The organism is Clostridium sp. CTA-5 (assembly GCF_054768135.1).
In genome coordinates this window covers 1-115343 of record NZ_BAAAAT010000010.1, presented here as the reverse complement: position 1 = coordinate 115343, position 115343 = coordinate 1, and the positions used below count along the sequence as shown (strand labels likewise).

At 27.3% G+C, this 115343-nt stretch carries 113 protein-coding genes, 1 other RNA gene and 1 pseudogene (1 of these 115 running past the window's edge); 7 read left to right on the top strand and 108 right to left on the bottom strand.

Features of this window, described 5'->3' with window-relative positions; genetic code table 11:
* From ACYUET_RS15845 to ACYUET_RS15760, 18 genes are all read right to left on the bottom strand, one after another.
* Positions 1 to 51: the start of a hypothetical protein gene (locus tag ACYUET_RS15845; protein WP_460281233.1), read on the bottom strand. 78 nt of this gene lie to the left of the window's left edge; the window shows 51 of its 129 coding nt (coding positions 1-51); the start codon lies at positions 49 to 51; its stop codon lies beyond the left edge, outside the window.
* A gap of 93 nt (positions 52 to 144) precedes the next feature.
* On the bottom strand, positions 145 to 408 hold the full coding sequence (locus tag ACYUET_RS15840) for a hypothetical protein (RefSeq protein ID WP_460281232.1): 264 nt from the start codon (positions 406 to 408) through the stop codon (positions 145 to 147).
* A gap of 24 nt (positions 409 to 432) precedes the next feature.
* Positions 433 to 801: a hypothetical protein gene (locus ACYUET_RS15835; protein ID WP_460281230.1), complete on the bottom strand. Its 369-nt coding sequence runs from the start codon at positions 799 to 801 to the stop codon at positions 433 to 435.
* Positions 802 to 812: 11 nt separating this feature from the next.
* On the bottom strand, positions 813 to 1835 hold the full coding sequence (locus tag ACYUET_RS15830) for a hypothetical protein (RefSeq protein ID WP_460281228.1): 1023 nt from the start codon (positions 1833 to 1835) through the stop codon (positions 813 to 815).
* Between the two features lie 11 nt (positions 1836 to 1846).
* Entirely contained in the window at positions 1847 to 2461 is a 615-nt protein-coding gene (locus ACYUET_RS15825) for a YmfQ family protein (protein ID WP_460281227.1), read from the bottom strand.
* Position 2462: 1 nt separating this feature from the next.
* A complete protein-coding gene (locus tag ACYUET_RS15820) occupies positions 2463 to 4769 on the bottom strand; it encodes a hypothetical protein (protein WP_460281225.1) in 2307 nt (768 codons plus the stop codon).
* Entirely contained in the window at positions 4770 to 5828 is a 1059-nt protein-coding gene (locus tag ACYUET_RS15815; RefSeq protein WP_460281223.1) for a baseplate J/gp47 family protein, read from the bottom strand. It abuts the gene before it with no gap.
* 2 nt (positions 5829 to 5830) lie between these two features.
* On the bottom strand, positions 5831 to 6238 hold the full coding sequence (locus ACYUET_RS15810) for a DUF2634 domain-containing protein (RefSeq protein ID WP_460281222.1): 408 nt from the start codon (positions 6236 to 6238) through the stop codon (positions 5831 to 5833).
* Positions 6231 to 6560: a DUF2577 domain-containing protein gene (locus tag ACYUET_RS15805; protein WP_460281221.1), complete on the bottom strand. Its 330-nt coding sequence runs from the start codon at positions 6558 to 6560 to the stop codon at positions 6231 to 6233. Before ACYUET_RS15805 ends, ACYUET_RS15810 begins: the two co-directional genes overlap by 8 nt.
* 5 nt (positions 6561 to 6565) lie before the next feature.
* Entirely contained in the window at positions 6566 to 7537 is a 972-nt protein-coding gene (locus ACYUET_RS15800) for an XkdQ/YqbQ family protein (RefSeq protein ID WP_460281220.1), read from the bottom strand.
* A gap of 11 nt (positions 7538 to 7548) precedes the next feature.
* Positions 7549 to 8211 carry a LysM peptidoglycan-binding domain-containing protein gene (locus tag ACYUET_RS15795; protein ID WP_460281218.1) on the bottom strand — a complete coding sequence of 221 codons (663 nt, stop codon included), beginning with the start codon at positions 8209 to 8211 and terminating at the stop codon, positions 7549 to 7551.
* A complete protein-coding gene (locus ACYUET_RS15790) occupies positions 8211 to 10166 on the bottom strand; it encodes a tail length tape measure protein (RefSeq protein WP_460281217.1) in 1956 nt (651 codons plus the stop codon). Before ACYUET_RS15790 ends, ACYUET_RS15795 begins: the two co-directional genes overlap by 1 nt.
* Before the next feature lie 195 nt (positions 10167 to 10361).
* Positions 10362 to 10775, bottom strand: a complete 414-nt coding sequence (locus ACYUET_RS15785; protein ID WP_460281216.1) for a phage tail assembly chaperone — start codon at positions 10773 to 10775, stop codon at positions 10362 to 10364.
* A gap of 288 nt (positions 10776 to 11063) precedes the next feature.
* A complete protein-coding gene (locus ACYUET_RS15780; protein ID WP_460281214.1) occupies positions 11064 to 11531 on the bottom strand; it encodes a phage tail tube protein in 468 nt (155 codons plus the stop codon).
* Between the two features lie 18 nt (positions 11532 to 11549).
* Positions 11550 to 12860, bottom strand: coding sequence for a phage tail sheath family protein (locus ACYUET_RS15775; RefSeq protein WP_460281212.1), 1311 nt, complete (start codon positions 12858 to 12860; stop codon positions 11550 to 11552).
* A 1-nt stretch (position 12861) separates the two neighbouring features.
* Positions 12862 to 13017, bottom strand: a complete 156-nt coding sequence (locus ACYUET_RS15770; RefSeq protein ID WP_460281210.1) for a hypothetical protein — start codon at positions 13015 to 13017, stop codon at positions 12862 to 12864.
* Positions 13007 to 13423, bottom strand: a complete 417-nt coding sequence (locus tag ACYUET_RS15765) for a phage tail terminator family protein (protein ID WP_460281208.1) — start codon at positions 13421 to 13423, stop codon at positions 13007 to 13009. Before ACYUET_RS15765 ends, ACYUET_RS15770 begins: the two co-directional genes overlap by 11 nt.
* A gap of 1123 nt (positions 13424 to 14546) precedes the next feature.
* Positions 14547 to 15059, bottom strand: coding sequence for a hypothetical protein (locus tag ACYUET_RS15760; RefSeq protein ID WP_460281207.1), 513 nt, complete (start codon positions 15057 to 15059; stop codon positions 14547 to 14549).
* 432 nt (positions 15060 to 15491) lie between these two features.
* Here ACYUET_RS15760 and ACYUET_RS15755 point away from each other — a divergent pair, with 432 nt between their 5' ends.
* Both ACYUET_RS15755 and ACYUET_RS15750 read left to right on the top strand, forming a co-directional pair.
* Entirely contained in the window at positions 15492 to 15860 is a 369-nt protein-coding gene (locus tag ACYUET_RS15755; protein ID WP_460281205.1) for a helix-turn-helix domain-containing protein, read from the top strand.
* An 18-nt stretch (positions 15861 to 15878) separates the two neighbouring features.
* A complete protein-coding gene (locus tag ACYUET_RS15750) occupies positions 15879 to 16340 on the top strand; it encodes an ImmA/IrrE family metallo-endopeptidase (RefSeq protein ID WP_460281204.1) in 462 nt (153 codons plus the stop codon).
* 415 nt (positions 16341 to 16755) lie between these two features.
* Here ACYUET_RS15750 and rnpB read toward each other — a convergent pair.
* The 7 genes from rnpB to ACYUET_RS15715 form a co-directional block, all read right to left on the bottom strand.
* Positions 16756 to 17101: RNase P RNA component class A (gene rnpB / locus ACYUET_RS15745), an RNA gene on the bottom strand.
* Positions 17102 to 17228: 127 nt separating this feature from the next.
* Positions 17229 to 17465 (bottom strand): hypothetical protein, encoded by a 237-nt coding sequence (locus ACYUET_RS15740; protein WP_460281202.1) that lies wholly within the window; start codon positions 17463 to 17465, stop codon positions 17229 to 17231.
* A gap of 181 nt (positions 17466 to 17646) precedes the next feature.
* Complete coding sequence (locus ACYUET_RS15735; protein ID WP_460281201.1) at positions 17647 to 18438, bottom strand: Nif3-like dinuclear metal center hexameric protein; 792 nt, start codon at positions 18436 to 18438, stop codon at positions 17647 to 17649.
* A gap of 199 nt (positions 18439 to 18637) precedes the next feature.
* The gene (locus tag ACYUET_RS15730; protein WP_460281199.1) at positions 18638 to 19321 is read right to left on the bottom strand and encodes a tRNA (adenine(22)-N(1))-methyltransferase; all 684 of its coding nucleotides are present in this window, start codon (positions 19319 to 19321) and stop codon (positions 18638 to 18640) included.
* 180 nt (positions 19322 to 19501) lie between these two features.
* Entirely contained in the window at positions 19502 to 20626 is a 1125-nt protein-coding gene (gene rpoD / locus ACYUET_RS15725) for an RNA polymerase sigma factor RpoD (protein ID WP_460281197.1), read from the bottom strand.
* Between the two features lie 5 nt (positions 20627 to 20631).
* The gene (gene dnaG / locus ACYUET_RS15720) at positions 20632 to 22413 is read right to left on the bottom strand and encodes a DNA primase (protein WP_460281195.1); all 1782 of its coding nucleotides are present in this window, start codon (positions 22411 to 22413) and stop codon (positions 20632 to 20634) included.
* A gap of 249 nt (positions 22414 to 22662) precedes the next feature.
* A complete protein-coding gene (locus tag ACYUET_RS15715) occupies positions 22663 to 23688 on the bottom strand; it encodes a deoxyguanosinetriphosphate triphosphohydrolase (RefSeq protein WP_460281194.1) in 1026 nt (341 codons plus the stop codon).
* 196 nt (positions 23689 to 23884) lie between these two features.
* Between ACYUET_RS15715 and ACYUET_RS15710 the strand changes: the two genes are divergently transcribed.
* A complete protein-coding gene (locus ACYUET_RS15710) occupies positions 23885 to 24952 on the top strand; it encodes a CotS family spore coat protein (protein ID WP_460281192.1) in 1068 nt (355 codons plus the stop codon).
* Positions 24953 to 25096: 144 nt separating this feature from the next.
* Here the strand turns inward: ACYUET_RS15710 and ppdK are convergent, their stop codons facing one another.
* The 21 genes from ppdK to hrcA all read right to left on the bottom strand — a co-directional run bounded on the left by ppdK (position 25097) and on the right by hrcA (position 47359).
* Positions 25097 to 27724, bottom strand: coding sequence for a pyruvate, phosphate dikinase (ppdK, locus tag ACYUET_RS15705; protein WP_460281190.1), 2628 nt, complete (start codon positions 27722 to 27724; stop codon positions 25097 to 25099).
* Positions 27725 to 27795: 71 nt separating this feature from the next.
* Positions 27796 to 28434 carry a helix-turn-helix transcriptional regulator gene (locus ACYUET_RS15700; RefSeq protein ID WP_460281188.1) on the bottom strand — a complete coding sequence of 213 codons (639 nt, stop codon included), beginning with the start codon at positions 28432 to 28434 and terminating at the stop codon, positions 27796 to 27798.
* Between the two features lie 154 nt (positions 28435 to 28588).
* Positions 28589 to 29209: a DUF4342 domain-containing protein gene (locus ACYUET_RS15695; RefSeq protein ID WP_460281186.1), complete on the bottom strand. Its 621-nt coding sequence runs from the start codon at positions 29207 to 29209 to the stop codon at positions 28589 to 28591.
* A 6-nt stretch (positions 29210 to 29215) separates the two neighbouring features.
* Positions 29216 to 29965 (bottom strand): DNA repair protein RecO, encoded by a 750-nt coding sequence (recO, locus tag ACYUET_RS15690; protein WP_460281184.1) that lies wholly within the window; start codon positions 29963 to 29965, stop codon positions 29216 to 29218.
* Positions 29966 to 29998: 33 nt separating this feature from the next.
* The gene (gene era, locus ACYUET_RS15685) at positions 29999 to 30886 is read right to left on the bottom strand and encodes a GTPase Era (protein WP_460281182.1); all 888 of its coding nucleotides are present in this window, start codon (positions 30884 to 30886) and stop codon (positions 29999 to 30001) included.
* A gap of 241 nt (positions 30887 to 31127) precedes the next feature.
* Positions 31128 to 31829: a diacylglycerol kinase gene (locus ACYUET_RS15680; RefSeq protein ID WP_460281180.1), complete on the bottom strand. Its 702-nt coding sequence runs from the start codon at positions 31827 to 31829 to the stop codon at positions 31128 to 31130.
* A gap of 18 nt (positions 31830 to 31847) precedes the next feature.
* Entirely contained in the window at positions 31848 to 32351 is a 504-nt protein-coding gene (gene ybeY / locus ACYUET_RS15675; RefSeq protein ID WP_460281178.1) for an rRNA maturation RNase YbeY, read from the bottom strand.
* A gap of 140 nt (positions 32352 to 32491) precedes the next feature.
* Positions 32492 to 34558, bottom strand: a complete 2067-nt coding sequence (locus ACYUET_RS15670; protein ID WP_460281176.1) for an HD family phosphohydrolase — start codon at positions 34556 to 34558, stop codon at positions 32492 to 32494.
* A gap of 32 nt (positions 34559 to 34590) precedes the next feature.
* Positions 34591 to 35721 (bottom strand): sporulation protein YqfD, encoded by a 1131-nt coding sequence (gene yqfD / locus ACYUET_RS15665; protein WP_460281174.1) that lies wholly within the window; start codon positions 35719 to 35721, stop codon positions 34591 to 34593.
* A gap of 5 nt (positions 35722 to 35726) precedes the next feature.
* The gene (yqfC, locus tag ACYUET_RS15660; RefSeq protein ID WP_460281172.1) at positions 35727 to 36005 is read right to left on the bottom strand and encodes a sporulation protein YqfC; all 279 of its coding nucleotides are present in this window, start codon (positions 36003 to 36005) and stop codon (positions 35727 to 35729) included.
* A 461-nt stretch (positions 36006 to 36466) separates the two neighbouring features.
* A complete protein-coding gene (locus ACYUET_RS15655) occupies positions 36467 to 36919 on the bottom strand; it encodes a GatB/YqeY domain-containing protein (RefSeq protein ID WP_460281170.1) in 453 nt (150 codons plus the stop codon).
* A gap of 30 nt (positions 36920 to 36949) precedes the next feature.
* Positions 36950 to 37126, bottom strand: coding sequence for a 30S ribosomal protein S21 (gene rpsU, locus ACYUET_RS15650; protein WP_003371500.1), 177 nt, complete (start codon positions 37124 to 37126; stop codon positions 36950 to 36952).
* A gap of 125 nt (positions 37127 to 37251) precedes the next feature.
* Positions 37252 to 37596, bottom strand: a complete 345-nt coding sequence (locus ACYUET_RS15645) for a histidine triad nucleotide-binding protein (protein ID WP_460281168.1) — start codon at positions 37594 to 37596, stop codon at positions 37252 to 37254.
* A gap of 117 nt (positions 37597 to 37713) precedes the next feature.
* A complete protein-coding gene (gene mtaB / locus ACYUET_RS15640) occupies positions 37714 to 39018 on the bottom strand; it encodes a tRNA (N(6)-L-threonylcarbamoyladenosine(37)-C(2))-methylthiotransferase MtaB (RefSeq protein ID WP_460281166.1) in 1305 nt (434 codons plus the stop codon).
* Positions 39018 to 39782, bottom strand: coding sequence for an RsmE family RNA methyltransferase (locus ACYUET_RS15635; protein WP_460281164.1), 765 nt, complete (start codon positions 39780 to 39782; stop codon positions 39018 to 39020). The genes mtaB and ACYUET_RS15635 overlap by 1 nt, the downstream gene beginning before the upstream one ends.
* 413 nt (positions 39783 to 40195) lie before the next feature.
* A complete protein-coding gene (gene prmA, locus ACYUET_RS15630; protein WP_460281163.1) occupies positions 40196 to 41137 on the bottom strand; it encodes a 50S ribosomal protein L11 methyltransferase in 942 nt (313 codons plus the stop codon).
* A gap of 303 nt (positions 41138 to 41440) precedes the next feature.
* Entirely contained in the window at positions 41441 to 42097 is a 657-nt protein-coding gene (gene trmB, locus ACYUET_RS15625; protein ID WP_460281161.1) for a tRNA (guanosine(46)-N7)-methyltransferase TrmB, read from the bottom strand.
* Positions 42098 to 42426: 329 nt separating this feature from the next.
* Complete coding sequence (dnaJ, locus tag ACYUET_RS15620) at positions 42427 to 43551, bottom strand: molecular chaperone DnaJ (protein ID WP_460281159.1); 1125 nt, start codon at positions 43549 to 43551, stop codon at positions 42427 to 42429.
* Between the two features lie 179 nt (positions 43552 to 43730).
* Complete coding sequence (gene dnaK, locus ACYUET_RS15615) at positions 43731 to 45584, bottom strand: molecular chaperone DnaK (protein ID WP_460281157.1); 1854 nt, start codon at positions 45582 to 45584, stop codon at positions 43731 to 43733.
* A gap of 87 nt (positions 45585 to 45671) precedes the next feature.
* Positions 45672 to 46295, bottom strand: a complete 624-nt coding sequence (gene grpE / locus ACYUET_RS15610; protein ID WP_460281155.1) for a nucleotide exchange factor GrpE — start codon at positions 46293 to 46295, stop codon at positions 45672 to 45674.
* 35 nt (positions 46296 to 46330) lie between these two features.
* Complete coding sequence (gene hrcA, locus ACYUET_RS15605; protein ID WP_460281153.1) at positions 46331 to 47359, bottom strand: heat-inducible transcriptional repressor HrcA; 1029 nt, start codon at positions 47357 to 47359, stop codon at positions 46331 to 46333.
* Between the two features lie 228 nt (positions 47360 to 47587).
* Here hrcA and ACYUET_RS15600 point away from each other — a divergent pair, with 228 nt between their 5' ends.
* Entirely contained in the window at positions 47588 to 47716 is a 129-nt protein-coding gene (locus ACYUET_RS15600; RefSeq protein ID WP_460281151.1) for a hypothetical protein, read from the top strand.
* On the opposite strand, the gene hemW is transcribed toward ACYUET_RS15600, so the two are convergent.
* From hemW to gpr, 5 genes are all read right to left on the bottom strand, one after another.
* A complete protein-coding gene (gene hemW / locus ACYUET_RS15595) occupies positions 47711 to 48835 on the bottom strand; it encodes a radical SAM family heme chaperone HemW (RefSeq protein WP_460281149.1) in 1125 nt (374 codons plus the stop codon). The two genes, ACYUET_RS15600 and hemW, sit on opposite strands and share 6 nt — an antisense overlap.
* Positions 48836 to 48905: 70 nt before the next feature.
* Entirely contained in the window at positions 48906 to 50708 is a 1803-nt protein-coding gene (gene lepA / locus ACYUET_RS15590; RefSeq protein WP_460281147.1) for a translation elongation factor 4, read from the bottom strand.
* A 380-nt stretch (positions 50709 to 51088) separates the two neighbouring features.
* The gene (locus tag ACYUET_RS15585; RefSeq protein WP_460281145.1) at positions 51089 to 51487 is read right to left on the bottom strand and encodes a hypothetical protein; all 399 of its coding nucleotides are present in this window, start codon (positions 51485 to 51487) and stop codon (positions 51089 to 51091) included.
* Between the two features lie 90 nt (positions 51488 to 51577).
* Entirely contained in the window at positions 51578 to 52651 is a 1074-nt protein-coding gene (locus ACYUET_RS15580) for a stage II sporulation protein P (protein WP_460281143.1), read from the bottom strand.
* 157 nt (positions 52652 to 52808) lie between these two features.
* Positions 52809 to 53789: a GPR endopeptidase gene (gene gpr / locus ACYUET_RS15575; RefSeq protein WP_460281141.1), complete on the bottom strand. Its 981-nt coding sequence runs from the start codon at positions 53787 to 53789 to the stop codon at positions 52809 to 52811.
* A gap of 173 nt (positions 53790 to 53962) precedes the next feature.
* On the opposite strand from gpr, the gene rpsT reads away from it, so the two are divergent.
* Complete coding sequence (gene rpsT, locus ACYUET_RS15570; protein WP_460281139.1) at positions 53963 to 54226, top strand: 30S ribosomal protein S20; 264 nt, start codon at positions 53963 to 53965, stop codon at positions 54224 to 54226.
* 137 nt (positions 54227 to 54363) lie between these two features.
* Here rpsT and holA read toward each other — a convergent pair whose 3' ends face one another.
* From holA to ACYUET_RS15515, 11 genes are all read right to left on the bottom strand, one after another.
* Positions 54364 to 55398, bottom strand: a complete 1035-nt coding sequence (holA, locus tag ACYUET_RS15565; RefSeq protein WP_460281137.1) for a DNA polymerase III subunit delta — start codon at positions 55396 to 55398, stop codon at positions 54364 to 54366.
* A gap of 237 nt (positions 55399 to 55635) precedes the next feature.
* Positions 55636 to 57333, bottom strand: a complete 1698-nt coding sequence (locus ACYUET_RS15560) for a ComEC/Rec2 family competence protein (RefSeq protein ID WP_460281135.1) — start codon at positions 57331 to 57333, stop codon at positions 55636 to 55638.
* A gap of 5 nt (positions 57334 to 57338) precedes the next feature.
* Positions 57339 to 59858, bottom strand: coding sequence for a P-type ATPase (locus tag ACYUET_RS15555; RefSeq protein WP_460281133.1), 2520 nt, complete (start codon positions 59856 to 59858; stop codon positions 57339 to 57341).
* Between the two features lie 144 nt (positions 59859 to 60002).
* On the bottom strand, positions 60003 to 60359 hold the full coding sequence (spoVAE, locus tag ACYUET_RS15550) for a stage V sporulation protein AE (protein WP_460281131.1): 357 nt from the start codon (positions 60357 to 60359) through the stop codon (positions 60003 to 60005).
* A 24-nt stretch (positions 60360 to 60383) separates the two neighbouring features.
* Positions 60384 to 61403 carry a stage V sporulation protein AD gene (gene spoVAD, locus ACYUET_RS15545; RefSeq protein WP_460281129.1) on the bottom strand — a complete coding sequence of 340 codons (1020 nt, stop codon included), beginning with the start codon at positions 61401 to 61403 and terminating at the stop codon, positions 60384 to 60386.
* A gap of 148 nt (positions 61404 to 61551) precedes the next feature.
* Entirely contained in the window at positions 61552 to 62007 is a 456-nt protein-coding gene (spoVAC, locus tag ACYUET_RS15540; RefSeq protein WP_460281127.1) for a stage V sporulation protein AC, read from the bottom strand.
* A gap of 246 nt (positions 62008 to 62253) precedes the next feature.
* Positions 62254 to 63009, bottom strand: coding sequence for an RNA polymerase sporulation sigma factor SigF (sigF, locus tag ACYUET_RS15535; protein WP_460281125.1), 756 nt, complete (start codon positions 63007 to 63009; stop codon positions 62254 to 62256).
* Between the two features lie 9 nt (positions 63010 to 63018).
* Entirely contained in the window at positions 63019 to 63450 is a 432-nt protein-coding gene (gene spoIIAB / locus ACYUET_RS15530) for an anti-sigma F factor (RefSeq protein ID WP_460281256.1), read from the bottom strand.
* 15 nt (positions 63451 to 63465) lie between these two features.
* Positions 63466 to 63801, bottom strand: a complete 336-nt coding sequence (gene spoIIAA / locus ACYUET_RS15525) for an anti-sigma F factor antagonist (protein ID WP_460281123.1) — start codon at positions 63799 to 63801, stop codon at positions 63466 to 63468.
* A 523-nt stretch (positions 63802 to 64324) separates the two neighbouring features.
* Positions 64325 to 66634, bottom strand: a complete 2310-nt coding sequence (locus ACYUET_RS15520) for an AAA family ATPase (protein WP_460281121.1) — start codon at positions 66632 to 66634, stop codon at positions 64325 to 64327.
* Positions 66635 to 66867: 233 nt separating this feature from the next.
* Positions 66868 to 67797 (bottom strand): DUF4003 family protein, encoded by a 930-nt coding sequence (locus ACYUET_RS15515; RefSeq protein ID WP_460281119.1) that lies wholly within the window; start codon positions 67795 to 67797, stop codon positions 66868 to 66870.
* 380 nt (positions 67798 to 68177) lie between these two features.
* Between ACYUET_RS15515 and ACYUET_RS15510 the strand changes: the two genes are divergently transcribed.
* Positions 68178 to 68609 (top strand): hypothetical protein, encoded by a 432-nt coding sequence (locus ACYUET_RS15510; RefSeq protein ID WP_460281117.1) that lies wholly within the window; start codon positions 68178 to 68180, stop codon positions 68607 to 68609.
* 430 nt (positions 68610 to 69039) lie between these two features.
* Here the strand turns inward: ACYUET_RS15510 and ACYUET_RS15505 are convergent, their stop codons facing one another.
* A complete protein-coding gene (locus tag ACYUET_RS15505; RefSeq protein WP_460281115.1) occupies positions 69040 to 71586 on the bottom strand; it encodes a calcium-translocating P-type ATPase, PMCA-type in 2547 nt (848 codons plus the stop codon).
* A gap of 364 nt (positions 71587 to 71950) precedes the next feature.
* Here ACYUET_RS15505 and ACYUET_RS15500 point away from each other — a divergent pair, with 364 nt between their 5' ends.
* Positions 71951 to 73597, top strand: a complete 1647-nt coding sequence (locus tag ACYUET_RS15500; protein ID WP_460281113.1) for a putative manganese-dependent inorganic diphosphatase — start codon at positions 71951 to 71953, stop codon at positions 73595 to 73597.
* Between the two features lie 171 nt (positions 73598 to 73768).
* On the opposite strand, the gene ACYUET_RS15495 is transcribed toward ACYUET_RS15500, so the two are convergent.
* From ACYUET_RS15495 to ACYUET_RS15275, 45 genes and pseudogenes are all read right to left on the bottom strand, one after another.
* Complete coding sequence (locus ACYUET_RS15495) at positions 73769 to 74539, bottom strand: flagellar basal-body rod protein FlgG (RefSeq protein WP_460281111.1); 771 nt, start codon at positions 74537 to 74539, stop codon at positions 73769 to 73771.
* A gap of 13 nt (positions 74540 to 74552) precedes the next feature.
* Positions 74553 to 75326 (bottom strand): flagellar hook-basal body complex protein, encoded by a 774-nt coding sequence (locus ACYUET_RS15490; protein ID WP_460281109.1) that lies wholly within the window; start codon positions 75324 to 75326, stop codon positions 74553 to 74555.
* Positions 75323 to 75445 carry a hypothetical protein gene (locus ACYUET_RS15485; RefSeq protein ID WP_258049542.1) on the bottom strand — a complete coding sequence of 41 codons (123 nt, stop codon included), beginning with the start codon at positions 75443 to 75445 and terminating at the stop codon, positions 75323 to 75325. The genes ACYUET_RS15490 and ACYUET_RS15485 overlap by 4 nt, the downstream gene beginning before the upstream one ends.
* A 77-nt stretch (positions 75446 to 75522) precedes the next feature.
* Positions 75523 to 76029: a hypothetical protein gene (locus tag ACYUET_RS15480; protein ID WP_460281108.1), complete on the bottom strand. Its 507-nt coding sequence runs from the start codon at positions 76027 to 76029 to the stop codon at positions 75523 to 75525.
* Between the two features lie 15 nt (positions 76030 to 76044).
* Complete coding sequence (locus tag ACYUET_RS15475) at positions 76045 to 76773, bottom strand: sigma-70 family RNA polymerase sigma factor (RefSeq protein WP_460281107.1); 729 nt, start codon at positions 76771 to 76773, stop codon at positions 76045 to 76047.
* Between the two features lie 105 nt (positions 76774 to 76878).
* The gene (locus ACYUET_RS15470; RefSeq protein ID WP_460281105.1) at positions 76879 to 77520 is read right to left on the bottom strand and encodes a flagellar brake protein; all 642 of its coding nucleotides are present in this window, start codon (positions 77518 to 77520) and stop codon (positions 76879 to 76881) included.
* Between the two features lie 12 nt (positions 77521 to 77532).
* Positions 77533 to 78393 (bottom strand): MinD/ParA family protein, encoded by an 861-nt coding sequence (locus ACYUET_RS15465; protein ID WP_460281104.1) that lies wholly within the window; start codon positions 78391 to 78393, stop codon positions 77533 to 77535.
* The gene (gene flhF / locus ACYUET_RS15460; protein ID WP_460281102.1) at positions 78387 to 79586 is read right to left on the bottom strand and encodes a flagellar biosynthesis protein FlhF; all 1200 of its coding nucleotides are present in this window, start codon (positions 79584 to 79586) and stop codon (positions 78387 to 78389) included. The genes ACYUET_RS15465 and flhF overlap by 7 nt, the downstream gene beginning before the upstream one ends.
* A complete protein-coding gene (gene flhA, locus ACYUET_RS15455) occupies positions 79586 to 81652 on the bottom strand; it encodes a flagellar biosynthesis protein FlhA (protein ID WP_460281100.1) in 2067 nt (688 codons plus the stop codon). The genes flhF and flhA overlap by 1 nt, the downstream gene beginning before the upstream one ends.
* Positions 81653 to 81682: 30 nt before the next feature.
* On the bottom strand, positions 81683 to 83524 hold the full coding sequence (locus tag ACYUET_RS15450; protein WP_460281098.1) for a fused FliR family export protein/FlhB family type III secretion system protein: 1842 nt from the start codon (positions 83522 to 83524) through the stop codon (positions 81683 to 81685).
* Between the two features lie 15 nt (positions 83525 to 83539).
* Positions 83540 to 83809 (bottom strand): flagellar biosynthesis protein FliQ, encoded by a 270-nt coding sequence (gene fliQ / locus ACYUET_RS15445; protein ID WP_460281096.1) that lies wholly within the window; start codon positions 83807 to 83809, stop codon positions 83540 to 83542.
* An 11-nt stretch (positions 83810 to 83820) separates the two neighbouring features.
* Complete coding sequence (gene fliP / locus ACYUET_RS15440; RefSeq protein WP_460281095.1) at positions 83821 to 84600, bottom strand: flagellar type III secretion system pore protein FliP; 780 nt, start codon at positions 84598 to 84600, stop codon at positions 83821 to 83823.
* Positions 84590 to 84973 carry a flagellar biosynthetic protein FliO gene (locus tag ACYUET_RS15435; RefSeq protein WP_460281093.1) on the bottom strand — a complete coding sequence of 128 codons (384 nt, stop codon included), beginning with the start codon at positions 84971 to 84973 and terminating at the stop codon, positions 84590 to 84592. The genes fliP and ACYUET_RS15435 overlap by 11 nt, the downstream gene beginning before the upstream one ends.
* Before the next feature lie 14 nt (positions 84974 to 84987).
* A complete protein-coding gene (locus tag ACYUET_RS15430) occupies positions 84988 to 85500 on the bottom strand; it encodes a flagellar basal body-associated FliL family protein (protein ID WP_460281091.1) in 513 nt (170 codons plus the stop codon).
* The gene (locus tag ACYUET_RS15425) at positions 85500 to 86243 is read right to left on the bottom strand and encodes a flagellar motor protein MotB (RefSeq protein WP_460281090.1); all 744 of its coding nucleotides are present in this window, start codon (positions 86241 to 86243) and stop codon (positions 85500 to 85502) included. Before ACYUET_RS15425 ends, ACYUET_RS15430 begins: the two co-directional genes overlap by 1 nt.
* 2 nt (positions 86244 to 86245) lie before the next feature.
* A complete protein-coding gene (locus tag ACYUET_RS15420) occupies positions 86246 to 87061 on the bottom strand; it encodes a motility protein A (RefSeq protein WP_460281088.1) in 816 nt (271 codons plus the stop codon).
* Positions 87062 to 87075: 14 nt separating this feature from the next.
* A complete protein-coding gene (locus tag ACYUET_RS15415) occupies positions 87076 to 87267 on the bottom strand; it encodes a flagellar FlbD family protein (protein ID WP_460281087.1) in 192 nt (63 codons plus the stop codon).
* A gap of 98 nt (positions 87268 to 87365) precedes the next feature.
* Positions 87366 to 88472: a flagellar hook-basal body complex protein gene (locus tag ACYUET_RS15410; protein WP_460281086.1), complete on the bottom strand. Its 1107-nt coding sequence runs from the start codon at positions 88470 to 88472 to the stop codon at positions 87366 to 87368.
* A gap of 116 nt (positions 88473 to 88588) precedes the next feature.
* The gene (locus ACYUET_RS15405) at positions 88589 to 89704 is read right to left on the bottom strand and encodes a flagellar hook-basal body complex protein (RefSeq protein WP_460281085.1); all 1116 of its coding nucleotides are present in this window, start codon (positions 89702 to 89704) and stop codon (positions 88589 to 88591) included.
* An 81-nt stretch (positions 89705 to 89785) separates the two neighbouring features.
* Positions 89786 to 90175, bottom strand: a complete 390-nt coding sequence (locus tag ACYUET_RS15400) for a flagellar biosynthesis protein (protein WP_460281084.1) — start codon at positions 90173 to 90175, stop codon at positions 89786 to 89788.
* Positions 90176 to 91117, bottom strand: coding sequence for a flagellar hook assembly protein FlgD (locus ACYUET_RS15395; RefSeq protein ID WP_460281082.1), 942 nt, complete (start codon positions 91115 to 91117; stop codon positions 90176 to 90178).
* A gap of 11 nt (positions 91118 to 91128) precedes the next feature.
* Positions 91129 to 92502 carry a flagellar hook-length control protein FliK gene (locus tag ACYUET_RS15390; RefSeq protein ID WP_460281081.1) on the bottom strand — a complete coding sequence of 458 codons (1374 nt, stop codon included), beginning with the start codon at positions 92500 to 92502 and terminating at the stop codon, positions 91129 to 91131.
* A gap of 5 nt (positions 92503 to 92507) precedes the next feature.
* On the bottom strand, positions 92508 to 92951 hold the full coding sequence (gene fliJ / locus ACYUET_RS15385) for a flagellar export protein FliJ (protein WP_460281079.1): 444 nt from the start codon (positions 92949 to 92951) through the stop codon (positions 92508 to 92510).
* Between the two features lie 13 nt (positions 92952 to 92964).
* Positions 92965 to 94275 carry a flagellar protein export ATPase FliI gene (gene fliI, locus ACYUET_RS15380; RefSeq protein ID WP_460281077.1) on the bottom strand — a complete coding sequence of 437 codons (1311 nt, stop codon included), beginning with the start codon at positions 94273 to 94275 and terminating at the stop codon, positions 92965 to 92967.
* A 16-nt stretch (positions 94276 to 94291) separates the two neighbouring features.
* Entirely contained in the window at positions 94292 to 95071 is a 780-nt protein-coding gene (locus tag ACYUET_RS15375) for a FliH/SctL family protein (RefSeq protein WP_460281075.1), read from the bottom strand.
* On the bottom strand, positions 95055 to 96071 hold the full coding sequence (fliG, locus tag ACYUET_RS15370; protein WP_460281073.1) for a flagellar motor switch protein FliG: 1017 nt from the start codon (positions 96069 to 96071) through the stop codon (positions 95055 to 95057). The genes ACYUET_RS15375 and fliG overlap by 17 nt, the downstream gene beginning before the upstream one ends.
* A gap of 5 nt (positions 96072 to 96076) precedes the next feature.
* On the bottom strand, positions 96077 to 97636 hold the full coding sequence (gene fliF, locus ACYUET_RS15365; protein ID WP_460281071.1) for a flagellar basal-body MS-ring/collar protein FliF: 1560 nt from the start codon (positions 97634 to 97636) through the stop codon (positions 96077 to 96079).
* A gap of 25 nt (positions 97637 to 97661) precedes the next feature.
* Positions 97662 to 97976 carry a flagellar hook-basal body complex protein FliE gene (fliE, locus tag ACYUET_RS15360; protein ID WP_460281069.1) on the bottom strand — a complete coding sequence of 105 codons (315 nt, stop codon included), beginning with the start codon at positions 97974 to 97976 and terminating at the stop codon, positions 97662 to 97664.
* Between the two features lie 13 nt (positions 97977 to 97989).
* Positions 97990 to 98397: a flagellar basal body rod protein FlgC gene (flgC, locus tag ACYUET_RS15355; RefSeq protein ID WP_460281068.1), complete on the bottom strand. Its 408-nt coding sequence runs from the start codon at positions 98395 to 98397 to the stop codon at positions 97990 to 97992.
* Positions 98398 to 98415: 18 nt separating this feature from the next.
* Positions 98416 to 98817, bottom strand: a complete 402-nt coding sequence (flgB, locus tag ACYUET_RS15350) for a flagellar basal body rod protein FlgB (protein WP_460281066.1) — start codon at positions 98815 to 98817, stop codon at positions 98416 to 98418.
* Between the two features lie 590 nt (positions 98818 to 99407).
* On the bottom strand, positions 99408 to 100232 hold the full coding sequence (locus tag ACYUET_RS15345; RefSeq protein WP_460281064.1) for a flagellin N-terminal helical domain-containing protein: 825 nt from the start codon (positions 100230 to 100232) through the stop codon (positions 99408 to 99410).
* 84 nt (positions 100233 to 100316) lie between these two features.
* A complete protein-coding gene (gene fliB / locus ACYUET_RS15340; RefSeq protein ID WP_460281062.1) occupies positions 100317 to 101552 on the bottom strand; it encodes a flagellin lysine-N-methylase in 1236 nt (411 codons plus the stop codon).
* A gap of 413 nt (positions 101553 to 101965) precedes the next feature.
* The gene (locus ACYUET_RS15335; protein WP_460281060.1) at positions 101966 to 103975 is read right to left on the bottom strand and encodes a sulfatase-like hydrolase/transferase; all 2010 of its coding nucleotides are present in this window, start codon (positions 103973 to 103975) and stop codon (positions 101966 to 101968) included.
* A 280-nt stretch (positions 103976 to 104255) separates the two neighbouring features.
* Positions 104256 to 104588, bottom strand: a complete 333-nt coding sequence (locus ACYUET_RS15330) for a hypothetical protein (protein WP_460281058.1) — start codon at positions 104586 to 104588, stop codon at positions 104256 to 104258.
* 86 nt (positions 104589 to 104674) lie between these two features.
* Complete coding sequence (locus tag ACYUET_RS15325) at positions 104675 to 105772, bottom strand: LegC family aminotransferase (protein ID WP_460281056.1); 1098 nt, start codon at positions 105770 to 105772, stop codon at positions 104675 to 104677.
* A 294-nt stretch (positions 105773 to 106066) separates the two neighbouring features.
* On the bottom strand, positions 106067 to 107059 hold the full coding sequence (locus ACYUET_RS15320; protein ID WP_460281054.1) for an NAD-dependent 4,6-dehydratase LegB: 993 nt from the start codon (positions 107057 to 107059) through the stop codon (positions 106067 to 106069).
* A 25-nt stretch (positions 107060 to 107084) separates the two neighbouring features.
* Entirely contained in the window at positions 107085 to 107723 is a 639-nt protein-coding gene (locus tag ACYUET_RS15315) for an acetyltransferase (RefSeq protein WP_460281052.1), read from the bottom strand.
* 14 nt (positions 107724 to 107737) lie between these two features.
* Positions 107738 to 108889, bottom strand: a complete 1152-nt coding sequence (neuC, locus tag ACYUET_RS15310; RefSeq protein ID WP_460281050.1) for a UDP-N-acetylglucosamine 2-epimerase — start codon at positions 108887 to 108889, stop codon at positions 107738 to 107740.
* Between the two features lie 10 nt (positions 108890 to 108899).
* A complete protein-coding gene (neuB, locus tag ACYUET_RS15305) occupies positions 108900 to 109934 on the bottom strand; it encodes an N-acetylneuraminate synthase (protein ID WP_460281048.1) in 1035 nt (344 codons plus the stop codon).
* Complete coding sequence (locus ACYUET_RS15300) at positions 109928 to 110632, bottom strand: acylneuraminate cytidylyltransferase family protein (protein ID WP_460281046.1); 705 nt, start codon at positions 110630 to 110632, stop codon at positions 109928 to 109930. The genes neuB and ACYUET_RS15300 overlap by 7 nt, the downstream gene beginning before the upstream one ends.
* A gap of 115 nt (positions 110633 to 110747) precedes the next feature.
* Entirely contained in the window at positions 110748 to 111797 is a 1050-nt protein-coding gene (locus ACYUET_RS15295; protein ID WP_460281045.1) for a nucleotidyltransferase family protein, read from the bottom strand.
* Positions 111787 to 113586 carry a motility associated factor glycosyltransferase family protein gene (locus tag ACYUET_RS15290; RefSeq protein WP_460281043.1) on the bottom strand — a complete coding sequence of 600 codons (1800 nt, stop codon included), beginning with the start codon at positions 113584 to 113586 and terminating at the stop codon, positions 111787 to 111789. Before ACYUET_RS15290 ends, ACYUET_RS15295 begins: the two co-directional genes overlap by 11 nt.
* 459 nt (positions 113587 to 114045) lie before the next feature.
* A pseudogene (locus ACYUET_RS15285) lies at positions 114046 to 114796 on the bottom strand (flagellin).
* Positions 114797 to 114967: 171 nt separating this feature from the next.
* Positions 114968 to 115087 carry a hypothetical protein gene (locus ACYUET_RS15280; RefSeq protein ID WP_460281041.1) on the bottom strand — a complete coding sequence of 40 codons (120 nt, stop codon included), beginning with the start codon at positions 115085 to 115087 and terminating at the stop codon, positions 114968 to 114970.
* 112 nt (positions 115088 to 115199) lie between these two features.
* Positions 115200 to 115343: flagellin (locus ACYUET_RS15275; protein WP_460281254.1), on the bottom strand; the 144-nt coding region annotated here is incomplete at its 5' end.

The window sequence follows — 115343 nt, the reverse complement described above, 5'->3', positions numbered from 1 at the left end:
AATCCTTCTTTCATGAGTTTCAATTTTGTCTTTAACTAACTCTTTATTCATCTATCACTTACTTTCTAAATTAAGGCAATAAAAAAAGACTATCTAAAGTCCTAATTATTGCCTATTAATTCTTAATTTTTTCGTAATTTAAGATTATTGTGTAACAACTTCTGTATTTGCAGTTTCACTAGATTTAATCTCTACTGGTTTTTCAACTGGCTTTTCTTCAACCTTAGCTTCTTCTACTGGTTCAACTATTTGATACTTTTCTATAGCTAAATCCATTAACACTTGATAATCTTTATCTTCAAGAACCTTATAAGAATTATACATAGTTATTTTTTTTATGATTTCCTCCACACTTTTATAGAATTTGTGATTAATTAAATTTTGAATTACTGAATATAATGAGTACATTTATACATCATCCTTTCTTATTTTTTATTTATTATTTAATAATATTTGTTCTTGTAATTGTAATACTAGATCTTGAGTTTCTAATAGTTGTTTTTGTAATTGTTCAACCTCTGTTGGTCGTTTATGTTGTGGTGGTAATTTTTCTTTTTTTTCTTCTGTTAGTTCAATTATTTTATTATTAATTAATTTATAGCTATATCTACCTTGTATATCTCTTAAATGTTTATCTAAGTAATTCCCCTGAGCATGAGCATATCTATCACCACTACCCTCATCTATTTGAATCCAACCACTCGAAAAATCTATATAGTTAGATGAAATGCTACTTTCTATTTCTGTTATATTGTTATTTTCATTTATCTGCACATAAACTTTTATTTTATTCTCTTCCATATTTATCCCTCCTAATATATTTCTGCATCAAGTGTACCTATACATATATCTGATACTAAGTTGTCAGCTAAATCAGATGCATTGATAGTACATATTGATTTTGGTGGTAATCCATCTAACCATTCAGTATAAAGAACTCGTCCGTATTCTTGGGTTGAAAAACTAATTTTAGATAAATTAATTGGTGGGGTATTTCCTATAGTGTGTAAAAATGCTAAATTTTTAAATTTAAATGTAGGTTGCATTATTCTCATTTTTTCTTCAGATATATGAACATGGAATTGATTGCTGTCACTAACTATTGTTTTTCCATTAAAACAAATTTCTTGATAATATCTTTGACATAATGCTAGTTCTTCACCATAACTTCTAGGAACAAAAGGTGTTGCTACTGAACCAACTTCAAGCTTTACCCAAGCAAATTCAGACCATGCACCAGAAGAAAGAACAGCCGTATCGGCATTGAACTCCATATTAATATATTTATAATCGCTAGGTAAAGTTCCTGTTATTGTATAAGTACTCCATTTTGTATTAGATGGTATCCATCTAGCAATTTCACTATGCCATACATTTGAACGGTCAGCATAATAAACAAACATATTTATAGGGTGAGAAGCCCTCATACATACAGAAAGAGTAACTGTTTTTCCACGTAAATCCAACTCTTCTATTGGATACATTTGATTCAATACCATATTACCATTACCTGCAGGTTCTAGTCGTAATATTTTATTATCTAACCTTCTAACCCTAATCGTACCAGTGTCTGCACCAGCACGCCATCTATCTACCGTATATAATCTGTTATTTGTGATAGTGAAATCTGTACCTCTTTTAGCAACAGTAAACTTCTCATTTATTAATAAATTTGGATTACTTATTTGAGATAGATTATTCTCCATATCTTTCAATGATGAATCAACTTTCTTAAGTTCTAAATCAATTTTATCTGAATTCTCATTAAAATCTTGAATATTGACAACATCAGTTCCATCTGGTTTCTTTAGATTATAATTACTTGTTAATTTCATTTAATCATCTCCTATTCATAAACTTTTAATTCGTTCCATGATTTATTTTTAGCACTATTCCAATCTAAATTTTTTTCTTTAATAAAATCCCAAATTGTAAATGTATATTTAAAACTATAACTAAGATGAGCTGGTTTTATATCTTCTAGCATATTTTTAAATGCTTGCATATTCTTAGGAATACCTTTAATACCTATAAACTGAACTATAAAAGAATAATTTTTATTATCTTCTGTTATATTTACCTCTCCCCCTGAGAAAATTTCAGCAACATTCTTAATCATATCTTTGGTTGTAGTACCTCTACCTATTTTCTTTGCTTTTATAATTTCTCTTCTTTCTTCATAGCTACTATTCAAATTAGTTTCTATTCCATATTGCTCTTCCCAATAAGTTAATCCCCATGTAGCTGTTTCTATAAAAATTTGATTAAATAAATCATTTATAGAATATAAAAGACTACCTAATTCTGTCCCTTGGAGAGAATAGATAGTCTGCATTTCTTTTATATCTGAAATAAAAGAAGGTACATATTTATTTAAATCAATAAAGTATTTTTTTATTTCTTCTTCATTGGAGTCTTTTTCTGAATATTTAATTGCTCCATAGTTATTTAATCCATACATATTATACCCCCTTTAAATCATTCCAATTTACAGGACCTTTTTTCATTGCTCCTATTTCTGCAGGTGTTGGTTTTCTATTTGTAGTATATACATTAGCACCCTTTACTTGAAGTTCATTAGCATTTAAAGTTCCCGGACAAACTGTATTTCCATTCCCATCTAAAAGAGTTAGTGTTCTAGAAATATTAGCAAAATTACCTGTATATTGTCTTACATAAATAGGCTCATTTCCATTATCTGCTGTAGCTATTTCTAAACTTCCATTATCATTATTTCCCTGACCTTCTATTCTTATAAAATCGTTCGAAGCCATACTTCCATAAATTCTTGAAGCCGTCCCTCCATTAGCTGGTAATGATGATGGCATATTTTCTATTTCTGATATTGAATGTTCGTGTTTCTTATCTGCTTTATTACTTATAGTATTCCATGTATCTACGGACATTTGATTAATTCCATCTAGCACACTTTTGTTAGTATGCATATGATTTTGTGAAGTATCAACATCTTTTTTTGTGATAAATCCAATATCATTAATTAATTGACTTGTTTTATCGGGTATATTAGGTTTATTATTTAAATCATTATAATTATGTGTATGTCCTTTATCTGATTTATTATTTATAGTATTCCAAGAATTAATTAATTCTTGAGTAATTTTGTCTATAATGCTTTTATTATTATGCTCATGTCTTTTGTTATAAGCTTCTAAATTGTTAGCTCTTTCATTATCAGTAGTAAATCTCTTATTAGCATTATCAATTATCATATCTGCACTATGATTCGCTGGATGTATATACTTATTAGCTTCACTTTCTATTTTAGCTAATTTATTCTTATCAACTAAAGTATAATTCGCATCAGTTAATTGTTTTCCCTGAACTTTGTCAACTTTAGTAGCTAATTGCTTAGTCATAGTACCTGCAAAATTCGCATCATTATTTAAAGCTTTTGCTATTTCTTGTAATGTATCTAATGCCTCTGGAGCAGTCCCTATAACATCTTTAATCTTTTTAAGTACCTCTTCTTTTGTAAATATCTGATCTTTTGTATATCTCTTATTCAGTTCTGCATCTACATAAGTTTTATCAGATTTCTTATCTTGCAATTCTATATCTTTTTCTCTTAATTTCTGTATTTCTGCATTATTAGTTGTTTTATAATTATTAAGACTACCTTCAATACTGTTTTCTTTAGTTTTAGATCTATTTACTTCCTCATTAAATTTACTTGTGATATCATTTTCAACACTCTTTGCTCTAGAAATCTCACCATTTAAACTATTAGTTGTATTATTAATATTCTCAGTTAAACTTTTTTCTATTGCTTTTGATCTATTAATTTCTTCAGTTAAATTTGCATTTATACTCTCTTCAGACTTTGTTGCTCTAGATATTTCAGTATTCAAATTTTCAGTCAGTATTTTCTCAGAAGACTTGGCTCTATTACTCTCTACAGTTAAATTATCTGTTAATATTTTTTCAGCACTAATAGCTCTTTTAACTTCATCTCTAATATTATTACTAATAATATTTTCTGTATCTTTAGACCTATTAATTTCATTCCTTAAATCAATATTAGTAGTATTAATACTATTTGTTAATCTCTCTTCTTCCTTTTTTGCTCTAATTATTTCATTATTAATGTTATTAGTTAATCCTTCTTCTGAATTCTTAGCTCTATTAGATTCTATTTCTAAATTATCTGTTAAACCTTTTTCGCAACTTTTAGCTCTGTTTGTTTCAGCATTTAAATTCTTTATAATACTACTTTCAGAATTAGTTGCTCTTACTACTTCATCATGCAACTCTTTGTAAATATTATCTTCAGAATCAGTTGCTCTTTTAATCTCTTTAATAACATTATCTGTTAATATATTCTCAGCATCTTTTGCTCGTTTGGTTTCATTAGAAAGGTTATCACTTAAAGTTTTTTCAGCTAACTTTGATCTATCAATTTCAGAGTTTAAGTTTTCTTGAGTATTAACTACTGAATATTGCAATTTATTAATATCATCTGCTTCTACTTGATCTCCTATAGTTTCATAAGATATATATAATGGCGTTACTTTAGAAAATATTTTAATTATATTTTTCCATGGTGTAAGACTTGGTGTTGAAATACTATAAGTTTCAATTTTATCTCCTGTAAGCTTTGAACCTGTATATATATTTACTGTCTTAATATTTATATTGTCATGAGCAAGTTCATTTTCGTAAATTCCATCACGTACATCTATTTTTTCTTCTACAACATAAGTATTACCTTCAACTTTATTAAACTTTTCATTAAATTTACTTATATCCAATTACATCACTCCTAAATTCACAGTACCCAAAATTGCTATTTCTTCGTCTGCTAATTTTATATTAGAAAGTATGTTATTTATTTTTAAGTCTGAATAATCTAATATACCTGTTGTATTTAAAAGAATTTCTCCAATTCTTGCAATACTTATATAATCTGTTTTAAAGCTTAAACTCTTTAAATATTCATCTAATAACTTAGTAAATTCTTGTTGTGCAATACCTAGATTATAACCTTTTACTAAATTTATATTTGCATTTACATCTATTACTTTTTCTGTTGCACTAATAACACTTATTGTAGCTCCTATTGGTCTAACTTTTTCAATGTACTCAAATGTATCCTGTATTAATTTAGGTTTTGCTTTGTGTTTATTAGAATCAACTATAACAACTTTTACACACCCATTTTCATGCTCACCTTTTAAATTCGTTTCTGGAAATACTTTTGCACCACCAACACCTGTAACTTCTAATGCCCAATTTAAATAGTCATATTTATTTCCAGATGTAGATGGTGTTCTTACTTTAACCATTAACCTATTAAATAAACTTTCATTACTTTCTGTATCTACACCTTCAAGTATTGTCTCTCCTAAAATTCCTCTTCCTAATCCATCAATATATTCAATTGGAAGTAAATCCCCACTCGGAAAATTTCCAATAGATCCTATCACTTCAGATTTCATTTTATAGTTGCCATCTTCAATCTTTTCAATTGCGTAATAATTTATTTTATCTATAGAAAATCTAGAATTTAAAGGTATATCCATTACCTTTCCTTCACTGTCATAAAATATCCCAAGCTTAATTGCATAAGTTGGCATTTTTCTTTTTATTCCATGTTCCTCACATCTTTTATCTAGATATTCTTCTGGTATATTAGGGGAAGCAAAAGAGTATTCTAAAAATCTATCCATATCAGATCTTAATTTTGTTATTTCTTGTGCTACTGGAGCTAATGCATTATAAATCAAACTACTTCCAGGTCTTTTATCTAAATCATTTGGAACTTTATTTAACATATCTTTTAATAACTCTTCTTCTTTTATCTCAAACAAATTTAAATCACCACACTTTCATATAACTTTGAATAAATAGAAAAGACAGTGAACTTTACTAAAACACTGTCTTTTTCATATTCAAAAATAAATTCATCCACATTTTCAATTCTATCATCTTGAATTAAAGCTTCTTTTATCCTTCTCTTTATTTCACTTTCAGCTATATCTTTATCCATTCCTATTATTCCTTTAAGCTCACTGCCATAGTTATCGGAATATATAAGATACTCATATCTTTCTGTATTTAATATAAAATATATTGTTTGTTTAAGAGCTTCTACTTCATCAAAAATTCCAAATATCCTGTTATTCTTAATTCTATAAGTTTTTCCTGAATATTTTACATATTCTATATTATCAATATCTTGCAATAAACCACCTTGTGGCAATACACTAAAACTACTCATAAATTCCAACCTTATCAAGGATTAAAAATCTATCACCTTTTTCAATCATTAATAATGCAACAATATCTCCCTTTTTTAATCCTTCTCTAATTACTATTTTTCCAAGAGCTGATGATGTTTTTAAATGCGAATGTGTTAAATCTACTTCATATCTTGCTAAGCTTTCTGGAATAATGAAAAATTCTTTAGATAATATTCTTTTCTGATCTATTCTTATAGTTAAAGATTCATCTATTATAGTTCCAAACTCAATATCTAAAGGATTTCCAGCATTAATTGCATTTACACTTGCTTGTTTTATAAGCTCTATCATATTTCCCATGCTTATTACACCACCTTTAAATTAAATTCCATTATGTGTCCATCTTTTGAAAATTTGTGTGTAGCTTCTTCTATTAAGTAACATTGATTTATACCTTGCTTTTTTATATCAACAAACACTCCTGCACCCCCTCTTAGCTTTCCATCTAATTTTATATCAGTTCCTAATACATTTTTTAATTTTAAGGTTTTACTTTCTTTGTTTTTTAATTTTAAGTTTCCATCAAGCATTTTTTCAATATCTGATTTACTTAATTTATCATCAATACTTTTAAAAAATTGAAGTCTTCCCCATTTATATATATTTGAACTATCTTGAGCAATATACACATCGTCTCGTCCAGCATCTTTATTTTTTTTAACAAATTTTATCCTATTATAACTGTCCTCAATAGATTTACTCCAATCATATTTTCCTAAATTAGTATCATCAGATATGATTATTTCTTGTCTCATATTATTTATGTCTTTAAGATTTAGGCTTCCAAAATCATCATATAAAACAAAAGTTTTTGTATTTGCTATTAATGTTTTTTCAAGTGCCTTATAAATAATATCTAATAATTTTTTATCACTTTCTTGAAGCTTTGGAATAACATATTCAGTATCTTCAATGATTCCTTTTCTTAATCCTAAATTATCAACTATTTTACTAACTATGTCACTTGCTTTTATGCCGGTAAATACATAAGTATCGTTATACATTAGGTATTTAATTTGATCATATGCAGTTATTTTAATTTCATTTCCTTCATCACCTGAATTTTTAAATATATATCCATAAAATATATTAGCTTCATCTACTCTAAACCTTATAATATCCCCATTTGATAAAGCTAATGTTGAATCTTCTAATAAGTTTACATCTAAACTTGATGTACTACCTTTTCTTTTTGTTTTCCATGTTATATCTTTTACGAGATCACTAATATCAAAAATATTTCCTTTTTTATCATCAATCAACAATTCTATTTTCATATAAACCTCCTTTATGGAATATTAAATACTTGCCCTGGAAATATTAAATCTGGATTAGAAATATTATTAATCTCTGCAATTTCTTTATATCTATTTCCATCACCTAAATATTTTTTAGCAATATGCCAAAGAGTATCTCCTTCAACCACAGTATGAGTCTTTACTTTTACAGTATCATTAGGTCTAATTGTCGTATTATAATTTTCTAAAACAACACCATTTTTTATTTCCTGTACCACTGCTTTTTTAGCGTAATATGGTTTATATCTTTTTAATTCTATAGAATAATAAATATCTCCAACTTCTCCACCTTTTTCAGTAAATTTAAGACTTTCAATAGAAAATAGATCATTTATCTCAAATTCAGAACCTATAAATATAAATCTTATTTTTTCTTTGTTTTTACGCCACTGCTTTAATTTATTCATATAAACATGAGGCCTAAAGAAATGCTTATCACTTACATACGGTCCATTATTTCTTGGAAAATAACTTTTAAATGATATTTTAGTTAATTTAGGGACATTTAGAACATTTACTTCTCCTAGATTTATAACGTCATAAGTTTTGTTATTTCCATTTTCGTTTATTTCAATTTCTTGCGGAAGAACAGGTAAAACAAATCCTTCCTCTCCATTATTTATGCTTAATCGCATTTTATACTTTTTACTCATTACGCATACAACCCTTCTGCACTATTAATCATCTCATTTTCCATATATGATTCTATTTTCGATATAATTGTATTAATATCAGCTTCCTCTTTAATATCTCCTGTTGTTACCTGTACTGTTGGGGTTAAAGATACAAAATTTTGAATGCTTTCTTGTTCTGCTAAATCTTTCATCATTTCTAAATGTTCATTTGAAACTTCTACATTATCATCCATTCCTTTAAGATTTTCAGATACATCAGCTACATTATTACCTAAATTAGTATTATCTATAGATGAACTTAAACCATCATCTGCATTATATAGTGGATTAGACATTCCTCCAGAATTAGTTAAATTTGTTGGACTATTGTTTTGAACTCCAAACTTAGTTAAATCATTTCCATTCTTTATATTATCTATTTTAGATTTAATATCTCCAAAATTATTTCCAATACCTGATGCAAATTTACTTCCAGCGTTATATCCGAAATTGTATTCGTTACCCAAATCCTTACTTTCCATTCTAGGTGCAACCCAATAATCATTAGGTGGATCAGGAATATCTACTTTAAGAGAACCTATTGAAAAATCTCCGATTAAATCCTTTAAAAATGGAATGCTTTTCGCTTTTTCTACAATCCAATCTAAAGCACTTCCTACGAATTCAATTATTGAATTCCATATATTATAGAACAATCTTTGTATTGAATATAGTGGATGATTAAATACATTTGCTAGAAATTCCGCTAAACTCGCAAATATATTCCATATACATGCAATTTGGTTATAAAGATTCCCAAAGACCATCATAAAAATTCCGCCTATAAATCCACATACCTGCTGAGTTGTAATTCCACATTGCATTAATATATATATAAGTAATGCTATTACTCCAATTGCTATTAGTATTGGTATATTTGCAAGCATCCATGCTCCTGCCATAGCTAATGCTTGACTTATAAGAATACAGAAACTTGGTATTATGGTATATAACAAATATATTCCTATCGCCATTAGCATAGGTTCTATTATTCCCCAATTATTTTTTACAAGTTCACAAATCCATAATATAACATTAGCTAATAATCCAAGACCTACTGATATTGAATCAAAGAATACTTGAAATGAACCATTAGAAAACATTTCATTTACTATTCCCATGACTGGGGTAAATGCTTCTAATGCGCCTTGCCCAGCTTCTCCTAAACTACCGTTAAAATTTTCTTTTAAATTATCAAATTGAGCAGAAGCTGAATTATTAAAATTATCAAGCATTGAATCATTGAGACCTTTTCCATCTAAAAGTCCATCAAATTTAGATGTAAAATCATCTAAATCCTTACTTGCTTGCAGAATTCCTATATCATCACTACTAAATTTAAACTTGTTTTGAAGTGAACTTCCATCACCAGACATCATCTTTTTAATAGCATCTCCTGCCCCTGACATCCCTTCAGTAGAGTTACCAAGTGATAACCTCTCAGATAAATTAGCTAATTTATCTAAGCTTTCTGTATTTTTAGTTACTCCTAAAAATGACTGTGCATTATTTTTAAGTTCATCAAATGAAAATCCTGATTGATTAGCTTGCTTTTGTAGATGATTAAAATAAGCTGTTCCTGCATCTTTATCGCCAACCATTCCTTGTACTGAAAGCTTTTTATCCTCAATTTTTGATGCTTCTGATAAAACCGATTGTACTCCACTTTTTATTGAATCAAAACTTATTAGATTTTTGCCAAAATCCTTAGCTTTACTTAAAAGATTATCCATAGATGAAGAACTCTTTTCTATATTTTGACTTAAATTAGATTGAGCATTTGCTGCTTGTTGTATATTTACTTGTAAAATATTTGTTAATGATATTTGTTGTTGTATAAATTGTAATCCAAACATTGCTGAAGTTGGCGGATTAGCTTGAACTGGAGGATTCATACCTCCTATTGGTATTAATCCTGTTTCCATTGACGCCATCATATTCCCTCCTTTCTTTTTATCTTCTTCTCTTTAATTTCTTAGCTTCTTTATTTTCTTTTTCTACATGTAAATCTATTGAAGCATATATAAAAGCTTTTTCTTGTCTAGATAAATTCATTAATACATGAGGAAGTATTTTAAGCTTATGGAGGGCATAGTGGGCATAAGCTGCTTCACCATCTCCCCCCTCAATTAGTTTTTTGCTTCTTCTATTAATTCATTTACACTTTTGTCATATCCATTTACTTCACTTACTATAGATGACCATTCTGAAAATTCTCCATCTTTCATTTTTGATTTCATTGCAGTTAATAATTCTTCTGATCCCATAACTCCCCAAGAAGATTGAAGCTCTGAATTTTTTAAATCTGGGCAAGTTGTAGTTTCAATTATTAAATCTGAAATATACTTATCCTGATCTGTTTCAATTATTCTTTGTCCTTTTACAAATTTAGTTTTTCTATTTTTCTTTCTCAATTTATCTCCTAGATCAGCAGAGATAGGTTTAAATTTCATTAACTTTTTCTTTCCACCTAAAGTTACTTCTCTCTCAATTTCTTGTGTATCCTCAAAATTATCCATTAAAAAATCTGCAAAATTATTCATTATTCTTTCTCCTTCTTTTTTCAGTATTTCTTAAATTAACTGTTAATTTTTCATGTTTGCTATAATTAGTCTTTTTTATTCGCTTTAAGTCTTACATAATATTAAGTCATTATTTTTTTGCTTTAAATAGCTTTATATATTAATTTAGTACCCAAATTTGTAATGACTTAAAGCACTATATTTTAAACTACATTATTGTTTAAAATAGTATTAATGTTTTAATTAATTTATTTATTTATATAGCTCTTATCCTACAATAAAAAAATCAACTTAAAACATTTATAATTATTATGAAATTACTGGTTTACCAAACTTATCTAATAAATCAACATCTTCATAAGTAAATGCCATTTCTTCTTCTAATACTTCACTCTCTACATCAAACATTGCCATACTTACCTTATCAAAATTACATTTCTTTAATACAATAGTTTGTCTGCCTATTGTTGATGTTGAATCTTCATTTGTAACAGTCATATCAAAGTACATGTCCTTACCAGTTTTAATATACTTTATCATCATTTCTCTAAATAAAGATGTAACATAATAAACAGTAAGAGTTCCTGTTCCTTTCCAACCAGTTGCTTTATTTTGTTCTACTCTACTACCTAAAGTTTTTCCTGTTGTTTTAGTCTTTTCTGCATCAGACTCTAGTTTTTTTGCATAAAACAATTCTTCATTTCTACCATTTACAGTTATAAAACCTTTTGCTTCTGTTCCACTTAATGTATCGCTAAAATTTAAAAAATCACTCATTTAATCCTACCCCCATCATTATATAAATACAGTCATATAAATTTTTTCCATACTATCTATTGGTTGTGCATTTACATTAACCACAATAGCATCTTTTGAATTTCCACTATATACTTCAATATCTTCTACTGTTACATTCTCTAATGCACCTTGTGCTTGTAATGTTTCTAATATATTAAGTACATCTTTTTTAAATAAATTTCTTCCATCTTCATTGTTGCTTACTTTACCTATATAGTTTTCTTCCCACTTATTCTTTATCAAATCATTTATTCCATCTAAAACTCTTACAACTCGATTTTTTCTAAAATCAGATTTTTTATCATCTGTAAAATCCTTTAGAGTATTAATATCTTGTTCTATTAATACTTTCTTGTTATTAGTAATAAAAATAATTTCACCATTTTTAATTATTTGTTTGATATCACTATCTGAATATCTTGTATCTACATTTACAGCACCTTCATATACTGCATAAGTATTAGATTGTGAATATCCTGAACTTGCAGTTAAAGCTGCAACATATGCTGTTGCTTCTATATTTCCAACATGTATATTGTCTTTAATATACACACCATTTTTAACTGATATAATGCCTTCATAATCTGCTTCTGCAAAATTAGGTAAAACAGCTTGTACTTTTCTACCTTCATTTTCTCTTAGTCTCTTAACAAATTCTTTTACAACTAACTTAGTACTCTTATCATCATAAGGAATTGCTACAGTATTAAAATCATATAATTCTAATTCCTTTAAGAAATCTGAATAATCTTTTCCTGTTGCAACTTTATCCTCTCCACCTTCAAGTTTAATTCCAGCTGATAATATAAGTGCTCCTGTACCTGTAAATTCTACAAATATATTGTTAGCTAAATCTTCAATATTCTTAACTGTTTGGATATCAACTCTTGTTTCTCCTAAAAATGTAGTTACATCAAAAGCAGTTTCATCATAAATGTTTGTTTGTATAACTACTCTTATTTCATTTCCTTTACTACCACTCCATTTAGATGTTATAGTTAATCCTCCTAATGTTTTATTAGCTTTAACACCATAATTAAGTCTATATAACAATACTTTCTTTGCCTTTTTTAATGCCTCTTGTAACATTAAAATAGATCTATCATTATTTTCTATTCCTATAGTGTTTAATAAATCTGTTTCATTATCTATTTCAATAATCTTTTTTTCTACTCCAAAAGGTAATACTAATGGTAATCCAACTATTCCCCTTTCATTAATATTGCTTTCTTCATTTTTCTTGCTTTTAAAATTTACATAAGCTCCTGCTCTTAACTTATCTTGTTTTTCCCATGTTCCTCCTGACATTCTAATCAGCCTCCCTATCATAAAATTTATTAATTATATTTTTAGCATCATTTATGCTATATTCTTCTTCACCTAATAAAGCATTTAAAATATCTTTTTCATTAGGTGTAAAATACTTTGATTCTACTATTTGTTCTTTTGAAAATTTACTTTCCACTTACTTTTACCTCCAAATTATTCATATCTTGTCCCTTAAAAGCTTTTAATAAGTTGAAATTTACTTGAAAGATAAAATGTAATACTCCATCTGTTATTTCATGCTTCATATTAACTGCTCTATATAATTTTTTATCAACTTCTATATATTCAAGTAATTTATATAAACTATCAGCCATATTAAAGTAATCTAAATTTTTACTTTCTTTATTACTTAAATAACTTATATCGAAAGACAAATTACATCTATATCTTCTATTAAGTTCTTTAATTTGCTTTGAAGCTAATATTTGCACAAAAAAACAGGGTTTATTAAAATCCTGTTCTAATTCATCATCATATAAAGTTACAGTTGGAAACTTTTCAACTAACATTGTACTAATTTTACTTTTCAATTCATTCATCATTTATAATTACCACCTCCTTCAAAAATTTTGTACAGCCATTTATCACCTCCTAACATTTAAAACAAAATCATAAGCAGAAAAACAAAGTTGTTCTTTAAGCTCTGCAACTTATAAAAAAGAGCATAATAAAAAGCCTCATTTAAATAAGGCTTTTTTAATTATTGTTATATATCTTTATAGGTACCTATAAATTTAAAGCATAATTATGCTAAATCATATGTCTAATTTTTTAATATTTAGTTTAATAAGTTTTGTTACTTTTCCACATTAACATTATCTCACATTAAATATTTCATTAAAATAACATCTTTTTTTCATCTATTTATCAATTCATTTATAAATGTTATCTAAAATATACATATATATTTTTTACAATTTAAATTCTACATTTATTTAAATCATCTTGTTAAAGATAATTCTAAATTAAATTCAAAATTTTATTATAGAAATCATATTACAACATATATATCTTATTTAAGATATTTTCCTCTAGTCTATACAAAAGCAAAATAAAAGTACCTATTTTTTTAATAGATACTTCTCAATTTACTGGTTTATTTTTATTTACTTAATCGCTTTTCTTTACTCTTCCACACTAACATTATCTCACATTAGATATTTCATTAAAATAACATCTTTTTTTCATCTATTTATCAATTCGTTTATATACGTCATCTAAAATGATTTTTTTACACCTTCTTTAATATATTTTTCTTATGTCTATATAAAAGCAAAATAAAAGTACCTATTTTTTTATAGATACTTTTAAATTTACTGTTTTATTTTCATTTATTTAATCTCTTTTGTTTACTTTTCCACACTAACATTATCTCACATTAAATATTTCATTAAAATAACATCTTTTTTTCATCTATTTATCAATTCATTTATAGATGTTATCTAAAATGATTTTTTACACCTTCTTTAATATATTTTGCTTCTGTACTATACAAAAGCAAAATAAAAAGTACCTATTTTTTAATAGATACTTTTAAATTTACTATTTTATTTTCATTTACTTAATCGCTTTTATTTACTTTTCCACACTAACATTATCTCACATCAGATATTTCATTAAAATAATATCTTTTTTTCATTTATTTATCAATCCATAAAGTTTTAATTAACTTAATTTTATTGCCTCAATACCAAATAGATAAATTCCTAACTCGTCTAACATCTCATTAACCCATCGTCTAACAGTAATAACACCACAATTTAATTCTTCTGCTATGGTTTCATATGTTTTTTCATCTATAAATAGCTTTTCTAATGCTAAATACTTTTCTATAACACCCTTTTTCCTTTGTTCTTTTCTTAATATCTCTAATGATGAATCTACATGCGAAATCATTATTAAAGTTTTAACCTTGCTTTGTTTTATACTCAGTATATATAATTCATCATATTCTTCTTTTTCTAACTCTATTTTATCAGTTACACCTATATCATTTATATCACTTATTGAATAAATTATATGAGACTTTAAATCATTATAATGCTTCATAAGTAATTTAGTATTATGAAATACTCTTTTTTTATCTATTGATTTTTGTTCCTTATCATATTCTTTTATAGCAGTCTTAACTGCTTTTTCTATAACTTTACATATATTCATTTCTTCTAATTCTAACATAAAAATTCCCCCTTATACCTTATATCCAAATTTTCTTAATTTTTCTTTTAATTTTATATATTAATATTAACAGTGCATAACATATTATATTTTAAGTGTCTACTGTAGTCTCTCTTTTCTATTTCCATACTACTATTATCCCATGTCAAATTTATCATTAAAATACCATATTTTTTTCATCTATTTATCAAATTAAACATATTATTATTTATTATGATATTTTATTATTTAAACGGCTAACCGTAATTAAATTATATATTCGGTTTAGCGTTTATACAAGTTCTACCAATTACGTTTTTCCGTTATATTATATAATTTTATATAATAATACTTGTTTTATCTCCGGTTTGCTGTAATTTTTGATTTACTTTACTAATATTAAGTGGTATCATATTCCTGTAAACCGTAATTAATTATAAAGGGGGATTGAAAATGAGCTATATAGGTGATTTTTTAAAAGCTACAAGAATTCAAAAAAAATTTACATTAAAAGAATTATCTGATATAAGCGGTGTTGGTCCTAGTACTATTTCAGATATAGAAACAGGTACTTCTTTAAATCCTAGAATGAGTACACTTCAAAGACTTGCTAATGCACTCGAAATATCTGTTAATGATTTTTTTGAAAGTGATAATCATATCATTGAAAATAATAAACTACAAAAAAAAAATATTGATGTTGAAAAACAAAAACAAATAGATACCGTTGCAGCACATTTAGAAGATAAAAACTTAACTCCTAAAAAGGTAAAACTATTAAAAGATTATATTGATGCTTTATTTGATGATGAAGATTGGTAAAAATAAGGATATACTTTAATGACATATGAAAGCTTACTTATAGATGCTGAAAATAAGGGGTTAAGGGTTAAGGAAAAAAAATTAAAATATAATCTTAAAGGTTTATATAAAAATAGTAAAATACTTATTGATAAAAGTATTGAAACCAATGTCGAACGTAAATGTATTTTAGTTGAAGAAATAGGACATCATGAAACCTCATTTGGAAATATAATTGACGACAATGATATTAACAATAGAAAACAAGAACTTCGTGCTAGAAGATGGGGAAATGAACGACTTGTTAAATTAAAATATTTTATAAATGCTTATAATAACGGTGTAACAAATAAATATGAATTAGCTGAATATCTAGAAGTTACAGATGAATTTTTAGAAGAAACTATAAATCATTATAAAAAAAAATATGGAACTTATTATAAATTAGATAATTATTTGATTTATTTTGAACCTAATTTAGGTATCCTAAAACTTATTTAAAATAATGGCTATATTTTAAAGCAGTGTTGATATTTTAGTATAAGGGCGAACTGGCATTGGAATTTGCTTTTTTAGAACTCTTAAGTGAAAGTCAAAATTTTATATTTTGTTACTTGAACTTACTCAGCGAATGTACATGAATCGAGTTTCCTTTTAGTCTTACAATTAATTGCTTGTCACAATCTTTGATTGGGAGCATGCATTAATTGGACTAAACTTTGTTTTAGAGTTCTTAAGTAAGAGTCAAAATTTTATATTTTGTTCCTCGAACTTACTGGACTAATGTATATAAGTCAAATTTCCTATTTCAATTCTTTCCATGAGCTTTATACTACAATATCAACATTCACTTAAAACATAGAAAATATTCTAAATATGAAAAAACACTAGGCATTAACCTAGTGTTTTTCATATTTGAACGAGTCAAACCATAAGCGGGGTTCTGTATTAAGCAATCATCTATCTAGGTCTATTGTTGCCAATAGACTCAAGCGACGCACCCAGAGGCGGGACGGGCAATCCCATTAATGCCTCTCTATTCGGTCTTGCTCCAAGTGGGGTTTACATAGCCGTGAAGTCACCATCACGCTGGTAAGCTCTTACCTCACCTTTCCACCCTTACCTAAGTAAACTTAGGCGGTATATCTCTGTTGCACTTTCCTTCAAGTCGCCTTGACTGGACGTTATCCAGCACTCTGCCCTATGGAGCCCCGACTTTCCTCTCCTGGGTCAAGCCCAGCAGCGATTGCACGTTTTGCTCGCAAGATACATAATACCACAGATTTTTATATTTTACAAATAAAAATTTAATTAAATTTGTTGGTAATTATTAAAATCAATAATAAAATCACTATAAATAAACTTTATTAGAAGTAATATATTTTAATTTTATACTAATATAAATAAAAATATTAATAAAACTATTATTATTATTCCATAAAGATTAACTCCCCATAAAAGTAATGATGCAAGTATCATTGCTCCCACTATAGCTTTAGGGCAAAGATACCAAGGACAAGGTCCTGGAAAGAATGGATACCACCAGCTTCTCCTTCTTCCACCTCTAAAACATCTTCTAACATTCCTGCACATATGCTTAAAACCTTTTTTGTTGCCGTCTCCCATAATTACCACCTACACATTATTCTTATAACTAATATATGCATATATATGATAATTTAGTTAACTGATAAAGTGGAAATTTTACTCTGATAAAACTAACTTTAAGTTTATACTATTTTATCTAAATCTTTTTTATATAATGATATATTTTAAAACCATGTTAATTTTCACTTACAACATAACCTTATATAAAACTATAAGGGTCTTCACATTTTGTTGATGTTATAAATTCAATATCTTTAAATTCCTCTTTTAAAAATTCTAAACTTTTTAAAAAAGTAAACCACTCAGTTCCAAAGTGTCCTGCATCTATTATACTTATACCCATTTCTTTAAAATCGGATGCAAAATGGTAAGTAGTATCCCCTGTTATTATACATTCTGCACCAAGCTCTTTTGCTTTACCGAAAAGATCTTGGCCACTTCCATTAATTATAGCTAATGTGTTAAATTCACTTACACCTTCTACAACTCTCATATGTTGTATATTCAACTTATTTTTTATAATCATTATAATATCTTTTAATTCAATTTTATTTTCTAATTTAACTATTCTTCCAATACCAGCATCTTCAAAGCCTTTAATCGTAGAAGTTTCAATTATTTTATTTGATTTAAATCCTAGAATTTCAACTAATGTTTGATTTATTCCTAACTTGGCAGAATCTAAATTAGTATGGCATGAGTATAAACTTATATCATTTTGAATTAAACTTATCAACTTTTCTCCTAATAAATCACCTTTTACTATATTCTTAGGTTTTCTAAATATTAAAGGATGATGAGTTATTATTAAATCAATTTTATTTTCTATTGCTTCTTTAATTACTTTGTTAGTACAATCTAAAGCTAATAGAACCTTCTTTACATTTTTCTTATTATCACCCACCATTAACCCAACATTATCATAATCCTCTTTTAAAAATTTAGGTGCTCTTTTTTCAATTAATTTTGAAATATCCTTAACAGTATTCATTACAATTTTACTCCTTTAATAATATAAATTAACCAAACTATATATTTTTAGATACATTCAAAAATAGTAAGTAACTTAATATATTTGTATGATAATATCTTAATAATCTTATTTTATATCCAATTATAAAGTACAATTACTCCCTTTCCTAATACAAAATATATCTTACATATTTGATTTATTATTTTCTTTTATCTGCCTAAATAAATCCTTCTAAAACTTTAATTTTATCTTTAATTTCTGTTTTTCTTCTTTCTGCGGCTTCTGTATTTTCTTTAATAAAATTTAAAATCTTATTATATTTTTCAATTTTAAATTTAATATATTCTTTAATTAATAAATTATTTTGCTTTAACATTACAGGACTTATTTCATAAAATATAGAATCTAATGTTGTTTTTTCTCCTGCTTTATATTTAACTTTGAATAATTCATAATATTGACCTTCATCAAAACATAAATCTTCATTTAAAATTTCATAATTGTTATTATATAAATATTCTCTTAAAACTTCTGGATTTTGCGCTGGTTGAAGAACTAAATAATCTAAATTTCTAACCTTATCTAAATCATCTTCTAAAATATCTCTAATTAAGTTTCCACCCATTCCAGCGATTATAATTCCTTGTGCCTCATCCTTCTTTAATGGTTTAAGACCTCCACCTAATCTAAGATCAACATTAGATAATACACCATCTAATGAAGCATTAATTTTTGCCTTTTGAAGAGGATCCTTATTTATATCAGATGCAATAGCTTTTTCCGATATTTCATTTTTTACTAAATAAATAGGTATATATCCATGATCAGTACCCACATCCATTATTACCTTACATTTATCTACATATTTAATAATCCAACTTAATCTTTTACTTAATTCCATATTCTATTTACACTCCTGTTTATCTTTATATACTATGCTATGCTTTAAGTGATAACGACTTCTAACCTTTCATTCAAAGACAAGCTTTTTTTGAAGGCTAAGAATTCTGTTTATACTACAATATCATCACTGTTTTAAAACATAACTATATCTTAAAAAAAGAGCACCTTAAAAAGGTGCTTAATCTAAATAATCTTTTAATTTCTTACTTCTTGATGGATGCCTTAATTTTCTTAAAGCCTTAGCTTCTATTTGTCTAATTCTTTCTCTAGTAACATTAAACTCTTTTCCTACTTCTTCAAGCGTTCTAGCTCTTCCATCATCTAAACCAAATCTTAATCTTAATACCTTTTCTTCTCTAGGAGTTAAAGTATCCAGTACATTTATTAATTGCTCTTTTAACATTGTAAATGCTGCTGCTTCTGCTGGAGCTGGAGCTTCATCATCTGGTATAAAATCACCTAAATGAGAATCTTCTTCTTCTCCTATTGGAGTTTCTAAGGATACTGGTTCTTGTGCTATTTTTTGAATTTCACGAACTTTATCTACTGGTAATTCCATTATTTTTGAAATTTCTTCAGGGAAAGGATCTCTACCAAGTTCTTGTAATAATTGTCTTTGAACTCTTATTAATTTATTTATTGTTTCTACCATGTGTACAGGTATTCTTATAGTTCTAGCTTGGTCTGCAATAGCTCTAGTTATTGCCTGTCTAATCCACCATGTAGCATAAGTAGAGAATTTGTACCCTTTTCTGTAATCAAATTTTTCAACTGCTTTTATAAGACCTAAGTTTCCTTCTTGAATTAAATCTAAAAATAACATTCCTCTTCCAACATATCTTTTAGCAATACTTACTACTAATCTTAAATTAGCTTCTGCAAGTTTTTTCTTTGCTACTGGATCTCCATCTTCAATTCTTCTTGCATAATCTATCTCTTCTTCTGAAGATAATAGAGGAACTTTTCCTATTTCCTTTAAATACATTCTTACAGGGTCATCTATAGCTATTCCTTCTGGAACTGTTAAATCTATTTCTTCTTCAACTTCTGGTTGAGCATGTTCAGCACCTATAACTTCAATTCCCATCATTTCAAGTACTTCATATATTTTTTCTATTTGTTCTGGATTTAAATCTATATGATCTATTTCATCCATAATTTCTTTATATGTTAAAGAACCATTTTTCTTTCCTTTTTCAATAAGACCCTTTACCATGGCCATTCTAGCATTTTTATCGTCTTTTCCTTTTGTGGCCTTTGTTTTAGTTTTTTGCTCCATATTTTCTTTACCTCCTTCTGCCATGACCATTATCCTCTCTTTCTTTTCTTCAATTCTTCTGACAAATTTGTTAGCTTAATTGCAAGTTTTATAGATTCCTCAATCATTCCCTTATCTTCCAACTTTCTTTGTTCATTCTTTAAGTTATCAATTTCTAATTTTAGTTTAAAACATCTTACTTCATTTAAATAATCATTAATTAGTCTTTCCTTATCACTTAAATCTAGAATTTTATGTTCTTTTATAGCAATCCATTCTTTTGAAGTTTCTATATCATCACATCTACTCTCAATATAAGACTCCAAATTATTAGAACCATTATTTTTGCTTTCCAGTATTAATGAATAAATTTTGTTATGAGAATTCATGATAAAATCTCCTACAATTATATTTTTAATTGTTTCTTCAGAGATTTCTTCATTTAATATTAACTTAAGCAATGCTCTTTCAGCTTTTACATATGCTGGTTCTACATATAATTTTGTTCCAATTTCTTCCTTTTTATTCATATAATTATTTTCTTTTTGTTTTTTAGTCATTACTTGTGAAAGTAAGTCGTATAATGCCTGTTCTTTTATGCCAGTATCTTCAGAAATTTTTTTAATATATACATCTTTTTCTACTGGGTTTAATTCTGCTAATATCTTAGCTACATTTTCGCCATACTTAATTAGACTTTTAGCATCTTTGAAGTTTATTCCTTCACCAACTTTTTTAATTCTATAGTCAATTAATGGCAATGAATCATTAGCTAACCTTATAAATGCATCTTTACCATTACTTCTCACAAACTCATCTGGATCTTTTCCTTCTGGAATTACTAATACCTTAACATCAAAGCCCTTATTTCTAAGAATCTCAAGTCCTCTTAACGTTGCGGTTTGACCTGCAACATCTGCATCATAAGATATAATCACATTATTTGTATATCTCTTTAAAAGTTTAGCTTGATTAACAGTAAGTGCTGTACCTAACGATGCAACAACATTAGTTATTCCATATTGATGTAAAGTAATTAAATCCATATAGCCTTCGACTATGATAATATAATCTTCTTTTATTTTATTTTTAATTGCAAAATTTAACCCATATAGATTAATTCCTTTTTGGAATATTATTGTTTCTGGTGAATTTAAATATTTTGGCTTTGAATCATCTAAAACCCTTCCTCCAAAACCAATAACCCTTCCTTTAACGTCAAATACAGGAAACATAACTCTATTTCTAAATCTATCATATATGTTCCCCTTATTTTCATTTTTAGAAACTAATCCTGCTTCAAGTAATAAAGTATCTTTATATCCTTTTACCCTTAAATAATTTATTAGATCTCTCCAACTATCCTTTGAATATCCTAACCCAAATCTTTTTATTGTTTCTTCCTTAATCCCCCTATTAAGGAAATAATCTTTTGCATTTTTTATTCTCTGAAGATTTGCAAAATAATATCTTCCTACTTCTATATTAATCTTATATAATATATCTTTTTTCTTTGAGGTTTCAGATTGTCTTTTATCATTTATATTCAAAGAAATATTGGCTTTATCTGCTAAGTACTTTGCAGCCTCTACAAATGTAAGTCTTCTTTGTTTCATAATGAATGTAAATACATTTCCCGCTTCTCCACATGCAAAACATTTATATATTTGTTTATCTTGGGAAACACTGAATGAGGGACTTTTATCATTATGAAATGGACATAAACCTATATAGTTTCTGCCTGATTTTTTTAATCTTATGCTTTCTGAAATAATATCAACTATGTCACTTTGCTCTCTTATTTTTTCAATAATATCTTGTGGAATTTGCAAGGAGACATCTCCCTCCTTACTTTTTTTTTCAGCAATTATATAATATTCGACATCTTATTTGCTTTTCCTTCTTATTACATAAAAAATTTTTTTATATTTGCAAATCATAATTCTTATAATTCTTCTTTTTTACTTATATTCCTCTTTTTTCTTTATAAAATTTATTTACCCATTTAATCTAAATTTTATACTATAAATTTTATAAATCTTTATTCTATTATAATTACCTTAATAATTTTATTTAAACAACTAATATATTACTAATTTAGGAACATACAATTTATTGAATAAAGATAAACAATAATCATCACTCATTCCAGCAATATAATCAGCTACGCCTCTCTTTAATCCTTCTTTTTCCACTATATCTTTATAAATTTTAGGCATTTCTTCTGGACGATTACTATAATAATTTAAAAGTTCTCTTAATATAAATTTTGCTTTATCTCTCTCTATTTTTAACGTATCCCCTAAATATATGTTTTTAAACATATATTTTCTAAGTTCAATCATCGCATCTTCAATTTCTTTATCTAATCCTACTTCTTTAATACCATTATTTATATTTTGATTAGAAGTTTTTATAAAATTTTTAATTAAAATATCTAATCTTTTATTTGAAGAATTTCCCAAAACTTTGCTTATGTCTTTAGGAATATCATCTTCTTTAAGTAAACCCGCCCTTACTGAATCATCTATATCATGATTTAAATATGCTATTTTGTCACTATATTTTACAACTGTTCCCTCTAGTGTTATTGATTTTGTGCTTTTTTCTCCAAAACCGCTATGTTTTAATATTCCATCAATAACTTCTCTAGTTAAATTAATTCCTAATCCATTATTTTCTAACTTATTTACTACTCTTACACTTTGTTCATTATGCCTAAAGTTACCTAAATACTCATTTAAAACTTCCTCTCCATTATGAGCAAAAGCAACATGCCCTAAATCATGTCCTAATGCTATGGCTTCAATTAAATTTTCATTTAAACCTATTCCAACACCAACACTTCTAGCTACCTGTGCAACTTCTAGAGTATGAGTTAATCTAGTTCTATAGTGATCACCAAAAGTTTTTATATATACTTGTGTTTTATGTTTTAATCGTCTAAATGATTTACTATGAATAATTCTATCTCTATCTACCATATAACAAGTTCGAATATCATCTTTTTCTTCTTCTTTAATTCTCCCTAAAGAAGAAGATGAAAAAGAGGCTTCCGGAATAAGTGTCAACCTTTCAAAACCCTCAATTTTTTCCCTTATATTCATATATTCTCACCTCACTTTATCTATTCTATATATATCACTAAAATCCTCTATTTAAAACCTATAAATATTATTTACAAAAATAGCAAAATAAAATCCTTTACATCTGAAATTTTATAATTTTTTATTTATTCATTCATGTATATTTATCGTTTTTTATTAATATCATAGTAATGAATAAATTTATAAGGAGAATTTTATGCGTTCAGAATCAATTTCATTAGAATCAACTAGCTTATCACCAGATATTATAAAAAATACTGTTTTAAAACATTATAATTTACAAAATGCTGAGATAAGTGTTGTTAAATTTAAAGATACTAACAAGCAAAGAGCTGTTTATAAAATAGATGACAATGGTAAAAGTTATTGTTTAAAAAAAGTTTATTATGATTTACCCGATTTATTATATGTATATTCAGCCAATGAATGGCTCCATAGAAATGGTATAACAGTTTCTAAGTTCTTACCATCAACTGATGGTAATAGGTTTGTTTATTATTCTGATATGCTTTTTATATTAACACCTTGGATAGATGGGACTAAATGTAATTTTGATAATATAACACATGTGATACTTTCTATAAAAAAACTTGCTACTATACATTCCATCTCAAAAGATTTTCATCCTATTTTAGGAAGTTCTTATAAGGTAGGTCTTGATGATCATTACATATCAACCTTAAAGCATTTTGAACAACTATTAACAATTTCAAATCAAGCTTTTAAATATAAAGATGAATTTTCAAAAGAATTTATATCTAATTTTGATACAAATTTATATCTTGCAAAACTTTCTTTAGATATAGCTTATAATATAGATAATTCAGATTTAACTAAATCTTTATGTCATGGAGATTATGTAAATAAAAATATAATTTTTACAAAATCTTTAGAACCTTGCATAATTGACTTTGATAAATGCAAAACTGACTACTCTGCTAAGGATTTAGGATATTTTATGAGAAGATTACTTAGACGTGAAAGTACTAACTGTGATTTAGATTTAGCTTTATCTATAATTAAAACTTATAATGATATTTCAAAACTTACTGATTCAGACTTTAGATATTTAATTTCATATATTTGTTTTCCTCAAAAATACTGGAGAATATCTAGAGATTATTATAAAAATATTTCTAAATGTAATAAAACTGCTTTTTTAACACTTCTAAAGAATACAACTGCTAAAAGTAAGGCTCAATATGATTTTGCTTTAAAACTAATTAAAAGCATTAAAGATGAGTTTAATATACTATTAATTTAATTATGTTTTTTATTCTTTAGGTTCTATGTGTATAGTTTTATAAAACACATTTTTATATAAACTATACTTAAATTTTAACTTTTTATAAATTCCTAAAGAAATAAAAATACACATTGGATTTATATCCAATGTGTATTTTTTATATTATCTTTTATTTTTCACTTGTGCTTGTGCTGCTGCAAGTCTTGCAAGTGGTACTCTAAATGGTGAACATGATACGTAGTCTAAACCTATATTGTGGCAGAATTCAACTGATGATGGATCTCCTCCATGCTCTCCACATATACCTAGTTTTATATCTGGTCTTGTAGATCTTCCTTTTTCTACAGCTATCTTAACAAGTTCACCTACACCTGTTTGATCTAACTTAGCAAATGGGTCTTGTTCATATATCTTTTTATCATAATAATCTGATAAGAATTTTGAAGCATCATCTCTTGAGAAACCAAATGTCATTTGAGTTAAATCATTAGTACCAAATGAGAAGAATTCAGCTTCTTTAGCTATTTTATCAGCTGTTAATGCAGCTCTTGGAATTTCTATCATTGTTCCTATCTTATAATCTAGCTTAACATTCTTTTCTTCCATAACTGATTCTACTGTATCTTTTATAACATCTTTAACATATTTTAATTCTTTAATTTCTCCAACTAATGGAATCATTATTTCCGGAACAACATCAAATCCTTTAGTAGTTTTAACTTCTATAGCTGCTTCTATAATTGCTCTAGCTTGCATTTCAGCTATTTCTGGATATGATACAGCAAGACGACAACCTCTATGACCCATCATAGGATTAAATTCGTGTAAATTTTCAACTGTAAGTTTTAATTCTTCAAAACTTAATCCCATCTCTTTTGCTAAAGATTTAATATCTTCATTATTATTTGGTAAGAATTCATGTAGAGGTGGATCCAATAATCTAATTGTAACTGGTTTTCCTTCTAATGCTTCATAAATACCTATAAAATCCGCTCTTTGCATTGGTAATATCTTATCTAATGCCTTTCTTCTTTGTTCTTCGTCTTTAGATGTAATCATTTGTCTTACTGCCATTATTCTATCTTCAGCAAAGAACATATGCTCAGTTCTACAAAGACCTACACCTTCAGCACCAAACTCTGCTGCTTGTTTTGCATCCTTTGGAGTATCCGCATTAGTTCTAACTTTTAATTTTCTTATTTCATCTGCCCATCCCATAAATGTAGCAAAATGACCTGATATTTCAGGAGTAACAGTTTTTATTTTCTCACCATAGACATTTCCTGAAGTACCATCTATTGATATATAGTCTTTATCAGTATAAACTTTTCCACCAACTTCAATTGTTCTCTTAACCTCATCTACCTTAATTGTTCCACAACCTGCAACACAACAAGTTCCCATTCCTCTAGCAACTACGGCTGCATGAGATGTCATACCACCTCTAACAGTTAATATACCTTTTGCTGCAATCATTCCCTCTATATCTTCTGGAGAGGTTTCTAGTCTTACTAATACAACGTCTTCATCTAAAGCAGCTCTATCCTTTGCTTCTTCAGCTGTAAATGCTATTCTACCACATGCTGCTCCTGGAGATGCTGGTAATCCTTTAGCAATAGGCTCTGCTTTCTTTAAATCTTCGGTATAGAATGCTGGATGAAGCAATGTATCTAATTGTTTTGGTTCTACCTTTAATACTGCTTCTTCTTTTGTTAGCATTCCTTCTTCAACTAAATCAACAGCTATTTTTAAAGCAGCTTGTGCTGTTCTCTTACCATTTCTTGTTTGTAAGAAATATAGTTTTCCTTCTTCTATAGTTATTTCCATATCCTGCATATCTCTATAATGATTTTCTAATGTATTAACTATCCCTTCAAATTGTCCATATATTTTAGGATCTTGTTCTTTTAATTTTGATATTGGAAGAGGAGTCCTTATTCCAGCAACAACATCTTCCCCTTGAGCATTCATTAAATACTCTCCGTAAATAACTTTTTCACCAGTTGCAGGATTTCTAGAGAAAACAACTCCTGTACCTGAAGTATCCCCTTTATTACCAAAAACCATTTGTTGTACGTTAACAGCTGTTCCCCACTCACCTGGAATATCATTTAATCTTCTATAAACTATAGCTCTTGGATTATCCCATGATCTGAATACAGCTGTTATTGACTCTATTAATTGAATTTTAGGATCTTGTGGGAAATCTTTACCTTTTTCTTTTTTATATATTTCCTTAAATTCTGATGCTAAAACTTTTAAATCTTCTGCTGTTAAATCTGTATCAAATTCTACACCTTTTTTCTCTTTAAGTTCATCAATCTTATTTTCAAATAATCTTTTTTCGATATTCATAACAACATCTGAAAACATTTGAATAAATCTTCTGTAAGAGTCATAGGCAAATCTTGGATTATTTGTCAATTTAGCCACTATTTCAACAACTTTGTCATTGAGTCCTAAATTTAAAATAGTATCCATCATTCCCGGCATTGAAGCTCTTGCACCTGACCTTACTGATACTAATAATGGATTTTCATCACTTCCAAATTTTTTTCCACTAGTAGATTCAAGTTTTGCTAAGCTTTCATAAATCTGATTTATTACTTCGTCTGAAATAACTTTTCCATCTTCATAATACTTATTACATGCTTCTGTTGTAACAGTAAAACCAGGTGGCACTGGAATTCCTAAATTAGTCATTTCAGCTAAGTTAGCACCTTTACCTCCTAGTAAATTTTTCATTGAAGCGTTGCCTTCATTAAAAAGATATACATACTTCTTTACCATCTCAACATTTCCCCTTTAATTCTCAATTTTTTATTACTATCAAGATAAAATCTTGTAGTTACCCTTTTTAATTACCCTTCTTGAATACCCAGTTTAACAAATAATTTTGTTATGTTAGTCTTTGAAACTTTACCAATTATCTTAAATTGTTCTTTACCCTCTAATTTTTCCAATCGTTCAACAATTGGAATACTATCTATTTCATGTTCAATTATTTTTTTTGCCAAATTATATGCACTATCATCTTTATTTGCACATATTATATTTGGCATACGTGTCATTATTACTCCTACTGGAACTTTATGAATATCGGTTCCCCCTATTGCTATTTTTAGAAAATCCTTTCTTGAAACAGCTCCAGTTAAAACCCCATTATTCTCTACAAATAATGTACCTACATCATTTAAAAATAGGTATACAATTGCATCATATACCATTGTTTCTTCACTTACAGTAGTTGGTCTAGACATTATTTCGCTAGCCTTTATTTTACTTATATACTCATAAACAAGACCATTAGAAGATTTCCCTAAATATATATAACCCACTTTAGGTCTCGCATCCAATATTCCTATCATAGTAAGTATCGCCAAATCAGCCCTAAGAGCTGCTCTTGTTACTCCTAACTTTTCTGCTAAAGCTTCACTAGTTATTGGCTGATGTTCTTTTACTAATCTAATTATTTCTTCTTGCCTATCTGATAACTTCAATATTATCCCTCTTTCTATGAATACAAGAACTATCTAATCACAACTTAATTATACCATGTAATTTTTGTATAAGTATATTAAATTTTCTGAAAAATTAAATAATTTTGAAAATATTCCTTATTCTTTTATTTTATATCACATTAACTTATATATTTTACTTATTTTCTTCATCAAATTTTACTGTATAACTATAAACAGTTTCATCTCCAGTATATACTCTTTGTTTTTCTTCTTCATTATTCTTTACTTTTGCTTTAACTTCATTCACTTTAGATTTCACCTTATCTGTAATATCAATAGCTTTATCTTTTACTTCATTTGAAACTTTTGATACATATTTATTTATAACTTCAACTGAACCATCATTTTTAGTAATTTCTATTGTAATCTTAGTAGCTATTGCTGCAATTACTCCTGCTGCTAATATAGGTGGAATTAAAACTGCAATTACTCCAGCTGCAATTCCTGCATTTACTGGAACGTCAATTAATTCACTATCATCTTTTTTAATTTTTATTCTAGAGATATTTCCTTTATGAATTAAATCCTTAATAAATACTTTTAATTCTTCTATTGTTATTTGATTTTTATTTTCTTCTTTATCATTATTAATATCATAATCTGTATTTTCAATTCCTGATTGTATGCTTTCTATATATATTAAAGCTTCTAATACATCTCCATTACGAGCCTCTAATGCTTCCTTAGCAATAGAATAACTCACACCAGTTCTTTCTATTATCTTATCAACTTTTTCTAATGTTATTTGTTCCATTTATAATCACTCCTTAATAAATTTTAATAATTCTAAACTCTTAGGTTTTTTAGAATAATTATTACATATCAAATGGTTTGTTACCTTTTCTATCTCTTCCTTGATTTGATCTGTTAAATTTAATCTATAGATTTTATCTACCCTCATGTTTAATAAAAATCTCAAAGAATTATAAGCCGCTTTTGAAATATACAGGCCATATTCTTTAGGACATTCAGAACAAACTCCCCCATAATTTGATAAACTTATATAATTTGAAGCATTAATCTTTCTTTTACAGATAGTACAACTATCTAAATTTAAAGCATATCCTGTATTTCTTAAAACCTTTAATTCAAAAGCTCTTATAAGCAATTGATAATCTAAAGCATTTGTATCTAAAAGATATAGTGTCATAACTAAATCTATAAAAAGCTGTTTATTCTTCTCCTCATCTGGAGAACATATATCTATTAATTCACATAAATAAGATGAATATGTAAGCTTATCTAAATTTTCTAATAATCCCTGAAATGAATTTATAATTTTACCTTCTTGAATCGTATACAAATTCTTACCTTTATATAACATATACTCACCATAACATAAAGGCAAAGTTATGGATAGCAATTTACTTCTACTCCTCTTTGCCCCTTTAGCTATAGCAGTAATCTTACCTAACTCTTCTGTATAAAGCCACACTAATTTATCATTTTCCTTAAAATCCTGTGACTTTATAATAACAGCTTTACTTTCAAAAAGTGCCAGAAAGATCATCCCCTATTATAGTATTTCTCAATAAATACCTAATTATTTCTTTTTGTATCCTAATTCTTTTAAAAGATTTTGATTATCTCTCCATTCTTTTCTTACCTTAACCCATATTTTTATGTTAACTCTAGCTCTTAAAAATTTTTCTAATTCAAACCTTGAACTTTCTCCAATTCTTTTAAGAGTTTGACCATTCTTACCTATTATTATTCCCTTATGTGAATCTTTTTCACATATTAAATCTACTTCTATATGATAAGTTCCTATTTGATTTTGTTTCATTTGAATTACATCTACTGCAATACCATGAGGAACTTCATCTCTTAAAGTTCTTAATGCTTTTTCTCTAACTATTTCTGATACTACAAATCTTTCTGGAACATCTGTTATCATATCCTCAGGATAGTACTGTGGCCCTTCTGGCATTTCTTCTTTCATTAAATTAATTAAAGCGTCTACATTCTTACCCTTTATTGCTGAAATTGGAATTATCTCTTTAAAATTAAATTCTTTTGAATACATTTCTAAACTTTTGGCAACTCTTTCAGGAGTGCTTTCATCAGTCTTATTTAAAACAAGATATACTGGACATTTCTTATCTTTTAATGATTCTAATATAAATTTATCCCCTCTACCAATCTCTGTATCTGGATTAGTTAAAAATAAAACTAAATCAACATCCTTTGTTGAATCTTTTGCTGAATTCACCATGTATTCCCCTAATTTATGTTTAGGTTTGTGTATTCCTGGTGTATCTACAAATACAATTTGATAATCCTCACCAGTTAAAATAGTTTGAATATTATTTCTAGTTGTTTGTGGTTTACTTGAAACTATTGATAATTTTTCACCCATTATATAATTTAATAAAGTCGACTTCCCTACATTTGGTCTACCAACAATTGTAACAAATCCTGATTTAAACATTTTGCCTCCTTTTGTAGTCTAAATTCTATTTATTTATAAATAAAAATAGACTTCCTAATTTATTATAAGTATATCCATTTTTAGATATTATCTAGTTTATAAATAGTATACTCTATTTATTCTTCTATGTATATTAAATATTCATAAGGCACATGAAATAAAATAATAGATAAAATATACGAGCATACTGGTCTATTATTTTTTGAATGTGCCTAATGTAATTATAATAAAAAAATGCTATCTATATTCTAAACACTACAAATATAAAAATAGTTAATAAAATCCCAAATAAAGCTCCCATTATTACTTCTAGAACAGTATGCACTTCTGAATCCACTCTACTTTGCGCTGTGATAAATGCCATAAGATAACTTAACATTACACATATAGGTTCTTCTGTGATTAAAGATAATGCTGTTGCAATAGAGAAAGCTAATGCACTATGACCACTTGGCATTCCCCCTTTTAAAGGAGTTCCTTCTCCAAAAATAGCTTTTACTATTAATGTTGCAATACAAACTATTACTAATACTATAAATATTGTGTAAGGTTCTGAAGTTTTAACCTTATTGATTAAATTATAAGAAAAATAAGATAGTTTATCCCAAAATATTATATACCCAACAACTATTGCATTTATTGCCATAACAAATACTGCTCCTGCTGCTGCATTTTTAGCTACTTTAGCTAATGGATGATAATAATTAGCTGTTAAATCTATAACAGCCTCTATGGCTGTATTAACTAATTCTGCACCTATTACCATTGTTATTGTTATTGCTAATGTTAAAAATTCATATTTTGTTATATCAAAACAAAAACATGCAATTAATACAAATAATGATACAATCAAATGAATTTTCATATTTCTTTCTGTTCTAACAGTTTCTATTATTCCATTTATAGCATTATTAAAACTATCTAAAATTTTCTTAAATTTCATTATACCTCACCTGCTTTTTTAATCTCTCCTTATATCAAGCCTATTTAATATATCTTCTTCCCTACTTCTCATTACTTTTTTATCATCTTCTTCTATATGATCATATCCTAAAAGGTGTAATACAGAATGCACTACTAAATACCCTGCTTCTCTTTCATAAGAATGATTAAATTCTTTACTTTGTTCAAGAGCTTTTTCTAAAGATAGTACTATATCTCCTAAAACTAACTCTTCTCCATCAAAATCACTTGGAGAGAATTTATTATCAATATAAACTTCCTTAAAAACTTTTTTATCTGGATAATCTAACATAGGAAAAGATAAAACATCCGTTTCTCTATCTATATTTCTTGTTTCACTATTTATTTCTTTGATTTCATTATTATCTACAAACAATAATGATATCTCACATGGTATTTTTACTTGTTCCTGTTCTAAAGCAAATTCTATTACATTTTTTAAAGAATCAATAAATTCTTCATTTACTTCAATTTTTTCTTGTCTGTTATCTACATAAATCATTTTTTGCTCCTTTGTTATACACATAAATTATTTTTTAATTAATCTAATAATGTTTTTTATTAACATATTAGGTACATGAAATAAAATAATAGATCAAATAGACGAGCATACTGGTCTATTATTTTTTTGAATGTGCCTTATTAGATTTTTTCTTTTGGATATTCAATTCTTTGATGATATATACCATTAAGTGCATTTAAAAAACATACTCTTATTTTTTCAATGTCTTTAAATGTCAAATCACTATCTTTTAATTGTTCAGAATTCAACTTATCTTTTATTATGTTATTTACCATTTCTTCAATTTTTTCTTTACTAGGTTCTTTAATAGATCTTACTGCCGCTTCAATACTATCAGCAAGCATTACTATTGCCGCTTCCTTAGTGTTTGGAATTGGTCCAGGATACATATAATCCTGTGTATTTATATCATCCGGATTTTCCGCATTATTTTTCATTGTATAATAAAAGTATTTAACCAAAGTAGTCCCATGATGTTGAGCTATGATATCTTGAATTACTTTAGGTAAATTATGCTTTTTAGCTAATTTCAAGCCATCTTTTACATGAGATATTATAACCCTAGTACTTAACCTTGCACTTATTTTATCATGTGGATTCTCTCCACCTATTTGATTTTCCCCAAAAAAGTATGGTCTCTCAGTTTTACCTACATCATGATAGTAAGCGCCAATTCGTGCAATTACAGGGTCAGCCCCTACTTCTTCTGCTGCCATTTCAGCTAAATTTGCAACAAGCATACTATGATGATAAGTTCCTGGGGCTTCCATAAGTAATTTCTTTAATAACGGATTATTAGGATTAGATAATTCTAATAATTTTACTGTTGTAACTTCATTAAATATACCTTCTAAAAACGGCAACATACCTAATGCAAAAACACCTGATAACAATCCACCAATTATAGAAAAAGAACTTTGAACAATTACCTCTTTTATATTGCTTGATAATATTGTACCCGTTGCAAATGTAAGTATTGCACTAACTATAGCTATATGCAATGTTGAATATATAAGATCATTTCTTTGGTGTAATTTTTTTAGTATTGTTGCACCAAGAGTTGCATTTGCTAAAGCTATAATCATAACTTGAGGATCAAATTCAGATAAAGCACCAATAATTGCCACATTGCAAACACTTATTACAAGTGATAATTTATAATTTAAAAGTAATGTTAAAAGCATAGGTGCAAAAGCAAACGGAATCAAAAATGGAGATATTGCTCCTATAGTTCTTGCTAAAATTAATGAAACTATAGTTATTAAACTAATAAGCATTAATCTTTTTTTATTAATAAATATTTCCTTGTAATTTACATAAATATAATTATATTGTATAAATAAAATTACACCCAAAAATAATATAAGTGCTAAATAAACATAAACATATTTTCCTGTTATATCATCATCAAGTAGTCCTAATGTACGTATAATATCAATCTGAGCTGCTGTAACAGGTTCTCCCTCTTTAATTATAGTTTGATTTTTTTTAATTATAACTTTAGAAACATTTTTTTGTGCTTCTTTTTTCATTTCTTCAGTTTTTTCACTATCATAAAACAAGTTTGGATATACTTGAGATGTACTAATGTTTTTTAAAGCATCTATTAATGCAGCACTGGTATTTAATTTTTCAATTTCTCTTTTCACATCATCTTTTGCTGATTCAAGAGCCTTATCATTATTTTCTTGTATATCTTTATTATAAGCTTCATCAATAATATTGATAACTTGCCATTCTAATTCAATAAAATTGTCTTTTGGTGTAATTAGTAATTCTTTATATTCATTATCAGTTAATTTAAAGTCTGATATTTTTTTTAGTTCTGATATTTTTTCTGCTTCTGTCATATTAGTTACATTTACACTTGAAACTTTATCAAACAACTGTTTAATATTATTTTCTGCTTTAATTTTAACATCATTCTTTACAGTATACTGCTTCTCAACCTTTTCAATAGCTTCATTTTCTTTTTCTTTAGTCGCTTTTTCATCTATAGTATCTCTCGGTGCCTTTATATCTACTCTAGCTATGTCACCCTCTTTTAGACTAAACTGTTTAGGAGCTACAACTGTTATAAGTAAAAAATAGATTATAACAAAAACCACAGTAAAAAGTAACATATATCTAGATGTGTTATATTGATTTCCTTCAAGATTTTTCTTTTTATCTTTTCTTAAATTCATGTTAATCACCTTCTCATCTCTGTACTATAGTATTAAGATATATTCTCCGCTATATCCTGTTCTACTGTAAATACTACTTTTATGCGTATTTTTCCATTTTCAATATCTTCTACTGATACCTTATTATCTATAATCTTCGCATCGTTTGTAAGATTTTTTTCTAAAGATTGCTGTAATTTTTCTAACGATTCTTTTATTGTTGCATCTCTATCTAAATTTATATTTTTTCCTGCTCTTTCAAAATATATTATTTTGTTAAATACTCCTCCATTTTCCTCTATTTTATCATAAGATTCAAAATCATTTATAGCTTTTTTTAAGTAAATTTTTTTATTCCAGAAATTTAAATAAATATCACTATCTTTTTTCCCAGTCCTATCAAGTTTTTTACCACTTATTTGTATCTCCATTGACTTTTCATAAAAAGTGTTAGCTATAACACTGCCACTTGGTTTAACTTCTTTTTCAAAGCCTTCTTTACCTTGTATAGGTAATATCAATACATCTCCTGATTTTACTATGTCTCCTGGAACCACAGCAGAATTCCCGGAGAATGTAAATACCCTTTTTACTTCTCCATCCATCTTAGCTAATACTTGTTCTGGCATCACTTTATTTCTACTTGGAGGATTTACTTTTTCCTCTACAACAACCTTTAATGTTGAACCTTCTATTCTAGCCCTTACCCACATAATTTCTGAACTCAAATCTTCCAATTTCTTTTCTACATCATATACATTTATGTCCCCTTTTTTAAGACCAGGTTTTATACCTATAGATGTAAGTTCATGCCTAACTTCAAAAGGCGATAAATTATTTTTAGTTTCTATATCTATAGCCCATACATAATTAGATAATAAATATAAACTTAATAGAAATACTCCTCCTCCAATACATAATGATATTTTCCTTTTCATTAATATTAGTAATACTATTATATCACTCTTACCTACTACCCTCATTTTACCTTTAGACTTTTTTACCAAATGCTGAACATCTTTATACACTGAAAAAGGTACTTGAAATCTAACAGTAGTTATATCAACTTTAGTTATATTAGATGTGTATATTCCATTGTGCCAAAGTATATTTAATATTTTTTCAGGCATTAAGCTACTTACTTCTATTGTTATTTTTCCTGCTTTTAATTTATCTAATATCATTCTTTTTACCCCTCATATGATATACCCTTAAAAATTCCACTTATAGTTATAGTGTTATCTCCAATAAAAAGTATTTCAAACCCTTCCCCTATTATTGTAATCGCACCAATTCTAGAATTTATTTTAATTAGACTATTTTCAAAAGCCATAATTCCTCTATGATTTTCAATTGTTATTTCTCTATTCCCTGTAACAATTATTTTTGGTAAATCTAAAGCAACATCTGTTGGAAAATCTAACTTATTAAATATCTTTTCTCTTCCTCGTTGAAATCTACTCTCCATATTATCCCCCTATATATAAAATCATTATTAAAATATCTTAATCAAAATAAGTGCCTTTATTTGTAATTTATGATTTTACAGTTAAATTAATTCATAAATTTTACTATACATAAAATTTTTATAATGACTTAAATAAGATTGATATATTGATTAAATAAAAGTTAAATTTACCAACAATTATGTTTTTATAAGTTTATAAATAGAAAAAAGAATTGTAATTTCATATAATCTAAATATAAAATTACAATTCTTTTTATTATGTATTAAATTTATATAAAAAATCACTAACATATTTGTTGAAACGTCAAATTTTTAGCCCATCTAACTTTTCAAATGTATGTTGAAAAATACACCAGAAAATATATATTAAAACAATATTTATGTTTTAATATAAGCACAAACTGACATTATAATAAAAAATCTTATAAATAATAAAAGAACTCTAAAAAAGAGTTCTTTTATTATTTATTATTTAAATATTCTTTAACAATTTGACTTACAAGCTTTCCATCAGCTCTACCTACTACTTTAGGTTTGATAGCTGACATAACTTTACCCATATCTTTAATGCTATTTGCACCCATTTCTTGAGCTGAATCTTCTACTATTTGTTTTATTTCTTCTTCGCTTAACTGCTGAGGAAGGTATTTTAACAAAATTTCTAGTTCAGCTTTACACTCATCAACTAAATCTTGTCTATTTCCCTTTTCGAATTCAAGCATAGATTCTCTTCTTTGCTTGACTTCCTTTGCTAAAATATTAATAACTTCATCCTCATCAAGCTTAATATTATCAGTTTTTTCAACTAATAATATGGCAGCTTTAGCTGTACTAATTGTATTAGCTCTGAATTTATCTTTAGCCTTTAAAGCAGCTTTCCAATCTTCTTGAAGTCTATCCTTAATTGTTGGCATTATTATACCTTCTTTCAAAAGAAACCATTCTTATTTAAATTTTCTCTTTCTAGCAGCTTCTGATTTTTTCTTTTTCTTAACGCTTGGCTTTTCATAATGTTCTCTCTTTCTAACTTCAGAAAGAACCCCAGCTCTAGCACACTTCTTTTTAAATCTTCTTAAAGCACTTTCAAGTGTTTCGTTTTCTCCAACTTTAATTTCTGACATTTACTATCCCTCCCTCCGCTAGCTTAAATTAATTAACTCAGCTATGGGCTTTATAACACACGGTATATTATACAATATTGCTATAAGCACTGTCAATAACTTAGATTAAAATCTATTTATAAAATCTAACCTGGAGGCCACTTTAAATTTCTTCCACCTAATACATGAAAATGCATATGGTTTACTGTTTGGCCCCCATCTTCTCCGCAATTATTTACTATTCTATATCCTTTTTCAGATATACCTAATTCTTTCGCTAATTTCTTGATGGTTTTAAATATATGTGAAATAACATTAATGTTATTTTCATTTAACATATTTACACTTTCTATGTGTTGTTTTGGAATTACCAAAAAATGAGTTGGTGCTTCTGGATTTATATCATAAAAAGCATAAACGAACTCATCTTCATATATTTTTTTACTCGGAATATCTCCATTTATAATTTTGCAAAATATACAATCTCCCATTAAATTCACCTCCTCGTATTAATTTATTATGTGATTAAAGATAATAATTTATCCTACATCAAAAATTCAGTTTATAAATTTAATTATCTTTTTAACCTATATAATTATATCAAAATTCTACTTAACTTTACCAATTAAATATTCTTGTTTTTCACCATCTATATGACAATCAACAACTTTTCCTATCATTTCCTTGTTGGCGTTAATTATTTCAGCTTTTACATAATTTCTTGTATATCCTTCAAAACTTCCTGGATTATTTGGAGATTCCTGTTCTATTAAAACTCCCAGATTTCTTCCCACTAAATTTTTCATAAATTCTTCTTCATTTCTTCGGTTTAGTTCCGCTAAAATTTTGCTTCTTTCATCTTTAATATTTCCATCAACTTGATTTTTCATTTCAGCAGCTTTAGTTCCCTTTCTAGGACTATATTTGAACAAATGAATTTTTGTTAATTTAATTTTCTTTAAAAACTCATATGTTTCATTAAATTCTTCTTCAGTTTCTCCTGGAAACCCTACTATAAGATCGGTAGTAATTGATACATCTTTGATATTTTTTCTTAATATCTCAACAGTTTCTGCATATTGTGATGCAGTATATCTTCTATTCATTCTTTTTAGTGTAGCATCACATCCACTTTGAAGAGATAAATGAAAATGTGGACATAATTTTTTCATATTCTTTATTTTTTTTACTACTTCTTCTGTAAAAAATGCTGGTTCAATAGAGCCAATTCTAACTCTTTCTATACCATCTATCTTTTCTATTTCTTCAAGTAAACTTATTAAAGTTATATCTTTTCCTAAATCCACTCCATAAGAAGCAGTATGTATTCCTGATAGTATTACTTCTTTAAATCCATGTTCAGCTAATTTATTTATTTCTTCAAGCACCTTTTCTGGATCTTTAGAACAAGTAGCGCCTCTTGCATATGGTATTAAGCAATAAGTACAAAATCTGTTACATCCATCTTGTATTTTTAAAAATGCTCTTGTCTTATCTTGATATTCTTCTATATTTAATTCTTCAAATTCTTTATTTTTAAGAACTTCTTTAACATTAATTTGAGGTTTCTTTTCATCTCTAGCCTTATTTATATAATAAACTATATCACCCTTGTTTCTTGTTCCTAAAACTACATCCACACCTTCAATTTTAGAAACTTCTTCTGGTGCTATTTGAGAATAGCATCCCACAACTGCAATTATTGCTTCTGGATTAGTTCTTCTTGCCCTACTTATTATTTGTCTTGATTTTTTATCTCCCATATTAGTTACTGTACAACTATTTATAACATAAACATCTGAAAAATTTTCAAATTCAGTAACTAAATATCCTTCTCTTATAAACTTTTCAGTCATAGCTTCAGTTTCATATTGATTAACTCTACAACCTAATGTCGCAAATGCAACTTTCATCAAATCTTTCCTCCTAAATCTCCCAATTCATATTGTATTAAAGAAGTAGCTACAAATCCTGCTGTTTCTGTACGTAATATTCTATTTCCTAATGTAACTATATACGCACCTTTTTCTTTAAGAATATTTATCTCTTCTTCTTCAAAACCACCTTCTGGTCCTATTAAAATCCCTACACTGTTTATATTGTTCAGTTCTACGCCTTTTTCATTTAACTCTTTAATAAGAGCTTTTATTCCAAATTCTTCTGCATTTTCATAAGGAACTAATATTAAATCCATTTTAGTTAAATCATCTAAAGCTTCATCAAAATTAATAGCTTCTCTAACCTTAGGGATAACACTTCTTTTTGATTGCTTTGATGCTTCAAGAGCAATTCTATTTAATCTATCAAGCTTTTTAAAATCACCTTTAATTTTCACATCAACCCTAGATGTAATTGTAGGTACAAACTCAGTTATTCCAAGTTCTGTTCCTTTTTGAATTATTAAATCCATCTTTTGGCCTTTTGGCAATCCCTGAAAAAGAGTAATCTTAACCTTACTTTCATTATCTATATCTAAAACATCAATAATATTTACAACAACCTCTTGTTTTCCTACAGAAGCTATTTCTCCTAAATATTCTGTTCCCTCACAATTATTTAAGACTACTTTTTCCCCTTCACTTAAACGTAAAACTTTATAAATATGTTTTACATCATCTCCTATAATTTTACCTTCTGTTTCTGTAATATTGCATGCTGGAGTAAAAAACTTATGCATAAAAATCTTCCTCTCAATAACTTAAGTATATAAGTTTCAATAAAGTTATATACTTAATATAAATCTTAGAATATTTATAAATGATATAACTTGCCATTATAGTGAGAAACTTATATAGAAAATTTATGATATATATACCTCTAACTAGATATTGTTAATTAAAAATATAATCTTCTATAAAAATTATATAAAAGATTATAAATGTATTAGGCACATCAAATAAAATAATGGATCAAAGAGGCGTTGTATATTTTGTGTCAGACAAGTAAATAAATTTAGTTAATAACGAGCTATTAGCTAAATTTGCTGACACAGTATCACACAAAATAGACGAACATGCTGGTCTATTATTTATTTGAATGTGACTTAACTTAATTAGAACATATATATTATTTATCCTATTCTATAATACTTTATTTTAATTTAGCAACTATACAGTTCCATTCGCCTTCTTTATTTATTTCTAAAACTTCAAATCCACATTCATTAAGCTTATTAGTAACCATTTCAACTCTATCATGAATTATACCTGATGTAATAAATAATCCATTTGAATCTAAAGCCTTTTTAACATCTTCAGTTAATATACAAATAATTTCAGCTATTATGTTAGCAACAACAATATCTGCCTTTCCATCAATTACATCTAAAAGGTTTCCTTCTAAAATTTCAATATTATCTAAATTATTTAATCCTGTATTTTCTTTTGCTGATTCAACTGCGACTGGATCTAAATCAACTCCAAAAGCCATCTTTGCACCAAGTTTAGCAGCAGCTATTGCTAATATTCCAGAACCACATCCAACATCAAAAACGGTTGTATTAGGTTTTACATACTTTTCTAAAGCTTTAACACACATTCTAGTAGTTTCATGTGTACCAGTTCCAAATGCCATTCCTGGGTCTAATTCAATTACTAATTCTCCATTCTTCGGAGCATATTCTTCCCACATAGGTTTTACAACTATTTTATCAGTTATATTAGCTGGTTTATAATACTTTTTCCAGTTATTTGCCCAGTCTTCTTCCTTTATTTTTTCATATTCTACAATTCCTTTACCTATATCAATTCCCATATCATTAATTTCTTTTAATTTTTTCTTTGTAATAGAAACTATTTCTTCAATGTTATCTTCTTCTGAGAAATATCCCTTAACTACTGCAAATTCACCTTTATGTTCCAATACATTTATATCTGCAAAGTCCCAAGTTAAAGGACCTTGTTCTCTTGTTAATAAATCATTAGGATCTTCCACTGCCACTCCTTGACAATTCAATCCATAAAAAATCCCTGATATAGGTTCTAATGCCTCACTATTTGTTATTACTCTAATTTCAGTCCATACTCCGTTCACAATTTATCATCCTTTCATTATACACTACTCTATAATTGTTATATCAAAAACTTCTACTATGTTTTAACTAAGTATTAATATTTTAGTATAAGGGCGAACTGGCATTTGAATTTACTTTTTAGAACTCTTAATGAAGATTTGTACAATTAATTGCTTGTCACAATCTTTAATTGGGAACATGCATTAATTGGACTAAGCTTTATTTTAGAGTTCTTAAAGTAAATTCCCCTGTCCATGAGCTTTATACTATAATATTAATACTCTCTTAAACATACTATGTTTTGAAATAACCGCCCTAATTTTTTACTCTTTTATAGCTATTAAAAATTTAGTTTTTATTCCTTGTTCAGTAAACATCTTCTCATGTTCTGTTTCTACATTTCCTTCAAATCCACTTTGATGAATGTCATAAGTTATATATTCAATTCTAAACTTACTTTCTTTAAAATATTCAAGCGATTCTTCAAACAATTCATCATCATCTGTTTTAAACCAAATTTCACCTTGATCTTTTAGAAAATTTCTATACTGATTTAATTGTCTTGTATGTGTTAATCTTCTTTTTTTATGTTTTTCTTTAGGCCATGGATTACAAAAATTTATGTATATTCTGCTTATTAAATCTTCTTCTCCAAGCATATCATTAATAAGTCCTATTTCTTGTGCCATTAATTTAACATTATCTAAATTTTTATTTTTTTCCTTATATGCTTTTTCTATATTTCTTTTAGCTAATCCTAATACTTCATCTTTTATATCAATTGCAATATAATTAATATTATCATTTTCCGAACCATGTACGGCCATAAATGTACCTTTTCCACATCCTAGTTCTAAATATATAGGTTTATTATTTCCAAAAAATTCTTTCCATCTACTTTTGTATTCTTTTGGGTTTATAACAAAAAAGTCACAACTTTCAAGTTCAGGTCTTGCCCATGGTTTTTTTCTCATTCTCATGTTTGTTCACTCCATCTTCTATCATTCATAATAATTATACATATATAAAATTATATTGCAATTCTATAACAATAAAATAAAATTAAAAAAGCTATTCATTCCATGTATTAATAATACATAAAATAAATAGCTATTTGTTTTGATGGCTTCTTTGAACAAGTAAACCTCAATAATAATTTATGCTTATTTTTTAAACTTATTCACTAAATTTTAAAATTCATCTTCATTATTCTTTAAGTAATCAAGAAATTTCATATTATATTTTTCTAATAAAAAGGCTAATTCAAAATTATTTTAAAAATATTTTGAATTAGCCTTTTTAATTTCATTTATTTTTTTCTTCCAAAAAGTGATTTTTTAGTATGGTGAGTATTGGCATCAATCTCTTCACCGCTTGCTTCCATAAATGCATATAATGCTTCTTTTTGTTTTTGTGTTAATCCCTTAGGAATATCAACAATAACTTTCACATATTGGTCACCTTTACCAGTAGAATTAACCCTAGCTACACCTTTACCTTTTAATCTAAATAATGTACCTGATTGAGTTCCTTCTGGTATAGTATACTTAACATTTCCTTCAACTGTATTAACAGTGATTTCTGTTCCAAGTGCAGCTTTAGCCATAGAAATATGTGTCTCTATATAAATATCATTTCCTTTTCTTGTAAACACTTTTGATGGAGTAACATTAATTCTAATATATAAATCTCCTGGGCTTCCCCCTCTTAATCCATGTTCTCCTTGTCCTCTTAGTGGCATTACATTTCCTGTATCTACACCCGCAGGAACATTCACTTTTATTTTTCTAGTCTTTCTTATATTTCCTTTACCTCTACAATGTGTACATGGTTTTTCTACAATTGTTCCGTTACCATTACATCTATCACAAGTTGAAGTCGAAACAAAACTTCCAAGTGGTGTTTGTCTTTGAACTCTCACTTGTCCTGACCCTCCACATGTAGGGCAAGTTTTTGGAGATGTTCCTTCTTCTGCTCCTGAACCATGACAATGTTCACAACTTTCACTTCTAGTAACAGAAATTTCTTTTTCAACACCAAAAACAGCTTCTTCAAAAGTTAATGTTAAAGTATATTCAATATCATTTCCTCTAACTGGTCCATTTCTTCTTCTTGAGCTTCCACCACCGCCGCCAAAGAATGTATCGAATATATCGCCAAATCCGCCCATATCAAAGCCGCCAAATCCGCCGCCACCGAATCCGCCGCCATTAAAATCAGCTGTTCCAAATTGATCATAGTTAGCTTTCTTTTGAGGATCTGAAAGAACTTGATATGCCTCATTTATTTCTTTAAATTTATCTTCTGCCTCTTTGTTTCCCTTATTTTTATCAGGGTGATATTTTATAGCTAATTTTCTAAAAGCCCTTTTAATTTCATCATCACTCGCACCTTTTTGAAGTCCAAGTACTTCATAATAGTCTCTATTTGCCATTTGTTATTGTTCACCACCTAGTTTTATTAAAAATCCATAAAAAGGGAAGACGAGCATTGCCTTCCCTATTTTATAACTGTAATCAGAGTTACTTGAACTCACTGAATAAGTTAGGAATAAGAACCCTGTTTATATTGGACTCTCACTTATTATATTAGATAACTAGAGTTTAGTATACACTATTTATCTTCATCAACTTTAAAATCTGCATCTACTACATTATCATCTTGTGCAGTTTTTTCATTTCCACCTGCTGCTGCATTTGGATCAAATCCACCTGCTTGAGATGGATCTCCACCTGCTGCTGCATAAACTTTAGAAGATACTGCATAGAATTCTTGAGTTAATTCTTCTATAGCTTTCTTGATAGCTTCTACATCTTCACCATCTTTTATTGCTTTAAGAGCTTCAAGTTTTTCAGTAACCTTAGCTTTATCTTCAGCTGATACTTTATCTCCAAGTTCATTTAAAGTCTTTTCAGTTTGATATACTATTTGATCAGCATTATTTGCAGTTTCTACTTTTTCTTTTCTCTTCTTATCTTCTTCTGCAAATCTTTCTGCTTCTTTTACAGCCTTATCTATTTCTTCATCATTTAAATTTGTTGAAGCAGTAATTGTTATATTAGCTTCTTTTCCAGTTCCTTTATCCATTGCTGATACTTTAACTATACCATTAGCATCTATATCAAATGTAACTTCAATTTGAGGAATTCCTCTTGGTGCTGGAGCTATTCCTGAAAGTGTAAATCTTCCTAATGATTTATTATCTGAAGCCATTTGTCTTTCACCTTGAACTACATTAATTTCAACTGATGTTTGACCATCTGCTGCTGTAGAGAATATTTGACTTTTCTTTGTTGGAATAGTTGTATTTCTTTCTATTAATGGTGTTGCAATTCCACCTGCTGTTTCAATTCCTAAAGTTAATGGAGTAACATCTAGTAATAATACATCCTTAACTTCTCCTGTTAATACACCTGCTTGAACAGCCGCACCAACAGCAACACATTCATCTGGATTTACACCTTTTGAAGGATCTTTTCCAGTAAAGTTTTTAACAGCATCTACAACTGCTGGTATTCTTGTTGATCCACCAACTAATATTATCTTTTCAATATCATTTATAGATACTCCAGCATCACTTAATGCTTTTTTCATTGGTTCTATTGATCTTTGAACTAAGTCACTAGTAATTTCATTAAACTTAGCTCTTGTTAAGTTTAAGTCAATATGCTTTGGACCTGTTGCATCAGCAGTAATAAATGGTAAGTTAATATTTGTTTGTGTTGATGATGATAATTCAATTTTTGCTTTTTCAGCTGCTTCTTTTAATCTTTGAAGTGCCATTTTATCATTTCTTAAATCAACACCATTTTCTGCTTTAAATGTATCAGCTATATAATCCATTATTTTTTGGTCAAAGTCATCTCCACCAAGCTTTGTATCTCCATTAGTAGATAATACTTCAAATACTCCATCTCCAAGTTCAAGAATAGATACATCGAAAGTACCACCACCTAAATCATAAACTAAGATTTTGTGATTAGAATCCATTTTATCTAAACCATAAGCTAAAGCTGCAGCTGTTGGTTCATTTATTATTCTTAATACTTCAAGACCTGCTATTTTACCAGCATCTTTTGTTGCTTGTCTTTCACTATCATTAAAGTAAGCTGGTACTGTTATAACAGCTTGAGTTACTGTTTCTCCTAAATAAGCTTCTGCATCTGATTTTATTTTTTGAAGTACCATAGCAGAAATTTCTTGTGGTGAATAGTTTTTACCATCTATATCAACTTTATATGATGTTCCCATATGTCTTTTTATTGATATGATAGTTTTGTCCGGATTAGTAATCGCTTGTCTTTTAGCTACTTGACCTACTAATCTTTCACCGTTAGCTTGGAATGAAACTACTGATGGAGTAGTTCTTGCTCCTTCTGAATTTGTTATAACAACCGGCTCTCCACCTTCCATAACTGCAACACATGAATTAGTAGTACCTAAGTCAATACCTATAATTTTTCCCATAATATATTCCTCCTAAAATTGGTTTAGTTTATTTCTAAATTTATTTTTGTATTTATATATTTTAACTAGCCTGCTTATAGGCTATTATTAATTAGCTACCTTAACTACTGTATATCTAATAACTTTATCTTCTTTTTTATATCCTTTTAAGAAAATTTCAGCTATTTGGTTTTTACCTAAATTTTCATCTTCAATATGCATTACTGCTTGATGAAGGTTTGGATCAAACTCTGATGATGCATCTATCTCTTCAACACCTAATTTTTCAAAAGAATCTTTACAAGCTTTCATAGTCATCTCTACACCTTTTTTTAGATCTTCAACACTACCATCTGCTTCAATAGCTCTTTCAAGATTATCAAGAACAGGAACTATTTCCTTTAATACATCTACACATGCATCTCCATATATTCCTTGTTTTTCCTTTGTTGTTCTCTTTCTATAATTGTCATACTCAGCAGTCACTCTTAACAATCTATCATTTAATGCTTCTATTTCTTCTTTTAATTTTTTATTTTCTTCTTTGTGTTTTTTTAGCATCTCAAGCTCATCCTCTTCATTATTTGAATCTTGATTTAAAGTTTGATTTTCTTTATTATCCTGTGTCACATCTATCTCTTCTTCATTAGATTCAATATTTTCTTCTTTTACATCTTCAATTGTTTCATCAATATCTACATTATTTTCTAACTTTTCATCGTTGTATTCCATTATTGTAAATACACTCCTTCTCTCTATCTTATAATCTATAAGCGTTGATTTTTTAAAATATTATTTAATTCTTTTACAATTTCAGCCATTATTACTATTACTCTTGAATAATTAATTCTTCTTGGACCAATTAATCCAATTGTACCAATAGGCCTATCCCCTAAAGAATATTCAGCTGATATTACGCTACATTCTTTAGCTTGTGGCTTATAATTTTCTTCCCCTATTCTAATTGTAATATCATCACTTGTTTGAAATAAATCTTTTAGCGCTTCTTTATCATTTAAAAGAGCAAGCATTTCTTTAGCTTTTTCAATATCATTGTATTCTGGATAGTTAAAAATATTAGTTGTTCCTTCCATAATTACATCTGATGAATCTGACTCATTTAATGTTTCATATAAAGCAGGTAAAAGTGCATTAAATACTTCATCATACCCACATAAATCTTCTTTTAATTGATTAATAACTTCAAGATTAATTTTTTCTATTGAAAGGTTAACAAGTCTTCTATTAATCATGGCATTTATTTTATTTAACTCTTCAATAGCTGGAACATTATTAATTCTAAGCATATGATTCTTTATAACTCCTGTATCTGTTAAAATCACTGATACTAAAGTATGATTATCTATCTTTAATAGCTGAACTGACTTAATAATGCTTTTTTTAACCGAAGGTGTTTGCATAACACAAGTTAAATTAGTTAATTCTGATAACAAAGCACTAGTCTGTCTAACTATTTTATCAACTTCTAACATTGCAGAATCAATAATATATTGTTTTATCCTCATATCTTCTTCAGGTGTTAAAAACTGGTTTACCATTAGCTTATCAACATATAATCTATATCCTTTACTAGATGGTATCCTTCCTGCTGAAGCATGTGGTTGTTCTAAGTATCCCATATCTTCAAGATCAGCCATTTCATTTCTAATCGTTGCAGAACCAACTCCTAAATCATACTTCTTGGCAATAGTTCTAGAACCAACAGGATCTCCAGTACGAATATAATCATTGATAATAGCTTGAAGTATTTTTATTTTTCTATCATCAATAGTCATAATCTCACCTCTTTTGTTAGCACTCACTATCCACGAGTGCTAATGACTATGTTTTAAATATATTATTTATCGTGTTTTTTGTCAATTCTATTTACATTTAATATTTTTTACCTCTGTTGATATATCATAGTTTTTAATCATTTATCTTTATTTTTCTCACTTTTACTTCTTTTTTCTATACTTAGCACATAAAACAAAATAATAAACCAAAGAAGTGTTGTATATTCCATGTCAAACAAGGAAGCAAGTTCAGTTAATAGTGAGCTATTAGCTAAATTTGCTGATGCAGTATGGCACAAAATAGACTGGCTTACTGGTATCTATTATTTTTTGAATGTGACTTATTATATTTTATAATATAAATTGACTCATTACACAATTAGAGACTTCTATCCCATGAGAAGTCAAATATATTCTCCCCTTATTACGAATTAATAATTCTTGTTTAATATTTCTATTAATAACATCTCCATAAACCTTATCTATATCTTGGTTAAAGCGTTTTTTAAACTCTTCCTCTTCTATTCCACTTATCATTCTAAGTCCCATAAACATAAATTCTTCCATATCATCATTAATATCATTTAAATGAATTTCTTCATCTACACTTTTATTATTTTCTATATTTAATATATAAGTTTCTATATCATCTAGATTTTTAATACGTTTTTTATCAATAAAAGAACTCGCTGACACTCCAAGACCTAAATATTCTTCCATTTTCCAATAGACTTTATTGTGAAAGCACTCTTTATTATTTATAGAAAAATTAGAAATTTCATATTGATTATAACCATTACTAGATAAAATTTTTTTTGTATAAGAATACATTTTCCTCTCTTCATCTTCTATTGGTAAATTAAGTTTATTACTATTATATAAATTATAAAAACATGTTCCTTCTTCTATTATTAAACTATATGCTGAAATATGCTCTGGTTTAAGCTTTATTATTTCTTTTAAAGTTTCTTTCCAATCATCTAAAGGTTGATTTGGAAGTCCAAACATTAAGTCTACATTTATGTTTTTAAATCCCACTTCTCTTGCTAATAAATAGTTGTTTTCAAATTCCTCAAAACTATGTATTCTTCCTATACTTTTTAATATAGAATTCTTTGTAGACTGTAATCCCATACTTATTCTATTCACATTATATTGTTTCATAGTTTTTAATTTTTCTTCATCTAGAGTTCCTGGATTACACTCCATGGTAAATTCTAAGTTCTGTTTTAAATTTAACTTATTAATTGTCTGCAACAAACTTTTTAATTCTTTAACACCTAAATATGAAGGTGTCCCTCCGCCAATAAATATACTTTTTATTAAATATTTTTTTGCTTTTTCAATAATCTCTTTATTTAAAGCATCAATATATGAACTCATAAGCTTTTCTTTTCCTGCATATGAAGGAAAGTCACAATACAGACATTTTTGCTTACAAAATGGAATATGAATATATAACGATATCTCTTTCATTTTTTCCTCCTAAAATAAAAAGGCCGACCATAGGTCAAGCCTTTTACTTAATAGTTTTCTGTTTCTTGTTTTAATCAACCTTTAATACAGCCATAAATGCTTCTTGAGGTACTTCAACAGAACCTACTTGCCTCATTCTCTTCTTTCCTTCTTTTTGCTTTTCAAGTAACTTCTTCTTTCTTGAAATATCTCCACCATAACATTTAGCTAATACATCTTTTCTCATAGCTTTTACAGTTTCTCTTGCTATAATTTTACCTCCAATAGCAGCTTGAATTGGTACTTCAAACATTTGTCTTGGAATTATTTCTTTCAATTTTTCAGCTATTCCTCTTCCTTTTTGATATGCTCTTTCATCAGGAACTATCATTGATAATGCATCAACAATATCTCCATTTAATAAAATATCAAGCTTAACTAACTTAGTTCTAGTGTACCCTTTAAATTCGTAATCTAAAGAAGCATATCCTCTAGTTCTTGATTTTAAAGTATCAAAGAAATCATATACTATTTCATTTAATGGAATATCATAATTTATAACTGCTCTAGTTTCTTCTATATATTGCATATCAATATATGTTCCTCTACGTTCTTGACATAATTCCATAACAGCTCCAACGTAATCTGTAGGAGTAATGATAGAAGCCTTTACAATTGGCTCTTCCATATAATCTATTTCTGTCATTGGTGGAAGATTTGTAGGATTTGTAATATCTAATATTTCTCCATCAGTTTTAATTACTTTATATATAACTGATGGTGCTGTTGTAATAATATCTAAATTAAATTCTCTTTCTACTCTTTCTTGAATTATTTCCATATGTAATAATCCTAAGAACCCACATCTAAAACCAAATCCTAATGCAATTGATGTTTCTGGCTCAAAGTTTAAGGCAGCATCGTTTATTTGTAATTTTTCTAATGCTTCTTTTAATTCATCATATTTTGCACCGTCTACTGGATATATTCCTGAATAAACCATAGGTATAGCAGGTTTATATCCTGGTAATGCTTTTTCTGTTGGTCTATTGGCTTCTGTTATTGTATCTCCAACTCTTGCATCTCTAACATTCTTAATTGATGCTGTTATGTATCCAACATCTCCTGCACTTAATTCTTGTATTTGTAATGGACTTGGGATAAATACCCCAACCTCAGTAACATCATAAACTTTATTTGTTGCCATAAGTTTTATCTTATCACCAGGCTTAACTTTACCATCAAGCACTCTAACTATACATACAACACCTTTGTAACTATCATAATAAGAATCAAAAATTAATGCTTTTAACGGTGCTTCTTCATCCCCATTTGGAGCTGGTAATTGTTCAACAATTTGCTCTAAAACTTGTTCTATATTAAGTCCTGTTTTTGCTGAAATCATAGGTGATGCTTCTGCATCTATACCTATAACATCTTCTATTTCTTGTTTTACTTCTTCCGGTCTTGCTGATGGTAAATCTATTTTATTTATAACTGGTGCAATCTCTAAATCATTATCTAATGCTAAATAACAATTTGCTAATGTTTGTGCTTGAATACCTTGTGTTGCATCAACTACTAATAAGGCACCTTCACATGCCGCTAAACTTCTTGACACTTCATATGTAAAATCTACATGGCCTGGAGTGTCAATAAGATTTAATATAAACTCTTCACCATTTGGTCTTCTGTATACCAATCTAGCGGCTTGAGATTTTATTGTTATTCCTCTTTCTCTTTCAATTTCCATGTTATCTAAAATTTGCTCTTCCATCTCTCTTTTAGTTAATGTACCTGTTGTCTCAAGCAATCTATCTGCAAGTGTTGACTTACCATGATCGATATGTGCTACTATTGAAAAATTTCTAATATGTTGTTGTCTTTCACTCATATATATAACCGTCTTCTTAAGACAGTTTATTCACCCCCATTGTAATTAATAAGTAAAGCACATGAAACTAAATAACAATTCCAAAATTGCAATGGATATTTTTCATCAGGCAAGGAGATGAATTGTCCTCATAGTGTTCCTATTAGGTCAATTTGACGATGCAGCATGATGAAAACTAGGCTAGCAAGTGGACTTGTTATTTTTTGATTGTGCCTAAGGCATTTGAAACCAAATAAAACCAATGCCTTTTATGTATTGGAATTCTATTTTTTCAAGTGCCTAAATTATAACATATATATATTTAAATTTGCTATCAAAATTTATCTAATCCTTAATAATAAACTTAATAATCACATTTCATCTTGTAGTTTGAACTAAAACTAGTATTCCTCTTTTGAGTTTTTTAATTTATTACTCAAATCATATATAGTCTCTTTTGCACCGTTAAAACCACTTTCTATTTTACTACCCAATCCTTTTACTGCTTTAGTGAAAATAGATTTATTGGTAATCTTAAAATCCTTATTTCCCATTCTAACTAGTATATCATCACCTTGTTCTTTATATATTTTCACCCATGAATTATCTTTAATAAAATTGGAAAAATCTTCTCCAAATTCTTCACTAACTAATCGATAATTTTCACTAGTATTTCCAAGTGGAGATAAAGATTTAGTATTTATTATATTTATTTTTATTAACCCAGTCATCACAAAAATGACCAATAAACAAGCCGGTAAAACTTTCCTTATTATATAATGTCTATTTATTTTTCTCAACAAGATCACCTCTTAGATTTTACTTTCGGCATGCGCCTTATCTAAATAATTGTCAAGTTTAAAAATAAATATTCATTAATAACTAATTCTTTATTTATTTAAAATCTCTGCTATAACCCTAGCCATGCACCTAGCTGTAACTTTTGCTTCCTCAATAGAGTTTACATCAGACCCCATTTCAAAAAGTACACTCCCATCACATTTGCTTTGATTAAATGCATTTTTTCCTCTATTATAAGTAAATATTTTTCTTGATAAGCCTGGGAATAATTCATTTGTCTTATTAAAAATTGTTTCTGTTAATTGTTTATTTTTTTCATATCTAGTGCTATTTTTAGCATTTACAAACATAATCCTAGCCGCATTCATTCCTTCTACTTGAGTAGTCATAGCTTCTTTATCTGGAACTGAATCTCTGTGTAAATCTATTATCATTTTAAAATTATTATATTTTTTTAAATATTTATCAACTGTTTCACTTGATCTAGAATAACTATCGTTATATGAAACACTATGATTAGTTTTATCGTGTATAACAGAAATACCATAATTCTCTTCAAGCTCTTTTGCTAAAGTATCACCAACACCAACAACATTAGCATTTTCATCAGTTGTATCTCCAGTTGAACATTCCGAATAATTTTCAGTTGTATGAGTATGATATATTAATACTTCAGGCTTTGATGCATTTAATTGTTTTTTTAAACTTGGATTATAAATTTTAGTATTTGAAGATGATGTATTTGCAGATACCTTAGAAACACTATCCTCATTCAAATTAAATTGATTAAAAGTTACTGAATTATCTTTATTTATGTTGTCTGATTTATTAAAAAATCCAACTTCGCTTTCTATTATACTTTCATAAGTTAAATTATCTAAACCAACTGCTTTTAAACAAATATTCTTTATTGATAATTTATTTTCTGCGTAATTTTCTTCCTTATACACTTGTGTTTCAACAATTGGCATTCCTAAGTTTAATAATTGAACATATGCAAATCCGCCTCTTTCATTATTATTTTTTAATACACCTCCAACTCTAATAAAAAATATAAATACTAAAATTATTAATCCAATTAAACTCATATTAATTTCTGAACCTAATTTACTTCCATTATTCCTATGTTTAAGATTGTTTCTTCCTGCAGTAAGTTTATACAAGTTAATCCCCCCTTGCTCCTTTTATATTTATATTAGGGGATTTACATAATTATTATAAATTTAATAAAATTTATAATAATCTTAAATGAGAGTAAAAAGTCAATATCCAAATTTTACCTTTAACAACATTAACTTTCACACAGTTTTAAATTATATGCTAACTTAAAAACTTGTTAATATCCTCCATATCCATATTAGGTTGTAAAGACATATTTACTCCATTTGCTATTATTTTAGAAAGAGCTTCTATTATCATATCTACCTCTTTAGGTGCTACTATTAATTCACCTACATTTGCAGACAATACTTCTTTTATAAGCGCTTCTTTTTCATTTCTATCAATATCTTTTAACATATTATAAAACTCTTTTCCTGAAGAAACTTTACTTATTAATTCATCTATAACTAAATCAATTGAATCGTTAGCAATAGTTGCCGCGTCAACAACGGTTGGGACTCCTATTGCAATTACTTTTACACCTAATGACTTTTCACTTATTTCTTTTCTATTATTACCAACCCCAGCACCTGGAGATATTCCAGTATCAGATATTTGAATAGTTCTGTTTACTCTTTCAATCCTTCTAGATGCTAAAGCATCTATACAAATTACTAAATCTGGTTTTACTTTTTCCACTAATGATTTAATAATTTCTCCCGTTTCAATTCCTGTTATTCCCAAAACCCCAGGTGCTATTGCACATACAGGTCTTACAGATTCATCTATAGCTTCTGGCATTACAACTTGCAAATGTCTAGTAACCATTATTTTTTCTACAACCTTTGGTCCTAAAGCATCTGGAGTCACTTGCCAATTTCCAAGTCCCACTACCAAAGCTGTTTTCTTTTCATCTACATGGATTAATCTTTCTAATACTTTTGCTAAAACATTAGCTACACTATCCATTATACCGCCATCATAAACAGTGAATTCAGGAATATCTATTGTTATATAATTTCCTATAGGTTTTCCTATCTTCTTAGCCCCATCTTCATTTTTAATCGTTACAGTACTAAATTTTATCTCTCCTTCTTGTTCTTCTTCAACAATAACTCCATCTATTTCTTTATTGTGATTATGCTTTTTAATATACATTTCTCTTGCTTCAATTGCCAAATCTGTTCTAACATTTATCATCAAATTACACCTCACTATAAGTTTACTTGATATTATTTTTCCTATATGTTTGAATTTAATACTTGAATTACATAACTTTCAATGCTATAATAAGGTTTGTTGAAATTAAAAGATACGCAGATATCCCCAAAAGCTGCAGGGGCCCTATAAAATTTTAAGGGGGTGAATCAAGAATGGCAAACATAAAATCAGCAAAGAAAAGAATTAAAGTTACTGAAACTAAAACTTTAAGAAATAGAATGATTAAATCAGCGTTAAAAACTGTAATCAAGAAGTTTGAAACTGCTGTAGCTGCTAACAACGTTGAAGAAGCTAAAACTGCTTTTACATCAGTTGTTAAGTCATTAGACAAAGCTGCTTCAAATGGAGTTGTTCATAAGAACATGGCTGCAAGAAAGAAGTCTAGATTAGCTGCGAAGTTAAACGCTATGGCGTAATCTGATAAACCCACCAATTTTGGTGGGTTATTTATTTACACTTTTCTATTTTGCTATATTTTTTAAAATAGCTTTTTATTTTTATTCCACACTATTTTAATACAGGGTGGATATTATAATTTACGTAACATATATATTTATTTTTTTACAGTTAAAGTATTAATAAGTAATAATTCCATCTCCATAGTTTTATCTATACTACTAGATTTTAGATTTTTTTCTGTGTTCACACATAATTTTATAAGTTCAGTTAATTGTTTTTCTGAAAATCTATGACTTTGAGAAATTAATTTTTCACATACAAATTTGGGTAACTTGAATTTTGAAATAAAATCTTGTACTTTATCTCCACTAGCTAATCCTGTTTTTATCTCATAAAGTCTTATGAACTGTCTTTCCAAATTATTTATTATTAGCATATGTTGATCGGACTTATATAAAATTTCTCTCATTACATCCATTGCAGATTCAATCTTTCTTTGAGCTATTAACTCTACTAAATCAAAAACATCTTCTTCTCCAGAATTTGATATTAATAAATTGATATCCTCTTTTTTTATATCTCTTTCCATAGTATATGATATAAGTTTATCAATCTCTCTCTTTATTATATCAAAGTTATTTTGCACTTTTTCTGAAAAATATATAAGTTCAGCTTTTCCTATGTTTTTTTTTCGTTCTTTAAAAATATCATTTATTTTTTTTATATAAGCATCCCTTCTTAATTTATCACACTGTACAACTGTTATTAATTTATCTAATGAATTTAACTTTTTATTTTTATTTGCTTTCTCCCTTTTATCATTAAATAAATAGTACATTATCAATACAGTATACGGTGGCATATTAGCTACATATTCTTTAAGATTTTTGTATGTTTTTTTTGAAGCTTCATCAGTTTTATCTCTCAAAAAATTAGCCCTATATACAAAAACAATCTTTTTATCACTCATAAGAGGAAATGTTTCACAAGCATTTATTATTTCATCAAAATTTGTTTTCATTCCATCTAGTTTTATTAAATTAAAATCATCCGTGTCAGCTCCTAATACTTTTTTTATAAGAGCATTTGTACCATCTTTAATAAGTTCTTCGTCTAATCCACAAAATATATATGAATTTTTTATCTTACCTTTTTCAATCTCTCGTTCAAAAACCTCATAGTCAATCAAATTAATCCGCCTTTCTTATGTTTAACTATATTTTAATTCCAATACTAAAACACAAATACTAACACCTATAGATTAGGTACATGAAATAAAATAATAGATCAAAAAGGCGTTGTATATTTTGTGTAAGACAAGGAAGTAAATTTAGTTAATAACGAGCTATTAGCTAAATTTGCTTACGCAGTATCACACAAAATAAATGAGCATACTGGTCTATTATTTTTTGAATGTGCCTTATATTTAAATACTTAAAATTATTTTATCTTTTAGTATAAATATTTTATTTGTTTTTTCATCTTTAAAATTTATTATATCATACTCTAAACAAGAGATTTTAGAATTACTAATTTTTAATATATATCGGTTATTTGAAGTTTCCAAAGAATAATTTTTACCTATTTCTTTAATTTTCCCTATATTCTTTATATTAATTATTTTATTATTTCTATATACCTTATTTGACATAGTGGCCTTTTTTAGCCTTTTTATATCTATGTTATTCTTATTAGTAATAAGAGCCCTATCTCCCCTATAACTAATTAATAAGGCACCTTCATTATAATAAGTAATTTTAGGAATAGGACTGTATATTTGAACAGCAATTAATAATATAAATATTGCTGGCAAATAAATAAATTCTTTATAATTTTTATTTATAAAGTAAATACTTATAAACATAGCTATATAAAATGTAGCTACATATTCATTCCCATAAAACATAGGTAAAGAATAATTTCCTAATTTATCTAAACTCCAATCAAATGTTTTTATAATAATCAAATTAATATAACTACAGAAATCAAAAACTTTAGGAAAAATATATACTATTGGCAATATATTACCCGTTATTACTATAATATTAATAAAAGGTACTAAAATTAAATTACCTATTATAAAATTAATTGAAAAATCTTTAAATACCAATACTAAATAAGGAAAAGTAAAAGCTTGAGCTGCCAAACTAATACTTACAACTTTTCTTAATTTATCAGGTAATTTATAAAAATAATTGTTTAATTTCTTATTAAAAATTATTATTCCGAGTGTAGCTAAATAAGATAACTGAAATGATACTTCAAAAACACTATAAGGTTTAATTAATACTAATACCATACCAGATAAACATAATGCTGAAAGAGAATTATTATTTCTTTTTATAATTTTACTTATCTCCAGCGAAGAAAGCATTATAAATGCTCTTATACTTGAATAGTTGCATCCAGTAAATATAACATATATTATGGTAGTTATTAATCCCACCTTATTTCCTAAGAAATTTTTTAAAAATACATAAACTATAGCAACGTGTAAGCCTGAAACACTAATAGTATGAATTATTCCAAAGTTTTTCATATCGTCTTTATCTTCTTTATCTAAATAATCAGAATATCCAAATGCTACTGATGATATTAATGCCGCTTTTCTTTGACCTAAATTTTCTTTTAACATATAATATACTTTACTTTTAATTTTATAAAGTTTGGTTGTAAAATCTTGTTCAACCTTATTTGTATTATTAGTTCTTACCTTCCCTACTATCCCCCTACTTTTTTCCTGTGATTTTATTACTTTAGAATTAATTTTATATTTATCTCCTACTTCAACATTATTATTAGTTTCTAAAATTAATTTTTTACCTTTATAATCAGCGGTAATCTCATATGAATTTTTTCTTAATATTCTAATAGATGAATCTATATTAGAATCTATACTATAATAAGATATATTGATAATTAAACCTAAGATAAAAACTAAAATCATTAAAATAGTAAAATTAAATCCGCAATAAATAATTATTGATATAAAAAAGAAGCCAACAATAAAGATTGTAAGCTCCTTAAAATCATTAAATAACCCATAACTAGTGCATGACAATACTAATATTACAAACATATATACAATTGGATTATTTATTTCACTAATTCTTTTTGAAAACAAATAGCTCACCTCATTAATGAGTTTTGCCATCTTTTAAATAAAATTTCAAATATAATTAAAACTATTATTGTAATAGCTAAATTAATTATTACTGCTTTAGTTAAGATAATGTTTTTAATTAAAACAATTGCTAATACAACTATTATACTTGCTAATAAAGAAACAAGTAACAATTTTCTCTCTATAGAATTTTTCTTTATTGATATATTATTATTAAATGCTGCAAATAATATTGCTCCTATTGATAAAACAATTAATGACAACAATGTTTTTTGATTATCATTTGCCATATATGTCGTAAATATCGTAGCCACTGTTAGTAGTAGTGCTCTTCCTATCATCTGGTTGTTTTTGACGTCTTGTCCATTTTCTTTTAATATAAACATTAAACCTAATGGTACAAATAAAAACATATTAATGAATATAATATTTGTAAAATCTAATGTTTGATTATGACCTAATATAATATTACTTAATAAAATCATTAATTCAGCAAAAACTATTGAATATATACCTTTAAATGCTCTATTTAAATTCTCTTTAAACTTTCTTGCAAAATCTCTTACTTTAAAGAATCCATCTAAGTAGTTTTCTTTTACATATATGTCTGAGACTTTTTTAACTATTAGAGGTGAATTTCCCTTTGAAATACCTACTTCTGATAAATTTATTGAAGGTAAATCTCCTAAAGTTTCTCCACTTGCAACTACTCTATATCCATCTTTATTAAATAAAGCTATTATTTGAGACTTTATTTCTGGATTTATTCTAGAGAAAACTCTTACCTTTCCTACTAAATCTATTAATTCTTGAGAATTTAGAGAATCTAATTCTATTCCTGATACTACTTGGTCATTTTTATAAATAATTTTAGCTTTTTTCGCCATTGTAATAGCACTTATTTTATTTTCCTCAGTAAACAAAATAGGTATTATCCCATTGTCTTTTATTTCACTTACTCTTTTTTCTATATCATCTGTAAGAGGATTTTCCAATGCCACTATTCCAACAAAAACCATATTACTTTCTATATTTTCATCTGTGGATGGTTGATAACTAAAATTTCTATATGCAAATGCTTGAGTTATTAACCCTTCAGCTGAAAACTTTATATCCATATCTTTTATTTTATTTTTTTCTTCATCAGTAAGTTCCTTTTCTACTCCATCTAACATTATATGAGTACATCTCTCTAAAACTGAATCTAGATTTCCACGTGAATTAGCTCTATAGCCCTTCTGCATTTTATTTAATATTGTTAACATCTTCTTATCAGAATCCATAGGAATTTCAGTTATTCTGAAATTTTTACCATCCAAAATAGACTTATATACTTTTTTCTTAGCTGCATATTGTAAATATCCTATTTCTATTAAGTCTCCTTCACCTGTATTCTCTTCAATATTATATGTTGAATTGTTACATAATAAAGAAATATCAAATATTCTTCCTACATTTATGTTTTTTGAATAATCTATGTCTTTAGAAAATATTATTTTGCCATCTGTAAAAAACTTATTAACTAGCATTTCTTCTTTAGTTATTGCTCCAATTTTATCTAAGAACATAACATTAATATTACTTATAAGGTCAAAAGCAGAAAAATTTATTATATTAATATCTTGATTCTCAAACTGTTTTAATATAATTTTAAATGTTAACATTGCAATTATAATAATTGGAATACATGTAATCACTAGAAGACCCATTTCTACTTCATTATGATATTTTTCTAAATTTCCTGTTAATAATATTCCTAAAGCAAATACTAAAAATGATGATAATAAATAATTCCCCCACTTTTTTTGAATTTTCTCTAGCAATGTGTGTTTTCTATTACTTGCATAAGTCAACATCGCTAATAATTTTCCTAGTTGAGTTGAATTTCCTGTAGAAATTACTATTCCTTCCCCTTCACCATCTTTAATTACAGACCCTTTAAAAAGTATATTCTTCATTTCTCCAAGTGAATTTATTGATCCACTTATTTTACTTTCAAATTTTTCTTTATAAAAATCCTCACCAGTTATATTTTTTTCATCAACTTTTATATCTGTAGCTTTTATTATTCTTATATCTGCTGGAATTAAAGAGCCTTTTTTAAATTTTACTATGTCTCCAATTAAAATTTCTTCTGACTTTAATAACAATTCTCTACCATCTCTTATTACAATCGAAGTTGCAAAATTTAATTTTTCTAAAAATCCTATTTCTTTATCTCTTTTAATATTATAAAGTATACTTCCTACTACATTTATTATTAGAAATCCTAATATAATGTATTTATAAAAATTGCTTCCTAAAATAAATAGTAATACTGTAATAACTAGGTATAATATTATATGTACTTGTTTAACTGTATTTATTATATTTCTTGATATTCTATTTCCACTTGGTAAATCAATTTTGTTCGTGCCATACTTTTCTTTTCTAGCCTCACAGTCAATACTGCTAAGTCCTGCCTGTTCGTTACTATCTAGCATTTCCACAACTTGAGCCCAAGTATTATTACAATACTTATTCAAAATATCCCCCCATCTAAATTAATAAATTAGATATTAAAAAATAAAAATAATAATATAAAAATTATATTAACTTTTTAATGTCCTAAAAATGCAAACTTCCTTATTTATAGTATAAATGCTAAAAGATTAAAAATAAAGTTAATTCTATTCTTTTGTTTTAGGATTAAATATCAAAGCCATTAAATATCCAAAGAAAATTGCAGCAGTAACTCCACCTGCTGTTCCTTTAACGCCCCCTGTAAATGCTCCAAGTAAACCTATTTCCTTAACTTCTTTTATCGCTGCTTTAGCCAATGTATTTCCAAATCCCGGTAGCGGAACTGTTGCACCTGCTCCACCTATAGTAACTAATTTATCGTATAATCCAAATGCACCTAATATAGCACCAATGGTAACAAACAATACCAGAATTCTCCCTGGAGTTAAATTTGTGGTATCCATTAATATCTGTCCTATTATACAAATAACACCACCAACTATAAACGCACTTATATACTCCATTTATATCATCCTTTCTATCTATACTTACTTCATTTCTATTGCTACTGCATGAGCTATCCCTGGGATACTTTCTCCTTGAAGAGAAGATGTTGGACTCATTAAAGCTCCTGTTGATACTAACAATACATTTTTTATTTCTTTTCTCATCAATTTTTTATATAAGTGACCCGTAAATACAACTGCAGAACATCCACATCCACTTCCTCCTGCTGCTGTTTTTTGTAATTGATTGTTAAAAATTGCTTCTCCACAATCCATATGATTTGATCTTATATCATAACCATATTCTTGTATTAATTTGTCTGCTAATTCTTTTCCGACGCTACCTAAATCTCCAGTTGCAATAATATCATAATAACTAGGTTTTCTTCCTGTATCTTCAAAATGACTTACCAAAGTATCTACAGCTGCTGGTGCCATTGCAGCCCCCATATTATTAGGATCTTTTTGTCCATAATCTTTTACTTTACCTGTTGTAACATAAGTAACTTCCGGAAAGTTTCCTTCATGCCCTAATACTAATGCCCCTGATCCTGTTACTGTCCATTGGCAAGTTGCACATCTTTGACATCCATATTCAAGTGGAAATCTAAACTGTCTTTCTGCCGAACTAAAATGTGATGATGTTGCTGCAACTACATATTTTGCACATCCAGCATCCATTATTATTGATGCTAAGCTTAAAGACTCTGTCATAGTAGAACATGCCCCATATAACCCAAAAAAGGGAATATTAAATTCCCTAGCTGCAAAGCTTGACGAAATTATTTGATTTAATAAATCACCTGCAAAAAGATAATCTATATCCGTTTCTTGAAGACTTGCTCTAGATAATGCCTGTTTTATCGCTGTAAACATCATTTCACTTTCAGCCTTTTCAAAACTATCTTTACCACAAGTATCATCATTTAATATTTGATCGAAGCTTTCCTTTAAAGGTCCATCTCCTTCTTTAGGTCCCACTATTGAATAAGCAGAAATTATTTTAGGAGGACTATCTAATCTTACAGTTTGACTTCCTATTTTTTTACTATCTATTTTCATGTTTACACCCACCTTAACATTAATACAATTTAATAATTTAACTTTTAAGTTAAGTTTTAAAATGATATTAAAATTTTTCTTATACTAAAATATCAATATTCAGTTACAACATACCTATTTTTATTATCAATTATATTTTTAATATTATTTAAAATACTGAAATTATATAATAAACTATACCTATAATTACAGAAGATCCTACTCCATATACAAGTACCGGGCCTGCAATAGTAAACATTTTTGCTGCTACTCCAAAAATGAAACCTTCTTTTTTAAATTCTATCGCAGGTGAAACAATAGCATTAGAAAATCCTGTTATTGGAACTACCGTTCCTGCACCTCCAAATTGAGCTATTTTATCATATATACCTATACCAGTTAATAAAGCTCCTAGAAATATCATAATTATAGAAACTATTGTTTTAACTTGTTCATCTGGTAATCCTAATGTTGAAATATACTTATCAATAAATTGTCCTATTGTACAAATTGCTCCTCCAACAAAAAAAGCTTTAGCACAATCTAAAAGTATCTTTGGCTTTGGCTCAACTTGCTTTGCCATTTTCTCATATTTTTTTTTTATTATTTTTTCGTTTTTATACAAAACTTATCACTCTCCCTTATAAAGATTAGTAAATAAATAATAAAATTTCATTATTTAAAATTTATTTTATGTAAGTTTATTATTTGTAAATTTACAAAATTTAATTATGTTAATTTATGGAATATTAAAATAAACATGCCACGCTTAATGCAGAATTAACAGTTGAAAAGGTACAATTATGTATTACTTATTATAAAAAAAGTAAAGAGTAGACTTATCAAAATCCACTCTTTAAAATATAATCTATTACTCTTCTAATTTTTCTCTCATTTTTAAAAGTACCTTTTTTTCAATTCTAGAAACTTGTACTTGACTTATACCCAATAATTTTGCTACTTGTACTTGTGTTTTATCTTTAAAATATCTTAGAATAATTATTTGCCGTGCTTTTTCATCTAAGCTTCTTAAAGCCTCTTTAAGAGCTATTTTATTAATCATTCCAATATCATCTTCACCTTTTTCACTCAATTTATCTATTAGTAAAACTGGTGCTCCATCATCTTGATGTATAGTGTCATAAAGATATTGCAGACTTGTTGCAGACTCTATTGCAAATATAATTTCTTCTTTATCTACACCTGAAAACTCTGCTAATTCTTCTATAGTAGGTGCTCTATTAAGTTTTTTTGTTAATTCCTCTTTGTCAAAATGTATTCTTTTTGCTAAACTTTTAACATTACGACTTACTTTAATCATTCCGTCATCTCTTAAAAATCTCTTAATTTCCCCTATTATCATAGGAACTGCATAAGTCGAAAATTTAACATTATAATTTAAATCAAAATTATTTATGGCTTTAACTAATCCTATTGAGCCTATCTGGAAAATATCCTCATAATCATAACCTCTATTTAAGAATTTTTTACTAATAGATGACACTAATGGTAAATTAATCTCTATTAATTTGTTCATAGCAGCATTATCTCCAGATTTAGCTAAAGGTAATAATTCTGCATTATCATTATAATTATATTCCTCTCTTTTTAAATTCCCTTTTTCCATATTTTCCACCTAACTTACTGTGTCAAATTTCTTCTTTATTATTACCCTTGTACCCTTTCCCTCTTCACTTTCAACTAACAAACTATCCATAAATGTTTCCATTACTGTAAATCCCATTCCTGATCTTTCTAAGTCAGGACGTGATGTATATAATGGTTCCATAACCTTTGGTATATCATCAATACCTTTACCCTTATCAATTATTATAATAGTTACTTCACTATCATGAATTTCTGCTTCAACCCTAATTGTTCCATCATCTCTATTCTCATATCCATGTATTATAGAATTAGTTACTGCCTCTGATACAGCTGTCTTTACATCAGTTAACTCTGCAATTGTTGGGTCAAGTTGAGAAACAAATGCTGCAACTACTACCCTTGCAAAAGCTTCATTTTGAGATTTACTTAAAAATTCTACACTCATTTTATTATCATACACCATAAAACCCTCCATCTAAATGCATCTTATTGCTTCGTCTATAGTCTTATAATTCTTAACAACCTTATATAAACCTGTTAATTCAAATACTTTATTAACATTTGTATTAACATTTGTAATACATAGAGTTCCTTTTTTATTAGATATCTTTTTATGCCTTCCAACAACAACTCCAATACCAGAGCTGTCCATAAAACTTACACCTGAAAAATTTAAAATAACCTTTTCTATATTGTCTCTATCCATTCTATCATCAATTTTGACCCTAACTTCTTCAGCACTATGGTGATCTAATTCCCCTACAAGAGTAATAATTAAAATATCATCATATTTTTCAAACTTTAAATTCATATATCATTACCCTAAAGTTCTCCTTAGAGTAATTCACCTCCTTATTTAATACTTATTACTAATCTTTACCATATTTTAACATACTATTTTATTGAACGTCAATTTTTTATTACATTTTTTCCTAATTATTCAATAATATATGAAAATAAAACAACTAAATCACATTTTTATGATTGTTTTTTATCCTTTAGGTGGTACTTATAATACCTCTAAAACAAGATATTCTAGAAGTTATCACAGATTTTAAAATATATAATTTCCTAAAGAATAAAAAAATAAAAGAGATATCTTGTTAAAATTTAAATTTCAAATTTATTAAACAAAATATCTCTTTTATATTAAATTGTATATAATTTATACTTACTTAAGCATATTCAAAAAAATAATAGACCAGTACGCTTGTATGCATCTCTCATATTCCATCAGCAAAATCAGCTAATAGCTCGCCATTAACTGATCTTGTCTCCTTGTTTGAAATAAAATATATGATTTATCTTTAACCCATTATTTTATTTCATGTATCTTATTTTTTCTTTTTAACAGTCTTATATTTTAAAAGTTCATCTTCAATAGTTTTATAAAAACTTTTAACTGATTCTCCTGGTTTTAATATAAGGACTTCTATTGCATCCTCTAGTGCATCCATTGTATAAATATGAAATTCACCATTTTTAACATATTCCTCCACTTCAGTATTTAAAATTAATTCATTTTTATTTATGCTTGGAATTAATACACCCTTATCTTCTATATCATCTAAGCCTTTACATACAGTGAAAAATCCTTCAATCTTTTCATTTACCATACCAATTGGTTGAATATCTCCAAATTGATTTATAGATCCTGTAACTGCAATATTTTGTCTTATTGGTCTCTTACTGAGTGCAGAAAGCATGCATATTACTTCTGCAACAGATGCACTATCTCCTTCGATCAATGAATAAGTCTGTTCAAAGCTCAATTGAAAATCTATTGGTAATCTTTCATATGGACTTAATAAATTAGTTATTAGCCCTCTCAATATAGCTATAGATTTTTCATGAATATTTCCACTAAGTTTACATTCTTTATGAACATCAATTATTCTGCCATCTCCTTTAAGAGCTAAGCATGTTATTCTCATAGGCCTTCCTAAACTAAAAAGTTTTGTTCCAAATACTGCCAATGCATTAATAGCACCAATTTTTTCGCCACTAATAGATAGTAATATTTTACTATTCTTATAACTATCTAAAATTTCTTCACGAATTTTCTCTTCTCCGCTATGACAAATACTATTAATATCATCCTTACTTATTGTAAATCTACCATCAGAAATTGCTTTATGATTAGATAAATATAATACTTTATTTATTTCATAATCATCAATACAAATTCTTTCCCTATCACCAGTAATTCTTGATAAAACTTTAAATATCTCTTCTACAGCATCTTGTTCTATATCTAGCAGATTTTCATTATTTATTTTCTTTTGAATATATCTTGCAATTAAAGTCTTTGAATTATCATTGTATTTAAGTTCAGCATCTGCCTCTACTTTTAATGGAAATACTTGTTTAAAGTCTTCATCTCTTTCATATAGAAAATTAAAACTTTCATAATCTCCTATTAAAATTACTTTTACATTAATAGGTATAGGCTCTGGCTTTAACCCTTCTATAGATAAAACATCTAAATACGTTTTAGTATAACTATAATCTACTTTTTGAAGCATTAATACCTTTTTTAAATAATAATAACTATATCCACTATTTAACAAAGAATTCAATCTTATAATTAAACATCCTCCATTAGCCTTTAATAAACTTCCAGGATGTATTAACTCTATATCAGTAGTATAATTCCCATTGTTACTTTTGTACTCTATATTGCCTATTAAATTATTTATAGTTGGATCTTCTTCAAAAAAAACTCTAGGATGAGGAATATTCTTATTATCTACAAGAACATGAACTTGATATTTCATAAACAACTGATCAAGTTCCTGTTCATCATCTTCAAGGCTTATTGTGTAACATTTAACTACCTCTTCTTCAATCCAATCAAACATTTGTGAAAGATATAAACACACATTTTCATCAGTTACAAATTCAAATAATAAGTCATTCTTTTTTTCCATCATAGCATTCTTTAAATATTCCTTATAAATAGCTTTAAGTTCTTTAATAGAATCCTTTTCTAGTTTAGTTAATTTCTCTAATACCTCTTTTGCTTGTTTTTTTAATTCTCCCACTTGTTCTTTAATTATATCTTGAGCTTCGCTTTCTAAATCTTCATATTCATCTTCTGTCATTTCTTTTCCTTGCTCTTTTAATGGAATAAATACAAATCCTCCATTTGTAGCTTTAACATCAAAATTATATGATTTTGCTGCATTCATTATTTCAGATATATAATCATTTCTTTTCCTAGTTATATTTTGAAGTATAATCTCTTTTTCAACATCTGATGATCCATTATAAAATTCAAATATACAATCAAAATATTCATTTTTAATTTCTTCAACTTTATCTTTTAACAAAGTCCCTTTTCCACTAGGTAAGAATAACACTTTAGGATTCAGTGAATTATCAGTTGTTACATAACAGATATCCTTTGGTGATTCTTCTTCTTCATATATACTTGTAACAAAATCTATTAAATCCGTTAGTTTATCTTTTGAAAACGAATCAACATAATATAAATTGTATCCATCTTTTTTGATTTTTAAAGCTCGTTCTATTTCCTTTAACCTTGATTTTACCTCAGGCATTTCAAAAAACTCTTCATCGCCTGGTAAACCCTTAAAAGAACAATTAAAAATAACTTCGCTTGGAGTTAACTCTTTTTTCATAAATTATATCCACTTTGAAGTTTGTTTTAAGACTTAACTTTGATTAAAACCTTCAAAAGCAGTTTCCTCCTCAAATTAGTAGTATATATAATATTAATATTCTCTAACTTAGAAAATAGATATACTTTTTTATTTTTTCTATAAACTTAAGTTAAAAATATATTTTTAGAGTAGAAACTCTGTTTATACTACCAAATTTTAAAGTCAACTGCTTCTTATTATTTGAATATGTTTTAAGCTAATACTTCATTCAAAACACCTTGATTTTTGCTTACTAAAAATGTATAAGTACTAAATGCTAACAATTCATCTAAATATTTTACATTTCCGTTTATTTTACTTGTAAATACAATGATTAAGGCAATCATATCTCTGAATCCCTTATCTATATAAAATTCATATTCAATTTCTTCACTGCAAAGATAATCTATAACTTCTCTCATATTATTCATAATTTCTTCAGAATCTTGATTCTTTACTAAAGCACCAAGTAGACTTACAAATTGATGACTTATTTTAAATCCATTTTTTTGTAAAGAAATTAAAAGTTCTTCTGTTTTGTATGCTGCATCTTCATAACTGTTTAACAATATAGTATTAGTTAGTCCTTGTACACCGTTATTAGAAAATAGTTCTAAATTAGTCATATATTCAAAAACCAGTTCCATATATTCTGTCATTGAATTAAATTCCGAACAATTTATAGCTAGTAGAGTACAAAATAAATAATCATCTTCTTTTGTTACATTATTATATCTAGATTTTATAATATTAAATATATCTTTTGTTTTATATATAATGTTCTTTCTATTTTTCAAGTCTACATATTTTACTATTGCATAAGCTGATAAAATCAAATACTCCGAATCTTTAAAATTTTGTTCTATTAACAAATCAAACACTTCTATTATCTCAAGAATAATCATATTATTGTTTTTATAATCATTATTACATGATATTAAAAAAGATAATATGTATAACATGTCCCCTCTAAAAGGAGACATTCTAGACGTACTGTCCTTAATAAATTTACGTATATTTTTAACCTCTTCAAAAGGAATTTCTCTATTATAATATCCATTAAGTAAAGCTGAAAAATGATTAATATAATCTCCATCATATCTTAATCTCTCTTTAGCATTAACATAATTATCTATGGTCATATCACAAATTTGTTTTGTATTAATATCTATTATAATCTCCCCCTAAACACAAAAATAATAACCTTAAATATAAACTATATTTTTAAATATCATATCAAATTAAAACATAGTTTAACTACATTAATATTATACTATATATATATTACTTAATTTATATATTAATTGTATAAATTCTTTATGTCATCTCTGTGTCTATAAAATTAATTTTTTCTTAAATTTAACTATATAATTGTATCATACTTAAATATATGCATAACATACTATAGATTCTTGAAAAGCTTAATATATATGGTAGTTAACTAAGTATTATGCTATAATAAATTAGATATAATGGAATAATTGTTTTTTAAAGAAATTCATGCTAAAAAAGGAGAGTTCATATGGGTTTAAAAGAAAAATTCAGTGGTAAGTTTAATAAATATTTTCAAGACGCATATCTTGAAAAATATGGAGATAGAATTACAAGTACTTCAGGGACTGTTTTATCTGTAAAAGTTTTTGAAAAAAGTTACTTTATATTTCACAAATTATTAGTAGAAATGGTAGTTAAGCCTGAAGTAGGTAAAGCTGTAGTTAAATGTTTCTACAAACAAAATAAATGGTTTAAGAAACCTGAATTTATTACTGTTTCACAAGGTCACAAAGTTATAATTATGGGAATTAAAGGTGAAAAAATAAAGAAAAAAGATACTACAGAAGCTGTACAAATAATGAATGTATTAAATCTTACTACTAAGAAAGATTTAATACCTGTAGATCATAGTCAAATAAGAAAATCTCGTCAACAAGCTACTAAAATGATGAGAAGATAATAAAAAACTCCTAAAAGGAGTTTTTTTTATTAGGCTATATTTTAATTGAATGTTGATATTGTAGTATAAAGCTCTTGGACAGAGGAATCTACTTTAAGAACTCTAAAATAAATCTTAGTCCAATTAATCCATATTCCCAATCAAAGATTGCTGACAAGCAATTAATTGTAAGACTAAAAGGAAACTCGACTCATGTACATTCGCTGAGTAAGTTCAAGTAACAAAATATAAAATTGCACTCTGTGAAAGTTCGAAGAACCAAATATAAAATTTGGATTCTCACTTTTGACTCTCACTTAAGAGTTCTAAAAAGTAAATTCCAATGCCAGTTCGCTCTTATACTATAATATCAACACTGTTTTAAAATATAGCATTTTATTATTTTTAAGATTATGAACAAAGAAGTTTTGTTTTAAAATATTCACATAGCCTATTTAGCTTTAATCAATAAATATACACTATTTATTAATGCTATTATTCCTGAGAAGAACATTACTATTAACCATTGACTAAGTGATAATGCTACTGTATGGAATATTTCTCTTAAAAATGGAACATATAAAACTGAAGTAATCATAATTATTGATACTAAAACAGCACCTACTAAATAAGGATTAGTAAATAATTTTATTTCAAATATAGAATGTCTCTCTGACCTACATTCAAAAACATGTATTAACTGAGACATTACTAAAGTACATAATGCTAATGTTCTACAAGTTTCTAAATCCATTCCATAGTATCTACCTATCATAAATGAAAGTAAAGTGCATATTCCTATTAGTGCACCTCTAACTACTATTTTTTCTACTAATCCTCTAGCAAATATACTCTCATCTTTTTCCCTTGGAGTTTGCCTCATTATATCTTTATCTGGAGGATCTACACCAAGTGCAATTGCTGGTAAACCATCTGTTGCAAGATTTACTAATAAAATCTGTATAGGACTTAATGGATTTGGTAAATAAAACAATGTTGCTAAAAACATTGTTAAAACTTCACCAAGATTACAAGATAAAAGGTATCTAATAAATTTTCTTATATTGTCATAAATTATTCTTCCTTCTTCAACAGCAGCCACTATTGTAGAAAAATTATCATCCATAAGTATCATTGATGATGCTTCCTTTGTTACATCAGTTCCTGATATTCCCATTGCAATTCCTATATCTGATTCCTTTATAGCAGGTGCATCATTTACTCCATCACCTGTCATCGCAACTATATTTCCTTTTTTCTTAAAAGCTCTTACTATTCTTAATTTATGATTTGGTGAAACTCTTGCAAAAACTCTAACTTTATTTATTTTCTTAGCAAGCTCATCATCATTTATATTTTCAATTTCTTCCCCTGTTAATACTTGTTCTTCACTATTACATATATTTAGGTATTTTGCAATTGCAAGTGCAGTATTTTTATGATCACCTGTTATCATTACAGGTTTTATTCCTGCAAGCTTACATTTAATTACTGAATCTCTAGCTTCATCTCTTGGTGGATCAATACTTCCAGCTACTCCTAGAAATATAAGGTTTTCTTCCAGTTTGTCCCCTTTAACTAGTCCCTCTTCTTTATATGCACATGCTATACATCTTAAAGCTCTAGATGACATTGCTTCTATAAAAGTAGCAACTTGTTTTTTCTTTTGATATGTTAAAGGCTTTATTTTATTATCTTCTAATATAAATGAACATTTTTCTATTACTCTTTCAGGTGCTCCTTTAACATAGCAACATTCTTTTCCTCCATCATCAACTATTACTGACATCATCTTTCTTGTTGAATCAAAAGGAATATCATATATTCTTTCCACATTAGATACAAAATTTTTAAGTGGAGTTACTTCTTTAAAGAACATCTCAATTAATGCTGTTTCTGTTGGCTCTCCATGAAGTACATCCTTCATATCTTTTTTAGTAAAATCATAACTACAATCATTACAATAAATAAAAGCTTTCATCATTTTTGTATAATCATTTAACTTTTCTTTTTCTAATTCATATATCCTACCATTTAAATAAACTTCTTTAGCTGTCATCTTATTTTGGGTTAGTGTTCCAGTTTTATCAGAACATATTACAGATGTACAACCTAAAGTTTCAACTGCCGGCAGTTTCCTTATTAATGCATTTCTCTTAAGCATTCTTGATACACCTAACGCCAAGGCAACTGTTACTATTGCAGCAAGTCCTTCTGGAATTGCTGCTACAGCTAAGCTAACTCCAAGTAAAAACATTTCTGTTATATCATTTCCTCTAAGTATACCCATAACAGTTACAACAAAACATACTACTAAACAAATAACTACTAATACTTTACCAAGAGAATCTAATTTTTTATTTAAAGGTGATTTTTCTTCATCAATATTTTGAATCAAATCAGCTATTTTTCCCATTTCTGTTTTCATACCAATAGAATCAACTTTAAATAATCCCCTACCTTTGACAATTGTAGTCCCCATAAATCCCTTATTATTTTTTCCATTAGTATCTTTATCAACGCCTACTGATTCACCAGTTAATAATGATTCATCCACAACAATTCCTAAACCTTCAATAAACATTCCATCAGCTGGAATTCTATCTCCAGCCTCTAAAATAACAACATCACCAATTGTTAAGTATATAGAATTTATAATTTTTATACTTCCATCTCTTAAAACCTTACATGTTGGTGCTGCTAAATCTTTTAAGGCTTCCAATGATTTTTCTGTCTTGAACTCTTGCACGAAACCAAGTATTGCATTAACAAAAACTATAATTAGTATAGTAACTGCATCTGCCTTATCTCCTATAATGCCTGAAATTATTGTTGCCGCTATTAATACCCAGACAATAAAATCATTAAACTGTGAAAGAAATATTTTAAGGGCTGACGTCTTTTTCTTATGCTGAAGTTCATTAAGCCCAAAGTTTTTCATTCTTTTCTCTGCTTCATTTGTAGTAAGACCTTTTATGAGTTCTTTTTCTTGTATCACAATTTTTCCTCCCCTTCCTTTCTCCTCATATAACTATGTATATTTTCCTTTATAAAACTTATGATGATTTTTTATTACTTAAGTCACTTGAAATAAAATAATAAAGCATTGCTTTTATTATTTAGAGTATATTTTTAACTCTTATTTCAAATTATAATTTAAGTTATTCATATGTAATTTAATAATAAAGATTACTAAATTACATATAAGACTATTTAATAATAAATATAAATATTAATATCTCATAACATAGATAATTTAAAAACTAATAATAGCTTAACATAAGATATATCTTAACTTTACATTCTCGAATTTTACAAGTAAAATATATACTATGATTTTGTATAAATAAGGAGGAAATATTTTGAAAAATGTAATTTATGTAACTGGACATAAAAATCCTGATTCTGATTCAATATGTGCTGCATATGGCTATGCAGAATTAAAAAATAGAACTAGTGATATTCCAGCTGTACCTGTAAGATTAGGTAACGTAAATCAAGAAACAAAATTTATTCTAGATTACTTTGATGTTAAAGCACCAAAATATTTAGAAACTATAAAATTAAAGGTAGAAGACTTAAAAATAGATAATCTTAGTCCAATTGCTCCAGACCTTTCATTAAAAATGGCTTGGAACATAATGAGAGATAATCATCTTAAAGCTTTACCAGTTGCTGATAGCAATGATAGATTAGTTGGGATTATTTCTATCTCAAACTTAACATCATCTTATATGGATATATGGGATAACAATATATTAGCCAAGAGTAAAACTTCATTAAATAATATAATTGATACTCTTTGTGCTACTCCAATATACATAAATGAAAGTGTTAAAACTTTTCCTGGTAAAATTGCTGTTACAGCAATGCAGCCTAATAGTTTAAAAGAAATAGTTGATGAAGGAGATATTGCTATTGTAGGTGATAGACATGATGTTCAAGAAGAATTAATAAACATAAAAACTTCATTAATTATAGTTACTGGTTCTCATACTCTAGCTGAAGATTTAATTCCTAAGGCTAAAGAAAATGGAATTACTGTTATAAGTACACCTCATGATTCTTTTACAGCTGCAAGATTAATCATTCAAAGTATACCAGTTGATTATGTAATGGCAAAAGAAGATTTAATTTCTTTCTCAGTTGATGATTTAGTTGAAGATATTAAAGATGTTATGGCTAAAACAAGATATCATTGTTATCCTGTAACTAATATGGATGGAAAAGTTATTGGTACTATTTCAAGATATCATCTTATTTCAGAACATAAGAAAAAAGTAATTCAAGTAGATCATAATGAAAGAGGTCAATCTATAGATGGATTAAACGAAGCTGAAGTTTTAGAGATTATTGACCATCATAGAGTAGCTGATATTCAAACAAATAGTCCTATTTATTTTAGAAATGAACCTCTTGGAAGTACATCAACTATAGTTGCTAAATGTTATTTTGAACATGGTTTAAAACCATCTAAACAAGTTGCTGGACTTTTATGTGGAGCTATAATATCTGATACTTTATTATTTAGAAGTCCTACTTGCACAGAACAAGATAAAATGATGTGTAATAGATTAGCAGAAATAGCTGGAATACAAATTGAAGAATTTGCAAAAGAAATGTTTAAAGCTGGTACTTCATTAAAAGGAAAAACTGTTGCTGAAATATTTAATCAAGACTTTAAACCTTTTAGTATAGCAGATTCAAAAATAGGAGTAGCTCAAGTTAATACAATGGATATAGATGGATTCATGCCATTAAAAGATGAGATGTTAACTTATATGAATCAACAAGCTGAAAATAATAATTTCGATGTTGTAATGTTACTTTTAACTGATATATTAAATGAAGGTTCACAAATTTTAGTTGCTGGTAGAAAACCAGAATACATAGAAAAAACTTTCAATATTACTTTAGAAGATTCAATGGCATTCTTACCTGGAGTTTTATCAAGAAAGAAACAAGTAATTCCACCTTTAACATCAACAATCTTATCAAAAGATAATTAAAAAAATAATTAAAAAGGGTTATATCAATACAAACTGCTTTGATATAACCCTTTATTTTTGATTTAAACTTAATGTTGATATTTTAGTATAAGAACAAGCTATTATTGAAAATTGTTTTTTATACTATAATATTAACACTATTTTAAAACATAGTTTATTCCTTTTACAAAACTATTTTCTCATATTGTTTATCATACCCCAAACATCATCAGCTGCAGTTATTCCCTTCGAACTCATCTGAAATGCTCTTTGAGTACTTATTATGTCAGTAAATATTTCAGATGTATCAACATTTGATCCTTCCAAAAATCCTTGTTGTATAGAATAATTGTTACTTAACGTTACCTGTGCGTCATTTGCTGGTGTAAAATAATTGTTTCCAATTGCTACAAATGCCTTATCTCCAACTGCAGTAAATACTGGTATTTGTCCAACTTTTACATAATTTCCATCAACCTTAGTTGATATTCCACCTTGTTGATCAATAGAAATATCATTACTTGAAAGTTTTGGATTTCCTTCCGCCATACCTGGTTCATATTGTATGTAAATTCTGTTTCCTTTAGAATCTACTAACGTACCATTACTATCAACTTTTAAATTCCCATCTCTAGTATATGCAATAGATCCATCTTTTTGAGTTGAAGCAAAATAGCCTTCCCCATCTATAGCAATATCAGTTTTATTACCTGTAGTTAACAGATTTCCTTGAGTATCTTTTCTATAATCCATACCAACTTTAACGCCTGTACCATTAATGGCATTTTTATTTACGAGAGGAGTTCCTTTTCTATTTAATGATTCAGTTAATAGATCATTAAATTGAACATCTGTAGCTTTATATCCCGTAGTTGATACATTTACCAAATCATTTGAAAGATAATCTAATTTTTCTTGATACGCATTCATACCACTTTGGGCAGTTGCAAATATATTAAACATAACTTATCCTCCCCTATCTTACAGATCCAATATCATTTGCTGCTTTTTGAATACTTTCATCTTGCATAGTAACAAATTTTTGATTAGTTTCAAATTGTCTTTTTATTTCCATAAGTTTTACTAATTCTTCAGTTGGATTTACATTTGATGTCTCTAATACACCTTGTTGTACCTTAACCCTTGCATTATTAACAGGGTTGTTTGATTTATAATAATTATCCCCTACTTTTTCCAAAGAGGCGTAATCTTGAAAATCAGCAGTTAATAATGAATATGTTGCATTTCCATTAGAAGTTGTAATAGTATTTTCACCATCTAAAGAGAATTGTTCTTTGCCTACATATATTGGTTCTTCTGCTCCAGTTGTATTATTTCTACCTAGAACCTGATCACCATTAGTTGTTATTAAATAACCTTGTTGATTAACTTTAAAATTTCCATTCCTTGTATAAAGTCTTTCATTTCCTCTTTGTACTACAAAGAATCCTCTACCGTCAATTCCAAAATCAGTTAAACTATCCGTTGTTTTAAAACTTCCCTGAGTATAAATCGTACTTACATCATTAACTTTTACACCTAAATTTAAGTTTCCCAATTTATTAGGAATATGTCTATCCCCTGATTTACTTTGTCTATTGGTAATCATAACATCTTCAAAACTCTGTTTTGTTAAAACATTCTTTTTATATCCGTTATTATTAACATTTGTTATATTGTTAGTAACTGTTTGCTGATCATTTTCTAAGGTTACTAAACTTGATACAGCAGTATAGAATCCTCTTATCACTTGTTTTCATCTCCCTTTATCATAGCCTTACATTCATCACTATAATGCATTCCAAGACCTCTAGCTCTTTCTTCAATCTTACTATCAGAAAGGTTCAAGCTACTTTTATATCCAAACATAAGTGTTACACCCAAAATAAGTCCTATTCCAATACCAAATAGTATCTTTTTATCACTAATAAAAAACATTATACTTTTTAATTTTTGAATAAGTTTCGTACTAATAATACTTCCCCCTTACTAACAGATAATTTTTGTGATATTTCATCATCACTTAAACCCTGTTTAATTAATTCATTAATACTATCTGATTTATTTAAGTCAACATCTACTGTATGTTCAAAATTTATATCTGAAATCACATCATTTTCTTCTTCAATTAAAGCAACATCAGATGAATTCGACTCTATATCATATTTTGATATTTCATTCATATTATTTAATATGTCACTTTCATTTTCGTACATTTCTTCAATATCATTAGCCATATTTAAATTTATTTTTATATTTTTAATTTCTTCTTGTAGTTCTGTTAGGCTTTCACCTATATCTTTCCTTAAATGTCCTATTTCAAGCTTATAATCATTTAAATTTTCTTTTTCTTCTGCTAAAGTAAATTTAAATGAAGTATTATTATTTTTTTTAATATCACCATAACTATACACTATTAAAATAATTCCTATTATTATCAATAGTACTGGCATTTTCATCCCGCCTCTTTAATCTATATAATGTAATTTTTTCATATTTTCTCTTAAATTGTTAATAGCTCTAGCATGCAACTGACAAACTCTAGATTCTGATATTGATAATATTGATCCAATCTCTTTTAATGTTAATTTTTCGTAATAATATAAATTTAAAACCAATCTATCTTTTTCTTTTAATAATTCTATTGATTTTGATAGAAATTCTAGTTGTTCTTTTTCTTCTAAGCTACTATCTGGACTAGGACTATTCTTATCTTCTATAATTCCCATAAGGTTTATATCTTCATCATCAGAAAATATAACATTTTCAAGTGATACCATAGACATATAATTAATATAATTTTCTATCTGTCCTACTTCCTCAATAGATAATCCTAAATACTCTGATATATCTATGATTGTTGGTTCTTTATAAAGTTTCTTTTGTAGAAATTCTACAGCATTATTATATTTATTTAATTTATCCATTGCCCCTTTTGGAATAGGCCTACATTTACGGATTTCATCTATTATAGACCCTTTTATTCTAATAGAAGCATATGATGAAAATTTCATCCCTTTACTCGAATCATATTTGCTTATCGCATCCATGAGGCCAATTATTCCATAGCTAACTAAATCTTCATATTCCATATATTTGTTTTTTCCAACCATAATTCTAGAAGCAATATATTTTACTAAAGGAATATATTCTTTCACTATTTGTTCTTTTGCATCTAAACTGTTTAAGTCAGCCATTTTGCTTCATAACCTCCTACCATTAACTCTTGTATATTAATAATGCCTACTATATTATTTGCAGTAAAAATTAACCTTACTCATAAAATTCATATAAATTTTATCTTATAAAGTCTCTATTTGTTTTCTCATAACTTTAAAAATTTCTCTTATTATCTTATCTCTTTGCTTTTCAGTAATTTCTAAAAACTTAACCCCATAAATATATTCATTGTCAAATGTTCTTTCACATCTTACCACCTGTGCTTTTAAATGATTCGTTTGTCCATTCAACGTAAATTCAATTATTACTATATCCTCTATTTTAAGTTTCTCTTTTGTTTTAAATCTTATTCCTCCGCCACTTAAATCTACCATTAATGCATTATCATATTCTTTTTCTGCTATTTCTTCTTCAGACATTTCTGTGATTTTTTTATAATTAATAGAATTAAGTATATCAACTCTAGCAAAATCTCTTCTTTGTATTTCTTTAATATTATCTGGTTTAGATAACGTATAGTATATTATACTATCTTCTCTGCCTCGCCCTAAAACTTCACAATGAAAATTAAAACAGTTTCCACCTTTTACATAAGAATTAATTTCTATATTATCATTTACTTTTAGTGTTAAATACTCTCCATTATTAACTGGCAAATTTATATTTATAAAATCTTCTCCGATATCTTGAATCAAGCTTTTATACACTTTATCGTTTATTAAAACCTCTATTCTATCATTAATTTTCAAATCAAACCCTGCCATGTTAGTATCCCCCTACGAAAATATATTAAATAACTTTTTAAATAAGTCCTTAGCTCCTATTGAATCTTTTATATTTTGTCCTAAAATCTTCCTTGCAATATTTTCTACTGACTTAGATGCATCACAATTAGGATACTCTACAATAAAAGGTTTTTGTTGTCTAACACTTTGTAACACTTTTTTATCTTCTAATATACATCCCAAATATTCTAAATCAAGCTTTAAGAATTTATTTACAGCTCTTTCAAGCTTATTATAAACTTCAATACCTTCTTTTAACGTAAATGCCTTATTTACAACAACCATTGCATGATTCTTTATTTTAAAATGATCTGCTGCTTTTATCAAACTATATGCATCAGTTAAAGCAGTAGGTTCTGGAGTAGTTATAATAATTAGCTCTTCAGACGCTGCTATAAAAGATAGAATACTTCTATTAATACCTGCTCCAGTATCCATAAATATATAATCAAATCCATTCAAAGATTCCAATTTTTCTAAAAATAAATTTCTTTCAGCTTCTTGCAAGTCTTCAATTTTATTCAATCCAGATCCAGCTGGTAATAAACTTACCCCACTAGGGCCTATTATAATTATATCTTCTATTTTTTTCCCCGTAAATATAATATCAAATATATTATGCTTAGGGTATACTCCCATTAAAACATCATCATTACCCATTCCTAAATCAGCATCAAAAATCAATACCTTTTTTCCTTTATTTTGCAAGCTTATAGCTAAATTAACGACAAAATTACTTTTACCAACTCCACCTTTTCCTGAAGTTACTGTTATAACTTTTGTCTTACATTTACCCTCTTTATCATCACTTTTAAGCATTAACTTTCTTAAATTTTCAGCTTGATCTAACATAAAGTTTCCTCCCCTAATATAAATCTAGCTATTTCTTCTTTATTAGGGGGCTTTATATCATTTGGAACATTTTGACCAGTAGTAATGAATTTAATTGCTTTATTTGATTTTCTCATTATATTATACAATGAGCCATATGCTGTAGTTTCATCTAATTTTGTAATTATAATACTATCGTATTCTAAACTCTCATATCCTTTTAAAATACTTATAATATCTCTATTTTTTGTTGTTGCACTTATCACCATATTTACAGTATCTGGATTTGCCTTTTCTATGAATGCTCTTAATTCTGAAATTTGCATTGTATTTTTACTGCTTCTTCCTGTAGTATCAATAAGAACTACATCGCAATCCTTCATAGATTCTATCGCCGCCTCCATTTCCTTAATTGTAATAACTACTTTAAAGGGGATATTCATTATTTCAGCATATGTTTTAAGTTGTTCAATAGCACCTATTCTATATGTATCAACTGTTATTAATCCAACACTTTTTTTATCAACAAGTGCTAATTTTCCAGCTAATTTAGCTATAGTTGTAGTTTTTCCTACACCTGTTGGCCCTACTAATACAACTCTTCCTTTAATTTCTTCTTTAGACTCTAAGAATATACTTTCAAAAATTTTTCTTAAACTCTCTTCTTCGTCTATTCCTTCATATAAATCATGTTTTACTTTTTCCATTATTTCATCATGGAACTCTTCATCTATATCAATAGTATCTAATTTTTCTTTTAAAGTATTAACCTCTTCATCCTTAGAAGTATTTTCAATAACTTTATTAAGTAGTTCTTTCATCTCATTAACTTCTTTATATATATTATCTTGTTTTATATTTTTTAACGACTCTTTGGGTTCGTCTTTATTTAATGATGAATCAACTTTTTTATCTTGCTGTTTATTATTACTATCTTCTATATAGTATTCTTTTGTTGTATTTTCCATTAGCTTCTTTATACTTGCTAATGAATCTTCAAAGCTATCTTCTTGCTTTTTAATGTTAGCTTTTTTAGAATCTGATGAATTTTCAATAGCTGCTGTTACTTCTATTAATTTCCCAGAAAATAACCCTTTAAAGCCTGGCTTTCTTACTTTCCTTTGGCTTATTATAATAGCATCTTTTCCTAATTCATATCTAATTCTTGTTAAAGCTTCATTCATATTACTTACAAGATATCTTTTAATAATCATTAAATAGTTACAACTCCTCCACTGTTAATTTCAATATCATTTGGTACTTCATTTAATGAAATTACCATAATATGTGGAAATACCATTTCAATTAATTTTTTAAATACAGACCTTATATTCGGAGATACCAATACAACTGGTTGATTATTATTAAAATAAATTGTTTCAATAGTATTTTTTATACTTCCAAGTAATTTGGTTGTGGTTTCAGGATCAACTGTTGGAAAAGATCCTTGAACAGATTTTTGAATATTGCTACCAATAATTTCTTCAATTGCAGGATCTAAAGTTACTACAGTAATAACCTTATCATCATTTATTATTTGATTACAAATTGTTCTCGCTAAAGCAAATCTAACATATTCAGTTAAAAGTTCTAAATCTCTAGTATTTCTAGAATTGTCTGCTAATGATTCCATTATTGTAACCATATCTTTTATTGGAACTTTTTCTCTTAATAAATTCTGTAAAACTTTTTGAATTTCTCCTATTGTCATTAAATCTGGTATAAGTTCTTCTATAACAGCACTGTATTTTTCTCTTAAGTTATCAATAATAAGCTTAACTTCTTGTCTTCCAAGCAATTCATAAGAATGTGCTTTAATTGTTTCAGTTAAATGAGTTACCATAACTGTTGTTGGGTCAACTACTGTGAATCCCTTAATTTCTGCTTCTTCTCTTTGATCTTTATTTATCCATACCGCTGGTAACTTGAATGTTGGTTCAAGCGTCTTTATACCTGGTATTTCTGAAGCGTCTCCATTTGGATTCATACAAAGTAACATACTAGGCATTAGTTCAGCTGAAGCTATTGAAGTACCTCTTATTTTAACTACATATTCATTAGTCTTTAATTGAAGATTATCTCTGATTCTTATAGGCTGAACTACTATTCCCATTTCAATTGCACACTGCCTTCTAACAGAAGCAATTCTTTGAAGTAAATCACCGCCAGAACTTTCGTCTGCTAATGGAATAAGTCCATATCCAATTTCAACTTCCATAGGTTCTACAGAAATCAAGTTCATAACATTTTCTGGTTCCTTACGTTCTGCTTCAATAATTTCCTCTTCTTCTGAAATAAACTCTTGTTCTTGTTGTTTTGTTTCTTCTTTGTATAACATAAAAGACAATGTTCCCATTGATACTGATGCAATTAAAAATGGTACTTTAGGCATACCTGGAACTACTGCTAAAAATAACATTACAGCACTAGCTATTGATGTTGCAATTGGGAAACCTGTTAATTGTTTTGATAATGACTTACCAAAATTATTATCATCACCTGAACGAGTTACTAATATACCTGAAGCTGTTGATATTAATAAAGCTGGTACTTGGCTTACAAGTCCATCACCAACAGTTAACTGAACATATTTAAGTGCTGCATCTCCAATACTTAAATCTTTTTGCATTACACCAATTATAATTCCTGCTATGATATTTATTACTGTAATTATAATCCCTGCAATTGCATCTCCCTTAACAAACTTAGATGCACCATCCATAGATCCATAAAAATCTGCTTCTAATTGCAAGTCTTGTCTTCTTTTTTTAGCCATAACTTCATCTATTAATCCTGAATTTAAATCAGCATCAATACTCATTTGTTTACCTGGCATAGCATCTAATGTAAATCTGGCTGATACTTCTGAAACTCTTCCTGCTCCAGCTGTAATAACTATAAATTGAATAATAATTATAATTAAAAATATAATTATACCAACAACATAATTTCCACCTATAACAAAATCTCCAAAAGCTTGAATAATTTGTCCCGCATCACCTTCACTTAAGATAAGTCTTGTTGATGATATATTAAGACCTAATCTAAATAATGTTGTAACTAGCAATAAAGTTGGAAATATTGAAAGTTGTAATACATTAGTTGTAAACATAGTTATCATCATAATAACTACTGATAATGTTATGTTAAATGCTAAAAGTATATCTAATATTACCTTTGGCAATGGTATTATCATCATAAGTACTATACATATAACTGCCCCTGCTACCACTACATCTAGGTTGTTTTTTATATCGAGTCTTTTGCCTCCAACGCCCAATCTTATCCCATCCTTTATTAAAAAATAAAACTACTTATTATTTTTAAGCTTTAATACCACTGCTAAAACTTCTGCAACCCCTTGATATAGGTCTTGAGGTATATCTTGATCTATTTCTACTTTTTCATACATCAATCTAGCCAGTGGTTTATTTTCAATAATAGGAACATCATTATCTTGTGCTATTTTTTTTAATTTAAGTGCAACATAATCTGCTCCTTTTGCGACAACTTTAGGGGCATCCATATCCCCCCCCTCTTCATACTTTAAAGCAATAGCTAAATGTGTAGGGTTTGTAATTACAACTGTTGCATCTGCAACTGATTGCATCATTCTTCTCATACCCATTTCTTTTTGCTTTTGTTTTATCTTTCCTTTTACTTGAGGGTCTCCTTCAGCTTGTTTATATTCATCTTTAATTTCTTGTTTACTCATTCTTAATTCTTTGTTATGTAATCTAAATTGAATAAAATAATCTATAGCTGCAATAATGATTAATGCAATAGTTATTTTAACAAATATACCTATTACTACCACTTTAATTTCATCACCTAACGAAGGTAAATATAAATTTGATATATTCATTATTTTAAGATAATTTTCCTTCACATATTGATAAGCTAAAATAGATATTATAATTACTACTGCTATATTCTTTATTAAACCAGTAAAAGTCCTTTTTGAAAACATATTTTTAAATCCCTTTAATGGATTTAATTTCCCAAATGAAGGTTTTAATGGTTCTCTCGTAAACATAAATCCAGTCTGCATCAGGCTTGACGCAATTCCACCTATCATTATAGGTATTGCAAATGATAAAAATAAAATTGCAATTTTAATAATACTAAATATACTAAGATTTTCTAAAGATAACTGTCCCAAACTACTTAGTTTAGGAAAATCTAAAAAATAAATCATTGTACCTTTAAATGTTTCTATAATAGTGCCCCATAAAGCTGAAAGTGCTATTGTACATACGGCCATTGTAAGTGCAGTACCTACCTCTTTACTTCTTGCAACTTGACCTTTTTTTCTTGCATCTGATTTTTTCTTTGGAGTTGCTTCTTCTGTCTTGTCATCTGAAAATATCAAAACTAATGGTACTGCTGGAATTGCTTTAAATATATTTTCAAAAATACTAGGTAAATTATATATTGCACCACTAATTAGTTTGAATATTAAAGGTAATAATATTATATATGTAATAAATCCTAATATATTTTTAATTGGTAATCCAAATATCATTACAGGAATTGCTGGTACAACTTTAGCAATTAACCCTAAACATAAATCTGTTATAACAATTATTAATACAAGAGGTAATGCTATTTTCACTCCTAATATAAAATATTCACAAATAGTTTTAATAACTACTAACATAGTTTCTTGATAAACTAATGTTTGACCGATTGGAAGTATATTAAAACTTCTAGCTAATAATTTAATTATTATATGATGTCCATCTATTATAAAAAACAACACCATAGATATCATATACGAAAAATTTCCAAATAGTGTACTTTGTGTTTGAGATGTTGGATCTAAAATAGATACCATAGCAAACCCTACATGTATATCTATCCAGGCTCCTGCAAATTTTACCATTTCAAAAATTAAATTTGTAATAAATCCCAAAACTATTCCACTCATTATTTCACTTAATGCAAAAAAAACTAAAAAATATGTATTATTTATTTGATTTAAACTTGAATAATCTGTTAATCCTAATATTCCAAATGAAAAAATTAAACATAATACCCCTTTTAAAATGTAAGGTGTTCCTTTAGGAAAAAATACATTAACTACAAGAAAGTACGATGATAATCTTAAAAATATAAAAAATAAAGCAAGAAAGTAGAATGTATCAATCAACTTTTCTACCTCCTTTTAGGTTGTAATCTGTGTAATTAATTCAAATATTCTTGTTGTAAACGACATAAGCGTTTGAAGCATCCAACTTCCTAAAAATATACCAATAACAGCTGCTGCAATTAATTTAGGAACAAATGTTAATGTTTGTTCCTGTATTTGAGTAGTTGCTTGCAAAATACTTATTACTAATCCTACAACTAAAACAACAATTAGTATTGGTGCTGATAATTTAGCTGCTACTATTATTGTGTCTTTAATAACTCCATTTAGTAATGTCTGACTCATAATTTTTCACCTCACGAAAAACTCATAACTAATGATTTTACAAGTAAATACCAACCATCTACCATTACAAATAATAGTAATTTAAACGGTAATGATACCATAACCGGAGGTAACATCATCATTCCCATAGACATAAGAAGACTTGCTACAACCATATCTATTACTATAAATGGTAAATAAATTAAAAAGCCTATTTGAAATGCTGTTTTTAGTTCACTTATTGCAAATGCAGGAATTAAGCTTGTAAAAGGAATATTATCTCTTGTTAATTCCTCTTTGTTTGCTCCACTAAGTTCTACAAATAATTCTAAATCTTTTTCTCGTGTTTGTCTTAACATAAAATCTTTTATTGGTTTTGATCCTATTTTAATAGCTTCGTCTTGTGTTATAGTTTGCTCTAAATATGGTTTAACTGCATTTGTATTAACATCATTATAAACTGGTGTCATAATAAATACTGTTAAAAATAATGCTAACCCCACCAAAATTTGATTTGGGATTGCTTGTTGTACTCCCATTGCACTTTTTACAAAAGAAAACACAACCACTATTCTAGTAAAAGACGTTATCATTATTACTATTGATGGTAATACCGCCAAAATAGTAAAAAATATTAATATTTTAATATTATTCACATAATCATTTGGTGTAGTTTCTCCATTACCAATTGATAAGTTTACCTTTGGCAAATCTACACCAGTTGGTGCCGCATATGCTTTTATCCCTGAAAAGGCTATAATAACAAATGTTAATACCAGCATAAAAATTGCTCTTTTTTTATTATTTCCCATCCTTATCTTCCTTTGATTTAAAATTATTAAATATATTTAAAAATTTATTTTGATAGTCAGAATGATATAATTTTTTTATATCATATAGAGAGTTTTTCCTATCTTCTTCAATTTTATTTATCTCTTCTTCTGATAGTTCTTCTAATTTTTGTATATTTCCTGAAGAACTAGTCATTACATACCCTTTTTTACCTACTTTTATAATTACTAAACTATTTTCTTTTGTTATCTGTAACCTGTCTATAACTTTAATATATTTTTTGTTATTAATTTCATTTACTTTACTACCAAGAATTTTAGAAATAAGAATAATCAATCCTAAAACAACTGATAAAGATATAATTAAATTTATAAACATTTTAAAAGTTTCCATATAATTCTTCTTTCTTATTGGGTTATAATACTATCAAATCTTACATCAATAACTTTACTTTTTGTTAATTGTTTATTCATTCTATCCATAAGAGTATTTTTCATTTCTTGCTCATTCTTTGGATCATTTATAAAATCACTTTTTAAAGACTTCATATAAAATATCACTGCATCTCTAACTACTATTTTTTTATCTGTTAATTCTTTAGCAGCATCTTTAGATTCAGCATCATATCCTACTGCTAATTGACCTTTAAAATATCTCTTTCCACCTTCATCTGCTAAATTTACAGTAATTTCACCAAGATCTACATAAACAGTTTCTGTTATTTTTTCACGTACAACTGTCGGTTTGTTACTCTCACTATTACCATTATTATTATTTTTTTGCATAAACATATAAGTTCCCGCAAAAACTCCTCCACCTACAAGTACTAAAGCTAATATGAATATTATTATTCTTTTCATTCCGCCACCTTTTTCTTTTCCTTCTTTTGCTTCTTTCACTTCTTTTTCTTTATTAGCCATTATGATTCCTCTCCTTTACTATATTCAATCAAAATACTAACTCTTCTATTTTTTGCCATGTTTTCTTCTGCATTATTATCTGCTATTGGTCTGAATTCACCATATCCAGCGGCACTAAATTTTGTAGGATTTTGATGTTTTTCTTCTACAAAATATCTAACTACAGTTACTGCTCTAGCAGTTGATAATTCCCAGTTACTTGCATATTTAGAATTGCTAATCGGTACATTATCAGTATGTCCTTCTATCAAAATATCATTGGGTATTGATTCTATTAATGTATTAATTTTTTCTAAAACAACTTTACTTTCTGGAATCAAATCAGCTTTTGCTGTTTCAAATAAAATATTATCTTTAAGTTCTAATATTATACCTCTTTTATCAGATTTTATATCCATAGCTTGGTTTAAATCATTTTTTTCAACATAATCTTTTATATTTTTATACATATTTTCTTTTCCTAAAGATTCTGCATCAATTACTCCATCAGTATCTGATTCTCCACCAATTATAGGTACTGATCCATTATACTGATTATATTGTAAAAATGTATCTCCAGACTGTCCTGTCATAACTGAAACAAATGCTTGTGATAATGATTGAAGTTTTTGCTCATCAACACTTGACATAGAATAAAGTAAAATAAAAAAGGTTAAAAGTAGTGTAACACAATCTGAATAGGTTGCTAACCATTCATCTCCTCTTAATCCACCACTACCATCTGACTTTTTTTTCCTAGCCATTTCTATGCAACTCCTTCGTTATCTTCCAAATTATTTTGAGCGTAAATCTTTCTTTCTTGTGGTGATAAATAAGATATTAACTTATCTTCAACAATTCTAGGATTTACACCTGACTGAATTGAAAGTATACCCTCAAGCATCATTTCTTTCATAGCAACTTCTTTTTGACTTTTATTAAGTAAATTTTGTGCTATTGGTGACGCAAAAATATTAGCTATAAGTGAACCGTAAAATGTTGTTATAAGAGCTTTACCCATTCCTGCTGCTATTGTACTAGAATCAGTAAGATTTGCAAGCATTTGTATTAATCCTATAAGTGTACCCAACATACCAAATCCTGGTGCAAAAGCTCCCCATGCTGAAAATATTCCTGCACCACCTTTATGTCTTGATTCCATTTCACTTATATCAAGTTCTAATATTTCTTTAATAGATTCTGGTTCTATTCCATCTACAACCATTTGTAAGCCTTTTTTTAAAAATTCATCTTCTAATTGTGCTATTGTATCTTCTAAAGATAATAGTCCTTCTCTTCTTGCTTTTTTAGAAAGTTCTGCAAATTCACTAATTGTTTCCATTGGAGAAATATTTGGCTCTTTAAATGATTGAACAAATAATGCTCCTGCTTTCTTTATCTCATCTAGTGGATATACAATCAATACTGCCGCTATAGATCCCCCGAATGTTATAGCAACTGAAGATAAATCCCAAAATAGCTTTAGGTTACTTGCGCCAGTACCTCCACTTGCCATTCCATAAATCATTAATCCTAATCCTACTATTAACCCGACAGCAGTCATTATATCTGTTTTTTTCATTTTTTAGTGCCTCCCTATCCCCTAAACGTAAAAATTTCTCTCTTATACTTTACTATTTTAGATTTTACCTCTTCTATACTTTCAATAACTATGTACTTCTTTCCATTACTTAATGTAATTAATGTTTCTGGAACTGCTTCTATTTTTTCAATATGATCATCATTTAGCACAAAAGATTTATTATTCATACCTGTTAATTCAACCATAAAAATCCCCTCCCTAAAATTTTAATTTACCTATATATCAATATTTATAGTATTAAAATTTATATAAATGGGGAGAGTTTTAATCCCCCCTTTATAATTTATCTCATTAAATTAGTTATTGTTTGAAGTATTTCATCTCCTGTTGATATCATCTTAGAAGAAGCTTGGAAGGCTCTTGTTGCTGTTATCATGTCTGTAAATTGTTCTGTTAAGTCTACATTTGAAGCTTCTAAGGCACCTGCAATTAAAGATCCAAATCCCTTACTATTATCACTATATCCATCTTTTAATTTTCCTGTTGGTGTTTTAATCATTTCTGGGCCAGAGTTAGGTGAAGATTGTAGCAGGTTTCCTCCAACAGATTCTAATCCTTCTGGGTTTTTAAAACTAGCCATTGCTACTTGACCTAATGCTGTTCTACTTCCATCTCCAAGAACAGCTGTAATCACCCCATCTTTTCCTATTGAAAAACTTTTAACAGGAATATCTATTGGATCTTTACCTGTGTCAGGTTTTCCGTCAGCACCTAAAGGGTATCCCTTTACTGTATCTGGAATTTTCAATGTATATAATTGAGCACCGTCTCCAACTGCTTTTAAATTTTTTGAATCTGCATCAACATAATTAGCTATGCCTTCTTTTGTTGTTGTTGCTCCACTAGTCACGTCAGTCCATTTAATACTTGGATTTCCACTATCTCCATCTTGTAATAAATATCCCATTACTCTGTGTCCATCTGCCGTTAATAAATTTCCATCTTTATCTAGCGTAAGATTTCCGTCTCTAGTATATACTATTTCATTTTCTCCACCACCAGATAATTTTCCTGAAGCGTCTATACCTATTCCACTTGTAGCAGCATCATCACCAACATAAACTTCTGGACCTTTACTTACCATAATATATCCATCACCATCAACACATACATCCAGTGATCTTCCTGTTGATAATGCATTTCCTTGTCCCATAACTTTATTTATACTTGAAAGTTGTGCTCCAAGTCCTACTTGCTTTGCATTAGTACCACCTAGTACTGAAGTAGGAGCTGTTGCACTTGATGTATTTTGATAAAGCATATCAGAAAATCTAGCTGTTGATGCTTTAAATCCTGTAGTACTTACATTTGCAATATTATTACCTATAACATCTAGTTTAGTTTGATTGACCTTCATCCCACTTATTCCTGAGTACATCGATCTTAACATATTAACTTTTCCTCCGTTTATCTTTTAAATTTATCTTTAGTTATCAATATAAAATCAAGTTAAATTTTTATTCTTACAGTTAACATTAATTTTAATTGTTAATAATCAATCTTAGTTTATCTCATTAAATTAGTTATTGTTTGAAGTATTTCATCACCTGTTGTAATCATCTTAGAAGATGCTTGGAAGGCTCTTGTTGCTGTTATCATATCTGTAAATTGTTCTGTTAAATCTACATTTGAAGCTTCTAAAGCACCTTGAATTAAAGCACCAAACCCCTTACTATTATCGTTATATCCATCTGCTAATTTTCCCTTTGGAGTTTTAATAAACTCTGGTCCTGAGTTTGGTGATGTTTGTAGAAGATTTCCTCCAATTGATTCTAAACCTTCTGGATTTTTAAAACTAGCCATAGCTACTTGCCCTAATGCTGTTCTACTTCCATCTCCAAGAACAGCTGTAATCACACCATCTTTTCCTATTGAAAACTTTTTAACAGGAATATCTACTGTTTTATCAGTATCACGAGTTCCATCTTCCTTTAATGGATGTCCTTTTACTGTATCCGGAATTTTTAATGTATATAATTTGGCTCCTCCGTCAACAGCTTGTAATGTCTTTGAATCTGCATCTACAAAGTTTGCTACCCCTTCTTTTGAAGTTGTTTTATCTTTGTCTGTACCACTATCAACATCAGCCCACTCTATGCTTGATTTTCCATCATCTTTATCCTTTAGCAAATATCCCATAACTCTATGACCATCTGCAGTTAATAGATTTCCATCTTTATCTAAAGTTAAATTTCCATCTCTAGTATATAAGATTTCATTTTCTCCTCCTCCAGATAATTTACCAGAAGCCTCTATACCTATTCCGTCTTTATCAGCATCTTTTCCTACATAAACTTCTGGACCTTTACTTACCATAATATATCCTTCACCATCAACACATACATCAAGTGCTCTTCCTGTTGATAATGCATTTCCTTGTCCCATAACTTTATTTATGCTTGCAAGTTGTGCTCCAAGCCCTACTTGCTTTGCATTAGTACCACCTAACACTGAAGTAGGTGCTGTTGCACTTGATGCGTTTTGATAAAGCATATCGGAAAATCTAGCTGTTGATGCTTTAAACCCAGTTGTGCTTACATTGGTGATATTATTACCTATAACATCTAATTTAGTTTGATTAACTTTCATTCCACTTATTCCAGAATACATTGATCTTAACATATTTTTTTGTGCCTCCAAATCATAATTTGTAACTTGTCTCTATCGTTCAACAAGTTTTAGGCTTCCTAATTTAGGTCCAGCCTATAAAATTACCACACTATCTACATTCGTAAATATATTATCTTTTGCTCTTTCTTTCTCAACGGCTGTTATGAGTATATTATTTTCAACACTTGCAATTAATGCAACATCTTTATAAACCATAACAGTATTCTTTGAGTTTTTATCTTTTGCGATTTGGAATCCTTTTTCAATTTCTTTCATATCTTTATCTGTAAAGTTAATCTCATTTAGTCTTTCTGCTGCATGTTTTGATACAATAAAACCTTCATTTTTATTGATAACATCATTTAATACATTTTTAAAACTATCTTTTTCTTTAGTTTCTAATTGTGGTTTTGAATTTGATCCCGGAAAATTTCCAAGATTGCCTATAGGATACAATTGACCATTAATTATTCTATAGCTCAATTACTTACCCAATATTTCATATAATTTTTGTAATTGACTATCATAATCTGCTTTGTATCCATCTTTTGTGGTATTCTCAACCATACTTAAAACATTGCTCGTTTTATTCTCATTTGTTGAACTTGTAGTTTCTTGTGAAGTTCCTGACTTTTCTACTGTCCCAGTTTCTGCTGGTGGTTCTTCTGGTTTAACATCCATATCTTTTTCTGTTAAATCACCTGCTTTAATTATTGATGCATAAGGATATTCCTCTATGATAGGATTACCATCTTCATCCTTTTCGCCAGTTTCAACTCTCACTTTAACTACACCTTTATCTATAAATGCACTCTTTACAGTACCTTTTACTATTATATTTTTACCCTTTTCATCATAAGTTGAAATAACGGCCTTCTGATCTTTTAAAGATAGTGCTACTGAAAAATCAGAATTAGATAACATTTCACTCGAATAATTTGGAACTTCTAATATAGTATCTATATTTTTTACATCAAATACCTTGTAAATATTTTTTCCATTCTGATTAATTTCCACAGAAGCATAAGTTCCATATTGATCCTTAGATATACCTCTTATAATCCCTGTGTAATATTGTCCTTCATCATTTGTAAGATTCATAGTTACACCTTTTCCAACTAATTGTTGATATGAAGATGTACTCATTGTATCATTTAAATTATACATTTGTTCCATAGCTGCAAATTGAGCCATTTGCGTAACATATGCTGTTGAATCTTGATTAGCTGTTGGATCTAAGTTAGATAACTGAGCTGATAAAATTTTCAAAAATGAATTTTTATCAAATTCACCACCTGATTTTACAATCTTAGTTCCTTTATCTGTAGTTAATTTGCCTGTAGTACCTGATTTTTTATTAACAGCACTACTTGCATCTGTTTTTCCAAGAATATTATTTATATCTGTTGACGATATAGAAGCCATTTTTTCACCTCCTATGCAAGAAAATCTAAATTATTATTGCTAATCTCTTCTATCTCTTCATTTTCTACTTCATTTGAATCAGTATTAGAAGTCTTATTATTGTTTGAATTATTATTTTGTTGTTCCTCAGAAAGCTGTTTATTAAATCCCTTGTCCATAAAGAACGTAGTATCATCTTGATAAAGTTCTATATTTACATCAGCAATTTTGATATTTTGCTCTCCTAAAGATTTTTTTATGTCTAATAAGTGTTGAGAAATCAATTCATAAGTATCCTTAGAATTTGCTTTTATATTAGCTTTCATTATTCCATTTTCTTGAATTAAACTAATAGTAAGTTGTCCTAATTCTTTTGGATTAAGCTTTACTGTTAATTCTTTCATAGCATTTGTAGTCATAAATTTAATATTTTTAATTAAATCATCTCCCACTGTTACTTTGTTAACAGTTGTTCCTTCAGTATTACTTACAAATTCTGTTTTAAATTCTTGATTTCTTGGAGCCAATAAATTAATTTTGTTTAAAGGTCCATCTTCTTTCTTATTGTTAATAAGATTATTTAAGAAATTATCTTCATCTGATTTGTTAGCATTCTTATCAACTTTTTTATTTTCTTGTACATTACTTTGATTAGCTAAATTATCACCCTTTGATTGTGAAAAATCTTTAAATGCATTAGGAAAATTTGATACTTTTTCATCAGTCTTTTCCAACATATTAGATAGTTGTGATATTAAGTCTTTTACAGTATTATTTTTTGAATCTGATACTTCTGAATTACCTGAAGCATTCTCTCCTAATTGATTTAATAAAGCTTGTACTAAACTTTTTGTATCTTTTGTTAATACTTCGCCTACTGAATCCTTTTTAGAAACTTCAAGCATTTTAGTTATAATGTCTACCAAATCATTATTTGATGTAGTTTTTTTATTTAATCCCTCAATTACTGAATTTAAAATATCTGAATTTAATTGTTTATCATCAACTTTTACTTCATCATTTTTATTTAATAAATTTAATATATTATTTAATATGTTAACAACATCTTCATTTGGAAGTTTCTTTATTTCTTCTTTTAATTCTTCAACTTTATCTTCGATATTTGTATTGCTATCTTGAGTTTTATCCTGTACTAATCCCTTTTTATCTTGTGGAGCTTGTTCTGTTTTACTAGTAGTTTTTGAATTTAATACTTTTTTAAAACTTGAAATATCGTTATGTCTTCTTGAATAACTATATAAATTCTCATTATTTTGGTTTATATGATTTTTATTACTGTTTTTTATAGAATTATTTTCATTATTCAAAGATGAATTATTATTAACACAATTTGATTTTGAATCAGTATTTACAGAAGTATTATTAATATTCATGCTTATTGTCATCTGTTTCACCTCCCTTCGCTGATGTTTCTAATATATGAATAAAGGGCTATTTCATCAAGATTAACTTGTTCAACCCTTTCTTCTTCTTTTACATAAGCTAAGTATTGTTTTTCTTTTAAAATTTCGACAGTTTTTCTATCAACTTGTTTTAAAACTAACTCTTTTCTTGCTTCATCTACCTTCTGAGTTTTTACAATCAATTCTTTTTCAGTTTGCCTTATTCCATTTTGTACTCCCTGCAAATAATATCTTTTTAGTTTTTGGTATACAACATCTTCACCTGGAGTAATTCCTTTATATTTGTCGTAATTGTCTTTTAACTCATGTAATTTTTTTTCGGTATTCTGCTTTTCTCGCTGAGTCTTAGTAAATAGTCTTTTACTTTCTTCTTCCTTATCTTGTCTTATTTGAAGAAGTTTTTCTAACCCAAACTTAAACCTCTCAGCCAAAACTCATACCCCCTTATCTATCAAACATAGATATTAAATTATTTATACTTTCATCAAAATTTGCTTTTTCATGTACTGTTTGACGTAAAAAATCTTCTAGCACATCATGATAATTAATAGCTAAATCAATTTTTTTATTGCTGCCATTAACATATGCACCTATGTTTATTAAATCCTCTGAATCTTTATAAGTAGCCAAAAGATCTCTACCAATAGAAGCTGATTTTATATGTTCTGGTGTTGCTATTGAATTCATAAGTCTACTTACACTATTTAATATATCAATTGCTGGATAATGATTTTTATGAGCAAGTGATCTTGATAAAACAATATGTCCATCTAATATACCTCTAACAGCATCTGCTATTGGTTCATTAAAGTCATCCCCATCAACTAAAACTGTATAGAAAGCTGTAATTGACCCATTCTCGGATGTCCCAGATCTCTCCATAAGTTTAGGAAGTTTAGCAAATACTGATGGTGTATATCCTTTTGTTGCTGGAGGTTCTCCTATAGCAAGTCCAACTTCCCTTTGAGCCATTGCAAATCTAGTAACAGAATCCATCATCAATATCACTTTTTTTCCTTTATCTCTGAAATATTCTGCTATAGCAGTCGCTGTAAGAGCTCCCTTAAGCCTTATCAAGGCAGGTTTGTCAGAAGTAGCACATACTACAACTGACTTTTTCATTCCTTCCGGTCCTAAATCTTTTTCTATAAATTCTAAGACCTCCCTACCTCTTTCACCTATTAATGCAATAACATTAACATCAGCCTTCGCTTCTCTTGCTATCATTCCAAGTGTTGTACTTTTACCAACTCCACTACCTGCAAATATACCAATTCTTTGACCATCACCACAAGTTATAAAACCATCTATAGCTCTAACTCCTGTAGGCATAACTTCCTTTATTCTAAGCCTTCTTAAAGGATCTGGAGGATTATTCTCTAATGGATATTCCTCCCCATCAATAAATTCTTCTCCTCTTAAAGGCTTTCCAAGACCATCAATAATTTGTCCTAAAAGTTTATCAGAACATCTTACACTTAAAGGCTTACGCATTGGGATAACTCTACACCCTGGAGAAATACCTATTAGTTCATCAAGTGGCATTAACACAACAAAATCATCTTTAAATCCAACAACTTCACAATTTATACCTAGATTTTGTTCATTATATATAATGCAAAGTTCCCCAATAAAAGCTTTTATTCCTTGAACTTCTATTGTAAGCCCAATTACTTTTTTAACTATTCCCTCAGTATAGATTGTAGATGTATCATCTACCTTCTTAATTAAATTATTAAAATCAATATCTAACATATTAATGCTCCTAACATTATCCAAATATCTCTTTTCTTATACTCTCCATGCCTATATCAATTCCAACAATAACCTTACCACTTGGCTTTTCTAAAATAGCATTACCTGGTTCCATAAAATCGTCAGTTAGTATAAAAATTTCCTCTTTTATAGAATAAGATATCTTCCATTTTTCTATTTCAGCTTTAAGGTCATCAACATGAATAGAATTACATTTAATAATTATATTTTGTTCCCCTTTAGAAAGTTCAATAGCCTGTTCAACTAACAAATTCATTGAACCTTTATACTCTATTTCTTTTTTTAATATAGTTCTCGCTATTTCTAAAGATAAATTTATAACTTCTATTTTTTTCTTTTCTAAATATCTTACATAATTTTCATTTGCAGAATCAAGAATTTCTTCTGCTCTTTTTATAATTTCCTCTGCTTTTTCTTTGGCTAAATCAATATTTTCATCAAAAGCTTTTTTATATCCATCATCATAGCCGTTTTTTATACCTTCATCATAACCTTTTTCATATGCTTCCTTTTCCAAAGTTTGAGCTTGCATAGTTGCTCTTAAAAGAATTGCTTCCTTTTCATTATTAGCATCTTTAATTATTCTTTTACCTATTTCTTCATATTGTTTATATAGATTTTCAACCTCTTCTTTGGAATAGTATTGTTCTTCTTTCTTTTCTTCTTCTAATTCATCAATTTCCTGTTTTTTAGGTATAACATAATTTGTTGATATCTTTCTTTTATCCCCATCTAAAGCACAATCCTTTTTAATCACACTATACGATGATTGCATCTTCTCCACCTCTTGAAATTATAATTTCATTAGCTTCATCTAATCTTCTAATTATAGAGACAATCTTTTGTTGTGCTTTTTCAACATCCATAAGTCTTACTGGTCCTAAGAATTCCATATCCTCTTTTAATGAAGCTGCAGCTCTCTTAGATTGGTTTCTATAAATAGCATTTGCAACTTCTTCAGAACAGCCCTTAAGTGCAAGTGCAAGTTCACTAACTTCCACTTCTCTAAGAACTCTTTGAATAGATACATCATCAAGAGTAAGAATATCTTCAAATACAAACATAGAACTCTTAACTTTATCAGCAAGTTCTCCATCTTCTCTTTCTAGACTTTCAGTAATATTCTTTTCTGTAGTTCTATCAACTTGATTTAAAATGTCAACTAACGTTTCAATTCCACCTAAACTTGTCATTTCTGTTCTTACAACTGAAGATAACTTATTTTCAAGTACTGATTCAATCTCCTTTATAACCATAGGGGATGTAGTATTCATTGTTGCAATTCTATAAGCAACCTCTGCTTGAGTTTCCTCAGGTAATTCAGCTAAAACTTGTGCTGATTTATCAGCCTGTAAATAACATAAAATTAAAGCTATTGTTTGTGGATGTTCATAACTTATCGCATTTAAAAGCTGATGTGCATCAGCTTTTCTTGCGATAGCAAAAGGTCTATATTGTGAAGTAGCTTCTGAAACTTTTTCTAATATATCACTAGCTCTTTGTGAACCCAATGCCTTTGATAACAATGTTCTAGCATAGTCCATTCCACCCTCTAGAATATAGTCCCTTGCTTTATTAATTTCTAAAAATTCACTTAAAATTTCTTCTCTTTGTTCTGATGTAACTGCTGTAGTATTAGCAATTTCATAAGATATCTTTTGTATTTCCTGCTCTGGTAATTTTTTTAATATTCCAGATGATGCTTCTGGTCCAAGCGTTATAAAAAGTATCGCAGCTTTTTGCACTCCTGTTAATTTACTAGCTTCTTTTGCCATAGCTATCACCCCTCATTTTCAGAAAGCCATGATTTTATAATTTCTACAACCTGTTCCGGCTTATCTGTAGCATATTTCTTAATTTCATTTTCCATATGAGTCTTTTGATTTTCAGTTTCAAATTCTATTGGTTCAAATTTTTCTGGTTGTTTTGGTTCTATATCATCTCCAATTACAATGTCTAATAATTGGTCTTCATCATCTTGTTTCTTCTTTCTCTTCTTAATTAATATAACAACAAGTGTTAAAATAATTACTAATCCAATTATACCCATAATAATATACTTCTTCATTTCTGCATTTTTAATTTCTGCATTGAATGCATCAATTTGACTTTGATTTTGTTCTTTTAAACTTGGATCAAAATTCATACCTAATACAGAAATTTGGTCTCCTCTAACAGAATTAAATCCAATAGCATTTGATACAGCATCTTGAACTGCTTTTTGAGTTGCTGCATCTAAATTTCCATCAACAACCACTGAAGCTGTCATTCTCTTAACTTCACCTGGTGCACTTATAACCTTAGTTTCAGTTTTACCAATTTCATAATTGTTCTTTTGTTCTTCTCTAGTTGCATTAGACTTTGTACCATTAGTATTATCTGTAGTATTACTAATATTGTTATCAACTGGACTCTCACTTACTTGTCCAGAATCTCCAGTATTGTTTGCCTCTTTAATTGTTTGTTGACTTACAACAACTTTGTTAGGATCAAGTATAGTTTGAGTTTTTTGTTTAGAATCAAAATCTAAATCTACATTTACTGTAGCTCTTATTTTGTCTTTACCTATAACTGGTTCTAATAAACTAATTATTTCTTTTTGCAATTTGCTTTCATATGATTTTTCTAATGATTGTTGTTTATCTAATTCATCTGGGCTCACACCAGTTTTATCATCATTATTTATATTTTTGGTAAGTAAATTCATATCTTGGTCAATTACTTCTATGTTTTCCTTTGGAACATTTTCTGTGCTCCCTGCTACAAGAGCAACTATTGATTTTACTTGTTCTTCTGTTATTTCCTTACCAGATGATATCTTCAAATAAACTGCTGCTTTACCTGGTGTACTTTCCTTTACAAATACTGAATCTGTAGAAGGAGTAATATGTACTCTTGCACTTTCTACTTGCGAAAAACTTTTTATAGTTTTTTCGAGTTCTCCTTCCTGCATTCTTAATTTCTTAATTTTAAATTCTTCATCTGTCATACCAAAAGAGCTTCCAGCATCCATAAGTTCATAACCGCTGCTTCCAGTAGTTAATTCTGGTGCTAATTGTAATCTCAATTGATCAACTTGTTCTTTAGGTACTAAAATCGTATCTCCTTGAATCTTTGTTGTAACTTTACTTTCATTTAATTTAGCTAGTACAACCTGTGCATCTTTCGGATCAAGATTTGAAAATAAAACTTGGTACTTATTTGATGATGTGTAGATTATTGTACTTGCAACAGCAATCAACACAGCAACACAGGATATAAGAATCGCAATTTTAATTTTTTTGTTTTGCGACTTAAACTTTTCCCATAGCCCTCTAACTTTTTCTAAAAGTTTATTCATTTTTTCACAGCACTCCTCACTTTAGTTACAACTGCATTCTTGTTAGCTCTTTATATGCTTCTACTAGCTGGTCTCTAGTTTTAGCTAAAAATTGTAAGCTTAAACTAGCTTCTTCTCCTTTTATCATAACTTCATCAATCTTAACATCATCGCCTCTAACAAATGCGTTTGTATATTTGTCAGCCTCAACTTGTTTGTTATTAACATCATTAATGCAGTTTTTTAAAGTATCCTCAAAACTACTATTAGTAGCTTGTACGTTTTTTTTGTTTTCATTAAGGCTATTAAAATTTGTGTCAAACTTAATTTGACTTTTTTCAAAACTATTATTGATATTCATATTATTCTACTCCTTATTTACCAATTTCTAGAGCTTTTGAAAACATCCCCTTTAAAGCAGTGAACGTATCAACATTAGCCTCATATGCTCTTGTAGAAACCATCATATCGGCCATTTCATTTAATACATTCACATTTGGCATAGTAACATAACCATTTTCATCTGCATCTGGATGAGTTGGGTCATATTTTTTTCTAAGCGGAGATTTATCTTCTTCAATTTTTACTGGCTTAATTCCTGCCATTTTCTTATTTTCATCAAGCGCTTCCTGAAAAACAGCTATTTTTCTAACATATGGACCTTTTCCATCAGCGCTTCTTGTTGTACTTGCATTTGCCATATTTGATGTTATCGTGTCCATTCTCAGTCTTTCAGCCGAAATACCTGTTGCACTTATTTGCATAGAAGTAAATGCATTCATCGTAATATCCCTCCTTTTTTATCTTATTACTGTTTTAATGTTATTAAATTGGTTATTTATTCTGCTTATTAAAGCATTATATTTTAATGTGTTAGCTGCTTGATTAACTTTTTCAAGCTCTAAATCTACATTATTACCATCAGTTCTCATACTTGTCGTATTTACTCTATGAATACTTATATTTCCATCTGATTGCAAATCATCTTTTAAGTGTTTTTCATCTGTTGTCTTTAACGATAAAGATGTTCCTTCTTCTGATTGCTTTAAGTTTTCTTCAAAAACTACATCAAATTTTTTATATCCTTTAGTATTAATATTCGCCATATTATTTGCAATAGTTTGTGCTCTTAAATTTGACGCTTTAAGACCTTCTTTAATTAATTTATAACTATTATCTGAATTTATAACATTTATCGCCATACACATTTCCCCCGATATTTTTTGTAATTAAATGTATATTTTTCTTTTTTATGACTATTTATTTATATATATAATGTTTTTTATAATATGTGATTTAACATAATATAATTATAAAATAATTATCACTTTTTATCTATAATTATTTTATTATTTAAATAAATAATATTAAATTATAGATAAAATTTGTAATCAATTTTCCCTTTTTAAAGTAAAATTTTTTCTATTTTTATGTATATTAACCTATTTTTTTCTTCTGTTTATATATTATATTTAAATTAATTAAATTTTGTTAAGGAAATTTTACTTTTTATTTGGTTTTTCTACATTAGTAAAATTATTTCATATTAATAAATTAATGAAATTTATACATTTTTTTACTTTTTAATTTTACATTCATATTATTATCGAACAACTATTAATAAAGTTAAGTATTATATGAATTTATTTCTACAATATATTATAAAACTTTTACATTTTTCATACTATTAAAACAAAATTATTAATTATATTTAATCATAAAAACTGCTTCATTGTTTAAGAAAAACACTTTGTTTCTCTTAAGCAATGAAGCAATGTTTGTAAATATCTAATTATTTAATATTTTGTAAAACCCTCAATGCATCTTGTGGGAAATTATTACTTTGAGCCATTAACGCTATAGAAGATTGTATTAATATTTGACTTTGTGAAAATTTAAGCATTTCTTCTGCTAAATCTGCATCTGCAATATTACTTTGAGACTTTTCAAGCGACTGATTATTTTGAAGCATATTTTCCCCTGTACTTTCTAATCTAAGTTGTAATGCACCATACTTACTTCTTACATTTGAAACTTCAACAATAGCACTATCTACTGCTGAAATAGCATTTCCTATATTATCTGGATTAGTTACATCTAAATTTTTAATTCCTAACTTCGTAGCTGTAAGATCATATTTATTAATAGTAGTGTCTTCGCCTTTCATACTTCCTATTGTAGACTTTATCTCTGATGGTCCAACACCATCAAGTAATTTAATTCCATTAAATTCAGTATTCTTAGCCATATAATCAATATGTTCTGTTAATGATTTAACTTCCATTTGAATAGATTTTCTATCTTCTAATGTCTCTGTATCATTATTGGCTTGAACTGTTAATTCCTTTAACCTTAGTAAACTATCATTCATTTCACTCATTGTTCCATCAAATGTTTGTATCATAGAGTTTGTATCCTGAATGTTTTTTTGAGCTGCTGCATTACTAAGTATTTGTATTTTAAGCATTTCACTTTGGCCTATTTTATTAGGATTATCTTTAGACTTGTTAAGTTTTAAACCTGAACTTATATTATTTATGGCTTTAGAACTACTAGTTAGTTTATCTTTATAATTATTATATATGTTTAATGAAAATATATTTGGATTTAATCTCATTTAACCACCATCCTTTTTTTATTTAAACAATATAATTATCGAATTTATTTTTTTTAACTTTAATATTTAACTTTATTATAATTTTTAATTTTTTAATAATATAGTCATATACACCATATTATTAAAATTATTATCTTTAATTAATTGCTCTATATAATTTAGATATATTTTATTATGTTCAATAGTTTTTGCAAAAGATTGTATTAGTTCAATTACCAATTCAATTGTTAATCCTTTACGTTTTGCAGCTATACCTATTAAATGCATTTTTATTAAAGAATAATGTATTACTAACATCATATATCCATCAAAAATCTCTTTTCCTTCTGTAATCGGAAAAGTACTTTTAAACAAATAATTTACACAATAATTTTCCAAAATATACTCATGTTCTTTCATAAATAGTATATAATACTTATCATGTGCTTCTTTGTATTTTTTTGCTATTTCCTTTATATTTTTATCTCCATTATAATCTATACCTTTTAAAAATTCTAAAAATAAATCTATATATTTTTGATTTGTAATTTTAAATAAATGACGTTTATCTGCAATTTCTTTAAGTAATTTCATTTGAATGGTTTCTTCTTTTGATATCTTCTTTAACTGCTCTTTAAAAATATCTTCTTTTATATATTGAGAATACTTTAAAATAATATTTAAAATATTATTAAAATTATTATTCTTAATCTCTTCTTGTATTTCATTGGTAAACATACCTAATATAATTAATCTTTCCCATAATTCATATTTTCTATTCTGTAATAACGATATACTAAATACTCTTATATCCCAAAAATATTTTCCCCCTTTAGAAATTTCATTTATATCATCAATATTTAATTTCTTATATAAAACATAGGAATTATTTATATATTCATAATCTTTATCAAATTCCATAACATTCTCATTCAATAAAGCAATCCTTGCAGCTTCAGGACAAGACATAGTAAGTGTTTTTTCTAAGACACCATTCACATCATTTATCATTCTAGGATATGTATTACATGTATTAGACAAATATAAATGACCTTTTTCTAATTGAATACAACAAAGTTTTTTTTCATTTAAAAATGGACATGAAATGCCCTTTAATTTTATCTTTGCATAATTATGTTCACCTTGATAATTAGAGCGATTCCTTGTTATATATCTTTTTATCAAAGGAGTTAATATACTATGTTTTAATTCTTTATATTTCTTATAAGTTTTTTTATCTACTTCTATTGTCCAACCTATACAACAACTATCTTCACAAGCAGATCCTATACATTTAAAATTTTTAACATACTGAGGTTGTAAAATACTTTTTTTACTCATATCTTTTAATCTCCTATATTTGGAATTATAATTAAATTCTATTTATTGCATTCTTATTAATATTTCTTCATTTCCTTTAATTATCTAAATACATTATAATAATATTTAGTTCCATAATATTTAATAAGTATAACTAGTAATATTATTAAATTAAGTTAATAGTTATATTTTCCTTGTTTAAAAATATATAGCATATCTTTACATAGGTATCACATCTTCAACTACATTAATTGCTTATATAGATATCAACTCTAGTCATAATACATCTATTTAGAAGTCTATATAATATATTATTTCAAATCACCAACTGATTATATAAAAAAATAATATGTAATTTTATTTTTACACAAATATATCTACTGTACCAAAAATAATGTTTATTTAAAATATTTCAATAAACATTATTATCATTATTAAATAATAATATACTCTCTTATATGATTAAATACTTCATCAGTATATTTTAATACTTTATCAGCATTTTCTTTACTTTCTTCTTTTCCTGTAATTTTATTTATTAAAGAAATCTCATAACTATCTAATTGAATTCTTCCATCTATAGTGCACAAATCTTTGCTTTTAAAAAAGAATTTATGTATTTTATCATTTATTGTAGCTTGATATGGAGATCCTGGAAAAATGGTCTCACTATATACATGTTCTCTATTCTTATCCCCTCCAAAATACTTTGAAATATTTCCATCCTTTATATTAAAATCTTTTTTACAAAGTGAATTTAGAATTATAGGAAATAAATCTAGACCTGCTATAAATTCATTACATTGTCCTTTAGGTATATTCTTCCCTCTAAACATCATTGCAATTTTAGTTCTCTCTTCATCTAAGAATTCGTCGCTATTTATTAGGTATCCTTGTCCATGATCTGCTACTAAACTTACTATAAAATCATCTTCATTATAATTATCTTTTATATAATTAAATAGCAAGCCTAAATAAGTATCAATTCTTTTTAATTGAACTCCAAATCTTTCAATTTTTTTATCATCTTTTTTCTTTCTTACGCTAGTTTCTTCAGATTTATCAAAAGATCTACAACCTATACTACTTTTTACTTGTGTACTTATTCTAGTTTCAAATTCATCCGCAACATCATGTAAATCTGGTATACATATCCATAAAAAATTATTATTATCTTTAAACGTTTCTAAATGTTCTATAGTTTCATTTATCACATCATCACAATGCATATCTCTTATAGATGGTTGATATAGATATCTATTCATACCTTTTATATAACCCATACACGGATTGCTTCTCCAATCACCATCTATTTTTGCAGTTAAATATCCTGTTTTTTGGAAAATTTCACTATATAATTCATTCTTAGTTAAATTATTTGTATCAAACTTTGGATGAAAAACTCTATGATTAGTAGTTGTCTTACCTGTAAAAAAACTTGCTAAACTAACATATGTCCATTCACCTGTAGTATAAGTATTGTTACATATTGTACCTTCTTTAAAAAATTTATATATATTAGGAGCTATGTTTTCTAAATTATTTTCTTCAATAAATTTTTGAGATAGTCCATCAATAAATATGTTGAGTATAAGAGATGGTATTTTTTTATTTTTCTTAATTTCAATTTTATTTCCTAAAATAAATTCTTTATTTGATTTAATTTCTAATTCATCATCTTTATTAAATTTATAATAATAGAATCTATTCTTTAACAAGTTTTTAAAATTATTTACTTCACCATTAACATGAATTTCAACTTCTTGGTAATTCTCTTTAATCATTAAAGACAATATTATATCTTCATTTAATTTAACTTTTAAACTATTAAAAATCTTGGACGGAATAACTTCTGTTTTGGTGAAATATTTAAGTTCTTCTTGATCTTCTAAATATATTCCATCTCTTTCAGGATAATAGTAATCATATATTCCAGAATAATAATCATTATTTTGATCTTTAAATATAAGTTCTCCAAATTTGGGTTTAAATTCACCCTTATATGGAAATGTTCTTTGTGTATTAGAAAAATAAAAACTAATCTTATCCATCAATTTACTATTATCATTTACATTAATTTTTTTTAAAATATCTGTTATAATCTCGTTCAAATCAATACTTTTATCATCATCTAACATAACTATTTTATAAAAATACTCTAACGCTTTTAAATATTCCTTTTTATAGTAGTATATAATACCTAAATTATAATTAATTTCTAAATTGTATTCATATTTGTAATATATATTAATCAATAATTCTTCTGCCTCTTCATATTTTCCATTATAAAAAAATATAGTTGCCTTAATTGTATATAAATCTAAGTCATATGGGTATGTATTTTCATATTTATTTATCATTAAAATAGCTTCATCTAATTGTCTCTTTTCAATCAATTCTTGTATTTCATTCTTGAATATTCTTAAATTTTCAACATTAATCAATAAAATTAACCCTTTCTTTCTACAATTAAAATATCAATTGTGTAATCTATAGTTTAGAATTTTTAGTTAAAATAAATATTATTTTCCTAAATTTTCAATGCTTATTTCAAATAATAGTTATTATTTTCTTCAATTGAGAAGTAAATATAGTTAAACAACTTAAGACTTCTATTTTATTAATAAAATTAGTCAACCTTACTTAGTAAGTATTTAACTCAACATTTTCTTTGTTTGTCTAAAAAATTTTTCTATCACCAAAGTTTAATATAATATCTATGCGTTATTTTAGTTTTTTTTGTATATCATCTAATATAGTTATTAATTCATACTCAAACAAATCAGCTATTAACATAATATCTTCATTCTCTATAGCTTCAACTATTTCATTTAATTTCTCATTTATTGTTTCTATATAAGATTGACTTTTCTCAAATCCTTCAATATATTCTAATACCTCAAATAAACTGTATATTTCATTAGATAAATCTGCAATTAATGTAAATCCTTTTGCTTCTTCTTTATTATGTAAATATTCTATAATTTTAAAAATTATTTTTTTTAAATTTGATATATTTTCATTAACATTATTCAATATTTCAATTTTTTCCTTCATAAGCTCATCTCCTAATTCTTTATTTCGTTCTGTTAAGTTATATAAGCCGTATCCTTATTAATCTAATAAAATAATATAAACAGAATTTATTTTGATTTTATAATTTCACAAATAAATTTTATCTCTTCTTCGCTTAGACTTATAGAACTTGGTAAATTAATTCCCCTTAAAAAAAGTTCTTCTGTAATACTCATATCACCATATGCACTTTCAGTATATATAGGCATTTGGTGCACAGGCATAAAAAATGGTCTTGCTTCAATATTATTTTCTTTTAATTTATATATAAGCTCATCTCTTTTTAATGGATAGCTATTCTCAATTAAAATTGAATATAACCAATTAACATTTTTCACATTTTGTTTTTCTACTGGTAAACTTATTCCTTTTACACCTTTTAAAGATTCATTATATAATTTTGCATTTTTTCTTTTTATTTCTACATATTCATCTATATTTTCAAGTTGAGCACATCCCATAGCTGCTAATAAATTAGGCATTCTAAAATTATATCCTATTTCTTCATGATAAAAAGCACCGTTGTCTAAAACCGTTTTTGTTTGAGTCGACAAATATTTTGCCCGTTCTGCTAATTTTGTATTATTAGTTACTAACATACCTCCTGCACCTGTTGTTATAAGTTTATTACCATTAAATGAAAAACATCCAATATCACCCAGCACACCTGCTGATTTACCTTTATACAATGACCCTAAACTTTCAGTAGCATCTTCTATTACATAAAGATTATATTTCTTTGCTATTTCCATTATTTTATCCATATCTGCTAAATTTCCATAAATATGCACTGGTAAGATGGCCTTTGTTTTTGACGTTATCATTGCTTCTATTTTATCTGCATCCATGACCCAAGTATCTCTACAAACATCAACAAACACTGGCTTTGCACCAACATATCTAATAGTATTTACTGGAGATATAAACGTTAATGACGATACTATAACTTCATCTCCTTCACCAATATCTAAACTTCTAAGAGCAAGTTCTAGCGCAGCAGTACCATTCATTGTAACTATTGCCTTGTTTGCATGTACATATTTTGCAAAATCTTCTTCAAACTTATTTACATAGCTTCCTACTGAAGACACCCAATTTGTATCTAAACAATCTTTAATATATTTCCACTCATTCCCTTTAATTTCTGGTATACATAATGGTATCATTGTATTTCAACTCCTATAGTATTTGTATTTTGGGGATTATCTTTTTATAATTTATAATATATTTATGTTTAAATGTTTTAAAGCTAACTTTATTTGGCAAATCTAATTGAGTGTATTTTTAAAAATTTACATTTAATTTATTCATCGTATAATCAAACATCTCTATAAAATCAGAATTTAAGCCATGATTCGTCGATTTAAAAATAATATTATCTATTTTATTTTCATTATAAAAACTATTTTGTAATAAAACTTCTATTTTGTAATTAATCCCCCATTTTTAGCCCCATTAATTTACACGTTATAAATATCTGTTTTAAAATAATTCATATTGTTTTTTACCCATTCAATAGTTTCTAATAAACCTTCTTCAAGCGAATATTTAGATGTCCATTCTGTAAGTTCTTTAATTTTCGAATTATCTCCCAATAATCTATTCACTTCACTATTCTCTGGTCTTAATCTTTCCTCATCACAGATTATTTGCACATCTTTTCCTGATAAAGTTATTATTTTTTTAACTAAATCTCCTATGCTTATTTCATTATTTGAACTTGCATTTATTACTTCACCAATTGTTTTATCACTTTCTGCTATCTTAACAAACGCTTCTACTGTATCTTTAACATAATTAAAATCTCTTGTTGGCGTTAAACTTCCAAGCTTAATTTCAGTTTTTCCTGCTAAAATTTGTGATATTATTGTTGGTATAACAGCTCTTGCTGATTGTCTTGGACCATATGTATTAAAAGGTCTTATAGTGGCTATTGGCATATTAAAACTTTTGTAAAAACTTTCTGCAATTTTATCAGCTCCTATTTTTGATGCAGAATAAGGAGACTGCCCTTGCATAGGATGGTTTTCATCAATAGGTACATACAAAGCAGTTCCATATGTTTCACTTGTAGAAGTATGAACAATTTTCTCAATTTCATAATCTCTACAAGCTTCTAATACATTAGTAGTACCTTCCACATTTGTTCTTACATAAGCCATAGGTGATAAATATGAGTACGGTATTGCTATTAATGCGGCTAAATGGAAAACTACATCTTGGCCTTTTATTATTCGCTTCATTCCATCATATTCACGAACATCACCAGTAACAACTTTTATATTTTCTTTTATATTTTTATCAAAACTATCAATCCATCCCCAATTATTAAAAGAATTATATTGAACCAACGCTGTTACTTCTGCTTCAAGCCCCACAAGTTTTTCTATTAAATGACTTCCTATAAATCCTTCTGAGCCTGTTACTAATACTTTTTTCCCTTTTAAATTCATTATTATATACTCCTTTGGCAAAACTCTATTTCTTATTTTTTATTATTTTAGCTGGTATTCCTACTGCTAAAGAATCATCTTTTATATCATTAATAACTACCGCACCTGCACCAATAGTCACATTATTTCCAATCTTTATCCCTTCAATAACAGAACTCCCTATTCCTATATGTGTATTAAACCCAATATATACACCACCAGCAATCGACGTATTAGGAGATATATGACAATTACTTCCTATATTACAATCATGTTCTATTACAGCACCTGTATTTATAATACAATTTTCCTCAATACTAGAATCCGAATTTACTATAGCTCCTGCCATAACACATGTGCCTTCTTTAATGCTCGAAAATTGAGAAACCATTGCCTTCTTATGAATTAATACTGGTAATTTAAATCCTATCTCCTTTAACTTCATATATATATTATTTCTAATTTTTATATTTTTTAATGCTCCTATAGCTGTAAATGCATATTTAACATCTTTATTATATATATCTTGAAGTATACTATCATCACCTATTATAGGTATACCTAATATGCTACCTTTAGAATTATTATCTGTAATTCCTACAATTTCATACTGATTTGTACTTTTAATGATATCTATAATAACTTTACAATGTCCGCCAGCACCTACAAGAATTATTTTCTTCATAGTAATTACCTTCTTTAATATGTCAGTTTTTTTCTTAGTAAATTCCTATCTAAATTAATAGATTTTAATATGTGTAGAATTTGTTTACTAACATTTCCATCACCATATACACTGTTAATTTCAATTAAATTTCTTTTAAATTCTTTGTCATAAAAAGCTTTATCAATAGCTTTAATTATTTCTTCTTTATTATATCCTATATCAATTATATTCGCACTTTTAAGTCTTCCTCTTTGTCTATCTCCAATATTTATAACTGGTAATTTAAAACTAGGTGCTTCTATTATTCCACTAGATGAATTTCCTATCATAATATTTGCATATTTTAATAAACTCAAATATCTTTTTTGACCTAAAGAATAATATATATATGCATTTTCATTATCTCTTACGAATTTCTTAACTTTATCTATAATAATTTTGCTCCCAAAATCAGCATTAGGATATGTAAATATATATTTTGCATCAAATTCTTTTATAGCATCTAATAAATTGTCTATTTGTTTTTCTATATTATTTAAATCTAAAGTTACTGGATGATATGTTATTAAAAATATTGATTTATCAAAAGAAATGTTTAATTCTTTTTCTAATTCTTGTTTTCCTAAAAGATTTAACCTTTTTATATTTTCAATTCCTGCTTGCCCTAAATTATAAACTCTCCAAGGTTCTTCACCCATTTTTATTATTCTCTCTTTATAATATTCCGCACCAGCAAAATGTATATGTGACATTTTAGTAATTGCATGACGTATCTGTTCATCTACAGCACCTTCTGTTGATTCACCACCATTCATATGTGCTATAGGTATGTTCATAATCATAGCACAAGTTGCAGCAACAAAAGTTTCATATCTATCACCTAAAATAAGCAAAATATCTGGTTTTAATCTATCAAAACATTGAGACATTTGAATCATCTCAAGTCCCATAGATTTCACTATAGAACTTTGTTTTTCTGAATTTATAAGCATATCAATTTCTTCATCTATTTTAAAGCCATCTTTTTTTATTTGCTCTATTGTATATCCAAATTCTTTAACTAAATGATTTCCAGTAACTACAAGCTGAAGTTCTAAATCTTTATCATTTTGTATTTCTTTCATAGTCCAATATAACAATCCATATTCAGCTCTTGTTCCTGTAACAATCAAAATTTTTCTCATAACCCTTCACCTATTCAACTTTACTAAAAGTTATAAAATCATCAGCATTAATATCTGCTGTAGCTTTCTTTCCAATAATATTATTTATATATTTAGGGCTTATTCCATTACCTGGTCTTTTTACAGTTATATTATCCTGTGAAATAAGCTCTCCTTTTTTTATATTTACACTAGCGACTAAACTTTTTCTTGCAACATTTCTTGTATTTAATTCATTCTTATTACACTTTTTTATTCCGTTACCCAAAGCTTTTTCAATGTTCCTAATACTATCTACCATTTGTTTCAGTTCTTCTGAATTTAATGAAGCTTTATGATCAGGGCCTTCCATATTTTTATCAAGTGTAAAATGCTTTTCTATAATTTTAGCTCCCATTGCTACTGCTGCAATAGGAATTTCTATGCCAACAGTATGATCTGAATATCCTACTTGAAATTTAAAAGCATCTTTAAGTGTAATCATTGCATTTAAGTTAACATCTGCATAATCAGTTGGATAGTTTGAAGTACAATGTAATAAACTTATTTTATAATTTCCTGTTTCTTTTATTGTTTCTATCGCATCTTCTACTTCTCCTAAATTTGCCATTCCTGTAGATAAAATTATTAGTTTATTTAATTTTGCTATGTATTGTAATAATGGAATATTTGTCAAATCTCCTGAACTTATTTTATATAATGGAATATTTAATTTTTCTAGTAAATCTACACTTTCAAAGTCAAATGGTGTTGATATAAACATTATTCCTTTTTCATTACAATAATCTCTTAATATCACTAGTTCATCATAAGAAAGTTCCAATTGCTTCAACATTTCATATTGATTTCCAGTACCTGTTGTTTGCTTTTGATAATCTGCTTTAGGTGCATTATATGTAACTAAATTTTCTGTTTTAAATGTTTGAAATTTTATTGCATCTACCTTTGCGTCTACGGCAGCATCTATAAGCTTTTTAGCTATACTTATATCACCATTATGATTTACCCCAGCTTCTGCGATTATAAAACATGACTTTCTATCAAATTCTATGTTACTTTCTAGCATTCTTCATTCTCCTTTATAAGATATTCTGCAAATTTAAAATCTAATATATCATCTATATCAAGTGATGAATATTTATCCATTACATAACCTAATGTATTTTCTGTATACCAATTCTCATTTTTTAATAAAATATCTTTTTTAGCTATATATATAGCTCCGTTAAGACTATATATTTTAGGAACATCTTGCCTTCGTGAATAAAAAATGTTTCCTGTTAAAAAATCTTTTATTTTACCCTGATGTAATTCCTTCATCCAATAAGGACTTATTTCACTTTCACAGATACTTACTATAGAATCAGCATCTTCATTAATTAATCTTTCAATTGCTTCATCTATTTGCTCATATTTTCTAAATGGTGACGTACATTGAGCACATATTACATATTCAAATTCATCTCCATTATCTTTAAACCAATTTATTGCATGAATTATAGGTTTTATTCCTGGAGTTGTATCTTGAGCTAAATAACTTGGTCTTATAAAAGGAATATCTGCACCATATTTTTTACTTATCTCCGCAATTTTTTTTGAATCTGTAGACACAATTACCTTATCAATATATTTACTCTTTTTACATTGTTCAATACTATATGCTATAAGTGGTTTATCATTCAATAATTTAATGTTCTTTTCTGATATACCTTTAGAACCACCTCTGGCAGGTATTATTGCTAATATTTTTTTATTGTTTATCATCAGACTTTATATCGAAATAAATTTTAACGATATTCTCCTCCTTTTTTCTAATCTTTATAAATTTATCTTTTTAAAACTTAAATTACTTATAAATAACTTCAATTCAATCATAAAATCATATAAAGTCATATATATTTTCATTTATTTTATTATAATCTTCTACTCTTCCTATATCTAGCCAATAATCTTTTATCTCATAATGTCCAACTTTAAGGCCATTTTCTATACATTTATTAATCAAATCAGTTATTTCAAAATATTCATTGGAAGGAATCAAATCTATTACTTTAGGATTTAAACAATAAATCCCTGCATTAATCAAATAATTTATAATTGGTTTTTCTGTAAGACTAGTTATTAGATTCTTATTAGTATTAATAACTCCATACGGAAATTGTATTGAATGTGCCCTAGTTCCAACAGTTATATCAAAATTATTTTCCAAATGAAAATTCATCATATTTTCTACATTCAAATTAGTAAATATATCTCCATTTATAACAAAAAAAGAACTATCTATATATTCTTTTGCAAGTTTTATTCCACCTGCGGTTCCTAATCTTTTGTTTTCTTTTATATAATTTATTTTTACACCATATGCAAATCCATCTTGAAAGTAATTTTCTATTATTTCTGATTTATAATTAACAGAAAGCAACATCTTATTATACCCATACTGTTTAAAATTATTAATAATATGTTTTAACATAGGCTCATCACCTACTTTTAGCATGGGTTTAGGAATTTCCTTTGTTAAATTTTTAAGTCTTGTACCAAGTCCCCCAGCCATTATAATAACTTTATTTTCTTTACCACATGGTAGTAATATATCATTAATTGTAATCATATCTATAACTCTATCATTATCATCTACTATAGGAATAACTTGTATAGCTTTTTTTATAAAAATATCTTTAATTTCATCTCTAGACATTTCATTTTTTACTCTTATTGGATTTATGTGCATTATTTTTCCTATTTCTTCATTTAATTGTACATCATTTAATATAGCACGTCGTATATCCCCATCAGTCACGCTGCCAATTAATGACTTATTTGAATCTACAACAAATACTATTCCTTTTGCACCTTCATCTATCATTTTTAAAGCTGTTTTTATAGAATAATTTTCTGGAATAATTAAAGTTTCAATATTAAAGTTCATTTTTATCATCCTCTAACGTTTCTATACATAATTTTATTTTAGGAATTATGTCACCAATAGATTCTATAATATTTTTATATAAATTATTAAATCCATTTAGAATATTTGTTAAATTTTCTATTTCTGATTCAGATTCCTTATATCTAAAATAATATGAAGACTTGCTAATTATATTTACCATTAGAAAATCAATAAACTCCATGCATGTATGATTATCTATTTTATAATTTAATTTTCTGATTGATTTATATATTTTTTTCATTTTGTTTATATCATTTAATTTTAATATATCATTGATTGAATTATTAAGTTTTTTTATACTTGTATAAATTTCCTGTATGTCATTATAGTTTTTAGTAATATTTCTTTTTATTATATCTAAATCATTAATAATATTATTTTCAAATATATTATTAATAGTTTTACATACATCATTATTAACACAATATTGTTCTATTGAACTTCTTAAATCCATTACTTCAGTACCTTCTATTTTGGCACCACCTTCTGTTGAATTTATAAATTTTATATTATTATTACAACTTATATATTCTTCGAAAGTTTTTCTGAAATTTTCCAACGCCCTAGTAGTGAAAACCTTATCTCCATATATCCCTTCTACTTCTATCAAATCAAGATTATAATTAATACTATTATCAATTAAAGACTCTGTGATTTTTGCATGATGTTTATTATTAGTATATGCCAAATCTTGCCCTACAAATATGATTTTATTACATCCTAAATACCTAGCAAAATCTACACAAGAATGTGCTACTGATCCCCCAGAATATAGCATATCAATATTATTATTTAAAATTTTTTCTATATTAGTCTTTACTGCACCATACTTAAAAAATATTTTATTTCCCAACTGATTTTTTACCAACTTATGATTTGTTGTTTCTGTAAATACTAATGGTATATGTTTATCAAGGCACTCTCTAGACATTTCATATATTGCATCTGTACAATCTACTGCACACATAAAATGAGGAATTATATTATGTTGTATTAAAGGTTTTAATGTTCTATTTCCGCATATTATTATAGCATTGTCCTTAATTTTCTTTAATTCTTGAATATTTTTTTCTAAAGATGGACCTGCTGAAACAACTATTGCTGTAAATCCATTAAATTTATTTTTTAATTCATTTATAATATAACTTTCTCCAATGTATTTAATATTATCTAGATATGTTTCCATGAATTTATTACCAAATACTATTTCAGTGGCTACATTAGTTTCAAAAAATCTCAATGCATTCTTTAAACTTCTTAAAAAGATATTGAATTCTTCTAGATATATTTTATCGTAATTTGCATAAGTAGAATATCTAACATTATTATAATCACTTTCATGTTCTATAAATCCCTGTATGTATGTTTGTAAATTTTCTTCATCAAAACCTATTATACTTATTTTTTCATCTTTTAGAATATCTACTGATTCTTCTAAATTCAAAAACTTCTTTAGTATTCTTTTATCTGGTTCTATTATAAGAACCCTATTAAAATCACTTAAATTTTTTTGAAGATTTAATATATGTTCTCCTGTACATAATCCAAAAATTATTATAAGCGTATCTGAATTAATATCTTCAAATTTTTTAGAAAAATTTTTTATATCATTTTCACACATATATTTACTACCAATATACTTAAATTTTCCATCTAATTTTACTTTAAAAATTTTTTTAGAATCTTTAGTACTTTCTAAAACTACTTCCTCTGTTTTTATATTATTATCACATTGTATATCCATTAAATAATTAGTTAATAATTCCACCACAAAATCTCCTATATACTAATTCATAGTTTTCCTTATATTATTATCGATAAAAATTTATAAAGCTTTATATAAAATATTTTTGAGTTTATTGCAAACATTTTAATGTTTTATAATTTCTATTCTAATATTAAGTAAATTTATACATTTTTTATTTTTATAATATCTATGTAATTATTTTTAAATGTTTATTATATATTTTCATCTATTTTAACTTTAATTATTCACAGAATTTTTTAAAATCTAATACACACATTTTTAATAATTATTAGATTTTAAGAATAATATTAAGCAAATATTCATAATAAGATTGAAATTGCATAAGACCTTTTATATAACCAAAGCTTATCGAATAAACATTAGAATTAGTACTTTAAATAATATCTATGCTTATAATAAAGTTATATATAGAAATTTAAATAAAAAAATCTTACTAAACTTAGATAATAAATAAATCAATTATCTTAATAATTGAAGAACACCTTGTGGTTGTTGATTAGCTTGAGAAAGCATTGCTTGTGCAGCTTGATTAAGAATGTTATTCTTTGAGAAATTCATCATTTCTTTAGCCATATCAACGTCTCTAACTCTGCTTTCTGCTGCTTGTAAGTTTTCAGAAGCATTATYTAAGTTAGAAATTGTATGTTCTAATCTATTTTGGTATGCACCAAGTTTTGATCTTTGTGTTGAAACTTTCTTTATAGCTGAGTTAACAAGACTTATAGCACTAGTTGCTTTTGTATTAGTAGATACTGCTATCTTACTAACACCTAAAGCTGATGTTGCCATTGAATCAATTTTAACTTCTAAAGTTAAAGCTGTATTAGCATTAGCACCTATTTGAAGTTTTGCACCTGTAGTTTTTAAACTTCCATTTAATAAATTCTTTTCATTAAATTGTGTTGTTTTAGCTATTCTATCGATTTCAGAATTTAATGATTTAATTTCTTCACCTATAGCATCTCTATCAACTTTTACATTAGTGTCATTAGMTGCTTGTACTGATAGTTCTCTCATTCTTTGAAGTATGCTTTGAGTTTCATTTAAAGCACCTTCAGCTGTTTGTATTAAAGATATACCATCCGTCATCCCCAGCTCTGTTAATTCTTAATCCTGAAGATAATTTTTCCATTGACTTYCCAGCTTCAACTGTGTTAATTCCCATATTTCTGTGTGCGTTCATCGCGTTCATATTGTGATTGATAATCATAATAAATTCCTCCTTGATTTTACATGGACATCCTTGTCCTATTTTTTATTATTAAATTCTTATATTTATTTTTCGTATGATCTTTTGAATACTTTAGAGTTTTTATTATTTATTATTTTTATTTAATAATTAACTCTCATATCATGTATTTCGATTAATAATTATATAACTTTAGTATTTTTTAACAAATTTATCTAAATTAATTCCTTTGCCAGGTTCTACAGCCATATTACTCATCATTTCTGTTATTTGATTTGCTATTTCCTTTTCAGAATTCATTCCTAACTTCATTACAGATAATTGATAGAATTATTATCGAAATAAATTTCGTCAACAATTAAAAATTATTAAAGGGCCGAAAAATTTTTCGACCCCCAAAATTATTATTTTCTTATTGCATCAATTATCTTAATAATTGAAGAACACCTTGTGGTTGTTGATTAGCTTGAGAAAGCATTGCTTGTGCAGCTTGATTAAGAATGTTATTCTTTGAGAAATTCATCATTTCTTTAGCCATATCAACGTCTCTAACTCTGCTTTCTGCTGC

Coding starts and splice junctions, on each gene's coding strand:
- ACYUET_RS15515 (WP_460281119.1), bottom strand. CDS start 67,797: ATGACCATAGATAATTATGTTAATGCTAAAGAGAGATTAAGATATGAT.
- trmB (WP_460281161.1), bottom strand. CDS start 42,097: ATGAGAATGAGAAAAAAACCATGGGCAAGACCTGAACTTGAAAGTTGT.
- dnaK (WP_460281157.1), bottom strand. CDS start 45,584: ATGGGAAAAATTATAGGTATTGACTTAGGTACTACTAATTCATGTGTT.
- neuB (WP_460281048.1), bottom strand. CDS start 109,934: ATGCTAGAAAGTAACATAGAATTTGATAGAAAGTCATGTTTTATAATC.
- ACYUET_RS15810 (WP_460281222.1), bottom strand. CDS start 6,238: ATGAGTAGTTTTAGTGTATTGCCACAAGGTGGTTTATTGCAAGATATT.
- ACYUET_RS15680 (WP_460281180.1), bottom strand. CDS start 31,829: ATGAAATTTAAGAAAATTTTAGATAGTTTTAATAATGCTATAAATGGA.
- sigF (WP_460281125.1), bottom strand. CDS start 63,009: ATGGAAAAAGGGAATTTAAAAAGAGAGGAATATAATTATAATGATAAT.
- ACYUET_RS15485 (WP_258049542.1), bottom strand. CDS start 75,445: ATGTTTGGATATAAAAGTAGCTTGAACCTTTCTGATAGTAAGATTGAA.
- era (WP_460281182.1), bottom strand. CDS start 30,886: ATGTTTAAATCAGGATTTGTTACAATTGTTGGTAGACCAAATGTAGGG.
- lepA (WP_460281147.1), bottom strand. CDS start 50,708: ATGAGTGAAAGACAACAACATATTAGAAATTTTTCAATAGTAGCACAT.
- grpE (WP_460281155.1), bottom strand. CDS start 46,295: ATGGAATACAACGATGAAAAGTTAGAAAATAATGTAGATATTGATGAA.
- ACYUET_RS15315 (WP_460281052.1), bottom strand. CDS start 107,723: ATGAAGAAAATAATTCTTGTAGGTGCTGGCGGACATTGTAAAGTTATT.
- mtaB (WP_460281166.1), bottom strand. CDS start 39,018: ATGAAAGTTGCATTTGCGACATTAGGTTGTAGAGTTAATCAATATGAA.
- ACYUET_RS15470 (WP_460281105.1), bottom strand. CDS start 77,520: ATGGCAGGGTTTGATTTGAAAATTAATGATAGAATAGAGGTTTTAATA.
- neuC (WP_460281050.1), bottom strand. CDS start 108,889: ATGAGAAAAATTTTGATTGTTACAGGAACAAGAGCTGAATATGGATTG.
- ACYUET_RS15375 (WP_460281075.1), bottom strand. CDS start 95,071: ATGCAATCATCGTATAGTGTGATTAAAAAGGATTGTGCTTTAGATGGG.
- rpoD (WP_460281197.1), bottom strand. CDS start 20,626: ATGGCAGAAGGAGGTAAAGAAAATATGGAGCAAAAAACTAAAACAAAG.
- ACYUET_RS15495 (WP_460281111.1), bottom strand. CDS start 74,539: ATGTTTAATATATTTGCAACTGCCCAAAGTGGTATGAATGCGTATCAA.
- ACYUET_RS15520 (WP_460281121.1), bottom strand. CDS start 66,634: ATGAAAAAAGAGTTAACTCCAAGCGAAGTTATTTTTAATTGTTCTTTT.
- ACYUET_RS15805 (WP_460281221.1), bottom strand. CDS start 6,560: ATGGGAAATATGATAGAGCTTATAAAACAAGCAAGTGTAAATGCAATT.
- ACYUET_RS15790 (WP_460281217.1), bottom strand. CDS start 10,166: ATGGCGTCAATGGAAACAGGATTAATACCAATAGGAGGTATGAATCCT.
- ACYUET_RS15715 (WP_460281194.1), bottom strand. CDS start 23,688: ATGAATATAAGGGAAAAAATTGAGGGTTTTGAAAGGTTGACACTTATT.
- spoIIAA (WP_460281123.1), bottom strand. CDS start 63,801: ATGAATTTAAAGTTTGAAAAATATGATGATATTTTAATTATTACTCTT.
- recO (WP_460281184.1), bottom strand. CDS start 29,965: ATGATCTTTCTGGCACTTTTTGAAAGTAAAGCTGTTATTATAAAGTCA.
- ACYUET_RS15760 (WP_460281207.1), bottom strand. CDS start 15,059: ATGTTAGAATTAGAAGAAATGAATATATGTAAAGTTATAGAAAAAGCA.
- ACYUET_RS15645 (WP_460281168.1), bottom strand. CDS start 37,596: ATGGGAGATTGTATATTTTGCAAAATTATAAATGGAGATATTCCGAGT.
- ACYUET_RS15295 (WP_460281045.1), bottom strand. CDS start 111,797: ATGAACTTTAATATTGAAACTTTAATTATTCCAGAAAATTATTCTATA.
- ACYUET_RS15325 (WP_460281056.1), bottom strand. CDS start 105,772: ATGATACCATTATGTATACCAGAAATTAAAGGGAATGAGTGGAAATAT.
- ACYUET_RS15390 (WP_460281081.1), bottom strand. CDS start 92,502: ATGACAATAAGCATGAATATTAATAATACTTCTGTAAATACTGATTCA.
- hemW (WP_460281149.1), bottom strand. CDS start 48,835: ATGAAAGAGATATCGTTATATATTCATATTCCATTTTGTAAGCAAAAA.
- ACYUET_RS15710 (WP_460281192.1), top strand. CDS start 23,885: ATGCGTTCAGAATCAATTTCATTAGAATCAACTAGCTTATCACCAGAT.
- ACYUET_RS15750 (WP_460281204.1), top strand. CDS start 15,879: ATGACATATGAAAGCTTACTTATAGATGCTGAAAATAAGGGGTTAAGG.
- spoVAE (WP_460281131.1), bottom strand. CDS start 60,359: ATGGAGTATATAAGTGCGTTTATAGTTGGTGGTGTTATTTGTATAATA.
- ACYUET_RS15600 (WP_460281151.1), top strand. CDS start 47,588: ATGTCAAACAAGGAAGCAAGTTCAGTTAATAGTGAGCTATTAGCTAAA.
- ACYUET_RS15795 (WP_460281218.1), bottom strand. CDS start 8,211: ATGAGTAAAAAGTATAAAATGCGATTAAGCATAAATAATGGAGAGGAA.
- ACYUET_RS15300 (WP_460281046.1), bottom strand. CDS start 110,632: ATGATAAACAATAAAAAAATATTAGCAATAATACCTGCCAGAGGTGGT.
- spoVAD (WP_460281129.1), bottom strand. CDS start 61,403: ATGAAAATAGATAGTAAAAAAATAGGAAGTCAAACTGTAAGATTAGAT.
- fliQ (WP_460281096.1), bottom strand. CDS start 83,809: ATGAGTCAGACATTACTAAATGGAGTTATTAAAGACACAATAATAGTA.
- ACYUET_RS15420 (WP_460281088.1), bottom strand. CDS start 87,061: ATGAAAAAAACAGATATAATGACTGCTGTCGGGTTAATAGTAGGATTA.
- ACYUET_RS15280 (WP_460281041.1), bottom strand. CDS start 115,087: ATGAAGTTAGGAATGAATTCTGAAAAGGAAATAGCAAATCAAATAACA.
- ACYUET_RS15345 (WP_460281064.1), bottom strand. CDS start 100,232: ATGAGATTAAATCCAAATATATTTTCATTAAACATATATAATAATTAT.
- ACYUET_RS15800 (WP_460281220.1), bottom strand. CDS start 7,537: ATGAAAATAGAATTGTTGATTGATGATAAAAAAGGAAATATTTTTGAT.
- rpsU (WP_003371500.1), bottom strand. CDS start 37,126: ATGTCAGAAATTAAAGTTGGAGAAAACGAAACACTTGAAAGTGCTTTA.
- ACYUET_RS15835 (WP_460281230.1), bottom strand. CDS start 801: ATGGAAGAGAATAAAATAAAAGTTTATGTGCAGATAAATGAAAATAAC.
- ACYUET_RS15655 (WP_460281170.1), bottom strand. CDS start 36,919: ATGCCAACAATTAAGGATAGACTTCAAGAAGATTGGAAAGCTGCTTTA.
- ACYUET_RS15435 (WP_460281093.1), bottom strand. CDS start 84,973: ATGGAAACTTTTAAAATGTTTATAAATTTAATTATATCTTTATCAGTT.
- ACYUET_RS15510 (WP_460281117.1), top strand. CDS start 68,178: ATGGGTTTAAAAGAAAAATTCAGTGGTAAGTTTAATAAATATTTTCAA.
- ACYUET_RS15330 (WP_460281058.1), bottom strand. CDS start 104,588: ATGAAGGAAAAAATTGAAATATTGAATAATGTTAATGAAAATATATCA.
- ACYUET_RS15840 (WP_460281232.1), bottom strand. CDS start 408: ATGTACTCATTATATTCAGTAATTCAAAATTTAATTAATCACAAATTC.
- ACYUET_RS15765 (WP_460281208.1), bottom strand. CDS start 13,423: ATGATGAATGAATTGAAAAGTAAAATTAGTACAATGTTAGTTGAAAAG.
- ACYUET_RS15785 (WP_460281216.1), bottom strand. CDS start 10,775: ATGAATAATTTTGCAGATTTTTTAATGGATAATTTTGAGGATACACAA.
- ACYUET_RS15405 (WP_460281085.1), bottom strand. CDS start 89,704: ATGTTAAGATCAATGTATTCTGGAATAAGTGGAATGAAAGTTAATCAA.
- dnaJ (WP_460281159.1), bottom strand. CDS start 43,551: ATGGCAAATAGAGACTATTATGAAGTACTTGGACTTCAAAAAGGTGCG.
- gpr (WP_460281141.1), bottom strand. CDS start 53,789: ATGATAAATGTTAGAACAGATTTGGCAATTGAAGCAAGAGAAATGTAT.
- fliI (WP_460281077.1), bottom strand. CDS start 94,275: ATGTTAGATATTGATTTTAATAATTTAATTAAGAAGGTAGATGATACA.
- ACYUET_RS15395 (WP_460281082.1), bottom strand. CDS start 91,117: ATGGCTTCTATATCGTCAACAGATATAAATAATATTCTTGGAAAAACA.
- hrcA (WP_460281153.1), bottom strand. CDS start 47,359: ATGACTATTGATGATAGAAAAATAAAAATACTTCAAGCTATTATCAAT.
- rpsT (WP_460281139.1), top strand. CDS start 53,963: ATGGCAAACATAAAATCAGCAAAGAAAAGAATTAAAGTTACTGAAACT.
- ppdK (WP_460281190.1), bottom strand. CDS start 27,724: ATGGTAAAGAAGTATGTATATCTTTTTAATGAAGGCAACGCTTCAATG.
- ACYUET_RS15740 (WP_460281202.1), bottom strand. CDS start 17,465: ATGGGAGACGGCAACAAAAAAGGTTTTAAGCATATGTGCAGGAATGTT.
- ACYUET_RS15730 (WP_460281199.1), bottom strand. CDS start 19,321: ATGGAATTAAGTAAAAGATTAAGTTGGATTATTAAATATGTAGATAAA.
- fliG (WP_460281073.1), bottom strand. CDS start 96,071: ATGGCAAAAGAAGCTAGTAAATTAACAGGAGTGCAAAAAGCTGCGATA.
- ACYUET_RS15755 (WP_460281205.1), top strand. CDS start 15,492: ATGAGCTATATAGGTGATTTTTTAAAAGCTACAAGAATTCAAAAAAAA.
- ACYUET_RS15475 (WP_460281107.1), bottom strand. CDS start 76,773: ATGGCTGACTTAAACAGTTTAGATGCAAAAGAACAAATAGTGAAAGAA.
- ACYUET_RS15465 (WP_460281104.1), bottom strand. CDS start 78,393: ATGTTAGATCAAGCTGAAAATTTAAGAAAGTTAATGCTTAAAAGTGAT.
- flhF (WP_460281102.1), bottom strand. CDS start 79,586: ATGATTATTAAAAGATATCTTGTAAGTAATATGAATGAAGCTTTAACA.
- ACYUET_RS15430 (WP_460281091.1), bottom strand. CDS start 85,500: ATGGCTAATAAAGAAAAAGAAGTGAAAGAAGCAAAAGAAGGAAAAGAA.
- ACYUET_RS15320 (WP_460281054.1), bottom strand. CDS start 107,059: ATGAATTTAAAAGGGAAAAAAGTATTAGTAACAGGCTCAGAAGGATTT.
- ACYUET_RS15480 (WP_460281108.1), bottom strand. CDS start 76,029: ATGCCAGTACTATTGATAATAATAGGAATTATTTTAATAGTGTATAGT.
- ACYUET_RS15410 (WP_460281086.1), bottom strand. CDS start 88,472: ATGTTAAGATCGATGTACTCAGGAATAAGTGGGATGAAGGTCAATCAA.
- ACYUET_RS15780 (WP_460281214.1), bottom strand. CDS start 11,531: ATGAGTGATTTTTTAAATTTTAGCGATACATTAAGTGGAACAGAAGCA.
- flgC (WP_460281068.1), bottom strand. CDS start 98,397: ATGAATGCATTTACTTCTATGCAAATAAGTGCAACAGGTATTTCGGCT.
- ACYUET_RS15415 (WP_460281087.1), bottom strand. CDS start 87,267: ATGGTTGAATTAACAGGTATGAATAATAAATCTTTTGTGCTAAATGAT.
- ACYUET_RS15735 (WP_460281201.1), bottom strand. CDS start 18,438: ATGAATACTGTTAAGGATATTTCAAAATTAATTGAAAAAAGAGCACCT.
- fliE (WP_460281069.1), bottom strand. CDS start 97,976: ATGAATATCAATAATAGTTTTGAAAAAAGTCAAATTAAGTTTGACACA.
- ACYUET_RS15825 (WP_460281227.1), bottom strand. CDS start 2,461: ATGTATGGATTAAATAACTATGGAGCAATTAAATATTCAGAAAAAGAC.
- ACYUET_RS15775 (WP_460281212.1), bottom strand. CDS start 12,860: ATGTCAGGAGGAACATGGGAAAAACAAGATAAGTTAAGAGCAGGAGCT.
- ACYUET_RS15830 (WP_460281228.1), bottom strand. CDS start 1,835: ATGAAATTAACAAGTAATTATAATCTAAAGAAACCAGATGGAACTGAT.
- fliB (WP_460281062.1), bottom strand. CDS start 101,552: ATGAGTAAAAAAAGTATTTTACAACCTCAGTATGTTAAAAATTTTAAA.
- ACYUET_RS15695 (WP_460281186.1), bottom strand. CDS start 29,209: ATGGAACAAATAACATTAGAAAAAGTTGATAAGATAATAGAAAGAACT.
- ACYUET_RS15670 (WP_460281176.1), bottom strand. CDS start 34,558: ATGAATTTAAGAAAAGATAAAAAGAAAAATCTTGAAGGAAATCAATAT.
- yqfC (WP_460281172.1), bottom strand. CDS start 36,005: ATGGAGAGTAGATTTCAACGAGGAAGAGAAAAGATATTTAATAAGTTA.
- yqfD (WP_460281174.1), bottom strand. CDS start 35,721: ATGATATTAGATAAATTAAAAGCAGGAAAAATAACAATAGAAGTAAGT.
- ACYUET_RS15635 (WP_460281164.1), bottom strand. CDS start 39,782: ATGCATAAGTTTTTTACTCCAGCATGCAATATTACAGAAACAGAAGGT.
- flgB (WP_460281066.1), bottom strand. CDS start 98,817: ATGGCGATAAATGTTATAAATTCAGATAATAGTTATAAATTAATTAAA.
- fliP (WP_460281095.1), bottom strand. CDS start 84,600: ATGGGAAATAATAAAAAAAGAGCAATTTTTATGCTGGTATTAACATTT.
- ACYUET_RS15425 (WP_460281090.1), bottom strand. CDS start 86,243: ATGGCTAGGAAAAAAAAGTCAGATGGTAGTGGTGGATTAAGAGGAGAT.
- fliF (WP_460281071.1), bottom strand. CDS start 97,636: ATGAATAAACTTTTAGAAAAAGTTAGAGGGCTATGGGAAAAGTTTAAG.
- ybeY (WP_460281178.1), bottom strand. CDS start 32,351: ATGATTTATGTAGATAACAGACAAGAAAAAATTGAAGTAAATGAAGAA.